Annotated in this window: 101 protein-coding genes, 13 tRNA genes, 3 pseudogenes and 1 riboswitch; of the genes and pseudogenes, 85 read left to right on the plus strand and 32 right to left on the minus strand. The window is 42.5% G+C overall.

Going from position 1 to position 105,087, the window contains the following annotated elements; translation table 11 throughout:
• Window positions 1-503: 503 nt before the first annotated feature.
• From HNR44_RS15420 to HNR44_RS15440, 5 genes are all read left to right on the plus strand, one after another.
• Window positions 504-770 (plus strand): hypothetical protein, encoded by a 267-nt coding sequence (locus tag HNR44_RS15420; RefSeq protein ID WP_343069543.1) that lies wholly within the window; start codon window positions 504-506, stop codon window positions 768-770.
• Window positions 770-1,147: an aspartyl protease family protein gene (locus tag HNR44_RS15425; protein WP_184405243.1), complete on the plus strand. Its 378-nt coding sequence runs from the start codon at window positions 770-772 to the stop codon at window positions 1,145-1,147. Before HNR44_RS15420 ends, HNR44_RS15425 begins: the two co-directional genes overlap by 1 nt.
• Before the next feature lie 264 nt (window positions 1,148-1,411).
• On the plus strand, window positions 1,412-2,365 hold the full coding sequence (locus HNR44_RS15430; RefSeq protein ID WP_184405244.1) for an alpha/beta fold hydrolase: 954 nt from the start codon (window positions 1,412-1,414) through the stop codon (window positions 2,363-2,365).
• Between the two features lie 566 nt (window positions 2,366-2,931).
• Window positions 2,932-3,345 carry a MarR family winged helix-turn-helix transcriptional regulator gene (locus tag HNR44_RS15435; protein WP_184405245.1) on the plus strand — a complete coding sequence of 138 codons (414 nt, stop codon included), beginning with the start codon at window positions 2,932-2,934 and terminating at the stop codon, window positions 3,343-3,345.
• Window positions 3,346-3,415: 70 nt separating this feature from the next.
• On the plus strand, window positions 3,416-4,567 hold the full coding sequence (locus HNR44_RS15440) for an NADH-dependent flavin oxidoreductase (protein ID WP_184405246.1): 1,152 nt from the start codon (window positions 3,416-3,418) through the stop codon (window positions 4,565-4,567).
• A gap of 352 nt (window positions 4,568-4,919) precedes the next feature.
• On the opposite strand, the pseudogene HNR44_RS15445 reads toward HNR44_RS15440, so the two are convergent.
• Window positions 4,920-6,119: pseudogene (locus HNR44_RS15445) on the minus strand (IS110 family RNA-guided transposase).
• 524 nt (window positions 6,120-6,643) lie between these two features.
• Between HNR44_RS15445 and HNR44_RS15450 the strand changes: the two are divergent.
• The 10 genes and pseudogenes from HNR44_RS15450 to HNR44_RS15500 all read left to right on the plus strand — a co-directional run bounded on the left by HNR44_RS15450 (window position 6,644) and on the right by HNR44_RS15500 (window position 15,710).
• On the plus strand, window positions 6,644-7,402 hold the full coding sequence (locus tag HNR44_RS15450) for a DUF5677 domain-containing protein (protein WP_184405247.1): 759 nt from the start codon (window positions 6,644-6,646) through the stop codon (window positions 7,400-7,402).
• A gap of 86 nt (window positions 7,403-7,488) precedes the next feature.
• On the plus strand, window positions 7,489-8,067 hold the full coding sequence (locus tag HNR44_RS15455; RefSeq protein WP_184405248.1) for a hypothetical protein: 579 nt from the start codon (window positions 7,489-7,491) through the stop codon (window positions 8,065-8,067).
• Window positions 8,068-8,382: 315 nt separating this feature from the next.
• Window positions 8,383-8,613: pseudogene (locus tag HNR44_RS15460) on the plus strand (transposase domain-containing protein); the annotation flags it as partial.
• A 218-nt stretch (window positions 8,614-8,831) separates the two neighbouring features.
• Window positions 8,832-9,074, plus strand: a complete 243-nt coding sequence (locus tag HNR44_RS15465; RefSeq protein WP_184405249.1) for a hypothetical protein — start codon at window positions 8,832-8,834, stop codon at window positions 9,072-9,074.
• Window positions 9,075-9,361: 287 nt separating this feature from the next.
• Window positions 9,362-9,880, plus strand: coding sequence for an HAD-IIIA family hydrolase (locus HNR44_RS15470; protein WP_184405250.1), 519 nt, complete (start codon window positions 9,362-9,364; stop codon window positions 9,878-9,880).
• A gap of 145 nt (window positions 9,881-10,025) precedes the next feature.
• A pseudogene (locus tag HNR44_RS15475) lies at window positions 10,026-10,651 on the plus strand (transposase); the annotation flags it as partial.
• Between the two features lie 393 nt (window positions 10,652-11,044).
• A complete protein-coding gene (locus HNR44_RS15480) occupies window positions 11,045-12,034 on the plus strand; it encodes an MFS transporter (protein WP_246407553.1) in 990 nt (329 codons plus the stop codon).
• Window positions 12,035-12,816: 782 nt separating this feature from the next.
• The gene (locus HNR44_RS15490; protein WP_184405251.1) at window positions 12,817-13,221 is read left to right on the plus strand and encodes a VOC family protein; all 405 of its coding nucleotides are present in this window, start codon (window positions 12,817-12,819) and stop codon (window positions 13,219-13,221) included.
• Between the two features lie 97 nt (window positions 13,222-13,318).
• Complete coding sequence (locus HNR44_RS15495; protein WP_184405252.1) at window positions 13,319-13,648, plus strand: hypothetical protein; 330 nt, start codon at window positions 13,319-13,321, stop codon at window positions 13,646-13,648.
• Between the two features lie 1,084 nt (window positions 13,649-14,732).
• Window positions 14,733-15,710, plus strand: a complete 978-nt coding sequence (locus HNR44_RS15500) for a hypothetical protein (RefSeq protein WP_184405253.1) — start codon at window positions 14,733-14,735, stop codon at window positions 15,708-15,710.
• 229 nt (window positions 15,711-15,939) lie between these two features.
• On the opposite strand, the gene HNR44_RS15505 is transcribed toward HNR44_RS15500, so the two are convergent.
• Window positions 15,940-17,487, minus strand: a complete 1,548-nt coding sequence (locus HNR44_RS15505; RefSeq protein ID WP_184405254.1) for a Na+/H+ antiporter NhaC family protein — start codon at window positions 17,485-17,487, stop codon at window positions 15,940-15,942.
• Between the two features lie 297 nt (window positions 17,488-17,784).
• Here HNR44_RS15505 and HNR44_RS15510 point away from each other — a divergent pair, with 297 nt between their 5' ends.
• From HNR44_RS15510 to HNR44_RS15535, 6 genes are all read left to right on the plus strand, one after another.
• Complete coding sequence (locus tag HNR44_RS15510; protein ID WP_184405255.1) at window positions 17,785-19,671, plus strand: bifunctional 2',3'-cyclic-nucleotide 2'-phosphodiesterase/3'-nucleotidase; 1,887 nt, start codon at window positions 17,785-17,787, stop codon at window positions 19,669-19,671.
• A 327-nt stretch (window positions 19,672-19,998) separates the two neighbouring features.
• Window positions 19,999-20,640 carry a futalosine hydrolase gene (locus HNR44_RS15515; protein WP_246407556.1) on the plus strand — a complete coding sequence of 214 codons (642 nt, stop codon included), beginning with the start codon at window positions 19,999-20,001 and terminating at the stop codon, window positions 20,638-20,640.
• Window positions 20,637-21,476 carry a 1,4-dihydroxy-6-naphtoate synthase gene (locus tag HNR44_RS15520; protein ID WP_184405256.1) on the plus strand — a complete coding sequence of 280 codons (840 nt, stop codon included), beginning with the start codon at window positions 20,637-20,639 and terminating at the stop codon, window positions 21,474-21,476. Before HNR44_RS15515 ends, HNR44_RS15520 begins: the two co-directional genes overlap by 4 nt.
• Window positions 21,477-21,792: 316 nt before the next feature.
• A complete protein-coding gene (locus HNR44_RS15525) occupies window positions 21,793-22,317 on the plus strand; it encodes a 5' nucleotidase, NT5C type (RefSeq protein WP_184405257.1) in 525 nt (174 codons plus the stop codon).
• 71 nt (window positions 22,318-22,388) lie between these two features.
• Window positions 22,389-23,231: a sulfurtransferase gene (locus HNR44_RS15530; protein WP_184405258.1), complete on the plus strand. Its 843-nt coding sequence runs from the start codon at window positions 22,389-22,391 to the stop codon at window positions 23,229-23,231.
• Window positions 23,232-23,243: 12 nt separating this feature from the next.
• Window positions 23,244-23,576, plus strand: a complete 333-nt coding sequence (locus tag HNR44_RS15535; protein ID WP_184405259.1) for an SCP2 sterol-binding domain-containing protein — start codon at window positions 23,244-23,246, stop codon at window positions 23,574-23,576.
• Between the two features lie 36 nt (window positions 23,577-23,612).
• Here HNR44_RS15535 and HNR44_RS15540 read toward each other — a convergent pair whose 3' ends face one another.
• The 3 genes from HNR44_RS15540 to murB form a co-directional block, all read right to left on the minus strand.
• Complete coding sequence (locus HNR44_RS15540; RefSeq protein WP_184405260.1) at window positions 23,613-24,029, minus strand: CBS domain-containing protein; 417 nt, start codon at window positions 24,027-24,029, stop codon at window positions 23,613-23,615.
• An 82-nt stretch (window positions 24,030-24,111) separates the two neighbouring features.
• Window positions 24,112-24,921, minus strand: a complete 810-nt coding sequence (locus tag HNR44_RS15545; RefSeq protein ID WP_184405261.1) for an alpha/beta fold hydrolase — start codon at window positions 24,919-24,921, stop codon at window positions 24,112-24,114.
• Between the two features lie 84 nt (window positions 24,922-25,005).
• Window positions 25,006-25,917: a UDP-N-acetylmuramate dehydrogenase gene (gene murB, locus HNR44_RS15550; protein ID WP_184405357.1), complete on the minus strand. Its 912-nt coding sequence runs from the start codon at window positions 25,915-25,917 to the stop codon at window positions 25,006-25,008.
• Between the two features lie 249 nt (window positions 25,918-26,166).
• Between murB and HNR44_RS15555 the strand changes: the two genes are divergently transcribed.
• The 3 genes from HNR44_RS15555 (at window position 26,167) to HNR44_RS15565 (ending at window position 28,255) form a co-directional block, all read left to right on the plus strand.
• Window positions 26,167-26,973, plus strand: a complete 807-nt coding sequence (locus HNR44_RS15555; RefSeq protein WP_184405358.1) for a histidinol-phosphatase — start codon at window positions 26,167-26,169, stop codon at window positions 26,971-26,973.
• 22 nt (window positions 26,974-26,995) lie between these two features.
• The gene (locus HNR44_RS15560; RefSeq protein WP_184405262.1) at window positions 26,996-28,111 is read left to right on the plus strand and encodes an NAD(P)/FAD-dependent oxidoreductase; all 1,116 of its coding nucleotides are present in this window, start codon (window positions 26,996-26,998) and stop codon (window positions 28,109-28,111) included.
• 69 nt (window positions 28,112-28,180) lie between these two features.
• Window positions 28,181-28,255, plus strand: a tRNA-Arg gene (locus HNR44_RS15565).
• An 866-nt stretch (window positions 28,256-29,121) separates the two neighbouring features.
• Here HNR44_RS15565 and HNR44_RS15570 read toward each other — a convergent pair.
• Together HNR44_RS15570 and HNR44_RS15575 are read right to left on the minus strand one after the other, a co-directional pair.
• A complete protein-coding gene (locus HNR44_RS15570) occupies window positions 29,122-30,210 on the minus strand; it encodes an AI-2E family transporter (protein WP_184405263.1) in 1,089 nt (362 codons plus the stop codon).
• Between the two features lie 675 nt (window positions 30,211-30,885).
• A complete protein-coding gene (locus tag HNR44_RS15575) occupies window positions 30,886-31,572 on the minus strand; it encodes a universal stress protein (protein ID WP_184405264.1) in 687 nt (228 codons plus the stop codon).
• Window positions 31,573-32,375: 803 nt separating this feature from the next.
• Between HNR44_RS15575 and HNR44_RS15580 the strand changes: the two genes are divergently transcribed.
• Genes HNR44_RS15580 through mnhG form a run of 7 tightly spaced genes read left to right on the plus strand, consistent with a single transcriptional unit; the run spans window position 32,376 to window position 38,144 of the window.
• Entirely contained in the window at window positions 32,376-34,781 is a 2,406-nt protein-coding gene (locus HNR44_RS15580) for a Na+/H+ antiporter subunit A (protein WP_184405265.1), read from the plus strand.
• A complete protein-coding gene (locus HNR44_RS15585) occupies window positions 34,768-35,190 on the plus strand; it encodes a Na(+)/H(+) antiporter subunit B (RefSeq protein WP_184405266.1) in 423 nt (140 codons plus the stop codon). Before HNR44_RS15580 ends, HNR44_RS15585 begins: the two co-directional genes overlap by 14 nt.
• A 2-nt stretch (window positions 35,191-35,192) precedes the next feature.
• The gene (locus tag HNR44_RS15590; protein ID WP_184405267.1) at window positions 35,193-35,534 is read left to right on the plus strand and encodes a Na(+)/H(+) antiporter subunit C; all 342 of its coding nucleotides are present in this window, start codon (window positions 35,193-35,195) and stop codon (window positions 35,532-35,534) included.
• Window positions 35,527-37,011, plus strand: coding sequence for a Na+/H+ antiporter subunit D (locus HNR44_RS15595; RefSeq protein ID WP_184405268.1), 1,485 nt, complete (start codon window positions 35,527-35,529; stop codon window positions 37,009-37,011). Before HNR44_RS15590 ends, HNR44_RS15595 begins: the two co-directional genes overlap by 8 nt.
• Before the next feature lie 14 nt (window positions 37,012-37,025).
• Window positions 37,026-37,502: a Na+/H+ antiporter subunit E gene (locus tag HNR44_RS15600; protein WP_184405269.1), complete on the plus strand. Its 477-nt coding sequence runs from the start codon at window positions 37,026-37,028 to the stop codon at window positions 37,500-37,502.
• A complete protein-coding gene (locus HNR44_RS15605) occupies window positions 37,502-37,783 on the plus strand; it encodes a Na(+)/H(+) antiporter subunit F1 (RefSeq protein WP_184405270.1) in 282 nt (93 codons plus the stop codon). The genes HNR44_RS15600 and HNR44_RS15605 overlap by 1 nt, the downstream gene beginning before the upstream one ends.
• On the plus strand, window positions 37,755-38,144 hold the full coding sequence (gene mnhG / locus HNR44_RS15610) for a monovalent cation/H(+) antiporter subunit G (RefSeq protein WP_425489461.1): 390 nt from the start codon (window positions 37,755-37,757) through the stop codon (window positions 38,142-38,144). The genes HNR44_RS15605 and mnhG overlap by 29 nt, the downstream gene beginning before the upstream one ends.
• A 554-nt stretch (window positions 38,145-38,698) precedes the next feature.
• Here mnhG and HNR44_RS15615 read toward each other — a convergent pair.
• The 4 genes from HNR44_RS15615 to HNR44_RS15630 all read right to left on the minus strand — a co-directional run bounded on the left by HNR44_RS15615 (window position 38,699) and on the right by HNR44_RS15630 (window position 42,076).
• Window positions 38,699-39,922 (minus strand): CynX/NimT family MFS transporter, encoded by a 1,224-nt coding sequence (locus HNR44_RS15615; protein WP_184405271.1) that lies wholly within the window; start codon window positions 39,920-39,922, stop codon window positions 38,699-38,701.
• 125 nt (window positions 39,923-40,047) lie between these two features.
• Window positions 40,048-40,653: an alpha/beta hydrolase gene (locus HNR44_RS15620; RefSeq protein ID WP_184405272.1), complete on the minus strand. Its 606-nt coding sequence runs from the start codon at window positions 40,651-40,653 to the stop codon at window positions 40,048-40,050.
• A 2-nt stretch (window positions 40,654-40,655) separates the two neighbouring features.
• Window positions 40,656-41,636, minus strand: coding sequence for a ring-cleaving dioxygenase (locus HNR44_RS15625; protein WP_184405273.1), 981 nt, complete (start codon window positions 41,634-41,636; stop codon window positions 40,656-40,658).
• A complete protein-coding gene (locus HNR44_RS15630; protein WP_184405274.1) occupies window positions 41,627-42,076 on the minus strand; it encodes a MarR family winged helix-turn-helix transcriptional regulator in 450 nt (149 codons plus the stop codon). Before HNR44_RS15630 ends, HNR44_RS15625 begins: the two co-directional genes overlap by 10 nt.
• A gap of 179 nt (window positions 42,077-42,255) precedes the next feature.
• Between HNR44_RS15630 and HNR44_RS15635 the strand changes: the two genes are divergently transcribed.
• The 6 genes from HNR44_RS15635 (at window position 42,256) to HNR44_RS15660 (ending at window position 45,895) form a co-directional block, all read left to right on the plus strand.
• Window positions 42,256-43,164 (plus strand): aldo/keto reductase, encoded by a 909-nt coding sequence (locus HNR44_RS15635; protein WP_184405275.1) that lies wholly within the window; start codon window positions 42,256-42,258, stop codon window positions 43,162-43,164.
• Between the two features lie 83 nt (window positions 43,165-43,247).
• The gene (locus HNR44_RS15640; RefSeq protein WP_184405276.1) at window positions 43,248-43,679 is read left to right on the plus strand and encodes a MarR family winged helix-turn-helix transcriptional regulator; all 432 of its coding nucleotides are present in this window, start codon (window positions 43,248-43,250) and stop codon (window positions 43,677-43,679) included.
• A gap of 53 nt (window positions 43,680-43,732) precedes the next feature.
• Entirely contained in the window at window positions 43,733-44,344 is a 612-nt protein-coding gene (gene wrbA / locus HNR44_RS15645; RefSeq protein WP_184405277.1) for an NAD(P)H:quinone oxidoreductase, read from the plus strand.
• A 617-nt stretch (window positions 44,345-44,961) separates the two neighbouring features.
• A complete protein-coding gene (locus HNR44_RS15650) occupies window positions 44,962-45,261 on the plus strand; it encodes a c-type cytochrome (RefSeq protein ID WP_184405278.1) in 300 nt (99 codons plus the stop codon).
• A gap of 149 nt (window positions 45,262-45,410) precedes the next feature.
• A complete protein-coding gene (gene tatA / locus HNR44_RS15655) occupies window positions 45,411-45,641 on the plus strand; it encodes a twin-arginine translocase TatA/TatE family subunit (protein ID WP_184405279.1) in 231 nt (76 codons plus the stop codon).
• A gap of 77 nt (window positions 45,642-45,718) precedes the next feature.
• A complete protein-coding gene (locus HNR44_RS15660) occupies window positions 45,719-45,895 on the plus strand; it encodes a twin-arginine translocase TatA/TatE family subunit (RefSeq protein ID WP_184405280.1) in 177 nt (58 codons plus the stop codon).
• 184 nt (window positions 45,896-46,079) lie between these two features.
• On the opposite strand, the gene HNR44_RS15665 is transcribed toward HNR44_RS15660, so the two are convergent.
• Both HNR44_RS15665 and HNR44_RS15670 read right to left on the minus strand, forming a co-directional pair.
• Window positions 46,080-47,015, minus strand: a complete 936-nt coding sequence (locus tag HNR44_RS15665; RefSeq protein WP_184405281.1) for an aldo/keto reductase — start codon at window positions 47,013-47,015, stop codon at window positions 46,080-46,082.
• A 106-nt stretch (window positions 47,016-47,121) separates the two neighbouring features.
• The gene (locus HNR44_RS15670) at window positions 47,122-48,558 is read right to left on the minus strand and encodes a gluzincin family metallopeptidase (RefSeq protein WP_184405282.1); all 1,437 of its coding nucleotides are present in this window, start codon (window positions 48,556-48,558) and stop codon (window positions 47,122-47,124) included.
• A 274-nt stretch (window positions 48,559-48,832) separates the two neighbouring features.
• Here HNR44_RS15670 and tatC point away from each other — a divergent pair, with 274 nt between their 5' ends.
• A complete protein-coding gene (tatC, locus tag HNR44_RS15675; protein ID WP_184405283.1) occupies window positions 48,833-49,585 on the plus strand; it encodes a twin-arginine translocase subunit TatC in 753 nt (250 codons plus the stop codon).
• Between the two features lie 43 nt (window positions 49,586-49,628).
• Here the strand turns inward: tatC and HNR44_RS15680 are convergent, their stop codons facing one another.
• Together HNR44_RS15680 and HNR44_RS15685 are read right to left on the minus strand one after the other, a co-directional pair.
• Window positions 49,629-50,999, minus strand: coding sequence for a dipeptidase (locus HNR44_RS15680; RefSeq protein ID WP_184405284.1), 1,371 nt, complete (start codon window positions 50,997-50,999; stop codon window positions 49,629-49,631).
• Window positions 51,000-51,302: 303 nt separating this feature from the next.
• Complete coding sequence (locus HNR44_RS15685; RefSeq protein WP_184405285.1) at window positions 51,303-51,815, minus strand: hypothetical protein; 513 nt, start codon at window positions 51,813-51,815, stop codon at window positions 51,303-51,305.
• Between the two features lie 228 nt (window positions 51,816-52,043).
• Here HNR44_RS15685 and HNR44_RS15690 point away from each other — a divergent pair, with 228 nt between their 5' ends.
• Both HNR44_RS15690 and HNR44_RS15695 read left to right on the plus strand, forming a co-directional pair.
• Window positions 52,044-52,412 carry a metalloregulator ArsR/SmtB family transcription factor gene (locus tag HNR44_RS15690; RefSeq protein ID WP_184405286.1) on the plus strand — a complete coding sequence of 123 codons (369 nt, stop codon included), beginning with the start codon at window positions 52,044-52,046 and terminating at the stop codon, window positions 52,410-52,412.
• A 2-nt stretch (window positions 52,413-52,414) separates the two neighbouring features.
• Complete coding sequence (locus HNR44_RS15695; protein WP_184405287.1) at window positions 52,415-54,529, plus strand: heavy metal translocating P-type ATPase; 2,115 nt, start codon at window positions 52,415-52,417, stop codon at window positions 54,527-54,529.
• Between the two features lie 57 nt (window positions 54,530-54,586).
• On the opposite strand, the gene HNR44_RS15700 is transcribed toward HNR44_RS15695, so the two are convergent.
• Window positions 54,587-55,090 (minus strand): GNAT family N-acetyltransferase, encoded by a 504-nt coding sequence (locus HNR44_RS15700; RefSeq protein ID WP_184405288.1) that lies wholly within the window; start codon window positions 55,088-55,090, stop codon window positions 54,587-54,589.
• A 578-nt stretch (window positions 55,091-55,668) separates the two neighbouring features.
• Between HNR44_RS15700 and HNR44_RS15705 the strand changes: the two genes are divergently transcribed.
• Together HNR44_RS15705 and HNR44_RS15710 are read left to right on the plus strand one after the other, a co-directional pair.
• Entirely contained in the window at window positions 55,669-58,332 is a 2,664-nt protein-coding gene (locus HNR44_RS15705; RefSeq protein WP_184405289.1) for a transglycosylase domain-containing protein, read from the plus strand.
• 321 nt (window positions 58,333-58,653) lie between these two features.
• Window positions 58,654-60,291, plus strand: a complete 1,638-nt coding sequence (locus tag HNR44_RS15710; RefSeq protein WP_184405290.1) for a glutathione ABC transporter substrate-binding protein — start codon at window positions 58,654-58,656, stop codon at window positions 60,289-60,291.
• 247 nt (window positions 60,292-60,538) lie between these two features.
• Here HNR44_RS15710 and map read toward each other — a convergent pair whose 3' ends face one another.
• From map to HNR44_RS15725, 3 genes are all read right to left on the minus strand, one after another.
• Complete coding sequence (gene map, locus HNR44_RS15715; RefSeq protein ID WP_184405291.1) at window positions 60,539-61,291, minus strand: type I methionyl aminopeptidase; 753 nt, start codon at window positions 61,289-61,291, stop codon at window positions 60,539-60,541.
• A gap of 198 nt (window positions 61,292-61,489) precedes the next feature.
• Window positions 61,490-61,807, minus strand: a complete 318-nt coding sequence (locus HNR44_RS15720; protein ID WP_184405292.1) for a DMT family transporter — start codon at window positions 61,805-61,807, stop codon at window positions 61,490-61,492.
• Entirely contained in the window at window positions 61,804-62,139 is a 336-nt protein-coding gene (locus HNR44_RS15725; RefSeq protein ID WP_184405361.1) for a DMT family transporter, read from the minus strand. Before HNR44_RS15725 ends, HNR44_RS15720 begins: the two co-directional genes overlap by 4 nt.
• A gap of 126 nt (window positions 62,140-62,265) precedes the next feature.
• Here HNR44_RS15725 and HNR44_RS15730 point away from each other — a divergent pair, with 126 nt between their 5' ends.
• From HNR44_RS15730 to HNR44_RS15745, 4 genes are all read left to right on the plus strand, one after another.
• Window positions 62,266-62,865, plus strand: coding sequence for a TetR/AcrR family transcriptional regulator (locus HNR44_RS15730; protein WP_184405293.1), 600 nt, complete (start codon window positions 62,266-62,268; stop codon window positions 62,863-62,865).
• 285 nt (window positions 62,866-63,150) lie between these two features.
• Window positions 63,151-63,426, plus strand: a complete 276-nt coding sequence (locus HNR44_RS15735) for an HU family DNA-binding protein (RefSeq protein WP_184405294.1) — start codon at window positions 63,151-63,153, stop codon at window positions 63,424-63,426.
• 492 nt (window positions 63,427-63,918) lie between these two features.
• Window positions 63,919-64,806 carry a DMT family transporter gene (locus HNR44_RS15740; RefSeq protein WP_184405295.1) on the plus strand — a complete coding sequence of 296 codons (888 nt, stop codon included), beginning with the start codon at window positions 63,919-63,921 and terminating at the stop codon, window positions 64,804-64,806.
• Window positions 64,807-64,835: 29 nt separating this feature from the next.
• Window positions 64,836-65,042: a YwbE family protein gene (locus tag HNR44_RS15745; RefSeq protein WP_184405296.1), complete on the plus strand. Its 207-nt coding sequence runs from the start codon at window positions 64,836-64,838 to the stop codon at window positions 65,040-65,042.
• A gap of 181 nt (window positions 65,043-65,223) precedes the next feature.
• Here HNR44_RS15745 and HNR44_RS15750 read toward each other — a convergent pair whose 3' ends face one another.
• Entirely contained in the window at window positions 65,224-67,635 is a 2,412-nt protein-coding gene (locus HNR44_RS15750) for a YhgE/Pip domain-containing protein (protein WP_184405297.1), read from the minus strand.
• Between the two features lie 95 nt (window positions 67,636-67,730).
• Window positions 67,731-68,312 (minus strand): TetR/AcrR family transcriptional regulator, encoded by a 582-nt coding sequence (locus HNR44_RS15755; RefSeq protein ID WP_184405298.1) that lies wholly within the window; start codon window positions 68,310-68,312, stop codon window positions 67,731-67,733.
• 293 nt (window positions 68,313-68,605) lie between these two features.
• Here HNR44_RS15755 and HNR44_RS17870 point away from each other — a divergent pair, with 293 nt between their 5' ends.
• Window positions 68,606-68,734 (plus strand): hypothetical protein, encoded by a 129-nt coding sequence (locus HNR44_RS17870; RefSeq protein ID WP_281381440.1) that lies wholly within the window; start codon window positions 68,606-68,608, stop codon window positions 68,732-68,734.
• Window positions 68,735-68,739: 5 nt separating this feature from the next.
• Entirely contained in the window at window positions 68,740-69,540 is an 801-nt protein-coding gene (locus HNR44_RS17875; protein ID WP_281381438.1) for a DUF3231 family protein, read from the plus strand.
• A gap of 437 nt (window positions 69,541-69,977) precedes the next feature.
• Here HNR44_RS17875 and HNR44_RS15765 read toward each other — a convergent pair whose 3' ends face one another.
• Window positions 69,978-70,745 (minus strand): class I SAM-dependent methyltransferase, encoded by a 768-nt coding sequence (locus tag HNR44_RS15765; protein ID WP_184405299.1) that lies wholly within the window; start codon window positions 70,743-70,745, stop codon window positions 69,978-69,980.
• Window positions 70,746-70,919: 174 nt separating this feature from the next.
• Here HNR44_RS15765 and HNR44_RS15770 point away from each other — a divergent pair, with 174 nt between their 5' ends.
• Window positions 70,920-72,149 (plus strand): Zn-dependent hydrolase, encoded by a 1,230-nt coding sequence (locus HNR44_RS15770; RefSeq protein ID WP_246407558.1) that lies wholly within the window; start codon window positions 70,920-70,922, stop codon window positions 72,147-72,149.
• Here HNR44_RS15770 and thiT read toward each other — a convergent pair.
• Window positions 72,146-72,712, minus strand: coding sequence for an energy-coupled thiamine transporter ThiT (gene thiT / locus HNR44_RS15775; RefSeq protein ID WP_221434329.1), 567 nt, complete (start codon window positions 72,710-72,712; stop codon window positions 72,146-72,148). The genes HNR44_RS15770 and thiT overlap by 4 nt on opposite strands.
• 72 nt (window positions 72,713-72,784) lie before the next feature.
• Window positions 72,785-72,885, minus strand: a riboswitch (TPP riboswitch).
• Window positions 72,886-72,953: 68 nt separating this feature from the next.
• Here thiT and HNR44_RS17730 point away from each other — a divergent pair.
• The 5 genes from HNR44_RS17730 (at window position 72,954) to HNR44_RS15800 (ending at window position 78,496) form a co-directional block, all read left to right on the plus strand.
• Window positions 72,954-74,213 (plus strand): phosphotransferase, encoded by a 1,260-nt coding sequence (locus HNR44_RS17730; protein ID WP_184405300.1) that lies wholly within the window; start codon window positions 72,954-72,956, stop codon window positions 74,211-74,213.
• A 118-nt stretch (window positions 74,214-74,331) separates the two neighbouring features.
• Window positions 74,332-74,919, plus strand: coding sequence for a GNAT family N-acetyltransferase (locus HNR44_RS15785; RefSeq protein ID WP_184405301.1), 588 nt, complete (start codon window positions 74,332-74,334; stop codon window positions 74,917-74,919).
• Between the two features lie 66 nt (window positions 74,920-74,985).
• Entirely contained in the window at window positions 74,986-76,803 is a 1,818-nt protein-coding gene (ade, locus tag HNR44_RS15790; RefSeq protein WP_184405302.1) for an adenine deaminase, read from the plus strand.
• 136 nt (window positions 76,804-76,939) lie between these two features.
• A complete protein-coding gene (locus tag HNR44_RS15795; protein WP_184405303.1) occupies window positions 76,940-77,122 on the plus strand; it encodes an SE1832 family protein in 183 nt (60 codons plus the stop codon).
• A gap of 102 nt (window positions 77,123-77,224) precedes the next feature.
• A complete protein-coding gene (locus HNR44_RS15800) occupies window positions 77,225-78,496 on the plus strand; it encodes an NCS2 family permease (protein WP_184405305.1) in 1,272 nt (423 codons plus the stop codon).
• Window positions 78,497-78,837: 341 nt separating this feature from the next.
• Here the strand turns inward: HNR44_RS15800 and HNR44_RS15805 are convergent, their stop codons facing one another.
• From HNR44_RS15805 to HNR44_RS15820, 4 genes are all read right to left on the minus strand, one after another.
• Complete coding sequence (locus HNR44_RS15805) at window positions 78,838-79,320, minus strand: DinB family protein (protein ID WP_184405306.1); 483 nt, start codon at window positions 79,318-79,320, stop codon at window positions 78,838-78,840.
• Between the two features lie 29 nt (window positions 79,321-79,349).
• On the minus strand, window positions 79,350-80,504 hold the full coding sequence (locus tag HNR44_RS15810; RefSeq protein ID WP_184405307.1) for an ABC transporter ATP-binding protein: 1,155 nt from the start codon (window positions 80,502-80,504) through the stop codon (window positions 79,350-79,352).
• A 94-nt stretch (window positions 80,505-80,598) separates the two neighbouring features.
• Window positions 80,599-81,522, minus strand: coding sequence for a helix-turn-helix domain-containing protein (locus HNR44_RS15815; RefSeq protein ID WP_184405308.1), 924 nt, complete (start codon window positions 81,520-81,522; stop codon window positions 80,599-80,601).
• A 43-nt stretch (window positions 81,523-81,565) separates the two neighbouring features.
• Window positions 81,566-82,447 (minus strand): Cof-type HAD-IIB family hydrolase, encoded by an 882-nt coding sequence (locus HNR44_RS15820; RefSeq protein ID WP_184405309.1) that lies wholly within the window; start codon window positions 82,445-82,447, stop codon window positions 81,566-81,568.
• 159 nt (window positions 82,448-82,606) lie between these two features.
• Here HNR44_RS15820 and HNR44_RS15825 point away from each other — a divergent pair, with 159 nt between their 5' ends.
• From HNR44_RS15825 to HNR44_RS15835, 3 genes are all read left to right on the plus strand, one after another.
• Complete coding sequence (locus HNR44_RS15825; protein WP_184405311.1) at window positions 82,607-83,263, plus strand: TVP38/TMEM64 family protein; 657 nt, start codon at window positions 82,607-82,609, stop codon at window positions 83,261-83,263.
• A 505-nt stretch (window positions 83,264-83,768) separates the two neighbouring features.
• Window positions 83,769-83,906: a hypothetical protein gene (locus tag HNR44_RS15830; protein WP_184405312.1), complete on the plus strand. Its 138-nt coding sequence runs from the start codon at window positions 83,769-83,771 to the stop codon at window positions 83,904-83,906.
• Between the two features lie 261 nt (window positions 83,907-84,167).
• Complete coding sequence (locus HNR44_RS15835) at window positions 84,168-84,944, plus strand: CAP domain-containing protein (RefSeq protein WP_246407561.1); 777 nt, start codon at window positions 84,168-84,170, stop codon at window positions 84,942-84,944.
• A 168-nt stretch (window positions 84,945-85,112) separates the two neighbouring features.
• Here HNR44_RS15835 and trhA read toward each other — a convergent pair whose 3' ends face one another.
• Together trhA and HNR44_RS17880 are read right to left on the minus strand one after the other, a co-directional pair.
• A complete protein-coding gene (gene trhA, locus HNR44_RS15840; RefSeq protein ID WP_343069550.1) occupies window positions 85,113-85,760 on the minus strand; it encodes a PAQR family membrane homeostasis protein TrhA in 648 nt (215 codons plus the stop codon).
• Between the two features lie 162 nt (window positions 85,761-85,922).
• A complete protein-coding gene (locus tag HNR44_RS17880) occupies window positions 85,923-86,510 on the minus strand; it encodes a cell wall hydrolase (RefSeq protein WP_184405315.1) in 588 nt (195 codons plus the stop codon).
• A 639-nt stretch (window positions 86,511-87,149) separates the two neighbouring features.
• Here HNR44_RS17880 and HNR44_RS15850 point away from each other — a divergent pair.
• Both HNR44_RS15850 and HNR44_RS15855 read left to right on the plus strand, forming a co-directional pair.
• Window positions 87,150-87,695, plus strand: a complete 546-nt coding sequence (locus HNR44_RS15850) for a sigma-70 family RNA polymerase sigma factor (protein WP_184405316.1) — start codon at window positions 87,150-87,152, stop codon at window positions 87,693-87,695.
• The gene (locus tag HNR44_RS15855) at window positions 87,688-88,932 is read left to right on the plus strand and encodes a hypothetical protein (protein WP_184405317.1); all 1,245 of its coding nucleotides are present in this window, start codon (window positions 87,688-87,690) and stop codon (window positions 88,930-88,932) included. The genes HNR44_RS15850 and HNR44_RS15855 overlap by 8 nt, the downstream gene beginning before the upstream one ends.
• A 474-nt stretch (window positions 88,933-89,406) precedes the next feature.
• Here the strand turns inward: HNR44_RS15855 and HNR44_RS15860 are convergent, their stop codons facing one another.
• Window positions 89,407-90,306 (minus strand): diacylglycerol/lipid kinase family protein, encoded by a 900-nt coding sequence (locus tag HNR44_RS15860; RefSeq protein ID WP_184405318.1) that lies wholly within the window; start codon window positions 90,304-90,306, stop codon window positions 89,407-89,409.
• 73 nt (window positions 90,307-90,379) lie between these two features.
• Window positions 90,380-91,153 carry a rhomboid family intramembrane serine protease gene (locus tag HNR44_RS15865; protein WP_184405319.1) on the minus strand — a complete coding sequence of 258 codons (774 nt, stop codon included), beginning with the start codon at window positions 91,151-91,153 and terminating at the stop codon, window positions 90,380-90,382.
• 92 nt (window positions 91,154-91,245) lie between these two features.
• Between HNR44_RS15865 and acpS the strand changes: the two genes are divergently transcribed.
• From acpS to HNR44_RS15930, 13 genes are all read left to right on the plus strand, one after another.
• Window positions 91,246-91,608, plus strand: a complete 363-nt coding sequence (gene acpS / locus HNR44_RS15870) for a holo-ACP synthase (RefSeq protein ID WP_184405320.1) — start codon at window positions 91,246-91,248, stop codon at window positions 91,606-91,608.
• A gap of 574 nt (window positions 91,609-92,182) precedes the next feature.
• Window positions 92,183-93,208: a LolA family protein gene (locus HNR44_RS15875; protein WP_343069552.1), complete on the plus strand. Its 1,026-nt coding sequence runs from the start codon at window positions 92,183-92,185 to the stop codon at window positions 93,206-93,208.
• Between the two features lie 171 nt (window positions 93,209-93,379).
• Entirely contained in the window at window positions 93,380-94,516 is a 1,137-nt protein-coding gene (gene alr / locus HNR44_RS15880) for an alanine racemase (RefSeq protein WP_184405321.1), read from the plus strand.
• A 163-nt stretch (window positions 94,517-94,679) separates the two neighbouring features.
• Entirely contained in the window at window positions 94,680-94,958 is a 279-nt protein-coding gene (locus HNR44_RS15885) for a CopG family ribbon-helix-helix protein (RefSeq protein WP_184405322.1), read from the plus strand.
• A 223-nt stretch (window positions 94,959-95,181) separates the two neighbouring features.
• Window positions 95,182-96,021 (plus strand): STAS domain-containing protein, encoded by an 840-nt coding sequence (locus HNR44_RS17885; RefSeq protein ID WP_184405323.1) that lies wholly within the window; start codon window positions 95,182-95,184, stop codon window positions 96,019-96,021.
• A gap of 3 nt (window positions 96,022-96,024) precedes the next feature.
• Complete coding sequence (locus HNR44_RS15895; protein WP_184405325.1) at window positions 96,025-96,381, plus strand: STAS domain-containing protein; 357 nt, start codon at window positions 96,025-96,027, stop codon at window positions 96,379-96,381.
• A gap of 2 nt (window positions 96,382-96,383) precedes the next feature.
• Window positions 96,384-96,785 carry an anti-sigma regulatory factor gene (locus HNR44_RS15900; protein ID WP_184405368.1) on the plus strand — a complete coding sequence of 134 codons (402 nt, stop codon included), beginning with the start codon at window positions 96,384-96,386 and terminating at the stop codon, window positions 96,783-96,785.
• Window positions 96,786-96,799: 14 nt separating this feature from the next.
• Window positions 96,800-97,810, plus strand: a complete 1,011-nt coding sequence (locus HNR44_RS15905; protein ID WP_184405326.1) for a PP2C family protein-serine/threonine phosphatase — start codon at window positions 96,800-96,802, stop codon at window positions 97,808-97,810.
• A 288-nt stretch (window positions 97,811-98,098) separates the two neighbouring features.
• Window positions 98,099-98,431, plus strand: coding sequence for an STAS domain-containing protein (locus HNR44_RS15910; protein ID WP_184405327.1), 333 nt, complete (start codon window positions 98,099-98,101; stop codon window positions 98,429-98,431).
• Complete coding sequence (rsbW, locus tag HNR44_RS15915; protein WP_184405329.1) at window positions 98,428-98,913, plus strand: anti-sigma B factor RsbW; 486 nt, start codon at window positions 98,428-98,430, stop codon at window positions 98,911-98,913. Before HNR44_RS15910 ends, rsbW begins: the two co-directional genes overlap by 4 nt.
• A complete protein-coding gene (gene sigB, locus HNR44_RS15920; RefSeq protein ID WP_184405331.1) occupies window positions 98,879-99,664 on the plus strand; it encodes an RNA polymerase sigma factor SigB in 786 nt (261 codons plus the stop codon). The genes rsbW and sigB overlap by 35 nt, the downstream gene beginning before the upstream one ends.
• Window positions 99,661-100,278 carry a SpoIIE family protein phosphatase gene (locus tag HNR44_RS15925; RefSeq protein ID WP_184405332.1) on the plus strand — a complete coding sequence of 206 codons (618 nt, stop codon included), beginning with the start codon at window positions 99,661-99,663 and terminating at the stop codon, window positions 100,276-100,278. The genes sigB and HNR44_RS15925 overlap by 4 nt, the downstream gene beginning before the upstream one ends.
• 117 nt (window positions 100,279-100,395) lie before the next feature.
• On the plus strand, window positions 100,396-102,552 hold the full coding sequence (locus tag HNR44_RS15930) for a Tex family protein (RefSeq protein ID WP_184405369.1): 2,157 nt from the start codon (window positions 100,396-100,398) through the stop codon (window positions 102,550-102,552).
• A gap of 70 nt (window positions 102,553-102,622) precedes the next feature.
• Here the strand turns inward: HNR44_RS15930 and cmpA are convergent, their stop codons facing one another.
• The gene (cmpA, locus tag HNR44_RS15935) at window positions 102,623-102,748 is read right to left on the minus strand and encodes a cortex morphogenetic protein CmpA (RefSeq protein ID WP_184405333.1); all 126 of its coding nucleotides are present in this window, start codon (window positions 102,746-102,748) and stop codon (window positions 102,623-102,625) included.
• 115 nt (window positions 102,749-102,863) lie between these two features.
• Here cmpA and HNR44_RS15940 point away from each other — a divergent pair, with 115 nt between their 5' ends.
• The 13 genes from HNR44_RS15940 (at window position 102,864) to HNR44_RS16000 (ending at window position 104,813) form a co-directional block, all read left to right on the plus strand.
• Complete coding sequence (locus HNR44_RS15940; protein WP_184405335.1) at window positions 102,864-103,328, plus strand: SprT family protein; 465 nt, start codon at window positions 102,864-102,866, stop codon at window positions 103,326-103,328.
• A 159-nt stretch (window positions 103,329-103,487) separates the two neighbouring features.
• Window positions 103,488-103,562, plus strand: a tRNA-Asn gene (locus tag HNR44_RS15945).
• Window positions 103,563-103,564: 2 nt separating this feature from the next.
• A tRNA-Ser gene (locus tag HNR44_RS15950) sits at window positions 103,565-103,655 on the plus strand.
• A gap of 7 nt (window positions 103,656-103,662) precedes the next feature.
• A tRNA-Glu gene (locus tag HNR44_RS15955) sits at window positions 103,663-103,737 on the plus strand.
• Window positions 103,738-103,745: 8 nt separating this feature from the next.
• Window positions 103,746-103,821, plus strand: a tRNA-Val gene (locus tag HNR44_RS15960).
• A 173-nt stretch (window positions 103,822-103,994) separates the two neighbouring features.
• Window positions 103,995-104,070: transfer RNA gene (locus HNR44_RS15965), tRNA-Asp, on the plus strand.
• An 11-nt stretch (window positions 104,071-104,081) separates the two neighbouring features.
• Window positions 104,082-104,156: transfer RNA gene (locus HNR44_RS15970), tRNA-Gln, on the plus strand.
• 39 nt (window positions 104,157-104,195) lie between these two features.
• Window positions 104,196-104,280 (plus strand) — tRNA-Leu (locus tag HNR44_RS15975).
• Between the two features lie 8 nt (window positions 104,281-104,288).
• Window positions 104,289-104,376, plus strand: a tRNA-Leu gene (locus HNR44_RS15980).
• A 44-nt stretch (window positions 104,377-104,420) separates the two neighbouring features.
• A tRNA-Arg gene (locus HNR44_RS15985) sits at window positions 104,421-104,497 on the plus strand.
• 68 nt (window positions 104,498-104,565) lie between these two features.
• A tRNA-Pro gene (locus HNR44_RS15990) sits at window positions 104,566-104,642 on the plus strand.
• A gap of 10 nt (window positions 104,643-104,652) precedes the next feature.
• Window positions 104,653-104,726 (plus strand) — tRNA-Gly (locus HNR44_RS15995).
• A 10-nt stretch (window positions 104,727-104,736) separates the two neighbouring features.
• A tRNA-Ile gene (locus HNR44_RS16000) sits at window positions 104,737-104,813 on the plus strand.
• Window positions 104,814-105,087 lie beyond the last annotated feature (274 nt).

Raw genomic sequence — 105,087 nt, forward strand, 5'->3', positions numbered from 1 at the left:
AGCTAATGGGCGATCTTGATTTATTAAAATCGGCGCGCCATTACAGAATAAGACTTGTGCCATTTTTGCTTTTAAGGGGCCATTTAACGGCATAAGGTAAGGTGACCTTGAACTGCATAAAAGTTATATCTGTCTGCGATCTTCCGTTAACGAGCGCTTATAAGGAAGTGAGTAGACGAATTGCTCCACTAACAAGGCGCTTTTCTTTAATAAGGAATAGCGCCAATATCGCATATAAGGGCCATTATGTTGAATAAGGAACGGGTTATTTCCTCTCAGTTTTATGCTAAAATCAAAACAACTAGAGAGGAAATTAGGAGTGATTATAATGGATATTGGCACACAAACATCTTTAATAATCCGTCCATTTGACTTAGAAAATGATAATCTAGAAGAACTTACCATTGTTTTAAGTTCTTATAAGCAGTTAGCTGATTTGGTTTAATAGACTTGCTGTGTTCGGTATTATCACTTTATTTAATCATGGTAAAATATAAGTGGAGGTGACTCAAATAAATTGGGAAGATGTAAGCCAAGCTTTTCCAGAACAATGGGTTTTGATAGAAGCTGTTCGAGCGCATACTGACGAGAAAAGTGAGCGTATTTTAGACGAGATCACTCCTTTAAAAAAGTTTTCTAATTCTCCAGATGCTATGAAAGCATATCAAGAAATTCATCGAGAAGATCCTAAACGAGAATTATATGTTCTTCATACTCGCCGTAAGGAGCCTAACATCATTGAGAAAAAATGGGTGGGAGTTAGGCAATAGTGAAAAAAATAATCATTGAAGATGGTTTATTGCTTACGGATATGGAAATAACTTTTAACGGACAGTTGCTTCCTTTACAACGTGTATTAGTTGATACTGGATCAGGGAGTACAGTTGTATCAACAGACTTAGCAGAATCAATAGGGGTTGTAGCGGATGAAAATGACATGATATATCGTATTAGTGGTGTTGGGGGATCAGAATTTGTGTATTCAAAAACGGTTGATTCTGTAAGGATTGGAGATATGCAGACTGAAGATTTTGCATTAGAAATTGGTGCAATGAATTATGGTTTTAATTTAGCAGGTATCATTGGACTTGTTACAACGATTGAAAGCAATTATAAATATAGACGAATTGACATTACAATCAAATAGCTAACGGCAAGTATATTAGTGGACTTACTACTTGCCGTTTTTTAATTTGGGTTTGTCAGCTAAAGATGAGCTTAACTTTAATAACGATCTACCGCAATTGGAGCGCGATTGTTGTAATAAAAGCGAAGCCCGATCTTACGGAAAAGGTCAGATGTGGGGCAATCATCCGATCCGGTATTGCCTATTCGTTAAATGTAATTGAAACTTATCGATATAGTCGCGCGTAATTAGGTATAGGTTGTCATAAGGGAGTTGTTTTAATAAATGCAGCAAGACAGTAAGACGGTTTCTAAAGCGTATGTATATATAAATGAGGTGAAGCAAGGTTTAATTCTTGAAACCACAGATGAAAGCTTACCGGTTTTACTGGTGGTACACGGAGGGCCAGGTTATCCATTATTTCCAATCATTCAAGCAAATGATGTCCGATTACATCATCTGTTCACGGTTTGTTATTGGGATCAACGCGGCACAGGCATGTCCTATACGTCGGACAAAGAGAGCTTAACGATCGATCAACTTGTTAATGATACCATTGAAGTCAGCAACTATTTGATTCAAAAGTTCTCCAAGGAAAAGGTTTATCTGATGGGACATTCTTGGGGGACGATTATAGGCAGCAAAGCTGCTAGTATCCGTCCGGATCTTTTTCATGCTTATATTGGTGTGGGACAAATTGGATCACAGAGCGCGTCTGAGAAAGAAACCTACAATGTCATTTCTGAAAAGGTAAGAGCGACGGGAAACGAAAAGTGGATTTCCGAGATCAATAGCGTAAGTTATAGCGATGATTATTATAAAGATCGAAAATATTTTGCAACAGTTGATAAATATAGGAACAAGTTTGGGGGCGGTTTTTTACGTGAAGGATACCCCAATTCACAAGGTTTAAGAGATGTATTTGGTACGCGTCAGTACTCATTGAAAGAAAGAATGAACGTGTTCCGAGGTCTCACAAACGCGTATCAAGCCTTTGGCGAAAAGATGGCCAAGACAGATTTAGCGACTGAAATCAGTGAGATAAATACCGATGTCTATATATTTCAGGGGAGACATGATTATTTAACTACGCATGGCCAGGCATTGCGTTTCTATGAACATCTGAAAGCACCTAAAAAGAAATTCTATACTTTTGAAAATGCCTCACATTCACCTTTTATTGAGGAACAGTCGGCATTTTTAGAGAAATTACAAAACGAGGTATTGAGCAGCAGTTAGTACTTAGAAATTGTGTGATCTGACGTTTATTGGAATGACCATTGTTCTGCAAACGGGCGCATTAATGGAATAAAGATCAGCGGCCGATCTTGCGGAAAAAGCCATATTGTTGAAGGTGAGAAAGTATAGAAATGGAACGAGTCCAGGTTAAGAAGGCTCCTTATTAGGAGCCTTCTTATTGCTTGTCTATTCCTCTTGAATATTGAAAAGGTGGGATTACTTTATGAGTTAATCCGCTATCTTCTCTGCGTGTAAAGTCCAATAAGGATCATTAAGCAAATCTCTTAAAGTGGACATAACTTCAGGATTGTTATTTGAAATGCATTCCTCTTTGGCTAGTTATAGAAGATAATCTTAAAAATTTGTTTGCGCATGCATATAATATTTGTTAGAGTATCAATAAGAAAGATAAGTTAAGATTTCCTATCGTCGAAATGAAATACGTATTGTCTTCTATTATCAAGGATGAATGCTTCATAAAACTTCCTTAGCATATCGAAGTTCTTTGACTGCCTTTAGAGCCTCTCTAAAAGAGAGGCTTAGGACGTCTTGAAAGGATTTTAATCATGAATAATAATGAGTTGTTTAATGCTTGGCTTAATCTGACGAAATATCACGACCGTTTACTGAAAGCAATGGATTATAAACTTCAAGAGCAATTTCAATTAGGAATTAAAGAATTTTACCTTATGTATTACTTGGCACATTCAGAACAAAAGAAGATGAAGTTATCAGATTTAGTTCCAAAAGTGAGCCTTAGCCATAGTGCTTTATCACGCTTAGTTACAAGACTTGAACAATATCGAGGCGGGTCGTTAGTTGAACGCCAAACGTATGCAAATGATAAGCGATCTATTGATGTCTTTCTCTTGAAAAAAGGAGAACATTGCATTCATGAGATGGAAATGGTCCTTAATGATCACTTACAGTCTCGGTTGAGTGACAAAGATATACAAAATATTAAAAGGCTTCTAGAATAAGGCTTTTAAAACTGATTGTCCAGGGAAGGATACATGTCATACATGTAAATTTATAGGAGGCATTGTAGCAATGGATAAGAAATTTGCACCATTATTTGAAAAAGTAACATTACCTAACAAAGTAGAATTAAGAAATAAATTTGTCTTAGCACCACTCACCCATGTATCTTCGAACGATGATGGAACAATTTCTGATGTGGAAATTGATTATATCGAACAACGTTCTAAAGATGTAGGACTAGCTATTTCTGCAGCTAGTAATGTGACTGATTTGGGAAAGGCATTTCCTGGTCAGCCCTCTGTTGCACATGATTCAAACCTGGATGGTTTAAAACGATTAGCTGAAGCGATGAAGAAAAATGGGGCAACAGCGATTGTACAAATCCATCATGGTGGGGCAAAGTCACTACCATATTTAACACCAAATGGAGATGTAGTTGCTCCAAGTCCTATAACTTTACAAGGTGATGAGCAACATACACCATCCTATGAAAAAGAGGAACATCATGCCAGGGAAATTACGCCAGAAGAAATTGAACACACGATTAAAGCTTTTGGCGAGGCAACACGGAGAGTGATCGAAGCAGGGTTTGATGGTGTAGAAATACACGGGGCAAACCATTACCTCATCCACCAATTTGTTTCACCATATTATAATCGTCGTGATGATGCGTGGGGCGAAAACAGATTAAAATTCCCAATGAAAGTGGTAGATGAGGTTGTCAATACGGTTAAAGCTCATGCAAATGAGAATTTCATCGTTGGTTATAGATTTTCACCAGAAGAAGCAGAAACGCCAGGTATAACGATGGAAATCACAGAAGAATTGGTGAAAAATTTAATTGAAAAACCGTTAGATTTCTTACATGTTTCACTAATGGATGTACACGCTAAAACTCGTGAAGGTAAGTATCAAGGTGAAGAAAGAATTAAATTACTTCATCAATGGATTGACGGTCGTATGCCATTAGTTGGTATTGGATCAATATTTACTGCTAAAGACGCATTAGAGGCTGTAGAATCAAGAAATGTTGACCTAATAGCATTAGGAAGAGAAATCTTGTTAGATCATAACTTCATTAATAAAATACAGAATGGTAAAGAGGACGAAATCATGTCAGAATTCGACCCTTATAGAAAAGATAACCATGATTTACCACCTAATTTATGGGAACAATTTAATAAAGGTTTATATCCATTACCACGAACTGATGGGGAGTAGTCTTTAAAGAAACGCGATAAACGCCACGAAGTGAAATTGAAAAACTGTTTTCGGCGTTTTTCTCATAGTCATGACTGTACCTGTTTTTCAAATCATTTTTTGTAGCTGGATTCCTTTTGCTTATTTACATTGGACTGTCTATCTAGTCAAGTAAACCAGTAGAAGTGAATAAACAGCACGGAGCTATGGGTGCAACAAACAAATAAAATGATCTGCCGCAATACCAGCTAATATTAGTCAATAACCAAAACTAAAAAAGCCCACAAAAATGTGATAAGATAAAAAAAGACATGCCAAATAACCTTCCCTTTTCTAAATGGAAGGTTTTGGTATTTATGGTATTTGAAAACCTCTATTGTTCTACAAAAGCCTCTTTACGCTTTACCATGGCATGGATCCAGTGAAGAAGTTTATTAGCACAAGCGATAACAGCGGTCTTGTGTGGTTTTCCTTCTTCTCGTTTTCGATCATAAAAAGCCTTAAGCTTCGCATTGCGATTTTTGGTTAAACCGCACTGGACTGCTGTGAACATAGCTTGCCGAAGCCTTGATGAACCCCTTTTTGTGATTCGATTGATGGTAGCCTTAAACTTCCCGGATTCATGAACGCTCGGGTCAATCCCTGCATAGGCAACGAGTTTCTTAGGGTGCTGAAACTGATTGATATCACCCATCTCGGATAGGATTGTGGCGGCAATCTTACGCCCAATGCCAGGGATTGATTGGATGATGAGGTATGCTTCAAAGGTTTCAGCCAGAGCGTCTATCTCTTTTTTCAACTTGGATAGATGCTCTTGGTATTGGAACAGCATTTGAACGTACATCTGAAGGCTAACCAGATGACTTTGATAGGTGTTTCGTTTAAAAGGATTTCGTTCAGCTGCGTCCTTTAACAGGCGAGCCTTATGCCAAAACCACGCATAGGAGCGTTTCGCCCCTGTTTGTTGCATCTCCGCAGCCAGCTCTTCCTGTGTTGCGTTTTTGACATCGTAAGAGGTCGGGTAACGAAGCAAGGTGGTTAAGGAAATATTGGCATACAAATCGCTAAAAACGCTTTGGTATTCAGGGAAAATCTGCTCCAATGTGGCTTGAAACTGAAGTTTGATTTGTACATAAGTTTCGGTTAATGCTTGATGTTGTCTGGTTAAGTTGCGTAAGTTCATGGTCTGTATCGTTTTCTTTTGAAACACTTCCAGGTCTTCTTTGTAGTAAAGCTCACACAGGTGATGCGCATCAATGGCGTCTGTTTTCACTTTGCGCAGGCTCGTCTTTTTCGCTTCATAGGAAACGACCGGGTTAATCAAATAGTAGGTCACCTCGCGTTCTTCAAGAAACTGAAGCACGGGCTCATGATAGTGCCCGGTTGACTCAAAGATGACGACTGGTGCCCGTCCAGACACACGCTCAACGTCTTGATAAAAACGGTAAAATTCATGTCATCCGTGAAGGTTGTGTGCGAACTTGAAGCTTCTCTTATAGGGTTTTTTCCTTTGTAAAAAGGCTAGGACCTGGCTTTCTCCTTTGGCAATATCCAGGCCAATGACAGGATCCATCTTTTATCACTACTTCCTCAATGTATTTGCCGGTGTTTCCCTCGCTCATCTTGTAGTTTCATAGCTTCGCTTGTTATACGGGATCGATGTCCCAACCAGCCTCAAACATGTTTCTACAAGGAGGGGGTGAACAGTATTACGGACGGGATCGGATCCCACGAGCGCTTACGTTCTACCCCGGCTCCCTCCAGAATAAAACCTATGAAAAATAGGTCAACCAGAAATGACTGGCTGACCTTATAATACGATACGAGCGCTTATGCGGAATAATGATCAGCGTTTGATCTTGCAGGCCAGATCGAACAAAGGGATACAACAAGAATATCCCCCTTAAAATAATACCGAAATTATTGAGATATCCAAAACCTCAAGGGTATACAAAGTGCAATATTATCAAGCATGTGACAGATTATAAAATTGTAAATGACCATAGCACTTTATCCATTCGGATGGACTTTTTAATTATATGCAGGATTTTGGTTATTCTTTGTCGAAGTGTGTTTGGTCGAAAGGGGATTAATCAAATGGAAAAATTATCTAATTACGAAAGGGAACATATTAGAATTTCCAGGGAATTATTAGAGTTAATAAGCGAAAGTACAACATTTTTATGTATGGAAAATACTTTGAAGGGCCATTTTTATCCATTATTCTCATCTTTCAGGCGGTCTTTATATACAGCCGAAACAATTCTGAATGAAGATCGGTGGGAAAATTCATACTTAGAGTCTTTACCTTTAGCAAGAACAATGTTGGAACGATATTTCCACATGGCTTATATTCTCAAGGAATATAACGAAAGTGCGAAATTAGGAAAAGAATATGAAGATCTAGGGAAGTTCATTATGTATCGACTGTGGAAATATCACCCCGCGGATGACTCTAAAAAGTTTTTGTCTAATTTCGAAAAATACTCGTACTTGGAAAATCAGGGTAAGGGTGATAAACCAAGAAGTCCACTTTCTATGGCAAGAGATTTAGATGAAGAGGATTACTATAACAGAACTTATAGCTATTTGAATAGCTTTATTCATTATAATCCTCATACGAACTTTAATTATGGTTCTTTCAATGAAGATGGTGTTTTTGTGTACAATGATATTAAAGAATATAAAGGCAATCGTATAAGTACTATTATGCTGATGGGTGACATTGTATATAGGCTTGCTGATCATGTAAATAAAACTGAGAGTTCAAATTTAATTAGTAATACGTTAAGTTCCTTACAAGTTAACAAGGTAAATTTAAGCTCAGAATTATTTCATAACGTTTCTACAGAGTAGGTGGTAACCACTATAAATAAATACCTTATACAATACAATAGAGCAAAGAAATTTCTAATAATACTTTTTATATGGAGGAAATAATAATGGATCCAGCAACAGATTTAGCGTTAACTTTTGGGAAAATAATTGGGAGAAATACTTATGAGTGGGCTACTCATAAACTAAGAAATGCAAGGGAAGCGAAAACACTGGAAGAACAAAAAGAGATCTATGACGAGATTGTAGAAACCCTTCTCGATGAAAAATCTGATTTGCAAAATGTAGCCAGGCAGTATAAAGATCTTTATGAACAGATCAGTATTACATCAGAAGATATTGACTTATTGAAAAACACCATAAGAAGGGTTGTTGAACTTTTCAATCAAGCACCAGATCGTGAAGAATTAATACAAACAAAGATGAACGAGACTGGATTTAATAGGGGAGATATTGAAATTCAAGTTGATAGATATCTTAATAAACAAAAAGAGCAAGCTGAAAAGGTCGAGCAGTTTATTGCACTTGTTGATAACGACACATTGCAGACTATGCAACTTTTAGGATTCAATTATAAAGAAGCTATAGGAAAGCCATTAACAGAGGTTTGTTCAGATTTCATTTATTCAAAGCTAGGAAATCAAAACTATAGGAATGAAGCAGATGAAAGCGGAGATGATAAATGAAGTTCTGGAGGGTTATATAGAATACAAAAAGAACGTACCACGCTTATCACCTCAAAGAAAGACATGGTAAACGCAAAAATTTTAAGGGTAAATGTGACTCTCTTTAAAAACCTTAGTGTCATTGTGGTAACAAAAAATTAGTAACTCTTCCAGAATCGAAGCGCCTATCCGGAATAATGTTGCGCCCGATATTGCTTTAGATGGACTATTATGTGGAGTGAAACAATAATTCAGACTTATCAAGGCGGGGAAGGAATTTTATTTTGTTGACGTTGATGTTGAACATAATTTCTTTTATGTGCTTAAGCACATAAAAGAAAAAATTGGCTTTTCAGCAATACTGCCAAAGGTGCGAAGGCTAGCGCCATCATTTACAGTGTCGTGGAGACAGCCAAGGAAAATGGATTGAATCCGTTCAACTACCTCAGCTATCTGTTTGAGGAACTTCCCCATAGGGATACGACGGATAAGGAGCAGTTGGCTCAACTTCTGCCATGGTCATCAACACTCCCGCAGGCGTGCTACGTGCCCAATCAATCTAAATAAAGCATACCTGAAACCCCCATCTGTCCATAGGTGGGGATTATTTGACGCTTACCGAGAAAGGATTATTTTATAGGAACATTCCTCGCTTCCAGGGATTATCGATTGTGAGACCGGTCATTACCTTATTGGTTTCTCTGTTGGAACGATTTATTTTAACAAATGTGCTGAATTTGAGTTATAAAGTATAGGATATTAATGCAATATTAAATGAAGTGTTAGTGGATATAGATGATGATATTGGTGGTGTTATTGCGGAATTAGTCCTTTCGGTTATATTAAGCCCTAACGTGGATCCTTCTGGTAACTGGGTGTTGGCTATTGGTGTATTTGCTTTGAACATCTTTATATTTTACTTGCTAGGCTGGTTGATTAGTGTAGGCTTTAAAGCAGGCGGTACAATCCTCGGGTTAGTATTTATTGTCCTTGCTTTCGGTATAAATCTCTTAAAGATGCTTTATTAAGAATATCTTTGGATTTACCTGTGTCAGGCCGGTCTTTAGCATTAGACTCTCTCTCATTAGGAGTGACGTTACAGGTATCCTGTTATTAATAGTTATTTCTATATGGATCATCCGTCAATTAACGAAAAATATTACTACAATGATGTAAAAAGCCGATACTTTATCAGCTATTTACTGCTTGGTTGTGGTTATGAAGTAAAATTTTTTGTTCAGCAAACGAGGCGCTTTAGTGGAATAAGGGGCTGTACCCTTATTGGGCATAAGTGCTACTTAGATTTCTGGAGGAATTGGCGTTTAAAATTGCATTTTTTGATAGAGATGGCACAATCATTGAGGATTATCCAGATCATGAATGGACAAATGTAAAGCATCCGGTGTTTATAGATGGGTCAATAAATACATTAAAGTATGTTGTAGGAAAAGGATATAAAATCATTATTATCACAAATCAATATATTATTAATGAAGGCTCTATTACGATCGACCAATACCATGATATTCATAACCAAATGATAAGTATCCTAAAATCTGAAGGTGTAGACATACTTGATGTCTTTTATTGTCCTCACGGAAAATCTGAGGATTGTCCATGTATAAAACCTAAAGTAGGAATGATTGAGCAAGCAATCCATAAATACCCTAAAATTAATTTGGATGATTCTTTTATGATTGGAGATTCTTTAGTTGATGTTGAATTAGCGATGAATATGGGAATTACAGGCTTTGGGATCGGAGTCGGTTCTAATTATACAGAAAGCAATATATATCAGTTGAACGCTACAGAAGAATTAAACCATTTTATTTAAAACTTGGATAAATATATTAACCAACGGAAAGATTGCAGTCCGAAGTAATAAAATATAACCTTATACCCTATCGGCATGTACTTCGTTGTATATTTCGATTGTTGAATAAAGAATGAACTTATTTGGCATTCAGGAATGATATGAGATGGAACCTACCCGCCGTTATGACGCGATTATTTCCGCGATTGATTTGGATGCGATTTGTCATGTAGGGAACAAAAAATCCCAACTTGGTGCGCCAGAAGAATTAAATTACGCAGCCATGGTATTTCTGTTTTTATCCGATATGTCGAGCGGATCCCAACGATCAAAGACCTGGTGAAACGCTTCGATGAAGATATTGCTTTCAAGATGAATTGCGGGATTCTCGTTTCCGATAACACGCCTTCTGAAGCCTCCTATTCCCGACTATTAACGAAACTGAGCGAATCTACGATCTTAGAAGAAGCCCAAGAAAAAGTCGTTCTTCAAGCGATTGCGGAAGGTTTCATCATCGATGACACCGTCGCTATCGATGCGACCCATTTCGAAGCACGGGATCAAGCTCCACCTAAAGAAGAAAAGCCAAAGCCAGAACCCAAAAAACGCGGACGTAAATCAAACGAAGAACGTGAACAGTGGCTCATCGAACAAGCGGAAAGAGAAACGAATCGGCCCCTATTTGAAAAGAAAATCGATGCTCAGTTAGACGTATCCTTCACTGAATTACGCACGGAAGTCCCTCAAGAACCCAAGTGGGGGGTGAAAAAGAACAGTGAAGGAAAGAACGTTCGGGCACTGTTCTAAAACTATTTGAATTGTAGTACAATATATTCATACTAAAAAGCGATGAAGAGAAGAGTACATGTAGCTAAGCATTACAGAGAACCCCGTTTGCTGCGATGGAGGATGTACGGGTACATGGAACCAAACCTTGGAGCTGCACATATGATACCGTTTTTATGACGATTGATGATGTGCCGGTTTCTCCCGTTATAGAGATAGAGTATATCCTACAGTATACACTGCAGGCGTACTTGAAAAGGTTTTTGTGGTGACACAAGAACAAACTGGGGTGGCACCGCGAACTTCTAAATTCAAGGAGTCTCGTCCTCAAGTCTAATGACTAGGAGGTGAGATTCTTTTTTGTTGTTTCAAAACATCGAATTTAGGGGTGAGTGAGATTTGAAGCGGTGGAAAAATCCCTTATTGCTTCTTTTAGGTATTGGTGTATCAAATTTAGGTGCTTGGGTTTATTTAATCTCGCTAAACTTGGTTGTTTTGGATATGACAGGCTCGCCATTAGCGGTATCGATTCTGTACATCCTTATACCAGTTGCCACTATATGTACTAATTTTTGGTCGGGAAGTTTTATCGATAGATTAAATAAGAGGAATCTGATGATTTCCTTAGACTTAATGAGAGCGATATTCATATTTTCGCTTCCATATATGGATTCTCTTATTTTAATTTATGTATTTGTGTTTATCATCAATATTGCAAGTTCAATTTTTGAGCCTACATCCATGGTCTACATGACGAAGCTTATACCTAAAGCAAATCGTCAAAGATTTAATGCACTTAGAAATTTCATTAATTCAAGTGGTTTTATATTAGGACCTTCAATTGCGGGTTTTCTGTTTATTTTAGGATCCCCGTATTTAGCCATCCAATTAAATGCTCTTGCATTATGTATATCAGCCTTAATAATCCTTTTACTTCCGAACTTGGAATTAAGTAGACAAACAGTAATGTCGGAAAAAGTAAACATAAAACTAATAAGAAATGATTGGAAGCAAATTCTTAGTTTTAGTAAATCAAACCTGCACATTACGTTGGTGTACATTCTCTTTAATGGGATGACTGTATTTATGACTGCTTTAGATTCTTTAGAGGCAGCATTTGCAACTGAAGTGCTTTCATTATCTGAAAGTGCGTATGGGTTTTTGGTAAGTATTGCGGGAATAGGGATCATAGCTGGTTCGTTAATAAATGCTTTATTCGTTAAAAACTTAAAACTTAATATATTAATCGGCGTTGGTGCTATATTTACGCCGGTTGGTTATTTGATTTTTGCGTTTTCGCATGACTTTATGTTTGCATCTATAGGCTTTTTCACTCTAACCTTTGCCCTGTCATTCGCAAACACAGGTTTTTTAACTTTATCAAAATAATGTCCCAGTAAACATTATGGGGAGGTTTTCGAGTGTTTTAGGTATTTTAGAAGCTGTGCTAATAATTTTACTTACGGCAGTGATTGGGGGTTCAGCTGATCTATTTGAAATTCGTCCAGTTTATATCATTGGTTCATTTGCATTTTTGACTTTAGGATTGATGATTAATCTGGTTGTATTTGATAACTCGAAAAGTAAATACTATAGCCAAAAACAAAGTGAAGGACGTGTTGGATAAAGGTAAGGTTAGACGTCACTTATAATCCTGTATACCAGCTTATATGTGACCTATCTTTCTTCCACTAAAGGAGCGCTTTAATGGAATAAAGTTGTAGCAGAATAAGGTTATTTATATTCGAGGGGGGTATCTATATGGATTTTAGTTTAACCTTGTTAGCCTTAAGCATTGCTGCTGCAGGGTACTTTATAGGTAATGGGCTTAAAAACTTTAAAAATCCAAATGCAGAAGATAGTCTTAGTGATTAATGATGATAATGAACACGAATTGATAAAGGAAAAAATGTTCATTATTTTATGGGAATACCGAAAGAAGATGCAAAAACATTAATTCAGGAATATTCTGACATAAAATACGTTCTTATAAATGATAAGGTGTACTATCCTAAAGCAAGATTGCACGAATGGTTAAAAGGTTTAGGAGAGTAACCCCTTGATAGCTTACCACAATCGGGCGCAAGAGTTGAATAACTCATTGTGCCTTTATCGGGCCAGATTCTTGAACAACGATAGTTATTAACATAAAGCAGAAAGTTGGTTACTACATGGAATTTAACGACTTCACAGCAGCTCAAGTTAGAATAGCTAGGCCGACAGAAAAATTTGAAGAGGTCATTGATTTTTATGTAAGTGGATTAGGACTTAAACAAATACAGCAATTTAAAGGGCATAGAGGGTATGAGGGAGTTATTATTGGATTACCAGATGTTAATTATCACTTGGAATTCACCCGTCATATTGACGGAAGTCCATGCCTTGCACCTACTAAAGATAATCTGTTAGTTTTCTATATAACTGATAAAAATGAAATAAATAAAGTATCTGATCGATTACAAAAAATGGGATATGGAGAGGTGGAACCTGAAAATGGATACTGGAAAGAGCAAGGAATTACCATAGAAGATCCAGATGGCTGGCGAATAGTGTTAATGAATAGATCGTTTGAGTAATTTAGGGTCGGAACTTTCTTAGTTCAACTAAAGGGCGCTTTAATTGAATAAAAGATGTACCATAATCACGCTATATTGTTCAACAAGGGGGTTTTTGATGGAGGATGAGACGGAACATAATCGGGTAAGTAAGAAGGTGTTTATTCAGCATGCTATTCTTATCCCTCTTTTTGTTTGTGTCGGCATTTTTTTTCATTCCTTGTTTAGAGATGGGGATCTAAGAAGTCTCGTTGAGATAGTTAGCTTTTTTATATTTTTCTCGATAGTTAGCACATTATTTTGGCTTGTATTCCGAAAACGGTTGGTAAAACAAGAGAAGCAGAGAATAGCAAATAAAGGTTCAGGAAGAAATCTTAAAAATAATGTTTTATATTTTGGAATTATGATTTTAATACTTTTTGTTTTATGGGGGATTATTTCCTTTTAAAACGGTCTTCTGCAAAAAGGGAAGTGGGTACTTATGAGGGAGACTACAAATAAAAAGAACAAACCAATGAAAAAAACACAAAAGCTGATTTATAGCATAATTTGTCCTTTTATTGTAGGGTTTGTGGTTTAAATTATTAACCTAATTGAAGGTGAACCATTCCGGTTAGAAGTTGCGTTGCCGATTATGATTGGAGTATCAATACCTCAATGGATTGGTATATGGTTCCTGCATGATTTTTATTGGAGGAAATCAAACAAAGAAGGAAGTGAAAAAAAGAATCAAGGTTTAAGGTATACAATATTTTGGCTACTAGCTCTATCTATGGTCTTGTTTATCATTTTGTATTTTAGTTAGTTTATTATACAAAAATACTGATGTGATGGAGATCTGAGTTGTAAAGCAAACGAGCTTAATTGAACAAGTTCGTCCTTCTGCATAAGGCCAGATTGTTGCATAAACCCTAAAGTTTTTGCTTATGATGAAAAATTTTACAATGTATGCTTTTCTTAAAAATGAGAAACGAAATTAGGAGTTATTATGGTGATACAGGGAAGCTTTGTGTACATAAGACCTATCGAAGATGAAGATATGGAAACTCTTCATCAATTAATTTATCACAAATTTCGTATGCAATGGATGGATTAATGTAAAAAGTAAAGAACTATTTTTTGATTAATCCGCATGTTTGAACGGAACAATGAGGTTTCACGGCTCCAACGGTAAAGAACTTTATTTTCACTTAACACTTCACGGCTTACGTTTTCATGCGGGTGGGTCGAATATTTCAGCGGTATCTTTTTCATTATTCGGCGGAGGTAACGGGGGATTCGGCACCCAGGATGATGATTCCGCGAGACCAACAGGGGTTTCGGCGAAAGTACAGATCCTTCGGCATGTGATCTGGAATTAAACGGGGGCATAAAGGTGAACTTCCATTCTATCATTAATATGGTCGCAAACCAGCTTCACTTAAGTATTTAATACTATATCATAACAATAAATGGAATTTTTTATAGGAATATAGTAGAATATACGATAAACATACGCTAATTTTTCGAGCGAGAGAGGTTGAGTCGTACATATGAAAACATGTAACAAAGTGATCGCTATTCCCCTATTTAGTCTCATCGTTGTAGGGTGTAATAATGGTGAAGAAGCAGGTGAGATTCAAGAACCGGACAGAGGAAATGATGAGGAAGAAGTAGCTGAAATTCAAGAGCCGGACAGAGGAAATGATGACGAAGAAGCAGAGGAAGTTGATGAAGTAGTTAATGAAGACGCAGAAGAAGTCGATGACAAAGCGGATGCGGATGAAGGTGAAACTGAAACCGAGGTGGAGGAGAGCGTTGATGTAGAAGAATCAACTGAAGAGTCTGGTAATACAGATGAGGAAGTTGAAAAGGCTCGCAACGAAGATAATAACGAAGAGACAAATGAAAATGATGAGCTCACAGGAGAAGAGATTTTAGAAGCTGCCATTGCAGCGGAAAAGGAGCGGGATGCTCTTTACGTTGAATCGGTTATTGAAGTTGATGACGGTGAAAATGTAATTGAAGATCATATTAAAGAGTGGACGTTCTTTCACGATGATGGCTCGGTTGAAGTGCGTCAAGAACTAGATGGAGTGGATCAGCCTACCTACTTCACAGCTAGCGATGGAGAGTATACCATTATGTATACCGAAGGAGAAGATTCCGCTATACGGATTGATGAGACGGGCATCGATCAAGACCCTGAGGAGCTTGTTACGCAAAGGACTCAATTAGAAAGCCTGGTAGGAAAGGAAGCTGCCTATAATGGTGAGGATACGGTGAACGGATATGATACGTATCATGTCACCTTTGAAAATACGGATTACTGGTTGGAACAAGAATCTTATGTCGTGATCAACCAAGATCTTGAATATATACCTGCTGTCTTGGAGTTTGAAGTGGACCCAGAGTATTCTGAAGAGCTCGTATCGCTTGAGGATGTTCTGCCGGACGATGTGGAGATTATAGAACAGGATGCCAGTGAAATGTATGGAGAAGACCATGGGGAAGAGGAACTTGATGATTAAAATAGAAAATCCCGAATAAGAACCTTTGGTTAAAGTGCGTGTTCAAAAAGGAGGACAAAAAGAGCCGAGAAGTTCAAGCAAGCTGACGCAGAAATTCGACGGCTCTGGAATCCTCTTCCTCGAATCATCCTCGCACGATGAAAAAGTGATTTTCTCTTTCGAGGAAGTTTTCCCGGACTTTTTGAACATCCTTTTAAAGGTTCTTACGCGGGTGCCTCCTTCGCTGTATTCATGAAGTAGTGTTTTGGTCAGGGATTTTTTTGCCCCACATACGATTGAGAACGAATGCGAGTGCGATTAGAGCAACTAGGCCGGCCCCAAAAGCCATTAAGATGGACTCTGTAAATCCAGCAACAATGAAAGCAATAATCCCACTGACACCAGCGGTTAGGGCATACGGAAGCTGGGTATTCACGTGATCCACTAAATCACAAGAGGCCCCTGCTGAAGAAAGAACCGTCGTATCGGAAATGGGAGAACAATGGTCTCCGAAGATTCCTCCGCTCAATACGGCAGCAATGGCTAATGGTATCGATAGCTCTAGCGAAACAGCGATAGGCATCGCAATCGGAATCATGATGGCAAAAGTGCCATAAGCCGTACCCGTTGTAAATGCAACGACACCGGAAATGATAAAGATGAGCGCTGGAATAATGCCTGGGGTGACCAGTTGTTCAGCATAGTGACTCACAAATTCCGCGGTACCGATCTCAGAGGCAACATCTCCGATAGACCAGGCGAGTATTAAGATGATAAAAACAAGAGTCATTCCTTTAATCCCGCTCATGTAAATCGATACCGCTTCTTTAAAGGAAAATAGCTTTTGACTCATTCCCATGATCAGTCCGAGAACACCAGCGGTAAATGCGGCCATGAGAATGGACATTGCACCGTCTGCTTCACCAATGGCTGTTACCACATCATTTTCTGGGTAGCCGCCCGTCCATAAAAATAGGGGAGGAATCAGCGCGATTAAGACGATCAAAGGGACGACCAGATTGCTTAATTTTGGCTTGGTTGTTACAGGCTCTACTTGTGTAATTTCATCAGCAGAAGGCGATTGCGCATCGTCTCGCTTTACCTTCCCTGTGGTTACTGTACGGAACTCCGCTTTAGCCATCGGTCCATAATCGAATTTTAAATAGATAATAATGAATACGAACAGAACAGCAAATACTGCGTAAAAGTTAAACGGGATCGTCCATAGGTAAGTGATATATTCTGATTGAGAAATACCGAGCTCAACAAATTGAGAACCGATCAAACCCATGACAAAAACGACCCAAGTGGAAACGGGAACGAGCAAACAGATAGGTGCAGATGTAGAATCAACAATGTAAGCCAACTTCTCCCGGGAAATTTTCATTTTATCTGTAACAGAGCGCATGACACTTCCAGCCGTTAACGCATTAAAATAATCGTCAATGAATAAAACCAGTCCTAATACCCCTGTAGATCCTTGGGCTCCACTCCGGGTTTTTACCTTCCTGGAGATGGTTTGAGCCAAGGCTTCAGCTCCGCCCGTTCGTTGAAAGAAAGCAATTAATACACCAAATAAGGCTACATAAACCAAAACGGTCGCGTTCCACTCATCTCCTATCGCAGGAATAATAAAATCCTGAAAGGTAACATAAATGCCCATGAATGGATTCCAATCCGACAACATCGTGGCTCCAATCCATATTCCAGCGAATAAAGAAGGGATGACATTACGAGTTAAAATAGCGAGAATAATGGCCAGCGCTGGAGGCAGCAGCGTTAAAATGCCGAATTCCATGTATACACACTCCTTTCTTTTATTATAGAGACATCAATCTAACTCCCGGTCTCTCGTCACTCGCTCTAAGATTTTATCATTTTCTCTTATATTATACGACATTCTTTTACTGGAAACCTGCTTTTCCAGATCATAATATTAAAAAATTCCGAAAAGTATAAAGTTAGAGCTTTTGGATCAAGTTTTTTCGAATCGCACGGTCTCAATGATTACATCTTCTCGATTTTTGTATGAAAACTTGTCTTTGTTATCTTCCATTGATAACCTATTGTCAAATGTAGGAGAGGAGATCAAGAAATGGGAAAAAAATTATGGATACCTATACTCGTTGCAGTAGCGGCAATTATTGCTGTTACAATGTTCGCGAGCAGTAGTGATGATGATACGACAAGTTCTGAGGTATCTAATGAATCAGAGACAGACGTATCAACTCTTGCTATTTTAGGGACGACTGATATTCATGCTCATGTACTTCCTTATGACTATATGAATGATGAAGAAGATGATTCCATAGGTCTTTCTAAAGTTTATTCTGTTATTGAAGAAAAAAGAAGTGAGTATGACCACAACATCCTTATAGATAATGGAGATACCATTCAGGGAAGTATCCTAGGTGATATGCCTGCTCAGATTGAGGGGTTAGAGGAGGACGAAACACACGTTATTATGGACGTGATGAATGAAATCGATTACGACGCTGCCGCGATCGGTAACCATGAATTTAATTTTGGGCTTGATTTTCTGAATCAAACGATCAATGATGCCGATTTCCCCTGGTTGAGTGCGAATGTTGTAGAACCGGGAACAGAAGATCCAGTCTATGAACCGTACACCTTAATGGAAAAAGAGATAGACGGAGAAGAACTTACCATTGGAATGATTGGTTTTGTCCCGCCACAGATTATGCAGTGGGATTATGCCCATCTGGATGGTGAAGTGGAAACGATGGAAATTGTAGAGGCAGCTGAAAAACATGTTCCAGAAATGAAAGAAGAAGGTGCAGATATTGTAGTTGCCATTAGTCATACCGGGATTGATGATGGGGATCATCCAAGTGAAAATGCGGCCATCCCTCTTAGCGAAGTTGATGATATTGATGCGATGCTTCTCGGTCATCAACACTCCGAATTTCCTTCTGATGAAGATTACAATGGTATGGAGGGTGTCGATCCAGATGAAGGGACCATCAATGATGTGCCTACAGTAATGCCAGGTTCGTGGGGAAGTCATCTTGGCGTCATCACACTTGATCTGCAGTATGATGATGAAGAATGGACGGTTGAGACTGCAAACGCTGAAATTTTCAGCACTGCAGATGCCGAATCTCATGATGATGTTGAAGAAATTGCTCGGGAAGTGCACGAGGACACAATTGAATATGTGAATACTCCGGTTGGAGAAACGGCATCTTCTATGCATACGTATTTTTCAAGAGTGGTTGACAATGAAGTGGTTCAACTGATTAATGATGCACAACTCGATTATATAGAATCCTTACAAGAAGATGGGGAGCTTGAAGAAGAGGTACCGCTGCTATCAGCCGCTGCTCCATTCCGTGCAGGTAGAGGCGGGGACTTTACCTACGTTGATGAAGGCAGCATTGCCATTAGTGATATGAATGATATTTATGTCTATCCAAATACGTTACACGTGATAGAAGTAAATGGAGAACAACTTAAAAACTGGCTTGAATATTCAACGGCTAATTTCCACCGGATTGATCCGGACAGTGATGAAGAGCAAGATTTGGTTAATCTCGATTTTTCAAGCTACAATTTTGACGTGATCGAGAATGTTAACTATGAGATTGACGTAACAAAAGAAGAGGGAGAACGGATTCAGAATTTAAGCTATGACGGTGAGGACGTAGGGACAGACGACCGCTTCTTTGTTGCGACCAATAATTATCGAGCCGGCGGTGGCGGTGGACACCTTGATGAAGACATTGAAACCGTGCTTGAAACAACAGAAGAAAACCGGCAATTGGTGATCGACTATGTGATTGATCATGATGGTCCCCTTGATATTGAGCCTTCAAATAATTGGGAGCTCTCCCCGATTGAGGCTGAAGGGGAGGTTCTTTTCGAAAGTGCTTCTGAAGCTAAAGAATACACCCAGGAATACGAGAATATTGAATTTGTAGAAGAAGGGGACGGAAATGAGGCTGTATTTACGATTGAATAGAGGAGCAGCAATTATGCCCTGAATGATGAATAAAAAGGAAATGATTCAGCAGCTGTGTTGATAGGACGCAGCTGTTTATTTGCGTCTTGTGCGACAAGTCTTATTCCAATCGTTTTTCTCTACTTTTCTCTTTGAAAATGTTATAACAGAAGAGAGGATAAGCAGTAAAAGGAGAACGTTACCTGAGATAGCATCCCCGGAACGGTCTATCATGTGCTGGACATGATAGGCAAGTGTCCCCCGATCTTATGTTATAAACCGCGGGTTTAACACGAAGGATTCTTGTATCATGTTTGCGGGACTGGAACTTGTAAGGAGAGAATAGGATTGAAAATACTCATGATGACCGCGGTAGAAGCGGAACAAGAGGCGGTTATAGGCGGAATTGGTAATACGCTGAATATTGATGTTGCCGTTGCCGGGGTAGGGCCTGCGAAGGCGGCGGCACGAACGGCTTTCGTATTGGGAAAAACTGAGTATGATCTCGTGATGAGTGCAGGGATCGCGGGAGGATTCAAAAAAAGAGCCGGCATCGGAGATATCGTCATCAGTGAACGTCTCATTGCCGCTGAATTAGGTGCTGATGCACAAAAAGGCTTCATCCCCATTGATGAGCTTGGGTTTGGCTCAAACGTCATTCATGCTGATCATCAAACCGTTGATAGACTTTCTGCCAGATTAGTTGAGGCAAATCAAGTTGTCCGGACAGGATCCATTCTCACACTTTCAACTGTTACAGGAAGTGAAGAAAAGGCCGCTGCCCTTATGCAAAGATTTCCTTATGCACAAGCGGAAGCCATGGAAGGTTTCGGTGTAGCAACGGCAGCGAAGGAGAAGAATCTGCCTGTGTTAGAAATCCGAGCCATATCGAATGAAATCGGACCACGTGATAAAGGAAAATGGGAAATAAAAGAAGCGCTTGCGCAGCTTGAGAAAGCAAGTGCGAGCATAGCGGAGGTATTGGAATGAAAATCGCTTATTCACCGTGCCCAAATGATACATTTGTGTTCCACGCGCTTACTCATGGTTTCGTGCATGGTGCGCCTGAATTTGACGTTACGTATGCCGACATTGATGTGACGAATCATTTGGCGATTGACGGTGACCCCGATCATCATGACGTCATGAAAATTTCTTTTGCAGCATTACCATGGGTGTTAGATGATTATGCGTTACTATCATGCGGAGGAGCCCTCGGGCGCGGCTGCGGACCGCTTGTCTTAACGGCAGAGGATGAAAAGGACCCGAGTTTCTTGAAGGGTAAACGCATCGCTGTCCCCAGTGAACGTTCGACCGCGTATTTATTGTTCCGACTCTGGGTGGCGCAACAAGTGAAAGGCGAGATGGGTGAAATTGTCGTCATGCCTTTCCATGACATTATGCCAGCGGTACAAAACGGAGAAATAGACGCAGGTCTCGTCATCCACGAAGCCCGTTTTACATATCAAAATTACGGCTTAAACAAACTCGTCGATCTCGGAGACTGGTGGGAAAAAGATACAGGTTACGCGATCCCCCTAGGCGCCATCATCGTTCGCCGGCCTCTTGACCGTGAAGCACTGACGAAGTGGATTAAGCAATCCGTCGATTATGCATGGGAACACCCGGAGGCCTCTAAAGAGTACGTGCAAAAACACGCTCAGGAAATGGATGATGAAGTTGCACAAAGCCATATCCATTTATATGTGAATGAATTTACAAAGGAATTGGGTGAAGAAGGATACGGAGCGATTGAAGCATTTTTAGAACGCGCAGCAAAAGAAGGGCTCGTACCAGCCACTCATTTGGATAAGCTTCGCAATTAGAAGGGGGAGGGGCTGTCCCAAAAGGGCAGCTTCTGCATTCGATGTTTTTTTCCTTCTTTTCGGCGGAAGGAACCAATTTTTCAGCGCAATCCTTTGTTGTTCGGTGGAATCACCCGAGAATTCACTGCACGGCACGATGATTCGGCGCTGCGGCTAAGGAGTTCGGGGAAAAATGCTCATCATTTGTGCAAATCTTTTTGTTAAGATCAGTTCCAGGGCAACCTTTCGGAAATTTTCCCCATCAATTTGAATGAAGAACTGTCATGTATGAATACCATGAAGAATGTAAGGAGCGATTAGGATAGGAGAGATTTCAATGAAACGAATTGCCATTGATATGGACGAAGTTGTCGCTGACTTGATCCCGAAGCATTTAACCCTCTTTAACCGTGATTACGAGGAAACGCTTACGATTGAGGATCTAAAGAACACAAAGTTAAAGTTTCTGCGCCCCCATCTCCATGACGAGATTTGTGGTTATTTAGAAGATCCGACATTTTTTCGGGACCTCGAGGTAATCGAAGGAAGCCAGGAAGTGATCCAAGAATTGCACGAACACTATGAAATTTTTATTGCTACAGCGGCGATGGATTATCCGACCTCGTTTACGGCGAAATATGAATGGTTGAAAGAACACTTTCCGTTTTTAAATGATCAAAACTTCGTATTCTGTGGAAACAAAAGCATTATTCATGCTGATTATTTAATTGATGACCACCCGAATAAGTTTGAAGGGTTTGTCGGGCAGGGAATATTGTTTACAGCTGCTCATAATTTACAGGAGACCAATTATGTGCGTGTAAATAACTGGCAAGAGATTCGAGCGTTTTTCTTAGAGTAGGGGGTAGCGCTCTCTTGACTTCGGTTCTCGAATGCTTATACATTCACAATCAATAAAGTGAGGTGTGGGACATGAATGGTGAATATATTGTAACGAAAGAGTGGCTGTATGAACATCTTAATGATTCTGACATTGTCGTCGCCGATTGTCGTTTTCAGCTCAGTGATCCTGGTGCAGGCTGGGAAGCTTATCGTAAAGACCACATTCCAGGAGCTGTTTATTTCGATTTGAAAAAGGATCTTTCCGGGTCGGCATCGACACATGGGGGGAGGCATCCTTTACCTGCCATCGAGGATTTTATTTCGGTGTTAAATGCAGCAGGTATTCATCAGGATAAGTATGTGGTTGTTTATGATGATCAACACGGATCAATGGCTGGACGTTTATGGTGGCTGCTTACGTATGTGGGTCATGAACAGGTCTTATTGCTCGATGAAAACTATTCGGAGTGGAAGCGCCAAGAATATCCGGTGAGTACTGAAATACCGCAGCCAGTACAAACAAACTTTACACCACAATTACAGCCCGACATGCGAGTGGATATGGACGAGGTTAAAACATTAAAAGAACAAGATGACATAGCTGTGCTGGATGCCCGGGCCCCTGAACGCTTTAGCGGGGAGATAGAGCCAACGGAAGAAAGAGCTGGCCACATCCCAGGCGCAGAAAATTGGTTCTGGAAAGGTAACGTTTCTACAGTTGGTAAGTGGAAAACAACCGATGAGCTCAAGGAGCGCTTTCGCTCGCTTCAAGATAAAGAGGCTGTGATTGTTTATTGCGGTTCCGGCGTTTCCGCTAATTCGAATATTATTGCGTTAAAACAAGCAGGATTTGAAAACGTAAAACTATATCCCGGAAGTTGGAGTGATTGGTCTTCCTATGATGACAATCCAATTGCCAAGGGAAAAGAATAAAAGGGGAGTGCTATGTCTACTCAGGATAAAATGGACCAACTTGCAGCAAAGATGAACGAGAACCCCGAGCATATTCAAGATTTAGAAAGACGCTATCATTTTGATTTAAAGCAAGACGGGCTTTATGGAATCATCTTTGGGAACGGCAAAGTTGAAATAGAGAATAACCCTATACCTAGGGAAGCGGATTGTACGTTGAAAATGAGTGAGAAGAATTTTGTCAAGCTCTTAGACGGTGAATGGAACCCTACAACAGCTTACATGACTGGGCAACTGAAAGTACAGGGGGAAATTACCCATGCACTGAAGTTGTACAATATTTTAAAAACCTATCAAAACGAATAATTGTCAATAAAAAGCCCCTCGTGTGGAGGGGTTTTTTTAGGTTTCACTTTTATCAAAGAGAAGCGAGGAGCAATGTTTTATAATGTCGCGACGTCGCACAATCCCAATGAAGTATTCAGAGTCATCGGTGACGGGAATGAAGTTTTGGTCAGCGGACAGGGCGATGAGATCTTCCATTTGCGCATGAATGAAAATTGGTACGTTTTTCACTCGCAGGCTAATATCCTTTAACCTGCTGTTCATTGCTTCTTCAAACCCCTGGTCTTTGTATTCAACGAGCTGCCAAAGGAGATCGCCTTCAGTAACGGTCCCAGCGTATCGGCCTTCCTCATTCACAAGGGGAGCTGCCGTATAGCTGTGGTGACGCATCTTTTCAAGTGCTTGTCGCACGGTTGAATCCGGGCTTAAATATTTTACTTCCTGCTTTGGTAATAAAAAGAAGCCAATGTTCAATGGTTAAATCCCCTCTCCGTGGCTAGGAGTTTTCGTATCGCTTTAATTATAAGCGAAAACAGAGGGCACTGTTAAGTCGTTGTCACTGGTCTCTTAAAAACTGCAAAAATGTTTTGTTGAAAGCTTCACGCTGATCGTAGAATAAGCCGTGCCCGCTCTTTTCAAATGGAATTAATTCGGAGCCGGCAATGCCATCATGTAAAATACGGGCAAAATCGAACGGACAAATTTCATCCTGTTTTCCATGAAAAATATATGTTTTCGTCTGAATGTTGTCGAACTCGGAGCGTAAGTCTTCGTCCCTCAATGCTTCTGCCGCCCTGATCGTACCATGGCCAGATGCCTCCAATCCTAAATGGAAGAACCATTCATTGAAGGGGTCACTTACGTCAGTGGCAAACATGTTTTCTCCAAAATCAGCGAGCATGTCCGGGCGGTCTTCATACGTAGATTGAATGAGGTCGTTCACTTCTTCTTTGGTCATGCCGTAAGGATATCCCTCTCGTCTTGTAAATGACGGAGCTGCAGCACCTAATAAGAACAGTTTCTTCACTCCTTGACCGCTATACCGGGTAACATAACGAATCGCGATCGCTCCGCCCATGGAAAAGCCTGCTAAATGAAAGTCGCCCAGATTTAGCTGTCGAACGATGGCGTAGATATCATCTGCCATATGATCATAACCATAACCGGTTGCTGGTTTTCCAGATCTTCCAAAACCTCGCAGATCGGGAACAATACAGCGATATCCTTTTTCTGTTAAAGCATTCAACTGGTATTCAAACATTTTGTGGTTCAGCGGCCATCCATGAATGAGGATCACTGGTTCACCGTTACCTGTATCTTCGACAAATATGTTGACATGATCCTTACTTTGTACATAATATCCCATCGTTTAACATCCTTTCCCTCATTTGTTCATCTTTGTGGGATTATTCCCGTATGTTGAAAGGGGTAAACGCATGGGTTGAGACGATCAATCTTCTCCAATAATTTTTACTTCTGTATGAAGATCGACGTTGAAATTACGCTTGACCGTTTCCTGCACGTGACGGATCAAGGACAAATAATCCGTCGCTGTCGCACCATCGACATTGACAATAAACCCGGCATGCTTTCCTGATACTTCAGCGCCGCCAATCCTCGTTTTTTGCAGGCCGCTGTCTTGAATGAGCTTCCCGGCAAAGTGATTAGGCGGACGCTTAAAGACACTTCCGCATGATGGATATTCCAGGGGTTGCTTGGATTCTCGTAAATACGTCAATTCATCCATTTTTGCTTTAATGGGTGAATATTTACCCGGTTGGAGCCCGAATACTGCTTCCAGAGCGATATAGTTCTTTTTTGTAATAATGCTGCTGCGGTAGGAGAGATCCAACTCTTCATTGTCAAGTGTGATGATCTCCCCGGAGTTCGTTAAAAGGGTTGCATTGATGAGAACATCAGAAACTTCCCCGCCATAGGCACCTGCGTTCATCACTAGCGCCCCTCCAACCGAACCAGGAATACCACATGCGAATTCCAATCCTGTGAGTGTACGGTTTAAAGCCGTTCTGGAGACATCAATAATGGCAGCTCCACTTTGAGCGATAATGGTATTCCCTTTCACAGATATGTTACTCAAGTTTTTAAAATGCAAGACGATACCCCGAATCCCGCCATCCCGAACAATGAGGTTAGAGCCATTGCCAAGCATTGTGAGAGGTATTTCTGATTCATAGGCTAATTTTGTTACTGCACTTGCTTCTTCATAGGTGTGGGGTAATACGAGGAAATCCGCTTTCCCACCTGTTTTCGTATGCGTATATTTTGAAAGTGGTTCGTCTTTAAGGACACATTCGTTTGGCAAAGCACGAATGAGTGATTCGTAGATAAGATCTTTGTTCATCATAATCATTCACCCTTTTTGTTCGAAAACGGCACGCTTCATGCGTTCGCCTACCTTACATCATAGCAAGGCTTTATCGTTTTTGGAAGAAGAAAGAAAAACGATTCCTAGTAATAATTTATGTCTACGCCACCTGCAAGGTGAGTGACATGCTGGTATCATTTATTGTCGCCGATATTGAGCTTCATCAACCCCCGCTGTAAAATAAAAAAGAAAGGTGTACTTTCGATGAGAGGAGAGGATATGCAAATGAAATTCGATTTGCATACACACCATCAGCGGTGTGGGCATGCGGTGGGAGAGATTGAAGATTACGTTATTGCAGCGTTGGATCAAGGGCTGGATGCCATTGGTATATCGGATCATGCTCCATTTTTTGGGAGTGATAAAGAACAGGAACTTCCAGGAGTCGCTATGGCAAAATTAGAATTTCCGGCATATGTTGAAGAAGTGTTACAGTTAAAGAAAAAGTACGCGAACCGTATAGAAGTTTTACTCGGCGTGGAAGCTGATTTTCTTCCTGATCATGTACATACGTATGAACAGCAATTACAAAAATATCCCTTTGATTATGTTATAGGTTCTGTACATTTCACATTAGGCCGCAATATTTTTGATAAAAGCCGCTGGGAAAGCGCTGATGCCAGTGAGATGTTAAAAGTGAAGGAAGCCTACTATGACTTAATTGCAGCATCGGCACAGACGGGGAGCTATCAAGTCCTTGGCCATATTGATGCCATTAAAGGTTTTTGTCCGGAAATGGCGGATCTTAAGACAAACAAGGTTGACGAGGCACTAAAGGTGATCGCTAAAAATCATGTAGCGATTGAAGTCAATACATCCGGAAAAATGAAAGATTGTGGCGGCTGGTATCCTGGTGATGATCTGTTAGAGCGGGCTTTTCATTACAATGTCCCGATTACATTAGGTTCGGATGCCCACGATCCACAAAGAGTAGGCGACGATTTAGAGGCCGTTCGTGAAAAGTTGAAATCCATCGGTTTTACTGAATGGTGTTATTTTCGTGAGAAGGGGCCGGTCATCGTAAAACTATAAACCTATAGGAAGGTGTTTGCCATTGAATGTTAGCGTTGTTGGTGGTGGAATCGTTGGAATGAGCACAGCGTATCACCTCGCCCGTGAAGGGACGGACGTCACGCTTATAGATCAAGGACATAAGGGCCAGGCAACAGCGGCTGGGGCCGGGATCGTATGTCCGTGGATTTCAAGCAAAAAAGAAAATCAAGCATGGTATACATTGGCTCGGGGTGGTGCTCATTACTATCAACAGCTTATCGACATGTTAAGCGAAGACGGAGAAGATGATTGGGGATTTAAGCGTGTAGGTTCGCTTGCGGTTAGCGATCAGGAAGCAGAGCTCGATGCGATTGAGGCGGGTGCCCGTGCATCCAGGCAAGAATCGCCGGAAGTGGGGGAGATTGCCCGTTTGTCAAATAAAGAGGCAAGAAAGGTGTTTCCACCTTTAGGGGAGCATTTAGGTGCTGTACACCTCTCAGGAGCGGCAAGGATTGACGGAGGACAGTTGAGAGATGCTCTTAGGCGCGGAGCAGAAAAGCATGGAGCTACCATTATTCAAGGAAAAGCTGAACTGCATGCGAAGGGCCGAGAAGTGCAGGGGGTTTATGTAGAAGAGAAACTTCATTACGCCGATCATGTCATTATGGCTACTGGCGCATGGGCTTCAGAACCCCTTGCTTCCATTGGTGTCTCCCTGCCCATAGAGCCCCAACGAGGGCAGATCCTCCATCTGCATATCCCGGGTGCAGCCACCTCGGAATGGCCGATCGTGCTCCCGACGACAAGTCACTACATGTTGGCTTTTGATGATTCCCGTGTTGTCGTAGGCGCTTCCCGTGAAAATGGAACAGGCTTTGATTATAGACAAACGGCTGGTGGAATTCAGGAAGTATTGGAAAGTGGACTTTCCATCGCTCCGAAATTAGCAGATAGCACGCTTTCTGAAACTCGAATCGGTTTTCGGCCGGTAACACCTGATGAAATTCCAATCATCGGACGAATTCACCACTTGGGAAATATAAGTGTTGCCAATGGCCTCGGTCCTTCCGGGTTAACCATGGGCCCCTATGTTGGAAAGGTACTAAGCGACCATACCTTAGGAAAAGAAATGGAACTCGATTTATCCCCGTATGATCCATTAAGATTTGAAACGTAAAAAGTATCTATTCGTGACAGCCACCCTACATTTTGATAAAATAAATAGGGTGAAGAGTCACGATGTCTTGCCCTAGTAGCTCAGAGGAAGAGCAACAGCCTCCTAAGCTGTAGGTCACAGGTTCGAATCCTGTCTAGGGCGCCATTAGGTTAATTTGGGTTAAGATAAAAACATTTATGATCACCCATAAACGTTGCCATATCAGCGTTTGTGGATAATTTTCATTTTATGAATGATACGTCCAGAAACGACAAAAAATGATTTCGTTTTACACATATTTTACACATCACCCCATCGAAACGAATACCTCAATCGTTTTTTTCTCATCTTTGGCTCGAAGTTCCTTCACCACATGAGCATACGTTCCCGTCGTTGCTTGAATATCGCTATGTCCTAACCTACCGGTTTAACATTCCTAAATGCGAAGAATACAAAGTAGACTTAATAGATAATACTTACGAATACATGAAGAAAAGATTGCAAGATTATAACGGGGAATGAACTCTGGTAACAAATAAGAACAATGGATAAAACAGCATGCACCCACCCGGGTGCTTTTTTAACTTACGTAAAGATAAATATTAAAGGAGCTGGGGTGCTATGGCGTAGCGTTATTTTAATTTTATCTCTGATAGTGGTTGGCAGGCGGCCTCACATAGGCTTCTCTTATTTTAACCAGTGGAATGATCTTCCCCTGGTCTTGGGAGTTTTGGAACTATTCATCGTCGAATGCTTTGATTTTTTCTAACTGCGTTTATGTTCTTCTTGGAGCTCAGCTAAATGCGGTCATGATGGAAATGCTTGGACGTTTAAGATAGGGGGCGGTTTATAAATGGCTTTAATGAAATGAGTAAAATCGCGAGGTTGAACCTCATAAAAAGAAGGGGCTGTCCCAAAAGGGCAGCCTCTGCATTCGATGCATCTTTCCTACTTTTCGGCGGGAGGTCCCAATATTTCGGCACAATCACCTAAAAATTCAGCGGAAAGCTTTCATCTGCTTTTGGCTCATTTTAATCTTCATTCTCTTGGTAACGCAAGCGAATAAGGCGGTACGTATGCTTGACGATCACTTTACCGACAGCATAAGCAGGAACGGCCACAAGCAAACCGAGAAAGCCACCAAAGTTTCCTGCAACGAGTAAAACGAAAATGACTGTTAACGGGTGAAGTTTTAAATGATGGCCATGAATTTGCGGTGAAATGAAAATGCTCTCAAATTGTTGGATAATGACCACTGCCCCCACAACCAATAATGCAGATAGCCATGAATCGAATAAAGCAACGATAACACCGGGAGCTGTTCCAATCCAAGGACCTATAAAAGGAATTAAATTCGTCAACATCGCGATAAACGCGAGAACGAGTGAGTAATCAACCCCAATAATCAAATAGGCAATATAAACCAGAACCCCTACACAAAAGCTGACGATAATTTGCCCCTGGATAAAGGAAGCAAGTGCTGTATCCATATCGCTTAAGATACGCTTTCCTTCATCTTCTTGTTTTGGTGGTAACAGACGTAGAATTTGCTGGGGTGCTTTCTCCCCCTCTTTTAACATATAAAAAAGAACAAACGGAACTAGGACGATAACAATAACCGCACTCGTAAGCGTTCCGACAATATCTGCAATGTTACTGCCGATATTGCCTAAAGAGTTTGTTATATAATTCCCCACAGTTTGACCGATTTCTTCTAAATTAATGTCTTGTTCTTCTAGGAAATTTTGAACAAGATCACTTTGTATAATGGTATTTAACCAGCCTTGCATTTCTGTATAAAATTGCGGTGCCCGATTCACAAGGCTTTGGAATTGTTCCTGAATTTCAGGTCCGATCAGAAAAGCGGCGAGTGTAACCAGGCCCATAAACGTTAAGTATATCAGTAAAATCGCGATACTTCTTGGCATCCAACGTTTTAATATCTTCACAATCGGACGGAATAAATAGAACAGTACCCCAGCGAGGGCGATTGGCGCAAAAACGGTTTGTAAGAATATGACAATCGGTGTAAAGATAAAGTCAACGAGCGTACCCAGATAAACGATCAATAAGAGCAAAGCGATGGCGTAGCCAAACTTAAAATACTTCCCTTGGGGCATATGAAAACCTCCTAGACATTATTAAATTGCGATCCTTATACCGGAGTGGGGAAGGAATCTGCCTTGCGATAGATCATACAGTTTATTTTGTTCGCTTCCCTTTCCCTATTGTGTAATAAACATTTTTTGTATAATTTGACTCTCATAATAGTTGCCAGGTTCAGATCATCGGGTAGAGTAAACGATAAATCTATCATTCATTGAAGCTTTATTATGGGTGGGGTCTTATTGGCAGGGCGGCAGCAGGAGCTATTAAAGGAAAAGAAGTTCCTTTTTGGTGAATGGCTTGGAAGAAGATCACGTGTGGTATAAATTCTTCAAATGTAGATTCTACTCAAGAAGATACATTTTTCAGCTTTCAGCTGAAATCGAATTTCTTTCATATAATTGTCAAGATATGATAATCTCATTTATGTCATAATAGTGTTTGAACTAATTTTGGGTAGGGGCAGAATTTTTTACTTCTAAATCCAGAAGTGATATGATAAGTGACAGGATTTTTTATAGCAGGTGCATTACATAAGGGGTTTTGATACCACATCAATCGAATGGTTGCGACCGTTGTTTTAAAATTTAGGACGACAGCAAACAACACAAAGCCATTCCGTTTTACCCCCATAAAACGAAATGGCAAACACAAGGATGGTTAGGTGTTGTTGCATGACCTAACAGCGGTTAGGATTTTGAATTGATAGGTGCAGTATATGTCGGATGGAAATCTTTTACATAATCATCAGTGACGTGGACTTCAATCATTCGGTTGTCTTTCATGAATTTAAACACACCATTATTAAAGTCGGTGCCTATTTCCTTAAAAAAGATGCCTTCGTATGCACAGGTATTTGTATGGTTGAAGCTGAGACGGTAGCTGTCATCTTCAGCTTTGACAAGATATGCACGAACGCCCTTTTCGTAGTGTTCCTCTACGTAATTCCTTAATCCGCGTGTAACGGCAATGATATGCAAGTCAACAAACGGAAGTTCTTTAAGCAGTGTATTGATGAGCGATCCCTGGGTGATTTCTTTCCAGCGGCTCTTAGCCGTTTGCCCAATGATCAATTGCGTTACCTCTTTTTCTTTAGCGACGTCAATGATGACTTTAGAAGGTGAACGCTTTTCGTTGCTTTTCATAATAAACTCTGTTGCGTTATATTCTTCAGCCAGTGATTGCCAATACTCGATATACTGACTTTTATCATGGTCGAGGTCATCGGAATCTTCGGAGGTTACCGTTAATATATAGAGCGGGCAATTGAGCTTTGCTGCTATTTTAGCCCCTCTTTTAATCAACCTTTCTCCATTCGGACCGTAATAAACGCAGACTAGCATACATTCATCCATTTTCGCCTGAATTTGATCCATTGTGCCTTCACCTCTTAACGAAATCGGGGTTACATTGGTTCCCTCTCAATTGATGCACCTAATAGCTTACTCCTGTTTGTTTTATGCTGTCAATGCTAAATTTGTTCTTTTTGCAAGTCTTTTTAGGTATTTATCATGACGGAGGCTAGCGGCAGAATTTAAGCTATTCTAATGGTAGGTCAGTGATTCATTTTTTATACATTTTCCTAGGACAGAAAAAAGTGACGATTGACCTTCTCATACCTTGATTTGTGTGTAAAGGAAACGTATTTTTAGCTTTTATGACCAGGTCTTAGGCTCGTTGCCCACTTTATGAACGGGGAAGTAACACAAAGTGCCCATAAAAAGGGGCAGAATCGTTAGGCCTTGTGCGTGTTCAAAAAGGAAGACAAAACGAGCCGAGGAGCAAATCGACAGCTGACCGCTTCTTAAGTGTTCCTTCGCACGACGAAAAAGCGGTATTCTTTTTCGAGGATATGGTTTTCATACAGGAGCGCGCAGAAGCAAGTCGACGAAGCGATTTTTCCCGGACTTTTTGAACATCCTCTTATACAACATTCGCTTTGAAATAGCCCTCGTTTGGACACCTCTTAAAAGATTAATGATATGGTACAACGAATGTCTTGTCCATCGTCATTCAAGGATACGCACGATTTGAGTACAAGCTCGTTTTTTCTCCATGTATCAATCCTTATGTATTTAAATATGTAGGATCGGGGATAGTAATGATTGGTATTCATATAGGACACAAGCATGTGTAACACCAGCTAAAAAGAAAAATTGTTTAATGGAGGTTTATGATTTTGTCTTGGTTACATATTTTCATCCTTTTGCCTTTTCTTTTTGCGGTGATCATTCCTGTTTTATATAAAAAATTCCCAAAAATTCATACCGGCTGGTTTGTGTTGGCTGCTCCGGCAGGGATCTTTGCATATCTGCTTTCATACATACCCATGGTTGCCGGTGGCGAAACAACGATGTACAGCTTACCATGGATTCCATCTTTGGACATTCATTTTAGCCTTTATGTTGATGGTTTGGGTCTTATTTTTGCGTTATTGATCACTGGAATTGGAAGTTTAGTTGTTTTTTATTCCATTTATTATTTGTCAAAGGTTCGAGAAGCGCTCCACAATTTTTACGTATATCTAATGATGTTCATGGGAGCTATGCTCGGGCTTGTCCTGTCTGATAATTTGATTGTTCTTTATCTGTTCTGGGAATTGACGAGTATTTCTTCCTTCTTATTAATTGCATATTGGTATGCACGAAGACAGTCTCGTTATGGTGCACAGAAATCAATGCTCATTACTGTCTTTGGCGGCTTTGCCATGCTTGCAGCTATTATTATGTTCTATATTATGGGGAACACCTTTAGCATCCGCGAATTGCTCTCCCAGGCAGATCAGCTAGTGCAGCATGACTTGTTTATTGCAACGATGATCCTCCTATTGCTAGGGGCGTTTACGAAATCTGCCCAGTTTCCATTCCATATCTGGTTACCTGATGCCATGGAAGCGCCGACGCCTGTTAGTGCCTATTTGCATTCGGCGACGATGGTGAAGGCGGGGATTTATCTTGTTGCCCGTTTTACCCCGATCTTTGGGGGGACCATGGAATGGTTCTGGATCGTTACAGCGGTGGGACTCATCACATTATTCTGGGGTTCCTTGCTTGCAGTGAAGCAACGGGATTTAAAAGCGCTATTAGCGTTTTCAACGATCAGCCAGCTAGGGCTTATTATGTCCCTTTTAGGAATGGGATCAGCAGCTCTCTATTATGGAGGAGGGGAGACCTCCCAACTCCATTCAGCGGCGATTCTTGCTGCAGTTTTTCATCTTGTGAACCACTCGACCTTTAAAGGTAGTTTATTTATGGTTGTGGGGATTGTCGACCATGAAACAGGAACGCGTGATCTTCGCAAACTTGGCGGCCTCATGTCGATCATGCCGATTACATTTACCATTGCCATTATTGGAAGCTTATCAATGGCAGGTTTGCCTCCATTTAACGGATTTTTGAGTAAAGAACTTTTCTTTACCGGGACGTTAAACGCGGCAAGTTTGGATATCTTTAACATGGAAACCTACGGAGCGCTGATTCCGATTGTTGCCTGGGTGGCAAGTGTGTTTACGTTTGTATACAGTTTGATCCTTGTATTCAAAACGTTCCTTGGGAAGTTTCAACCTGAACGTTTGGAGAAAGAAGCGCACGAAGCACCATGGGGGATGTTGCTTCCACCGCTGGTTCTTTCTGTACTTGTGATCGGGATTTTCTTCGTTCCAAACGTGCTTGCAGATTATGCGCTGGAGCCGATGATGGCTTCGATCTTACCGCCGTTAGAAGGCCAGTTTGATATTTATATCGAAGCATGGCACGGCTTTGTTCCGGAATTGTTTATGACGATTGGAATTGTCGTCATTGGTCTTTTGTTATATCTCACACTAAAGAAATGGCTGTGGCTTTATAACAATATGCCAAGAGCCATGACCATCACCAATGCATATAACTCGGGTTTAAAAAGAATGGAAAGCGGCTCAAGAAAAATAACGGATTTGCACATGACAGGATTTGTTAGGGATTATTTGCGTTACATTTTTGTATTGCTAATCATGATTGTTGGGGCATCGTTATTTTTGCTCGACGGTTTTTCTTTCGAAGTATCGAATGTTGCCCCGATTAATCTGTATGAAATGATCCTTGCTGCTGTACTTGTGGGTGCTGCTGCTATGGTCGTGCTTACCCGGTCCAGGTTAACGGCTGTCATTGGTGTGGGTGTGCTTGGTTATATCGTCGCTTTATTCTTCGTTGTTTTACGGGCACCGGATTTAGCGTTAACTCAATTGGCGATCGAAACCGTATCGGTAGCTCTTTATTTGCTATGTTTTTATCACCTCCCGCGATTAAGGCAGAGGGACGAAGGCGATGGGTTAAATGTGATGAACTTAGTGATTGCACTGGCCGTAGGTACGCTCGTCACATTAATTGCATTGTCTGCTAATGGCCATCGTATGTTTCCTGCAATCTCGGATTTCTACGAAGGTGGATATGAATTGGCCGGGGCGTCGAATATGGTGAACGCGATTTTAGCGGATTTCCGTGCATTTGATACACTACTGGAAATTTTCGTTCTCGCGATCGCAGGTTTAGGGGTCTATTCCTTAATCAAACTGAGGTTGGCAAGGAGGGCTTCGGATGAAAACCAATGATGTGATTTTGCAGACCGTGACCACTGTCACTGTCTTTATCATCCTGACGTTTGCCGCTTATTTATTCTTTGCCGGCCACCATGATCCAGGGGGGGGTTTTATAGGAGGGCTGATGATTGCTTCGGCACTCATCCTCTTATATTTAGCCTTTGATATTGAGTTAATTCACAAGGGGCTCCCCTTCGATTACAAACTATTAATGGGTGTAGGGATGGCCCTTTCTTTACTCACCGGGATCGGCGCGATTGTCCTTCAGCACCCGTTTCTTAGCCATACGTTTGAATATGTCGATTTTCCGTTTTTCGGGGAGATTGAGCTTGCCACTTCCGTTTTGTTTGAACTTGGAGTTACTCTCGCGGTTGTTGGGGCGACGCTGACGATTATTCTTAGTATCAGTGAGGATGTATAGATATGGAAATATTAATGTCTGTGCTTGTAGGAATTCTATTTACAGCAGGTACTTACCTTGTATTGGCCAAAAGTTTATTACGAATTGTCCTCGGCACAGCGATTTTGGGCCACGGGGCACTGCTTTTATTATTAACAATGGCGGGATTGAAAACGGGGGCCCCCCCTCTTTTGGGTATGGAAGGTATAACCAATTATGTCGATCCTTTGCCACAAGCACTGATTTTAACGGCCATCGTGATCAACTTTGGTACGATGGGATTTTTCCTTGTATTGGCGTATCGCTCATACAAAGAGTTAGGTACGGACGATATGGAGGAACTAAGGGGCACGAACAATGAATAATCTAGTTATTTTTCCATTAATTATCCCTTTATTTACTGGGGTTCTACTTATATTTTTCAGCAAACAAGTGCTCATACAGCGTTATATTACCATCATTTCTTTACTCGCCTTATTCATTTCTACTCTCTTTCTTATCCATCAAGTATCGAATGAGGGTACACAAACATTAAATTTAGGGGGGTGGGCTCCCCCATATGGGATTACGATTGTGGCTGATATGTTTGCGTTGTTACTTGTATTTACCACCATCATCGTTACGTTGTGTTGTCTCTGGTACGCATTTCGAACGATTGGAAAAGAGAGGGAAAAACATTATTTTTACCCCATTGTACTCTTTATGATCACGGGTGTTATGGGATCATTTTTAACTGGAGACCTTTTTAATCTGTTCGTATTTTTTGAGGTCATGTTGTTATCCTCTTATGTATTAATTACGCTTGGGGGAACGAATCTTCAACTTCGTGAGGCATTAAAATATGTTCTCATCAACATTGTCTCTTCTATGCTTTTTCTTGTTGCTCTGGCCTATCTTTATGCGATTACGGGGACGTTAAATTTTGCCCATTTATCGATGAGAGTTGCTGAAACAGGACAGGATGGGCTAATCACAACTGTCTCCATCTTTTTTCTCATTGTTTTTGCGTTGAAAGCAGCTCTATTAATGTATTTTTGGCTACCAGGGTCCTATGGGGCTCCACCGATGGCGATATCAGCAATTTTTGCGGCATTATTGACGAAAGTCGGGATTTACGCGATTTTTCGATTGTTTACGCTCATCTTTTATCATGAACCAGGAGTTACTCACTATTTGATTGCCGTGATGGGAATTCTGACGATGATTCTCGGTGGGATTGGAGCCGTCGCTTACTGGGATATTAGGAGAATATTAGGATATAACGTCATTATTGCAGTTGGATTTATTGTTGCTGGACTAGCCGTGTTTACAGAAACTGCAATCGCCGGTTCCATCTATTATTTGATTCACGACATGATCGTGAAGGCTCTATTGTTTTTACTTGCCGGGGTTATGATTGGATTAGCGGGTACGGATAAACTACGGGAAATGAGTGGAATGATTCGTAACCATGCCTCTTTAGGATGGATGTTTTTCCTGGCAGCATTTGCTTTAGCTGGCGTGCCGCCGCTGAGTGGTTTTATTGGAAAACTTCTCGTATTGCAGGGAGCGCTTGAAGAAGGGTTTTATGTGGTTGCCGCTGTAGGGCTTTTGACCAGTTTAATGATCCTTTACTCGGTCATGAAAATATTTATGAATGGGTTTTGGGGCGAAAACCAGTTATCCGTGGAAGATGAGCAAATGTCTACACGAGGATTAATGTTCCCATGTGCCATTTTGGCGGCGCTTAGTGTAGCCCTTGGACTCGGGCCTGAATGGGCGAATGTATATGTAATGCAAGCGGAAGAGGGACTAAGCAATCCACAGCTTTATATTGAAGCCGTTATGGGAAACGCTGATTAAAGAGGGGTGAGGACATGCCTTTTCAAATACTGATTAATATTTTCATTGCAGTGCTTTGGATGTTTCTGCAAAATGATTGGAGCGCCTCCACGTTTACTTTAGGGTACCTCCTTGGGTTGGGCCTGATTTTCATGTTTAGACGCTCGTTCAACCATAGCTTTTACCTCCGAAGGGTATGGGCATTATTCGTTTTGTTTCTTATATTTAATAAAGAATTAATTCATTCTAGTGTTGTGGTGATCGGGCAGATTTTACGCCCGAAACTCAATATTAATCCGGGTATTTTTCAGTTTGATACAGAATTGAAATCCAACTGGGAAATTACGACCTTAGCTTTGCTTTTAATGCTTACACCTGGCTCTGTCGTTATGGAAGTTTCTCCGAATGGACAGACCTTTTACATGCATGCGATGGATATACCGATTTCCAGTGATATGGTTCTTTCATCCAAGGAAAGGTTTGAAAGGGCGATTATGGAGGTGACTCGATAATGTTTGATGCTGTACTTCTTGTAATGCTTATTATGCTCGCTATTTCTATACTTGTAGGGTTGTACCGCGCTATTCAGGGACCTTCGATGGCGGATCGAGTGATTGCCCTTGATCTTATTGGAATTATGATGATTGCGCTTATTGGAGTTGTTTCCATTTATTTAGAAACACAAGCATTCTTAGAGGCCATTTTAGTACTTGGTATTCTGGCATTTATTGGGACGGTTGCATTTGCCAGGTTTATAGAAAGAGGTGCTGTTATTGAGCGAAAGCGTGATTGAAATCATCGTTGCTGTACTTTTAATCATCGGCGTTTCCATGATTCTTCTCAGTGCTATAGGCCTCTTACGTTTGCCTGATATTTACACGCGTTCACACGGAGCCACAAAAAGCGCAACACTGGGTGTCCTTTCTACGCTTGTTGCCGTTTTTATCTATTTTGGGGCGCTTGAGGGGTTTTACAATGTCCGTGTATTGTTAGGAATTGTTTTCGTGTTTTTGACGGCACCTGTTGCCGGGCACCTGTGTTGTCGAGCGGCTTATCGTTCAGGCACACCATTAGCTGAGGAAAGTGTGCAAGATGATTTAAAAGAGATATTGGGTGATGAAGAACAGCGAAGAAATCAAAGGATGGATAAGTAAAAGGTTGGGGAAAGGGCTTTTCTACCTTGGGGTCGAAGCTTGTATCATAAGGTCAATTCATATTACATGTTTATCATGTAGGATGGATTGACCTTTTCTTATGGGTAGCTATGCAATGTTCCCGTTCTTGGGTGAATAATCGAGCGCGAGCGAAATGGGATTCGGCGCGGAAGGTGAGTTTTTCGGCGCAGCAACACGTTTTTTCGGCGCGCTGGGCATTTTATTCAGCGCTTGAGGAACTTTTTCGGCGCGGAGCCGGAGGAAGAACTACTGGCAAAGGTGCACTAGACATATTTAGAGTATCCTGGCTCATCTCAGATGAGAGCTCTTTGCCCGAGAAAAGGGCACCGCACTGCTATACAGTACAAGATAGGTTTGGGGTGACAGACCCTGTGAGCTCGCGAAATGACGGGGTTCCGGAAGGGGTCATAAGGTTCTGGCTAAACAGGTCTTTAGCGAGAATACCCCCTCCTTATAGGGAACAGGAGGAGGTGAGATACAATGAAAAGGAACGAATCTCGGATGTTCTTTCCTTCCTAACTTTTATTCTTTTATCATTTATGGCTGGACTTCTTCCCAACCGGTGTTCCAGAAAAAATATAAGTATCCTTTCCTGCGCTTAAACCAGCAAAAGCGAGAAGAAGTATAAAGCTTGTTAGGATCATTAGCGGTACGGTCCAGGCGTTTGTAAAATCAAAAAGCCACCCAAGTATGATCGGTCCGACTGCTGCAAGTAAATATCCGATGGACTGAGCCATTCCTGATAATTGTGAAGCTTGCTCTGCAGATTGTGTCCGTAAATTGAACAGGATGAAAGAAAGACTGATACTTGCGCCCTGGGCGTTGCCTAGAAAAAAGACCAAGAGAACATGAAGCCATAATGAGTGACCAACGAATATCAGACCGACCATACCGGTTAAATAAAAAAAGGCAATGAACAAAATCACCAGACGTTGATTTTGCAGCCGGGTGGCGATGATCGGCGTAATGAAGGTGGCTGGGAGCCCGAACAGTTGCATGAAACTAAGGAGCCAACCCGCTGTAGAAAGATCAATCCCGTTTGCCTGAACAATTTCGGGGAGCCAAGTAATGAGGCTATAAAAGAGCAATGATTGTAACCCCATAAATGCTGTGACGTACCAAGCGAGTGGTGAACTCCAAAGATTGGCTCCCTGACGATTGATATCTTTTTTGGCCGGCGGTTGGGCATGGCGAAGACGGGGGACCCAAATACATATGGCGATCACAACAATGCCCCCCCAAATCGCCAGGGATCCTTGCCATCCCAAGCCTGCATTAACGGCAAGGGGAATGCTAAGCCCGGAGGCAATCGTCGCAAACAAGTTCATGGAAGTGGTATAGATACTGGTCATTAAACCTGCATGTTTTTCAAATTTTAGTTTGACAAATCCCGGTAATAGGACATTACATATGGCAATCCCGACCCCAATAATCGTCATGCCGATAAATAATGTTACTGTGAACCCGGTTGAACGTAACAGAATACCGATCAGTAAAGTAAGAAGTCCTGCCAGAATGGCCCACTCAATACTCCATATTTTCGCGAGTCTGGGTGCCGCAATAGAGAGGCCAGCAAACGCAAGCAAGGGGAGCGTTGTTATCATTCCTGCTTGCCCACTCGTTAATTGAAGTTCATCTCTAACCATGCCAACGAGCGGCCCGACCCCTGTAATTGCAGGTCGCAGATTGAACGCAATGAGAACGATAGCTATGATGATCCATGTGTTTGGGTTTAGGAGACGTTGATGATTTTTCATATTTTTCCGCTCCTTTGGAACATTCAATTTGCCACTCTCGGCAAAGCGGGGTTTTGACGATCGAAACATTCGTATTTAATCATTGTAGCACGAAAAAGCGATGCCTCCATAAGGCACCGCTTCATTTAGAAATTATTCTTGAACCAATCGCTCGCGGCTTTTACTTCCGCCGTGGTCAGCTGGTGACCCGTGTTTTCCCAATGTAATTCGACATCAGAACCTGCCGTTTGAAGGGTTGAGGCTAGCTCTTTCGTTTCTTCAGGACGGCAGATGGGATCTTGTTTTCCCGCGCCGATAAACGTCGGGATACCGGTTAGAGAAGGGGGTGTGACGTCCCGCGATGGCACCATCGGGTGATGCAATGCTGCACCTTTTAATACACCCTCATAGTGATAAAGTAAACTGGCCGCGATATTAGCACCATTAGAATAACCTACAGCAACGATTTGTTTCCGATCAAAGCCATATTCTTTGGCGCTGTCATCAAGAAAATCGGCGAGTTCTTTCGTGCGAAATTCGAGGTCTTCCTTGTCGAAAACCCCCTCGGCTAACCGTCTGAAAAAGCGGGGCATACCGTTTTCCGAAACATTTCCGCGCACACTTAACACGGAAGATTCCGGAGAAATCATTTGCGCGAGTGGCAATAAATCATTTTCATCGCCCCCTGTCCCGTGTAGGAGCAGAAGAACAGGGGCAGATGTGTTTGAGCCTTGTTGAAAAATGTGTTTCATGCTTATCCCTCCTGCGGACGTGTCGTGTCTAATGGTTTGAGTTTGCTTTCAATTTCTTCTCTTCGTGGTTCCAAGAAAGGTGGGAGTGATAGAGACTCTCCTAAGTGTTCCAAATCTTCGTCCGTGTCAAATCCGGGTCCATCGGTTGCTAGTTCAAAGAGAATCCCATTAGGTTCCCGAAAATAGAGGGAACGGAAGTAGTATCGCTCCACAAAACCGGAATTGGGTAATCCGACATCATTAATATGGCTGATCCAACGTTTTAACTCGGCTTTATCTTCGACACGAAAAGCGACGTGATGTACGCCACCCCGTCCCTGGCGCTCAAATGGAAGTTCAGGGGCCTTAACGATGTGGATTTCTGCTCCTGTTCCTCCTTGACCTGTCTCAAAGACAAGAACGTCTCCTTCATCGGTGACGTAATCCCTGCTTTCTTTTCTTCGAAAGCCCATGACATTCGTGAGAATTCGGGCGGTTGGCTCAGGATCTCGAACAGTAAGAAAAATAGGACCGAGCCCGCGGATCCCATATTCCTGTGAAACGGGGGCATTTTCCCACGGAATGCCTCCCGGAACGCCTGCATTCTTTTCATCAGACACAAGGATGAGGCGTTGACCTTCAAAATCTTCGAAAGCGAGTGTGGACCGGTTAGCACGCGTATGAATGTCCTCATGTTCAACATCATATTGTTCAAAACGATTTTTCCAATATTGAAGGGCTTCATCGTTTTTTACTCGTAAAGAAGTTCCGGAAATGCTACTAGATCCGCGGTGATTAGGGGCAGCCATCGGAATCTCAAAGAAGGTTAGCTCCGTTCCCGGATTTCCCCGTTCATCTCCGTAAAATAAATGATAAACGCTAGTATCATCTTGGTTGACGGTTTTTTTCACGAGCCTTAGGCCAAGCACTTTGGTGTAGAACTGATAATTACGGGCAGCGTTTGCCGTGAGCGCCGATAGATGGTGAATTCCTTTTAATTCCATTCTCCAACGTCCTCCTGTTTTTGTAATTTCTTTAAAAGAATAAGCAGTTGTTTTTGTTCCTCGTCGGTTAATGCTTTGAACTGGGAAGCTTGAAAGTGTTCCTGTTTCGTTACCGATTCGTTGTAGTATTTTTCTCCAGACTCGGTGAGTGTGATGTACTTGGTTTTCCACTCTTTTCGCCGCGTAACCAGGCCTCTTTCTTCCATTTTTTTTAGAAGTTGTGTGACATTGCCTTTCGTCACGAGCAATTTTTTAGCGAGTCCTTTTTGGGTAATGGGCTGGTGTGCGCCGACTTGAGCAAGGATATCAAACTGCGCTGTTGTTAAACCAAATTGTTCCAAGTGTTGATTCGATTTCTTTACGCTGAGATTGTAAAAACGGGCAAGTCGAAACCATAGAAGAACTCCCCGTTGTTTTTCACGTTTGGATAATAGAGGCATAACCATCACCTTTCACTTTCAGTATAGGAGTAAACTGATAATGATGCAAGCCAAAAAAATTGAAAGCCTGAACGCATGAGCGGTTGACTAGCTCGGAACACTTGGCCCTCGAAATGGATGAATGAAAGTAATCGATAACGGGTAAGTAAGTGTGAGAGCAACCTTAAGGAGGATCACACATGCAATATCGTCAACTTGGAAAAACGGACATACAACTTTCAGAAATCGGATTGGGTACGATGAGCCTGCCACTCGACCAAAAAAAGGCGACAGCTATCGTTGATGCAGCCCAGGAAAAAGGTGTGAACTATTTCGATACGGCTGATTTATATAAGTTCGGAGAGATCGAAGAATTATTGAACCCTATTATTAAGGGAAGGCGAGATGATTTTATTCTAGCTTCGAAGGGCGGAAATCATTGGGATAAAGGGAAGAAGGATTGGTTTTGGGACCCTTCCAAATCGTATATTAAATCTGCATGCAAAAGCAGTCTGAAGCGGTTGGGGACGGACTATATTGATGTTTACCAGCTGCATGGCGGCACAATTGAGGATCCAATCGATGAAACCATCGAAGCTTTTCAAGAATTAAAACAAGAAGGGTTGATTCGCGAATGGGGGATTTCATCGATCCGGCCAAATGTGATCAAAAGATACGCAGATGCCGGGATGTCCAGTGTGATGATGCAATATAGTTTACTTGACCGCCGTCCTGAAGAGGAACTGCTTGATTTTCTACATGAAAAAGGAATTAGCGTTATCGTCCGCGGGCCGGTAGCGAAAGGAATGCTAAGTATGAAAACAGACGAGAAAGTTCCCGAGGATGGGTTTCTTGGGCATACCCGTCAGGAAGTACTTTATGCCGCAGATGCGGTACAGCTAATACGAGGGAAAGAATCAGCAGCACAAGTAGCGATCCAATATGTTTTGCAACATCCAGCCGTTACATCGGTCACCGCTGGAGCGAGCACGCCTGAACAGGTATTCGAAAATATTGGTGCCGCTGAATTAGAAGCGCTAACGGAGGAAGAATACAAACGGTTGCAAAACAGTGTTAAAACTGAGGTCTATCAACAACATCGTAATTAATTGATAAAAAAACCTTGACATTAAGATATTAATCTTGGTACGATTCTTCTTGAAATCAAGATAAACTGAAAGCAGTGACTGAAATGGAAGAAAAAGATCAATCGTTAAAATTACTCGTCGTAATGCTAAAAGCAGAGCACGCTGTTTCCGAGGCTGTCCAGGCGGATATGAAACGTTATGGATTGAATCCTTCAGAATTTGCTCTCCTCGAGTTGTTGTATCACAAGGGAGATCAACCGATCCAACAAATTGGTAAGCGGGTTCTTCTCACAAGCGGAAGCCTGACGTACGTCGTTGACAAACTCGAAAAAAAAGAAATGTTGGAGAGAGTTCGATGTACAGAGGATCGACGCGTCGTCTACGCATCGATTACTGAAAAAGGAAAAGAGTTCATGGCACGTGTGTTTCCACAACATCGTGATTCCGTTCATGAGATTTTCTCGCAGTTAAGCAGTGAAGAGAAAGAGACGATGATTCAGTTGCTGAAACGAGTAGGATTACCTCTTGATGAGTAAAATAACTTATATATAAACGAAAATTTTCGTTAAATACAAGGAGGTCTTTTTACATGAGTAACTTAAAGGTTGCTGTAATCTACTACAGTTCTACCGGTACCAATTATCAATTGGCACGATGGGCAGAAGAAGCATTAAAAGAAGCAGGTCATGAAGTGAAAGTCGCGCGTGCAGAAGAATTGGCGCCAGCAGAAGCTATTGCGAACAACCCGGCTTGGGAACAACATCTGGAAGAAACCAAAGATGTGCCCGTAGCGTCGCCGGACGATTTAGATTGGGCCGATGCTATCATTTTCAGTACACCGACACGTTTTGGGAATGTTCCAGGTCAGGTTAAACAGCTTCTTGATCAAGCAGGCGGTCTTTGGTTCCAAGGAAAACTCGTGAACAAAGTGGTTAGTGGTATGGCTTCTGCCAACAACCCGCATGGGGGACAAGAAGCAACCGTCCAAGCCCTTTATACAACGATGATGCACTGGGGAGCTATTATTGTCCCTCCAGGATACACTGATCCATCAGCTTTCACTTCCGGGGGCAACCCTTATGGAAATTCTGTCACTGTTGATGGCGAAGGCAATATGCAAGAAGATGTAGAAGTAGCTGTCAAACATCAAGCAAGACGAACGGCAGAAGTTGCTACATGGGTGAAAAACGGCCAACAATAAGACCTCCTAATGCAAAAGGCTAAGCCATGCCGGCTTGGCTTTTTTGTATGGTAGGAAAGATGTCATAGCATACGAATTAGCGAAGGAAACTAGAATGATCGAGCGCGATCGAAACGGGGTTCGGCGCGCTGGGCATTTTATTCAGCGCTTGAGAAACTTTTGCGCGGAGCAGCTAGCCTGAGTTAAGGATAATTTAAAAGGGGTAGCTTCTACATTCGATGCTTCTTTCCTCCTTTTCGGCGGGAGAATCCAATAATTCGGCGCAGGCCTTTGTTTTTCGGCGCAATCACCCGAGAATTCAGCGCACGGCACGATTATTCGGCGCTACGCCTAAGGAATTCGGCGAAAATGCTTTCATCGGTGCAAAAATCTCTTAAGAAAGAATGACGGATTCTTCTGTCTTTATGATTCGGCCATATAGGGATAAGAGGCTACTATAGACATTAATGTAGTTTTCAATGTAGATGTTACACGCATCTAAAAATCACCTTGTATTCCATAATATCTCTATATTGTTCATATCTTAAACCGTGTGGTATTATATTCGTGAAACTAATCTATGAATCTGGTTATTTGGGAAGTATACATAAGCCTTGAAAACTTGGAGGGGGTTCAGCATGAAGAAATTAATGATGGTCATTGGTGGTTCAGCCATGCTGCTGGCAGCATGTGGTGATGAAAGTGAAGAAGCAGGTGACACCATGGATCCAGCTGAAGGTGAAGGATTGTACGAAGAGAATTGCTTGAGCTGTCACGGAGATGATATGGACGGAGGTACTGGTCCAGCACTGGATGGCTATTCTGCTGATGAGGTAGTAACAGCAATTGAAGAAGGTCCAGGGACGATGCCAGCAGATCTTGTTGAGGGTGAAGAAGCTGAGAGCGTAGCGGCTTATGTAGAAGAGGAAGCTGGCTAAATAAAATAGAATAACCTTATCCATTAAGAAGCGGGTAGTTTGGGTAACAAAATGTTATTCTAGCTACCTGTTTGTTATGGTTGAGAGCAGAATGTAACCCCTGTTTATGGGGCGAATTCAAACTACATTGACAGGTAAGGGGGGAGCATATGAATCCATTAAATATTGGCTTTCCAAGTCTTATCTTAATTCTACTTGTAGCACTATTAATCTTTGGCCCCAAAAAATTGCCGGAAATGGGTCGAGCCTTAGGGAACACGCTCAGTGAATTCAAAAAATCAACAAACCATATGATGGATGATGAGTCTGAGAAGCAATTTGGCAATGAATCTCAACAAACCAGAGAGGAAAAAGATCGTAATGATCGGTCGGCGATATAAGCCGCTGCGTATAAGAGTGGTTTTGAGGCTGCTGTGTCCTCCCCCGGCAGCCTCAAACCTTGAGGGAGTGAGCGAACATGAATCTTGGATTTCTAAGTTTACTGCTGATTGTTATATTAGGGTTTCTGATTTTTGCACCTAGAAAATTACCTGAAATGGGTCAAGCGTTTGGCAGGAGCTTGAAGGAATTTAAAAAAACGAAACCAAACATGGATGAAGAAGATAAAGACGACAAGAAAAAAGAGGATCATTAGTACTTGGGATCCTCCGTGGACTTCAGCACGCTCATTGATCAAAATTCACCTAAGCCCATGCTAAGGTGAATGTACAGGAGTTCGAATTTTCAGTATTTATTTTTGCCAAGTAAGGGGTGTCGATCAACGACGTTTTTGCACGTTTAAAAAGGCTCAAGCCATTGCTCAGCTCGAACCTTACGTTTTACTCTGAAAAAATCTTGTCGATTTGTTTAATCTCGTTATCGGTTAGTGTGATTTCTCCCGCCCTTAAGTTATCGGTGACTTGCTCTGGGCGTTTAGCCCCGGGGATGATCACGTCAAGGGATGGTCGGGAGAAGTACCAGGCGAGTACAACATGAGCGACTTCTTCACCTTTAGCATTGGCAATATCGCGAACTTGGGCAACATTCTCCAGGTTTCGTTTGAAATGATCTCCTTTGAAGGCAGGTCTTTCTGCACGGTGATCAGTGAAAGTTGTGTTTTCATCATACTTCCCTGCCAGTAGCCCGGCTTCAAGCGGGAAATAAGGGATGAATGTAATGTTATTCTGGCTCGTGTATGGAAGCAGCTCGTTTTCAGCATCGCGAAGGAAGAGGTTGTATTCGGATTGGAGAACGTCGACATAGCCGTCTTTATTCGCTTCTTTAAGTTGATCGATCGTAAAGTTAGAGACACCGATGGAACGGATTTTCCCTTGGTCTTTCAACTCTTTCAATGCACCCACGGCTTCATCTTTGGGTGTATCCTCGTCTGGAAAATGGATGTAAAATAAATCAATATAATCGGTGTTTAACCTGTGTAAGCTATCATCAACAGCTTGCTTTAAGAAAGCTGGAGAATTGTCTAAAACCATATCTTCCCCTACTGATTTATGCGCTCCTTTTGTGGCTAGTACAATGTTGTCCCGCTTGTATTCAGAAACCACTTCGCCAACAAGTTCTTCTGAACGTTCGGGGCCATAGATATAGGCTGTATCGAGAAGGTTCATTCCTTGTTCAAGTGCGGTACGTACCACATTTCTGCCTTGTTCTTCATCCAGAAGATTAGGGTATATATTGTGGCCGCCTACCGCGTTTGTTCCCAGGCCTAAAGGATTGACAGAGACGTCTGATTTTCCTAAACGAACATCATTTACCATATGCGTAGTACCCCCTTCGATGGACGTTCCATTCGTGGTATGCCTTTTCTAGAATATGGCGTGTACTACTATTACACAAAACGTTGGTCGTTAAACCTTCTATGATTCATATTCGATAGATGGACGTATACTTATTCTCTAAATAACGCGTGAAAGCCCGTCCGTCGTACTGTCCAGGGGAGGGGAATTGTTCGTCATCATACACATATTTACAAAGCCATTCATGTGCACCAGCTGCGTTGAATGTATCCATGGCGTCATTCATTTGTTCATACCACGAAGCTGCTTGTACGTATGCAAATGCTTTTGCAGCAGAATAGCCAAATTGTGCCGTAGCCCAATGATGCTCCTGGAGTATCCCGGCATTATCATGAGGAACTGTCAAACCAGTCGCTTTTTGCACTTTTTCAGCCCAGAGCCCAGGCAGGTCGCGGGTCGGGACTTTTCCTTCCATGATTCCTTTTTCTAGTTCATAACGAACCTGGAGGTGTAATGGCTGAGTGAGTTCGTTCGCTTCTTTACGAATAATCGACGACTTCGCGGCATTTATTCCTTCATAAAACTCATCAGATGATACATCAGCGAACGCTTTCGGTGCTTGATGTTGAAAACGCTCGTAATACGCATCCCAGAATACTTGGCTTTTTCCAATGAGTTCGCTCCACAGAATTTTATGGGCCTCGATTTCGCTCGTAGAGGTGGCACTGCGCAGCAAAGCAGACCGGCCCTGCTCGAAAAGTGCGTGACCGCCTTCCCTAAAAAGATTCGTGAGTCCCGTTTGAATGTTTTCTTCAATGTAAGGAAGGCCGATGCGTATATCGTTTTCCTGTACTGTAAGCGTAAATGGCTGATAGGAATGATCTAAACGGCCAGAATTAAAGTTAAAACCGATTTCTTTAAGAATATCATTCGCAATGAAAGCTTGTTGGTCATCTGGGATCGTATAGTACTGGAAGCCTGTTTTAACACGATGCTCGGAGTGCTTGATTCGCTCCATGAGTGGATGAATGGTGTCCTTCATGTTTGAGAACAGCTGGTCCATAGCTTTGACGGTCATCTTGTAGTGATGGTTGGCTAAAATGGCGTCATACGGATGCTCCTCATACCCTTGCATATTTGCAAATTCATGCTGCCAAGCGACGAGTTTATCAAATTGTGGGCGAAACACCGAGAAGTCGTTCTTTTTTCTGGCGTCGCTCCATGCAGAAGCTGCTTTTGCCGCCTGGGTTTTGTAAGCTTGATAATCTTTGAAGGGGATGTTTCGCAATCGCTTGGTATGGGTTTGCAGATGTAGTAATGCTGATTTTTCTGGGGCTGGAAGAGTTGTTGGATCGTTAGCTTCAAGTAACTCCTCTGTTTCAGGCGATGTAAGTATATTGTAAATTTCGCTTGTGAGGACCTCAATCGCGTTTGTACGGGTTTTCAAGCTATTTTTTGAGCCCATCGTATGGGCATCCCACTCCATCAAAGAAAGTGCTTGTTCGTAAGCCGCCATACGATGAAGGAAGTAGATAAGTTCTTCATGGTTGCTTTGTTTAGACATAGGCTCTCCTTTCTAAAAACGGGCCCGATTGCCCTTTGCTAATGGCCTGAAAATGATCTGTAGGCTTTAGTTTTAACATGAACAAGGAAAATTATCCCTATTAGAGGTTGTTTAAAAAGTGTCCGGGAAAAATAGCTTTCGTATCTTTTTGTCCTTCTTATTGAATACGCACGATTAAGGAGGATGGATATGAATAAAGTTTATTTTTTGTGGAACCATGAGGGTGAATAATAAGGGGCTTGTTTTATAGACAGTTTTTAGGAAGGCTGGGAAGATGGTTATGGCATCAGCGGAAAACACTTATGAAGAAAGACAACCGGCAATGGAACATATCATCGTCTTACGCGCGGCAATGATTCGCAGTTTACTCGTGTATTCGTTATTTTTTCTTACAGTTTTTATTTTATTGAGATTTTACGTAGACGTTTTAACGAGGGGTCATGATTTGGTTATGCTTGGTCCTCTCGATACACTTCGGCTTTATTTTACATTAGCCGGGGTATTGGGATTGGGGCTTTCTGCTCCATATTTGGCATATGAGGCGTGGCGTTTTATGAAGCCTGCTTTAGACCCAAAAGAAGCAAGCGCCATGTTGAATTATGTTCCCGCTATTTTTCTCTGTTTTATTGCAGGCCTTGCCTTTGGTTATTTTGTCATTCATCCGATCGCCTTTTCTTTTCTTGTGAATCTTGGAGAAGTTCACTTTGATATGATGATCACAGCTCAGGAGTTTTTTTCCTTTTTAATGATGACAACTGTTCCTTCCGGCTTCTTGTTTGAATTGCCGATTGTATTGATGTGTTTGACATCTTTTGGGCTATTGGAGCCCTATACGCTTGCGAAGGTGAGAAAATATGCCTATTTTGGATTGTTTTGCATCTCTGTATTAATTACACCGCCGGATTTCTTAACGGACATTCTCATCGTCGTTCCATTTATCATTTTATATGAGATCGGGATTATGTTATCCAAGGTTGTCTACAAGCGAAAGCAGGAAAAAGAAGAAGAACAAGCTTCTGATGTATAGAGAAAAGCTGTCCTTGCACACTTTGCAAGTGACAGCTTTCTTGTTACTTGAGGGTTTCTCCCAACGTATTGTAATAATGGCAGATCGCCTCCAAGCCTTTGTCGAAATTTTCGAGATGGAAATGTTCGTTAGGTGCATGGAAGTTCTCAGTAGGTAATCCAAAGCCCATAAGGACAATGGGAATATCAAGAATATCACTGAATGTTTCAGCAATCGGAAGGGATCCGCCCATTCTTGTGTAGGCTGGATGTACACCATATGCATGTTGAAGTGAATCTCCGGCTGCTTGGATCGCAGGGTGGTCAAAAGGAGTTACGAAAGGTTTTCCCTTATCGAAAGGTGTGATATTGACAGTGACCGCATGAGAATGATGACGCTCAATATGTTGTTCGAGCAGTTGCATGATTTTGTCAGGATTTTGGCCAGGGACAAGTCGACAGGTGATTTTCGCACTTGCTTCGGAAGGCAAAACCGTCTTCGTGCCTTCTCCTTGAAAACCGCCGTGCATACCATTGATTTCAAGCGTTGGGCGCACCCAAGTTCGTTCCAAAAACGTATAACCTTCTTCGCCGTATAACGCTGGTACATCCAGTTCTTCGCGCAAGCTTTCTTCATCATAGTTCAGGTCATCGTAGGCCTCTTTTTCATCTGTTGATAATGGAATGACGTCATCATAGAAGCCTTCTACGCTCACGCGTCCTTTGTCATCGTGCATGGAAGAAAGCAGATCGGCCAGTTCATGTAATGGATTTGGAACGCCGCCGCCGTAGAGTCCGGAATGAAGGTCCCCTTTTGCCCCTTTTACATCAATTTGCAAGCCGCAAAGACCCCGTAAGCCATAGCAAACAGAGGGTTGTCCTTTTTCCAGCATCGGGTTATCGGAAATGACCAGTACATTCGCGCTTAACAATTCCTGGTGTTGATCCACAAATTCATCCAGGTGTGGGCTGCCAACTTCTTCTTCACCTTCGATGCAAAACTTCACATTCACTGGTAACTCTCCGTATGTATTCATTAAGGCTTCCACCGCTTTGATGTGCATGAAAACCTGCCCCTTATCATCCGTCGCTCCGCGTGCATAAATTTTCCCGTCACGAATATCTGCTTCAAAAGGGGGCGTCTCCCATAAATCCAAAGGGTCGACGGGTTGTACGTCATAATGTCCGTAGATGAGTACAGTTGGTTTGTCTTCAGCTTTCAACCAATCACCGTAGACGACCGGGTGTCCGCCTGTAGGCATGATATTGACATTCTCCATTCCGATTTTCTGCAACGCATTTGCCATCCACTCGGCAGCTTTTTGCATATCATCTTTATGCGCTGGAAGAGCGCTGATGCTAGGGATAGAAAGCAAGTCTTTTAATTCCTGCAGATGGCGTTCTCTTGCTGATTGTAATGCTGATTTCACATCCATAATTGTCGATCCCCCTCTAAGTTGACGAACATTGAACATAAGATTAATTGTGTGTGATAACGCTCGTATGACTCTATTGTAACGGAAGCCAATCGAATACGGAAGTGAGTACATGTGAGGGGATTTAGAGTTGATGTGGGGAGGGAAAACACATCCATCATAGGTGTTGAATTTAAACAGATGCTTCAGACTTTAAGAATCAGGCGCCCTTCTGAAACAAGAAAAGCGCCTGTTTATCATTGAGGATCGGGGGAGAGCGAGAAGACATATTGAAAAATGTAGAGATGTTTTTCAAAAAAGTCTCTATTTACGCTGATAGTTTTGGGGAAACTCACTTCGGTCAAAATTCCCCAGGGATGATTCAGGTGCAAGGTGAATAAAATCTTCTTTGCTTCGATTATATCCTAATGGTTTTTGTTCCCCTGTTGACTTATATCTTATATGAAATTCTTCTTGATACTCAGGCATCTCCTCTTCTACCGAAGATGACTGGTTCATGCCGGAAATCCAAGTCTCTAGATTATAAGTTCCTCGATCAATGATTTCACACAAATCTTCGAGGGAATGGATTAACTCAACTAAACAATCCAATCCGTTCTTTAAAAGGATACCTTTCTTCTTTGCTTGTTGAACCGAGTGCTCCATCCTGTAAGACTTTTCCTGATAACGAATTTCAATAAAACAACTATTGCGATCCCAATTGAAATTGAAATCATCAATTTTCAAACGCTCCATAATTTTCATGAGTTTTCTTTCACACATATATTGATTTTTATATGGCATCCACTTAAGCATAAGAGTCACTTTGTCAAACATATGATTCACCTTCCTTATTTGTTGATCCCGTTCTCCTATACTACTGAATTCTACAAAATGAATAATTTCCCTTTTATAATCGTTTTACATATGTCGACAATAAACGGGAATCTCAATGACCACCCTTTTTTATGGCGGCTTTCAGACGTTGACTAGCTGATTGACAATTTGTGAATAAGGATATATTCTAACAATCAAATGAATGTTTGAATATAAAGGTGATGCATAGTGAAAAATACTAAAAAGAACCAAGATCATTGCGATATTTTTTGTTATGACGAAGATAAAGTCAACCGGGTTTCGAATCTTATAGAATCTGAAACTTTTACATCGACAGCCGATCTATTTAAGGCTTTGTCCGATGAAACGAGATTGAAAATTGCTTATGCATTGCTACAAGAGACAGAATTATGTGTATGTGATGTTGCCAACATTATTGGTACGACAACGGCTACTGCCTCCCATCATTTGCGGCAACTTCGATATTTGCGTATCGCCAAAAGCCGCAAAGAGGGGAAGCTTGTCTTTTACTCACTAGATGATGAACATATTTCTCAAATAATCGTAACAGCTATGGCTCATGGTCAGGAGTCCTAGATATGGAAGAGCGTGCTGAAAAACATGTATTTCGTGTGCAAGGCTTTTCTTGTGCGAATTGTGCCGGAACGTTTGAAAAGAATGTAAAAAAAATCAATGGCGTTGCCGATGCAAAAGTAAATTTTGCTGCTGCAAAGATCACGGTTCATGGCTCTGCATCCGTTCAGGAATTGGAGAAGGCGGGTGCTTTTGATCAGCTAAAAATAAGGCCTGATGATGCCTATGAAGAAGAACGAGTGGTAAAAAAACCATCATTCTTCAAGAAATATATGAACGTTCTTTTAGCGCTTCTCTTTTTCTTATTTGGGGTTGCTTCTCAAATGATAAATGGGCACGATATATTTACCTTTTTGGCCTTTGCAACCTCTATGGCGGTCGGAGGGTACTCTCTCTTTAAAGTTGGATTAATGAACTTAATCCGATTTCAGTTTGATATGAAGACCCTGATGACTGTGGCTGTCATTGGTGCCGCCATTATTGGGGAATGGGCCGAAGGGGCGATTGTTGTAATTCTTTTTGCCATTAGTGAACAACTTGAACGTTTTTCTATGGAACGTGCAAGACAGTCGATTCGATCGCTAATGGATATTGCCCCAAAAGAAGCTTTGATAAAAAGAAACGGCATAGAGGTGACCGTTCATGTCAAAGACATTGCGATCGGTGATATTATGCTGATTAAACCAGGACAAAAAATTGCTATGGATGGCGTGGTTGTAAGTGGGCACTCTTCGGTAAGTCAAGCGGCCATTACTGGCGAATCGATTCCTGCAGAAAAGAATGTCGCTGATGAAGTTTTTGCGGGCACGTTAAATAAAGAGGGCTTTCTTGAAGTCCAAGTCACAAAACATGTTGAAGATACCACGATTTCCAAAGTGATTCACCTTGTCGAAGAAGCGCAAGCAGAACGGGCACCGGCACAAGCGTTTATTGATCGTTTTGCTCAATACTACACCCCTGCCATTATGGCCGTGGCTGCTCTTGTTGCTGTATTGCCCCCATTATACGGTGCAAGTTGGGAAACGTGGATTTATCAAGGGCTCGCTGTTCTCGTTGTTGGCTGCCCATGCGCGCTGGTCATATCTACTCCGGTTTCGATTGTTACAGCGATTGGGAATGCAGCAAAAAATGGGGTGTTAATCAAGGGTGGTGCATATTTGGAAGAAGCTGGGTCATTAAAAGCGATGGCTTTTGACAAAACAGGGACCTTGACCAAGGGTGTCCCAACGGTTACTGATTATTTACGGTTTACTCAAGAAAATGAACGAGAGATACTGGCAAACATTGCAGCAATAGAGTCACGCTCGCAACATCCTGTAGCTTCAGCGATTGTAAAAAAAGTAGAAGGGGAAAAGATCCCTTACGAAACCATTGCAGTAGAAAACTTTACATCAATAACTGGAAAGGGCATTCAAGGAACGATTCAACAAGAAACATATTTTATTGGAAACCTGAACTTATTCCCAAACCTCTTAAATTCCAGTATTCATTCAGAGGTTCATCAATTACAACAACAGGGAAAAACCGTAATGATTGCAGGCAAAGATGAAAGGATTCTGGCCATCATCGCCGTCGCTGATGAAGTTCGTGATACAAGTAAGGAAGTTATATCTAAATTACATGATATCGGCGTCCGCAAAACGATAATGCTTACTGGGGACAATAAAGACACGGCTGAAGCTATTGGTCATGAAGTAGGTGTAACCCATGTTCAAGCCCATTTGTTACCTGAAGATAAGCTAACCTTTATCAAAGGGTTTCGGAACAAATATAAGAAAGTAGCGATGATAGGAGATGGGGTCAATGATGCTCCGGCTCTTGCCGCATCCACACTAGGGATTTCCATGGGGGGAGCCGGAACAGATACAGCTCTTGAAACAGCCGATGTTGCCTTAATGGGAGATGATTTGAGGAAACTTCCCTTTACCATTAAATTAAGTCGTCGCACACTTGCCATCATTAAGCAAAACATTGTTTTGTCGCTAGGAATTAAGGTGCTCGCACTTTTACTTGTTGCTCCGGGTTGGTTAACGCTTTGGATTGCTATTCTGGCAGATATGGGGGCGACGCTGCTTGTGACATTGAACGGTCTTCGGTTATTAAGAGTAAAAGAAGCATAAATAGACTTGAAGCGTTAGGGGAAAAAAGAACGCTTTCTTTTCTTTCAGACAGGGGGATTAATCAAGCCCCACTTTATGACTTCTTCTTTCTAAAAGGAGAATATCACGCCATACACCGTTCATTTTTCCCATACGCTCCCTTCGACCCACTTCTCGAAAACCAAACTTTGAATGTAATGTAACACTGAAGTGATTTTCAGGAAATATTCCAGATTGTAGTGTCCAAAAGCCATTTTGTTCACTTTCTTCTATTAAGGATTTTAGAAGTTTGCTTCCAACGCCCTTTCCTTGGCTATTCTGACGAATATAGATACTTACTTCTGCTACACCAGCATAAACAGCCCGGTTAGAAATCGGGGTTAAGGCAGCCCAGCCTATAATGTCTTCGGCTGAACGAGCGACCATCCGGCATTCGAGCAAATGGCTCTGATTCCACTCTTCCCAAGTAGGCGCTTCTTTTTGAAAAGTTGCATGCCCCGTGGAAATTCCCTGAAGATAAATTTGTTGAACTTGTTGCCAGTCCTCGGGAACCAGTTTATCAATTTGTATTGAATCGTTCATGGGACCACCTATCTGTAATAAAAATGATAAATGAAATATACACCTTACTATGACTTATCTCAATAACTTAGTAAATCATTCAAAAAATGTTTCATTAACGGGCAATGCTTTTAATTTTATTTTTTCCTGCATCATTGTTACCCTAACTAATATATTCGTAGAAAAAGTTTTATAGAGAATGTTGGAAAACAACCCTCTAAGAGGTAAAACCATTCTCCCTAGGGATTGCTTTGCCAGGAGATAAAAAATATTTGCGCCGACGATGAATGCATTTTTGCCGAATTCCTTGACCGTAACGCCGAATCATCGTGCCGTGCGCTGAATTCTCGGTTGATTCCGCCGAAATATTGGATCCTCCAGCCGAAAAGGAGGAAAGAAGCATGGAATGCAGAAGCTGCCCTTTTTGGGACAGTCCCCTTTCATCTAAAACAACAGGAGTGTAGCGCCCGATCGATGAGTAAGCATGGTTTAAGGTCAATGATGCTTTTTTGGCATGGATAAGGTTCGACGTATGATCCTTAAATGTGCACAGGAAATTCGGAATATATAGCAAGAATATACGAAATGGGGAAATAGCTATGGTTAAGTACCGTTCGCGAACGGAAAAACGCCGTGCTGAAAAGGAATTGGATAAAAATAAAAAAAGAAAGAATCGCTCCACAGTAAAAATAGTAGTGATCAGTATCGTTAGTGCGTTGGTACTTACTGCGGTAGCTGGGGGAGCGACAGCGGTCTCAATGGTCCGGGATGCCCCTCCGCTTAATGTAGATGAGCTCACATTTGCTGAAGGAGCGACCATTTATGATAAGGATGATAATGAACTTGGACGGTTAAAAGGCACGGAAAATCGTACGTATCGAGAATTTGATGAAATGCCCGAACATCTTAGAGACGCTTTCTTAGCCGTTGAGGACCATCGTTTTTACGATCATAGCGGCATCGATATCTTCCGAATTGGAAGTGCCATTATCTCGAATATTACAGATGGCTTTGGTGCAGAAGGCGCGAGTACAATCACGCAGCAGTTAGTAAAACAAGCTTTCTTATCCGCTGATCAATCGATGGAAAGAAAAGTACAAGAACAATGGCTCGCTCTTCAAATGGAACAGGAATTATCCAAGGATGAAATCTTGGAAATGTATTTGAACATCAGTTACTTCGATAGCGGTTCTTGGGGCGTTGGGGAAGCTGCGATTCGCTATTTTGATAAAGAAGACTTAAGTGAGCTTACGGTTGCTGATGCGGCGGTGTTAGCAGCAATCCCCAGGCGTCCTTCGTACTACAACCCCCATGATAACCCAGAAGCTGCAAAAGAGCGCCGAGACGTCATCATTTCCTTGATGGAGGAGCATGATTTTATTGACGATGAGGAAGCTTCAGAGGCCATGGCTGTAGATATCGAAGATCAACTAGATTACACACCTTCAGAAGATGTCCCTTATCAATCGATCATTGACTATGTGATGGAAGAAGTTGAAAATATCGAGGGAGTTGAAACCACGGATTTGTATGCGTCTGGTTTTGACATTTATACCACCATTGATCCAGAGGCTCAGCAACATGCTCAAGATGTGATTCAAAGCGATGAATACATCTCCCACTATCCGGATGATGACGGATTTCAGGTTGGCTTTTCTCTCCTTGATACGGAAACCGGGGCTCTGCGGGCCATGGTAGGCAACCGGGAAGAGAGGGAAGAAGAAAGGGGCTGGAATTACGCTGCAACCGCCAACGGTCAACCAGGATCGACAGCTAAACCTATCCTTTCTTACGGCCCGGCGATCGAGGAATTGGAATGGTATACAGGTGAAACACTTGAAGATGAATCTCATGAGTACTCAAATGGGGGTTCCATTCGTAACTACGGAGGGAATTATAGCGGCAGTGTGACGATGAGAGAAGCTCTTGTGCGCTCTTTAAATATTCCAGCTGTAAAAGCGATTCAGGAAGTTGGCCTGGACGATGCCCAAACGTTCGCCGAAGGCCTAGGACTCGACTTCGATAAGGATATTCACGAAAGTTATGCCTTAGGTGGGTTTGGAGATGGAATTTCGAGTTTGGATATGGCCGGAGCTTATGCAGCATTTGGAAATGAAGGGGTCTACAATGAACCTCACAGCGTTCGGAAAGTGGAATTCCGTGATGGGCGGGAGATCGATCTCACCCCTGATCCAAAGCAAGCGATGAATGACTACACCGCCTATATGATTACGGATATGCTTAAAGATGTAGTGACAGACTCCTCTGGAACGGGACAACGTGCGAATGTCGATGGCCTGGCACTTGCGGGAAAGACGGGAACTTCCAACTTTCCACCGGAAGAACAGGAGAAATTTAACGTCCCTGATGGCGGGGTACCGGATGTTTGGTTTAACGGCTATACCACGGATTATACGGCTACTGTATGGACTGGGTTTGATAGTGGACGAAGCAGCGGGTATTTAATTGGGGAAGAACAAGAGATTGCCAAGGATGTTTTTCGTCATGTGATGACAAATGTCCATGAAGGAGAGGGAACCGAGGACTTCTCGCAGCCGGATTCTGTCTGTGAAACGGACAGTGAACTATATATATGTGGAAATGAACCGGAAGAAGAGAAAGAAGAATCGGATGAGGAAGGAACAGAAGAGGAAACTACAGAGGAACAAGTAGAGGAAGGCGCGGAAGAAGAGAGTCCAGAAGCGTCAGAAGAAGAAGGTACGGAAGAAGAGAGCCCAGAAGCATCAGAAGATGAAGGCACGGAAGAGGAGAGCCCGGAAGCACCAGAAGAAGAAGGTACGGAAGAGGAGAGTCCGGAAGCATCAGAAGATGAAGGCACGGAAGAGGAGAGCTCGGAAACACCAGAAGAAGAAGGCACGGAAGAAGAGAGTCCGGAAACACCAGAAGAAGAAGGCACCGAGGAAGAAAGTCCGGAAGAACCGGATGAGGAAGATGCGGAAGGAGATAGTCCAGAAGAACCAGTAGAGGAAGGCACAGAAGAAGAGATCCCGGAAGAACCGGATGAGGAAGGTGCGGAAGGAGATAGTCCAGAAGAACCAGTAGAGGAAGGCACAGAAGAAGAGAGCCCGGAAGAACCGGATGAGGAAGGTGCGGAAGAAGAAAGTCTAGAAGCACTAGAAGAGGAAGGCACGGAAGAAGAGAGTTCAGAGACACCGGACGAAGAATTGGATGAAGAAGAATCCTCGGGAGAATCAAACGAAGATGAAGCAGAGAATGAGACGAATGGTGGAGAGGAAGCCTAAAACGATGAAACGGATGAGTAGGAAGATCTGCCATCGCTCTTCTTTATCCGGTATTGGCCCCTCCCCTGTGATCACTGAGATACAGGGAAACGAACTCTCTGCCTAAGGGAAAAGTATCAAGAATGTAGGATCTAAAAAAACTGGCATTCATTAAAAATGATCTGCCAGTTTTTTATCTAGTAGCCAGGCATTCTTCGGCAAACTTTTGACTCAAAATTTAAAAATATTATCTTGAGTATCTACTCATAAGCATATACAATAATGATGAGCAGTATGGTATAGAGAAAATTGTCTTTAAAATCAGACAGGGAGGGTAATAGTTTGGAAAAATTAAAAAGAAAACTCGTAGGCGGGGTGCTTGTTCTTTCATTAAGCGGTGTACTTGCCGCCTGTACAGACGACCCGGAAGAAGATGCTGGTACGGAAGAACCAAGTGATGAAAATGGCAGCGAAGAAGATGGGGATGAGGAAAGTGCTACTGGCGAAGGGGGCGACTTGGTTCTAGCGATGGGATCTGATGCGGTGGACCTTGACCCTCATGGTTCCAATGATACATCTTCCACACATATCCGTACGAACATATACGATAAGCTCGTGGATCATGATGAGAACATGGAACTCTATACCGAGTTAGCAGAAGACTATGAACAAATTGATGATCACACGTGGGAATTCAACTTAAAAGAAGACGTTACATTTCATGATGGAGAGCCCTTCAATGCTGATGCTGTCGTAGCGACACTTGAAAGGGTAACCGATCCGGATTTTGCATCAGAAAAGGCATTTTTATATGAAATGATCGAAGATATCGAAGCGGTGGATGAATATACTGTTCATATAACAACGGAGTATCCGTTTGCCCCGCTACCGGCTCACTTGGCTCATGACGGCGGAGGCATGATCAGCCCGGCGGCGATTGAAGAGGATGAAAATGGCGATCGTAACTTGGATACGGAACCAGTGGGAACAGGACCATTTGAACTGGAAAACTGGGATCAGGGAAATGAAATTGTGCTCAGTAAATATGAGGATTATCATGGAGATCCTACTTCCATTGATACCGCTACGTATCAGGTGGTTCCTGAACAGTCAACGCGTATAGGTATGTTAGAAACGAACGAAGCACATGTCGCTGATGACATTGATCCCACGAATGCGGCCCAGTTGGAAAACATGGAAGGAGTGGATCTTTCTTCTGTCGAAAGCTTACGTTTGGATTATCTTGGGATGAACAATGAGGCAGAACCTTTTGACGATGTGGATGTACGCCGTGCGATATCTATGGCTGTTGATCAGGAAATCATACTAGAAGGTCTTTTTGATGGTTATGGAGAAGCAGCAATGGGACCGGTAAACCCCCTTACCTTTGGTTATAGTGATGATCTGGATCCACTTGAATACGATGTGGAAGAGGCTCAGTCTTTGTTGGAAGAGGCTGGTTATGAAGATGGGTTTGAAGCGACGCTTCTCATCGAGGATGGCGATCAAGTGAATACACAAATGGCGGAAGTCCTCCAGGATCAGCTCCAAGAAATTAATGTTGATATTTCTATTGAACAACAGGAATGGGGAGCATTGCTTGATACAACGGCAGAAGGTCAGTATGAGATGGTTCTTCTTGGTTGGACGACAGTCACAGGTGATGCCGACTACGCTATGTATTCCGTCTATCATTCTGACAGTCAGGGAGCTTCAGGTAATCGGAGCTTTTATTCCAACGAAGAGGTAGATGAACTTCTGGATGCTGGACGTCAAGAAGGAGGAGAAGACGAGCGAACGGAAATCTATCGGGAAGCGCAACAAATAATTATTGACGAAGCGCCCATTGTTCCGATCATTCATGATGATTTCCGCGCCGGCGTTTCCGATAGTGTCGATGGGCTGATTCACCTGCCTAATGCTGTGTATGATTTGCGGGAAGTGGAAATGGCCAGTGATGATGCTGATGGCGGATATTAATTCGCTAAATATTATTCCTCGGAAGTCCTGATGTGGCTTCTGAGGTTTTTTTGTGCGTGGAAGGTTCGTTCTCGATGATTCGCACAAATGAAGACTTTCTACATGAGCTCCATTCATGGACGGATATTATGGATGGATGTAGAAAAGCCGCTGACGCTGAGCGGTTTTTCTACATCGTTCTGGCTGAACATGCTGGAAGTGAAATATATGAGGATGGTCTTGCAGATGACGGCATTTATCGGCGCTTTCAATTTCCTTGTGCGGTTAAAATTTCTGGCCCCTCTGTGGTAATGGCAATGGTATGTTCAAATTGTGCCGATCGCTTTCCATCCTTTGTTCGAGCCGTCCAGCCGTCATTTTCAACGTACATATGATGTGTTCCCTCATTGATCATGGGCTCTATGGTAAGAACCATTCCATCTTCTAGAAGTATACCCTTCCCCGGGTGCCCAACATGTTGAAATACTGGATCTTCGTGGATACTACGACCAATTCCGTGGGCAAGAAGTTCACGTACCACGGAAAATCCCTGTTTTTCGGCGTGTGTTTGAATCGCGTGGCCGAGGTCGCCGGTGTAATTTCCAACGACCGCTTGTTGTATTGACAAATCCAAACATTCTTTTGTCACCTCGACAAGCTTACGAGTACGTTCAGAAACGTTTCCAATCATATAGGTCCATGCAGAATCACCTTTCCAACCATCCACATCAAATACAGTATCGAGGGTGACAACATCCCCAGTCTTCAAAGGGGTATGGGTAGGAAAGCCGTGGGCAATCACGTCATTTACCGATATACATGTGGCAAACGGATACCCTTTATAACCAATTTGTGCACAAGATGCCCCGTTTCTTTCCGCGAATGCCTCTACGAAATCATTGATTTCCATCGGCGACGTACCAGCTTTCATTATGGGACGAATGGCTGTATGCATTTGAGCAACAAGTTCATTTGGTTTGCGCATCGCTTCGATTTCCCTTTTTGATTTAAGATTAGGCAACTACTCACCCTCCCCTTCATACGGCTACTATAAGTTATGTGAAAACCTGTATGGAGGTTCATATGACTAGCAAGGTTGTGGTTGTGAAAAAAGAGGAAAAAATGAAAGCATCCGTGAGAGGCTCAGAGACCGTTCACGAATGCGGAACTTTTGGATGGTATTGGAGTTCAACCCCTCGTTTATTTTTTCTGGCATTGATTAAGGGGAAACAAGCCGCAATCCTACGACAGCGGTTATCACCATGCCCATGAACACTAGGCGCAAACGATCGGTCGATTCATTGTAAAAAATCATGCCTACGATCGCGCTTCCCACGGTTCCCATTCCTGTCCAAACAGCGTAAGCGACACCAAGAGGAATGGCTTCCATGGCAATGGATAGTAAAGTAAAACTGATAATGAATCCTCCGATAAGAAAGATAAAACCCGTTCTCTTTTTACCTTTTGCGATCTTTTGTATGCCGGTTACACCAACGACTTCAAAGAGCCCTGCGATAATGAGTACCAACCAACTCATGAGCGAGCCCTCCTTTCTGACGTATCACCTGTTACCATTTTCAACCCAATGACTCCCACAAGTAGAAGTGCAACAAATGCGAGCATCCAAAAATTAATAGGAGCATTAAAAAAGACGATATCTACGATCACTGTCCCAACGGTTCCCAAGCCGGCGAAAACAGCATAAACCGTACTGGTAGGAAGTGAAGTCGCTGCTTTTATAAGAAGTGTAAAGCTGACAACAATAGCGATGGCCGTTAAGGTCCACGACAGCGTATCATTTGCATATTTAAGTCCTGTTGCCCATCCCACTTCAAAGGTAGCGGCAATGATAACAAGGAGCCATTTCATGTTCATTTGCAAACACCTCGATTTCTGGTAAGATGTTGAAAGAATTAAAACTAACTAACGTTAGTTAGTATACCATGCGATCATATGATAGGCAATTGATTTTTATACGATAGGAGGAAGTCATAGATGACAGATCGTACGCGAGACAAAATCATCCAAGCAGCACTTTCATCATTTGCCATTCGTGGATATGACGGCACTACGCTTGCACATGTTGCCGGGTCTGTAGGGATACAAAAACCATCATTGTATAATCACTTTTCGAGTAAAGATGAATTGTTCTTTACAGTGGCTGAGAAGGTCATGGAAGAACTGATAGAAGTAATGACGACTAGCTCGAGCGTCCATCAGGAGAAGACCATTGATGAAAGAATATATTTAGTATTAAACGATAGTACGAATTTTATTTTCCGAAAGCATGAGGGGATGATGTACAAACGGCTAATGTTATTCCCGCCTGTAGCACTTGCTGAAGATTTACGGATACTTGGGCAAAAAGGAGATGAAAAAATCGATCAGTTATTGATGAATTTTTATGAGCAGGGGGTGACAGAAGGGGTGTTAAACGATGATTCATTTTCCGTGTTCAAAGCAGGTTTTTATTGTTTGATGGATGGTTTGTTTACGGAAAGTTTTATTTATCGTCAAGAAGAGTTTCAGGATCGTTTCGAAGGGGCATGGACGGTTTTTTGGCGGGGGGTATCAAAGGATAAGCAGCAAGTTTGAGGGTGGGGTTTTAAAACCTTGAAATAAATGCTCACGAGGTACAGAGATAGTGTATGTTGTCTAGCTTTTGTTTTAAGTCAGGTTTGGGATGTTCAAGTCCAATAGACAGGCGTAGCTTATCGTCTTTTTCGGAATGATGGCGTGTGTCATGGAAGCGCGGTGTTAAATGAGGGTTTCGGCATCGCCGATGCTTACATGCGATATAAAAAAATGGGCCGAACAGGTATAAATTTTTTTAATATCTCCCAAACTATGATTAACTAAAACAATGAGAGGAGATCGACTATGAATAAATCAGATTTAATTCAAGTAGTTGCTGACAAAAGTGAAATGACGAAGAAACAGGCAGAAATTGCCGTTAATGCAACCTTTGATGCTATCACCGAAAACTTACAAAGCGGTGACCGTGTTCAGTTAATCGGTTTTGGACAATTTGAAACGAGAAAGCGAGAAGCAAGAAAGGTTCGAAATCCGCGAACAGGAGAAGAAATCCAAGTGGCAGCAAGCAATGCGCCAGCCTTCAAACCAGGAAAACGATTGAAAGAAGCTGTAAATCTCTAGTGGCTCCATGTTTCGATATGTTGGGATAAGGTATGGACTTCTCCAGGAGCAGTTCGCTGTCAATGAAAACACTTAAAGTGCGTGTTCAAAAAGGAAGACAAAACCATCCGAGCAAGTCAAGGAGACGTTAGAGCAAAAACGCCCCTTTCAAAAAGTCCACACATTTTGAAAGATATGTCTGTATCTCAATTTAGGCAAGCTTTACAGCCTGATCGTACCATTTCGGGGTTTTGTGCAAAAACACCAGGGTATGGATTTCATACGTGAGAAACTTTAGAAGTAAGACGACAAAGAGATACGAATGCTATTTTTCCCGGACTTTTTGACATCATCGATCAAATAGAAAATATACAGAAGGTGCAGTCGAGCCAGTGGCTGCACCTTCGCCTAGTTTCAGAAAGGAAATGGAAAGTTCCCCTCTTATCCCGGTCGTTATGTTATCGTTAAAAGGGTGAATGTGCTACCTGGCATGGAGATGAAGGGGTTGCCTGGATGTCGAGAATAAACGCTTATTTATGTACGGTTGCCGGTGCCGCTAGCTGGGGCCTCATTGGGTTATTTATTACACCCTTGTACGAAAGAGGGTTTACAGCCTGGGAGGTTGTTGCGATTCGAGCGGTGATTTCTTGTACATTTTTGCTTTTGTTAATGCTGATTTTTTTCCGCCCGCAGTTACGCACATATGCCCGTGATCATATATTTTTTGCTGGTGCCGGCATTTTAAGTATTTCATTGTTTAATTTTTTTTACTTTGAAGTTTTTGCAAGGTCTAATTTATCTCTTGCAGTTACTTTATTGTATACCGGCCCATTGTTCGTTACCTTGTTGTCACGGCTTTTCTTTAAAGAAGCTTTTTCTCCACGTAAAATGCTCGCTCTTTTATTTGCGATTGTTGGTTGTGCATTTGTTGTTGGTTTGTTTCCATATTGGGAAGCTCAAGTGCCTTGGGAAGTGCTCGTTATGGGAGTGTTGTCCGGTTTTTGCTACGCGCTTTATAGCATTTTCGGCAAGGCGGTGACACATAGGTATTCAGCGCTTACGGTCACGACGTATACGTTTTTATATTCAAGTATTTTCATGCTGTTTACAAGTAATCTATGGGAAAATATCGATGCATTCATCTATCCGGAAGTCTGGATTTCGGCGATTTTACTTGCCCTTGTGGCCACGGTGCTTGGTTACGTCCTCTATACGACCGGTTTAAAGCACATCGAGGCGAGTAAAGCTTCCATATTGGCGACCGTTGAACCCATTGTCGCTGTTGTTACCGGTGTCCTTTTCTTAGGCGATCATCTTCTATTTTGGCAAGTCATAGGAATTGCCCTCGTTCTTTATTCGGCTGTGCTTGTCGCTGAGCGGAGGAAACAAGTGGTAGCATAAATGCACAAACCTAAAGGAGATGAAAGACTATGAGCGATAGAAATGGACAATTACGTGCGAATATCCAGCCGGGTATGGACGTCGAGATTGTATTAAAAAAAGATCAAAAAACAGGCAAACGAACAACCGGAAGGGTCGAGGATATTTTAACAAACACCCCTCATCATCCTCACGGTATTAAAGTTAGGCTTACAGACGGTCAAGTTGGGAGAGTAAAGAACATCAGCCACCAATAAAGAGCAGAAGGGGGATGAAAGCTTTTCGCCGAATTCCTTACCCGTAGCGTCGAATTATCGTTTACGTGCGCTGAATTCTCGCGTAATTTCGCCGAAAAAGTGTGCCCTGCTGCCGAAAAGGAGGAAATAAGCACCGATTGAAGGAGCTGCCCTTTTGGGGACAGCTCTTTTTTACGGTTATTTATTCAGCAGCTGCTGATTTTTTGAACCTGAAGAAGAAAAATAGCATCGACACAACAAACGCTAGAACCAAGATCAGCAACAGAGGCCATGTTTCCAGCAATGAAGAAGGTTCATCCATAAAGGTTGTTGCCCGTAAACCTAACACGGAGTAAGTCATCGGCAGCCAGGGGTGCACATATTGAAAAGGTCCGGCTACAACTTCTACAGGAAAGGAACCTCCGCTGCCGCCGAGTTGGACAATCAATAAGATAATCGCGATAAAACGCCCCGGGTTATCTAATAGGCTGACGAGCATGAAAATCAATGTTAAAAAGGATAGGCTGACAAACCACATAAAAAAGGCGAACCAGCCGGGGTTTGTCAGCTCTAATTCCAACATGAAGAAAACGACCCCTAGAAGTGCGAGCGATTGTGCAACAGCGACAGACCATACAACACCTATTTTTCCAGAGAACCATCGCCAAGCTGTTTTGTGTTCTGTCAATGGTTGATAAAACGGATAAATAATGGAAAGTGTCAAACCTCCAACGAATAAAGCCATGGACAGGAAATAAGGAGAAAGGCCTTCCCCGTAGGAATACTCATTGAAATCACGATCGGCACTCGTTTTCACCGGTGAACTGAAAAGAGCCTGCTGATCTTCATTTAACTGGTTTTCTCGTAATGTATTCTCTAATGTCTCCAAGTTTTCTTCGAGCTCGAGAGCCCCGTCGTCGAGGTCAGCGAGGCCTTCTTCAATCTCCATCCCGCCTTGTAAGGTGTTCCCCATTTGTGCGGATAATTCGCTCGTTCCTTCGTCAAGCTCTTGTATGCCCTCATCGAGATCTTGCACGGCTGTTTCGACTTCAACGATTTGCTCGTCTACAGTCGCTAATATCTCATCAGCTTGGGACAACGATTGATCGAGATCAGCCAACGTGGTGCGTGCTTGAGGGAATATTTCTAATAACTCAATCTCCCCTTCACCAATCCCTTCGGGGGCAGCATTTCGAGCATTTTCTAAATCCCCGTGGACTTCTGTTATCCAATTTGAAAGTTCCTCTTGGCTGCTCGAAATCGAATTTATTGTTTGAGTAAAACCCTCCTCCATCGATTCAATTTGCTCAGAGACTGCTGTTGTACTATTGTCCATGTCGTCAATGGTCTGATCCAATGAAGTGACGATTTCATCGAGTTGGTGACATGGTTGTGCGTCCAGTGAGCCAACCCCCTCTATCGCTTCCTCCAAGGAATTAGCGTAATTTTGGAGTTCCTCATCTTCTGGATAATTTTCAGCAATATACGAAGACAGGGACTCTGTTTGCTCTTCAGCTTCGTTAGCGTCGTCTACTGATGCTTGAAAGTCGTAGCAAGTCCCGACAAATGTTTCTAAGTCACTTGAACGCTCTTCCGCTTTATTTTGCCAGTGATTCAGTTGATCGTTGATCTCGCGAATGTCATGAAGAACATCTTGGGCTTCTTGTACATATTGTTCATGACCTTCAAGCCGCTCTTCCAAAGCAGAAAGACTTTCTTCCGCTGATTGGAGGGAAGTCCGGGCTTCTGACCAGTGCTCATTTAGAGAAGTGAGTGATTGTTCCAGCTGTACGGCATCCTCGCTTTCCAGGTACGTGCGGGCAGCTGTAACGTCTTCCTGCATTTCGCCTATCGTCGTCTCTAGCTGGCTGATTTCGTCACTGTTTTGATAGCGTTCAACAAAATCTTCTACTTCTGTCCGTAACTCATTTGTCCCTTCGGCTGCTTCACTTGCGCCTGCTTGTAACTCATAAGCTCCGTCGTCTAGGTCTCTTAGGCCTTCGTTTAAGCTACCCATATTTTCAATAGCAGAAATGACACCTTCCGCCACTTCTTCGGATCCATCCCGCAGTTGTGTTACCGCATCAACCAATTCACTGTATGCATCATCGGCAACTTCTACATACGTTTCTGTCAACGTCTGGGAGAGTTCTTCTTCGATTTCCGATATGGCCTGACTTCCCATCTGGGCACCTGCAAAATTATAATCTTCATTAATATCATAATGGATCATGCCGGAGTGGGGGTTATCATCTTGCAATGACGCCACATCTTCAGAAAATGTCGCTGGGATATGGGCATAAAAATAATAATCCAAGTCTTCAAGCCCCCGTTGGGCTTCTTCGACATCAGCGACATGCCAGTTGAAATCCTGACTTTCCAGAAGTTCCTCTACGAATTCATCACCTGCCTGGATGTCTTCTCCATCCATTTCGGCTCCTTCGTCTTCATTTACAATCGCTACGGGAAGTTCTTCAACTTGACCATAAGGATCCCAAAAGGCCCAAAGTAGAAGCCCGCCATATAACACAGGGATGATCATGATCCCCAAAATGGATATCAGCATTTTTTTATCTGCTATAATCGCTTTCCATTCGTCAATAAAACCTTTCAATGGTAACCCTCCAAATTTTTCTATCTCGATATATTCGACCAAATGACTATTTTGTCGTTTTGGTCAATTTATAACAAAAAAAGCGGTATCGCTTACTACGATGATCGAACAGCGATACCATAAAAGATATGATTCTCGAACACTTGAAACATTTCCTCTTTCGATAGGGGCGGTTTTTTCTCCTCCCAATCCACGATAAAAGCAATATAAAGTTTATAAATGGTGAATGCTGTAATTTCCGTATTCACCACGTGCAGCCGGCCTTGCTCGACCCCTTGCGCGATTGCTCGTTCTAATGAATCCAATATAAATTGTTCGACCTTTTGAATGGCAGAAACTGCTTCCTGTGTGCCGTGAATGTTCACTTCTTCGGTCAAATGAATGAGCAATTGGTGCTCTTTACGATATTGCAACGTTTCATACAATGCACGGTGCACCTTTAAAAGCGAGCGTTCGTTTTGATGCAGGACACGCTGAAAAATGGTGTCCAAGTCGTTTAAGATTTCATCCATCACCGCTTCGAAAAGTTGCTCCTTGTTTTTGAACTCCGTATAGATCGTCCCTTTGCCGACATGGGCGAGTTTAGCGACGTGGGCTACTGTTGTACCTTTGTAGCCAAAAAGGGAAAACGCGTTTTTCGCGGCGTTTAAGATCGTTACACGTTTATTCGTAATCATAAAAAGTCTCTCTTTCAATAAAATGACCAAATGAATAAATTGGTCATTTTATAATAACATAAATGATTGATTAGTCAAGGAAGTGCTGTGAATGAGTCGGATTTTTCGCTTAGAAATCGGACAATGAAAAAGCTCTTTTGTCAAAAAAACCGTTGTTGTTTGGAAGGTAACGTATAAATCGGAAAAAAGACTAAATACTATTTTGTGATGCAAATGAGTAGGAAATAAAGGAGAGAAATGTTCTCATGTCCAAAAAACCAAAAATGAATTCAACGGAACTCGGTGCATTGTGGATGACATACCAACAGAAAACCGTAATTTTACGGATAATCGAACACTTTATTGAGACATCGGAGGACAAAAAAGCAAAAAATTTAATGTCAGGGCTATGGAAAGACCTACACTCAAAAGCCGAGAACTAAGAACGATGATTCAGAATGAGGAAGCAGCAGCCCCGATCGGTTTTACGCATGAAGACGTAAATCTTGATGCGCCAAGATTATTTGAGAACGGTTTTGATATTATGTTTAGTCGGGTCTTGAAAAAAATCAGCATGGGTCTATATGCCCTTCATTTATCGATGTCATATCGTGAAGATGTTGTAAAGTTTTATAAGGAGGTTACCCAAATCACGCAGAAATATTATAATGATTTTACTCAATATTTACTGGAAGAAGGGATCCTTCCTACCCCGAACTATGTAAACATGCCGAAGTCGGTGGATTATATCAATGATAAAAATTATATGAAAGGTTCGAATCTTATTGGTCATAAGCGATCGCTAAATACCATCGAGTTTGGTTATCTTTACCAGGGTATGGAGACCAATGTTTCCGGTATGCAATTAATGGCAGGTTTTTCTCAATGCGCCAAGAGTGAAGAGTTACAAAAATACTTTATGAAAGGAAAAGAACTTTCGAAAGAAATCATTCAAGAGACTGAGAAGATCCTTCTTCAAAATGATATTCATCCCCCTTCTACACCCGGAGGCACCGTAACAAGTTCAACATCGGCACCTTTTTCTCAAAAACTCATGATGTTTACCACATATCTTCTCTGTAATTTTTCGCTTGGAAGCCAAAGCTTTAACGCTTCTTTCAGCTTACGTAATGATTTGACTATAAACTCAGGCATCATGACTAAAGATGTATATGAATACGCACGTGAGGGTATTATGATCATGATCAATAATGGCTGGTTAGAGGAACCACCGAAAATGGATCTTTAAGTCTGCGAAGTCTTCTTTGATATCATTCTAAGCCCGGGTATCTCATGACTACCCGCTAAAAACGACTAAATGAGGCCCAACCATGCTACATTTTCATGTAATTGGATGGACCTCTTGATATGAAAGACTACCTCTAATAGATTGTTCAAAACGTCCGAGAAAAACTCCCAGACTACTAACAGTGTAGGTGATTGACGGCAAAACTATCCTACTCTTCAGAATTAAGTTTGTGATTCAACTCCTCTATACATTGCGATCCATCCACTCACGCAAATGTGGAAAATGCTAACATACAATTTTTCATTATAATCGTATTTGATATTTGATGTCTGTATAGAAGAGATCCCGTGAAAAAAATAACCTGGGAAGTCTGATTAATGCTTCCCAGGGAGGGAACTAGGCTTTTTCCTTTGATTAGGGAAAAGATTTGCCTATGTTCAATTCTCTTTACTTCCAATGAAAACCGTCCAACGATTTTGATCAATAATCGTTTGCCCCGTAGTTACTCCTTTTTTCACATGAGTGACATACTTCTCCAATTGCTCCTCGCTAAGCTCGTGAAGAATCGAGCGGCCTTCACGTTTGTAAATGGAATCTGCCCACTCGGCCACAGACGGATACACTTGATGAATTTCCCATAATGTCCTAGAAAAACAAGATTGAAATCCTGTGGTCTGCAATTGATCGATCAAAGATTCCTTAGGCACACGGCGTTTGTTTTCCAAGTCTTGTAATTCAGGAAAAAGTTCCAATAAGTACCCGCGGACATGGCCGGGAGAGCCTTGTACACGGCAATCTTCCGGGGTCCGGTTTTGGATCACGACATGGCCGCCCACACGCAATATACGTTTGGCTTCCAAGAGAAAAGGATCTAAGTCATCGAGATGATGGGTTACTGCCCGGGCAAATACAACGTCTATACTTTGATCTTCGAAAGGAAGTTCATAAGCATCCCCTTTAGTAAAGCGAAGGTGGGGAGCATTCTTGCGAGCTGTTTCTAGCATGGGCTCTGAGAAATCCACTCCTGTTATGCTAGCCCCTTTTTCTGCCAGGTGAGCCGTGTAAAGACCGGCCCCGCATCCAACATCGACGATTTCCTTATTTTCAAGCGTTACAAATGAAGATAGTTTCGTATACCAACGAGGATCAATGTCGCGATTTGTGTACATATGGCGATGTCTTTGTTTATGAAAAGATAATGTCATAGCTTCACAACCTTTATCTCTAGTATATACTAAAAAGCGTAGCAGGTCTTTCGAAAACTGTCGATAAAGACAGTATAATCGCTAATACTTACAGCAGTCTTACTCATCGTGTAAAATGGATGCAGGAAAATGAATGGGATGCATAGTGCTAAGCATAAAGGAGTGAACGGGGAAATGAGGATTAACCAGACTCGGTTGATGGAAACGATTGAGACAAGTTCTAAGATTGGTGCAACAACAAATGGCGATTTGCATCGGCTGGCTCTTACTCATGAAGATGTAGAGATGCGCACACAATTGGTTCACTGGTTAGAAACGGCCGGACTAGACGTTACGGTCGATGATTTTGGCAATATGTACGGAAAAAGGGAAGGAACGAACCCTGAACTTGCGCCTGTGGTGATTGGCTCGCATTTGGATACGCAACCTTATGGAGGGAAGTATGACGGTGTCGTCGGTGTGCTTTCAGCCTTAGAAGTGATTCGTACGTTCAATGATGAAGGAGTGAAGATGCCTCGACCGATCGTTATTGTAAATTTTACGAACGAGGAAGGTGCACGATTTGCCCCGCCTTTGCAAGGGTCGGGAGGAGCGCTTGGCGAATTATCTAAAACAGATATCTATGATACGGAAGACCAGGAAGGGACACGTTTTGAAACAGCCCTCGTGGAATCAGGTTATCAAGGAAAAGAAAGCGAGCGTTTAACAGGGGCGCATGCTTTTGTTGAATTACATATTGAACAAGGACCGGTCCTCGAACAAAAGCAAAAATGCATTGGCGTCGTCCAAGGGATTCAAGGTATGGCATGGCTTCAAGTGCACGTGAAAGGGGAAGCGGATCACGCCGGCAGCACGCCGATGTCGGGACGCAAAGATGCTCTCGTGGCTTCTTCAGCAATGATTACCGCTCTATCCAGATACGCAGAATCGGTGGAAGACTTGCACATTACTGTTGGAAGGCAACACGTGCATCCGAATGTACCCAATGTGATCCCAAGTGAAGTTACGTTTTCCGTTGATATGCGTCACCATGATGATCATATGCGTACAGGAGTAATTATGGCGATCCGCAAGATTTTATCTGATACGTCAAAAAGAAACGGTGTTGAGTATACGCTCGATACAAATTGGCATGGGGATACTGTTCATTTTTCCGAAAAGGTTAAAAACGTCATAGCAGAAGAAGCCTCCGCCTTGCAATATGACGCTGACCAGCTTTATAGCGGTGCTTCCCACGATGCCAAACATATGAGTCAGATAACGGATACCGGGATGATTTTCGTGCCGAGTGTCGGGGGCAAAAGTCATCAAGAGGCGGAGTATACGAGTGCTGAAGATATTGAAAAAGGGGCCAATCTCTTACTGAATGTGACGAAGAGATTGGCTAAAGAAAAAGAGATTTAAGAAGTGACAACGCTATTTCTTGATTTCATATTGAAAAATTCTGGTTGTGCTCTTGAAATCATATAGAGGACGGAAAGTGTGATGAGAACTTCTGGAAGTAAATAGGAAGCATTGTACACGAATGAATAGAGATACACATTCATTCCGTCAGGCGCAAGGCTCCCGAACCAAATAACACCCGAAATTCCATGGGATAAAAATCTTAGAAACGCCGCGAACAGCAAGCCGAGAAGTGCCCAACCTAATGATAACTTACCGGTACGGTTACGAATAGCAAATAAACCGGCCAGGCCGAGCGCTGCATAAGGAAGCGGATAATCCAATAGCAATTGGATCGGATGGACAATATAGGCATTGTACATGAGGTTCACGATCCCGACGAGGAGTCCTGTTAATACGCCTACGCGCCAGCCATGTCGAAAGGCCATAATGAAAATCGGAACCATCATTAAGGAAACCGATCCCCCCTGTGCCCATGGACCTGGAAAGCTGACGAAGCTCAATATCAACGCAAGCGCCGTCATCAACGCTACTTCCACCATCACTAACGTCCGTTTTTTCATAATAAAAATTCCCCTTTCTGTCGTCCACAGAGGGGGAAGTCAGGTTCATAGTACTGGGATCCGAACTCGCAATCTCAGTACTTCCCACTTCCCTACACTGGTATGAACCAGATCAGGTTCCAAGAGTTAGGACAATCGTCCCTCTCAGTCTTTCGACACCTCTAGTGGAAAAATGATTTGAAGATATATGCTTTATTATACGTATTTTAAGAATAATCGCAAGGTGACAGGGGCGAGTGAAGTGTTATTAAAGTTCATCGTTTTATCAAAAGATCAAAATAGGTTGCTATTAGATCAAAACCAGGGACGATACGCATGGCCGTCTGTTCATTGTGAGACGACTCACGTGGCTGTTACGTCGCATATTTATGATTTTTTTCTGGCGAAATACCACTTAAAAGTGAATGTGTTACGATGCTTTCTTCAAGATGGCAATTTGCGAATCTATGAAGTAGAGGCACTGGATGATGATCATCGACGATTCTGGGTAGATGCTTCCCTAGTCATGGAGCTTGTTGATTCGGGGGAACGAAAAGAATTCGCTGAATGGTTGACCAAGGTCAGTGATCGAGCAATTCCGTGGTTTCAGCCTGGGTGGCGTCAAGAAATGGAAATGTGGGTAAGGGAACAAATCCCAAGTCGGATCATTACATTTGAACAGGTGAGAAGCTGGGAACGGTCAGCGTTGTTTAAGATTCACACGAAACAAGAGAATTATTACTTCAAAGCTGTACCTGAGGTGTTTTCACATGAACCAAGCGTTCAGAACTTCATTGCAGAACTCTATCCCTCTTATGTTCCAGAAGTGATCGTACAAGATATCGAAAAAAATAGTTATATGATGCGGGAATTAGAGGGGGGCCTTCTCGGTGAGTCTGATCAAAGGATTCATTGGAAAAGAGCTTTGCAGCAAATGGTTACCATTCAACGTCAGTCTATCTACGATAATCGGGAACTTCAAAAATTGGCTTGCCCGGTAAGACCGATGAAGGAAGTTCTAACCAACCATTTGCCAATAGCCTTAGATGAATTAGTGACTAACTTTCGTATTCCAAGAGAGCACTACACTTCCTTAAAAGAGAGTATACCTTCGATGATGGCGCATGTTCATGCGTTAGAACACTCAAATCTCCCACTTGCTTTAGATCATGGTGATTTTTTCGGTGGGAATATTATTGTTCAAGATGGCCAGCCGCTCATCTATGATTGGTCGGACAGTTCACTCACCCATCCGTTTTTGAGTGTAATTGTGTTTTTGGATGAAGTGAAGGAGCTTTTCTCAGAAGATTTTCGCAACCAATTACTCGGTGTATACCTAGATAATTGGAGAGCGTTCGACACTTATCCTCGCTTGCAAAAGGAATTTCACCTTGTACATGTGCTTGCCCCTTTATTTTATCTTACCGTACACCAACGTTATATTTTTCCTGCATTCAAAGATAATATAGAGCACCAGCAGATCATTGATCATTACGTAGACCAATGGTTAGCAAACATCTAAATTTGGCGCGCATATCCCTTCAATAGGTAGGGTGCAATGTACGTTCATTTCAGATACAATGATATTATCAAACGGCTTTAGAGATTCTCGGACCGTCAATTGGGGTGGATGGGCACGCGTGCAATATGGGTTTAATCAAAACGAGGAAGAAAGGATGGAGAAGATGTCCTTTACCATTCGTGAAATGAAAAAGGGGGACGCTTACGGTATTGCCTATGTTCATGTGAATAGTTGGAAAACCACGTACCGCGGCGTTGTTCCACAAGATTACTTAGACAGTTTAGACGTAAAAGAACGTCAGAAAAAATGGGAGAAAAAACTTGAAGACTATCCAGCGGAATCCAACTATGGAATTGTTGCGGTGAATGACCAATCCGATATTGTTGGTTTTGCGATTTGCGATGAGGCAGAAGAAAAAGATCCCGTGGATGGGGAATTAAATGCGATTTACATACTTGGTGATTATCAACAACAAGGAATAGGCCGCGCATTTTTGCGAAAGATTCTCGAAAATTTTCGTGAAAGGGGTTGGAAGACATTTGCCATCGTTGCCTTGGTCGACAACCCTTCCATGCCATTCTATGAAAAATTGCGCCCTCATTATCTCCGCTTAGATACGTTTACGGTCCATGAGAAAGCGCTCAAGGAATGGGTGATGACCTTTTCCATAGATGAGGTGGAGCATATGGTTGGTAAGAAACAATAGACATGCACTTGGCAAACCATACTTCCCACAGGTATATAAACGAGAGGTATAAAAGGAGCGAAAACCATGCATACACATCCATTTCCACGGCCCCAGCAGGCGGATTGCATTAGGGATTTAAACAAAACGGCGCGTGGAGATCAAACCGCAACCCTGGTGATCAAAAACGCAAAGGTCGTTAATGTGGTTTCAAATGAGATTTTGCCCAATACAGATGTTGCAGTGCAAGGTTCCCGCATTGCCTATGTGGGAAAAAATGCTGATCATACTATCGGTGAACAAACGTCCGTCCTTCAAGCTGAAGGCCGCTATTTGACCCCGGGTCTTTTGGACGGCCATTGCCATATCGAAAGCAGTCAGGTTACTCCTACCCAATTTGCCAGGGCTGTCTTGCCGAAAGGGACGACGGCTGGTTTTTTTGACCCCCATGAAATTGCGAATGTTCTTGGCATGGAGGGCATGAAGCTCATGCTTGAAGAAGCCAGGCAAACCCCGTTGGCCGCGTACATGCAAGTGGCTTCGTGCGTACCCTCTACAAATGAAACGTTAGAAACGAATGGTGCAGACATTGGTCCTGAAGATGTTAAGGAAGCATTTACGTGGGGACCTGACATGATCGCACTGGGTGAAGTGATGAACTTTCCGGGCGTCGTTCATGGCGACGAAAAAATGCTTTCAGAAATTGAGCAAACGTTGCGAGCGGGAAGGCCGGCAGATGGACATTATACATGGCCGCCGGAAGATGATCGAAGGCTTTCAGCATACACAGCCGCAGGGGTTAGCGGAGATCATGAAATCACAACAGCTGAAGATGTCATTGAAAAAATTCGTATGGGTATGTATGCGAAGCTTCGTCGAGGATCGGCTTGGCATGATGTAGTCGAAACGATCAAGGCGTATACAGAGCAAGGAATCGACACGAGACGTATGATTTTAGTCACCGATGATCGCAGCCCTGAATCATTAGTAGATGAAGGGCATATGGACTTTGTCGTTCGGCATGCCATTGAACAGGGTGTTCCTCCTGTGACCGCTATCCAGATGGCTACCATCAATCCGGCAGAGCGTTTCGGGATTTCCCATGATATTGGCATGATTGCCCCTGGCCGTTTTGCGGACCTCCTTTTATTAGAGGGGCGATTAGCAGAAATGAATATAGGCACAACGATCGCCGCCGGGCAAGTCATAGCGGAAAATGGGGAAATGGTCGTTGATTTGCCCAATTTTCCATTGCCGAAGCAGGCGATTCAATCTGTTCATATTGATAAAAAAGTAGTGGCAGCCGATTTCCGAATCGCTTCACCTACGGACCAAGGTGAAGCTCTGGTCCGTACGATTCAAGTCCGTGAAAATCATGTGGATACGAAAGAGCGTCACACTACACTCCCTTGCAACAATGGTGAGCTAAAGCTCGAAGGGGATTTCAGCAAAATGGCGGTTATTGAACGACATGGTGTCAATGGAAATCAAGGGCTCGGTATTCTGAATGGTGTCGGTTTGCAAGCACCTGCAGCCATTGCTTCAACGGTTGCCCATGATAGTCACAATCTCATGGTGATCGGAAATGATGACGAGAAAATGGCAAAGGCAGCCAATAAAGTCATCGACATGCAAGGAGGAATCGCCGTTGTGTCCGAGGCTGGCTTGACTTCCCTGCCTTTGCCGGTAGCAGGGCTCATGTCAGACGCTCCGTTTGAACATGTAGCCAATGCTTCCCGAGCAGTGAGCGATGCGCTGGCGGATGCAGGCTGTACAATGAACTACGCATTTATGACGCTTTCTCTCCTCGCTCTTGTTGTGATCCCTGATATCCGCCTCTCCGATCAAGGGCTCGTGAGAATTACGGATGCAGGTTTTGAAAAAGTTTCTTTATTCGTGGAGTAAGATAGATGCTTTTGATCCAGATGGAGCCGCCATTCGGATGAACAATTTCGGGGCGGTTGTTGTTTTAATGGTGGATGTTTGCCGAAATTGTGAAGAAATGTTAGGTTTATGGTAAAGCAGAAGCGAGGGTTCACCGATGACAGTAAAGGAACTGGAAGAAAAGCTAAATCTGTTGAAAAGTGATTACGTTCGCGTTCAGGGAGACGTCGAAAAAATCGAATCGGTTGGCGGCAACGTACGGCCAGCCACACGTCAATTACGGGATTTAGAGAAAGAAATCAGCCGCGTTCGTCAACAAATGAGAGAAGCGAACACATAACCTAAGGGTTTCCTATATGTTGCCGGAAGGGGCCAGCTACGAGTTCTCCCACATAAATAGGGAAACTCGTAGTTTTTTGCTGTGAGATGGGGGAATGGAAAAATGTTTGAAAGGATATTTCAACTGCAAGAACATGGCACCACAGTCAAACAAGAGGTCTTGGCAGGAATCACGATCTTTTTTGCGGCTGCTCATATCATTATCGTTAATCCAACGATTCTAGCAGACGGCGGTATTCCCTTTAATTATGCCATGATTGCGACCGTGTTTGTGACCGTGATTGGCAGCTTGCTTTTAGGTTTATGGGCAAATGTTCCGCTTGCGCTTGCTCCGGGTATGGGGATCAACGCTTTTTTTGTGTATACACTTGTGCAAGGCTATGATTTAAGCTGGCAGATGGGTCTTGCGGTGGTGATCGTTTCCGGAGTATTTCTTATGATTGCCACCTTTACACCTTTGGCGGCTGCCTTATCCCGTGCCGTTCCGAATTCATTAAAATTTAGCATCAGTGCTGGTATCGGTTTGTTACTCGTCATGATCGGTTTGCAAATGGGAGAAGTGATCGTTGCAGATGAGGAAACATTAATCACTCTTGCTCCCCTTGAGTCTCCGTCCCTGGCATTTACGCTATTGGGTCTATTGTTGATTTTGATCCTTTATGTAAAACGGGTGAAAGGGGCGTTTGTGATCGGCTTGCTGGTCACAACAGCTATCATTTATTTAACCGGATCAGGTGGTGGGGCCATTGAAAGCGAACCGTTAGATCTTGGAGGGTACATGGGGATCTTTACGACCGCAGATTTTAGCGGGTTGTGGCATGTGCCTTTTTGGATGGCTGTTTTTTCACTTACATTGCTGATCCTTTTTGATACGCTCGGTCTCGTTCACGGCTTAGTTCCACATGGAAAAGATGTGAATCGTGTTTACCAAGGCAGCGCGATTAACGCTGGGATCAGTGGTTTTTTTGGAACCTCGCCCACCGTCCTTGTCGTTGAAAGTGCAGCAGGCATGGCTGAAGGCGGGAAAACAGGGCTAACAGCAGTCACAGCAGGACTCCTTTTTTTATCCAGTTTTATCGTCATGCCTTTTATTTCGGGGGTGCCTGACGCTGCGATCGCACCGATTTTAATTATTGTAGGGATGTCCATGGCGGAAAAATTACGGGATATTCCAGGGGATTTCACTGAATGGTTTCCAGCGGGACTCACCGCTATTCTCATCCCACTAACCTATTCCATTATTGATGGACTGGCTGCAGGATTCATCCTTTATCCACTCATGAAATGGGTGACAGGCAGGCGTGCAGATGTGCATCCTTACCAATATGTGATTGCGTTATTATTCATTTGCAACTATGCACTTTTGTTGATGTAAGGAGCGCCGAATGAATGTACTTTCGCCAAATATTTTGGCCATTACGCCGAATAATCGTGCTAGGCGCTGAATTCCCCATTGCCTTAGCTGAATAAAAGAGTATTGCGATGAAATATGGGGTCCTCCCACCGAAAAGGCGATGAGAAGCGCCGAATAAGCGACCGCTAACCGTGAAAAAACTCCGATGTGATGGTTTGTTATCACATCGGAGTTTTTATTTCAAAAAGTCTGGGAAACATAGCGTTCGTATCTCTTGGTCGTGTTGCTTCCGCGCTCTTCGACTGCTCAGACCTTTTTGTCCTCTTTTTTGAGCACGTATTTAAAAGGATCGCCTTTGATTTTTATTTTTCGCTCGAATGGATCGTCTTCTTTATTCCTTTAAAGACCCCTGTGTGTAACCCTTCATGGTAGAGAGAAAAACGAAGTAATTCGCCAACCGTTTCGATTTGGGCTTTCCCAATGGGAAATGGCTCTTTCAACGGCTCATCCAAGTGAGAGCTTAACACGGTTTGCAGCTGATCGGTTTGGTTCCGCATAAAAAAGCGAATCTCATCCAGCGTCGGAGGTGCTTCCTCCCAATCTGCCGGGCTTGTACCACGGGCGAAGAATTTTTCGTAGCGAGCGGGGAGCTCTACTCTGTGAGAACTATACCCATTTACTAGCATGGCTTGGATGGTTCCGATGTGTCCCAAGTTCCAGCGAATGGAATTGTTATAGCCATTCGGAATGCGATCAGCGTCTGCTTCTGTTAGCTCCTTGACTTCAAACAGTGTGGCTTTCCGAACAAAAATGACCTGATTCCATAAATCCCTTTCATCTGTCATAATGAGATTCTCCTTCTCATTTATTAGTTTTATGATTCTGCGGCAGCTGCGCTTTCCTTTTCTTCTGGAAGTTCCTGGGTTTCATGCGGTGGTTTGATGCGTTGCTCAGTTTCAGGATCAAAGAAATGAACCTTGTTCATGTCAAAACCAAGTTCGAGCTGATCGCCTTGATCGATATTGCTCTGTGGATTAACGATCGCAGTAATTTCCTGATCTCCGATTTTCGTGTAAAGAACGGTTTCTGAACCCGTTAATTCAGCGATATCAATGGTAACTTGTGCTTTCGATTCTTGTAAGGTATCTAGCAAAGCTTTTTCCTCGTGCAAATCTTCAGGGCGAATACCTAAAGTGATGTCTTTTCCTTCATATTTTTTCAGTTCGTTACGCCTGTTTTCAGGTAGTTTCAAAGAAATATGATCATTAAACCAGAAGCGGCCCTCACGCAAATGACCTTGCAAGAAGTTCATCGAAGGTGAGCCGATAAATCCACCGACAAACATATTTTCCGGGTAAAGGTAGACTTGCCTTGGAGCCCCGATTTGCTGGATGAAGCCATCTTTCATAACAACGATGCGGGAAGCCATTGTCATTGCTTCTGTCTGATCGTGAGTGACATAGATGGTCGTTGTTTTTAAGCGCTGATGTAGTTTAATAATTTCAGAACGCATCTGTACCCGCAGTTTCGCATCCAGGTTTGACAACGGCTCATCCATCAAGAACACTTTCGGGTTACGCACAATGGCACGACCAAGGGCTACACGTTGACGCTGTCCCCCTGATAGCGCTTTAGGTTTACGGTTCAAATAATCGTCCAATCCGAGAATACGACTGGCATTCTCGACACGTTCCTTGATCTCTGCTTTTTTGAACTTCCGTAACTTTAAACCGAACGCCATGTTATCAAATACATTCATGTGTGGGTATAGCGCGTAATTTTGAAAAACCATTGCAATATCCCGGTCTTTCGGAGATACATCATTGACGTAATTTTCATCAATATATAACGAGCCCTCCGTAATTTCTTCAAGGCCTGCAATCATACGGAGTGTCGTCGATTTTCCGCACCCGGAAGGTCCGACAAAAACGATAAATTCCTCGTCAGAAATATTCAAATTAAAATCAGTTACAGCGGTTACATTTCCATCAAATCGTTTATAGATGTGATCGAGTTTTATTTCTGCCATTCCAGTTCCCCCTCTTTTTCGAATTGCTAGTGGTTCTCATAGCCTCATCGTAAACGCTTTCAATCATAAAAACTATTCGTAAAATGCCTAAACTTCACGAGTGGTTTTCGTCACTATGCACGAAAGGGGAAAACTCTCCGGTTAACCATAAGGCAATATAGGTACTTACCATGGTAGTGAAATGATTTAACAGCGGACCGTTGATTTCCTGAAATTTGTCGAGGCGGTATTGCAATGTATTACGGTGAATATGCAACCGTTTGGCTGCTTTACTAAGGTTGAGCTGCGATTGCAAATAGACGTGGACCGTCTCGAGCAACTCCTTATCCGTATCATTCAATAACCTTCGTTGCCAATAGCCTAAATGTATATGCTCGCTTTCTTTGAAAAGGTCTATGAGGGCTTCTTCAGATGAAGTGAAAAGAATACGGCCAGGAAACAATTGTTTAAACGTTTGAAAACGTTCGTATTCCCGCTGATGATTTTTTTTAGCAAGGTGAAGATCTTGGTGCTGGCTTGCTTGATACATACAAATATCAATGAGGAAATCTCCTTCCAATGCACGAAGAAAGGAGAGGAGATTCGTTTCTGGATCATGATCGACGCTCCTGGAAATGATTACGCCTTCAGTATCTGTATTCCAAATGATATGGCCTTCTAAAGGAAAGGCATTACGGAATGCCTCGGTAAACGCTAAAGGCTCGTCCGGTGCATGACTGAGGGAAAAATGATGAAAACGATAAGGAGCATCTGTATCAGGAGGGAAACTCCCGTCTGCGTGATCATTTAAATAAGCTGCCCATTGCTTTTCCTTGTTGTTGTAATCAATTTCTGCAATGGGCACACGTTTGAGAAATGTGTTCAGCAATCCACGTTCTCTTTGACCTAAATAATCATTAGGAAGCCCGATGATGTCATAGCGGTTCGTGTAAAACCATACATACTTTTCAGGGGAGGATACCTGTGAGGGATGGTGCACAATATGATCAGGATAAAGTTCTTTTAAATGCTGGATCATGTTGGCTCCTCCTTTAAAGAGCTAAGAAATGGATACGTTTTATCTAAATCAGTGTATTTCTTTTTAAAATATGTTTTTCGATGGCTGTGGCTACACCGTCATTGTCATTATCGTCCGTTGTTGTGTGTGTGATTTTTTTAACCTCTGTCTCTGCGTTCCCCATTGCAATACTAAGGCCTGCAGTTTTGAACATCGACAAATCGTTATAATTGTCTCCAATTGCGACCGTATTCTCTAAAGCAATTCCAAGGTGTTCTGCGATATATTGTAATCCGCTTCCTTTCCCCACTTCTGCAGGCATAATTTCGAGATTGTCCCTTCCCGAGGAAGTAATGTTAATTTCGCCATCGTTTTCCCAGGCATCCCGAATCATTTGCAATCGTTCAGGAAATAAAGAAAGGACGAGAAACTTATAGGCTGTAAAACGATGGCTGGGAATATCCTCAGGAGCAGGAAGCATTTGAAGCCCTATATCCTTAAGGTGTTGATCAGCCTGGTCACGGATACCTTCTTTTAGAACTTCACTATTTGGCTGAGTGCGGACATATTCGTGTAAATCATTTAAAAAGAACTGGTAGGCATCATCCGTTGCGTAAATGCCATTTGAAGTTGCCAAATGAAAATAAAAATGTCGTTCGTTTAACCAAGAAGCGATGTTTGTAGCGGTATTTATGTGGAGATGTTCTTCTTTTAAAATCTTACCGTTACCCTCGGCAATAACCGCTCCGTTTGCACATACATAAGCCTCAGCAGGAATGTCTGCTTTCGTGACAATTTCTTTTGCGTCATCTAATGATCGTCCGGTAGCAATGACAAAAGAGTGCCCTTCGTGTTTCATACGCTGAACGACTTCCGCTGTATAGTCGCTCACATATTTCTCTGAATGTAATAGTGTTCCGTCCATATCGATGGCTACTAATTTCATTGAATTTTACACCTTCTTTTAATTTGAAGATTAACGATTTAAGGATGATAATGGGCACAACATTATGTATTTCCTTTAGACTATACCTTAATCATTTTACAATAGACGAGGAGTGGACGAAAGGTAGAGGCTTCTTAAGGATAAAAAGGACGGTTTTGTATGGACAGAGGAAAAATAAAAGGGATAGTGGTCATCGCTAGTGTTATACTGATGGTGATTTTTGCTTATCAGGCCGGCGATGGTTGGAACGCTGCAGATATTCAAGATTATATAGACAACTTCGGTTTTTTTGCGCCGTTCCTCTTTCTTCTTCTCAGTTCCCTTCGCCCTGTTATTTTAGTGCCTGCATCGGTATTAGGATTTGCAGGTGGGCTGCTCTTTGGACTCTGGGGAGGAGTTGTGCTAACCATGATAGGTTCCTTACTCGCTGCCACGCTAGGATACTTTATGGCGGAGTTTGTAGGAGCAAAATGGATTGAAAAAAAGACGCAGGGTGTGCGGCTTCAAAGCTTGAAAAACCAACTTTTACGATACGGTTTTTACTATGTTCTGTTTTTGCGATTAACTCCGATCATAAGCTTTGATCTTATTAGCATTTTAAGTGGGATTACTAGGGTTCCATTTTCAAAATATATAGCAGCAACGGCGCTTGGGATTTTGCCTGGGGCATTTTTCTTTACATTTATGGGTGCCAGTGTGGCTGCTGGTGATATGGCATTGCTTCTAACGATTCTAGGCATAGTCCTTCTCGTATTTATCGGAGGTATGATCTTCTATGTTGTTAAAGGGGTTGTTCAAAAAGACCGGGAAAAATAGGTGTGTCAGCTTGCGGGGTGAGGGAGGTCAGCGTTTTCACTTTCAGTGACAGCGCTGCTACTAGCGAATACGGCGCCTCGCACGTACCTAAAACGTATCTTCGGAAAAGAAATCCCCTTTTCCTTCGTGCGTGCGAAGTGAATGCTTTCTTGGTGCCAGCAGGATGCTCGAGACGAGCTTCCTTGCCCTCCAGAGCATAAGAAAATCTAGACTCGCCATTTTGGCGATAAGCTAACATTTTCTAAAACTTCTCGGCGCTTTTTGTCCTCCTTTTGAACACGGAACTTAAAGAAAGCGTTCATGAATGGAGAGGCAGAAGGAAATTTGGACTTCATACTGCCGGTCAAAGTCCATGGTGGATATCTCCCCTAAACATTTAGAAATATATGAAAAAACCGCACAATGTAAAAAAACTTCAAAAACATACAGGTGACGCATATATTTCGGTTTAAATGGGTATTGTTTATTAAGCACCTAATCAATGAAAATAAAGGAGGACATCATAATGAGTAAAAAATGGTTGTATTCTCTACTATCTGGTGTTTTTGCGGTAGGCATGCTTGCAGCATGTGGTGACATGGAAGAAGATCCAGGTGCACCACCGGAAGATGACGGTATGGGTGAAGAAGAAGGAGATATGTAAGAGAAGAAAAACGCCAGCTCTAACAGGCTGGCATTTTTTCTTCTAAAACGATTGTTTAAAAAATCCAGCCATTGTTATATCATTGATATTAAATTCATAGGGAAGTTATTGGATTTTATGTAAGTTGAAAACTTTGAAATACAACTGTAAAAAACTTGCTTTCTTTTACTTATAATGGAAGTAATTAACGTTTGAAATCTTTTTCTCTTCCCTTTTCAACAATCATAACCCTTGCGATAATAATATCGGAGGTGATTACGCATGAAAAAATATTTAGTGGCGTTATCCGCATTTCTACTTGTTCCTGCCGGAGCGATGGCACAAGACGAAGAAGACAAATACTTAGAAGGAGAGGATACAAGCAACCCCTTATTCAATGTCCAAGAGACCGACGGAAATTGGAGCTTTGAAACGAATGATCTTGAATCTTTCTTTCAAAAGCTTGAAGACAGGTTTAACATTGAAATCAGTTACCCTGAATTTGATCAAGCAGAAGATGAAGAAGGGTCAGAATCTGAAGCCAATAACGATGGTTCCGCTGAAGAAGGACATGAACACGAAGAACAACAACAAGAGGAAGGCCAGCCTGAATCTGAAATGAACGGTGCTTCCACCGATTCAGATCAAAACAATGATTCAAACTCCGAGGGCGACAGCAGCTTTACCGAAGAAGTCATTGAGCTTACAAACGAAGAAAGAACGTCCCATGGCCTAGAGCCGTTAGAAGCTCACGATGAACTTTCAGAGGTGGCGACTGTAAAATCTGAAGATATGCGTGATAGCGATTATTTCTCCCATGATAGTCCAAATTATGGTTCTCCATTTGATATGATGAACGAATTTGGTGTTGACTACAGAGGTGCAGGTGAGAATATTGCTGCTGGACAGCAAACACCTGAACAAGTCGTTGACGGTTGGATGGACTCTGACGGACACCGTGCCAACATCCTCAACGATGACTTTACTCATATTGGTGTTGGTTATGCTGAAGGTGGCAGTTACGGTCAATACTGGACGCAAATGTTCTTAACAGAATAGAAAAGATAAAAGGCAGGTGAACGTAATATCGTTGACCTGCCTTTTTTTGGCAGGTAAGAAAGTATAACTCAACTTTCTTATCTGCATAAGTGCAACTAAGGATTTCTCCATAAAAGCTTGGCGAAAAGCCAAGTTTTCTAATATTTTCCCCGAGTTTTTGAACAACTCTTAAAGTGGAATGATGTATAAAAACACGGCAAAAAAATGGGCCACTGAACCAGCAATGACGAATACATGCCAGACGGCATGATGATAGGGAAAGCTCCGCCACATATAGAATAAGGTGCCGACGGTATACAAAATGCCGCCGCTCAAGAGCAGCATCGTTGCTTCGCTCGGTATTGCTGCTACAAGAGGATTCCAGGCAATAATGATAATCCAGCCCATTCCAATATAGAAAATGGTGGATAATATCCTGAACCGTTTAACAAAGAATGCTTTAAACGTAATTCCTACGACAGCAACCCCCCAAACGATCCCAAAAAGTGTCCAACTTAAAGCCCCTTCCAATGCATGAAAAAGGAAAGGGGTGTACGTTCCGGCGATAAATAGATAAATCGCAGAATGATCAAAGATCTCAAACAGATCTTTCGCCTTTCCCTTTGGGAAACTATGGAGTAAGGTTGAACAGACATAAAGAATGATCATGGTAACACCGAAAATGGAGACGCTCACGACGTGTAACGGCGTCCCAACCATGGAAGCATGCACAACTAATAGTACGAGTGCCGCGATACTAAGTATACTGCCAATGCCATGTGTAATGGCGTTAGCGATCTCTTCTTTTTTTGAAAAAATATGAGTGTTGTCTAGCACAGCGCCACTCCTTCCTTGTAAAAGCTCTCGTGTTTTATTATAACGCAGTTCCATCCTTAATGCGATTCATACCTTTTGATACAAGCAAAAACCGGATGAAAGATGTTTTCTTTCACCCGGTGCTATGCATCCTATAAATTATATCTATAAATACCATTCGTTTTAACGTGCAAACACATGATTGCCAATCGTCTTTGTTTCTTCTCTTGTTGCATTCCAATAATTTGTAGCTTTTTCAGGGTTATAGAAGAAAAGGGAGTCCCCAGCTTGTCCTTCATTAGCCAATGCTTCTCGGGCAGCTTGTTTAGATTCCTCGCCGGCCGGTTCATGGATAGATCCATCAAGAACAGGGCTAAATTGATAGGCACCCTCTGGTGTAACTTCGTGAACCACTTCGTAAATGGAATCAGGGAATTGATCATCGGCCACACGGTTAAGGATGACGTGACCAACGGCAATCTTCCCTTCATATGGTTCCCCTTTTGCCTCTGCATGAATGATGCGGGCAAGAAGATCTTCTTCTTCAGCATTTGCAGAAGTTGGAATTTCTAATTCTTCACCTGCTAAAATACTATCGTCCGGCTTTCCATTGAGTTCTTTAATATCCTCTATCGATACTCCATAATCCATACTAATAGACCAAAGAGATTCGCCTTCATTTACTGTATGGGTGCTCGCCCCCGCTTGTGAGATGTTTGTGAATGCAAAAAACATTGCGATCGGCAATACAATAGTCTTTAAACGTTTCATAGATGAATGCTTCCTCCTTTTATGCTTTTTACGAGAGTAAAGGTAACAGGAGCAGGTCAAGATTGCATTAGGAAAAAGAAGCCAGTTGAGTTTCATTAACTTGTTGTTTTTGACATGCTAGTAATGAATGCGCTTTCTTTACAATTTGATTACACGTGTTTCCCCATCTGTGTAAAGCCTATGAACAGGTGGTCAAAAAGTCAGGGATCTTTGACGATAGTGATTCAGTCTCATACTCAGCGGGGTTCGCAAAAAGTCATATGTTTGTCCTCTTTTTTAACATGACTTTAAGAGAATTATAGACATCTTTTCACATGATTCCTTTCTTCCCGTTAGTAATATTTACAGCATTTCATGCTATAATGGCGTCGACTGAGAGTAGGTGAATGTTCATGCAAAATAAAAAAAATAAAATTTGGTTTATAGTTATTGTTTTCATCGTCCTCCTTTATGGTGGGATTTATTGGTATGTTGTTTTATCACAATAGAAAAAGGAGGCCTCCCATTCTTGGGGGCGTTCATTCAACTCTTTATGCTTGTATTGAACAGATGTTAGTAGTGTAAAAAAGTAAGTGAAAAATGATAATACCTTGTAACGCTCAACATAAGGAAAACGACTGTTAGGAGGGGAGGGTATTCGTGTATAGTACGTTTGACCACCTCTACGAGCAATACCATCAATCGATCTACCAATTTATATTCTATATGGTTCGAGACCAACATATAGCCGAAGAGCTCGTACAAGATGTTTATATTAAAGTATTAGGGTCTTATAAAGATTTTGATGGAAAAAGTAATGAAAAGACTTGGCTGTTTTCTATTGCCAAACATGTGGCAATTGATTACATTCGTAGAGAAAACCGGCAAAAGAGAAAATGGTTCGGTATGGTGGTTTCTGATGAGAAAATTGATGCTAAAGATCCCGATCCACTCCCTGAACAGGTGATGCTTGAAAATGAAGAAATACGTGTCGTTTATGAAGCCCTAGGCTCCTGTTCGCTTTCGCATCGGCAAGTGCTTATCCTACGTTTTATCGAATCGTTATCAGTAAAAGAAACAGCCAAGGCTCTTAGTTGGTCGGAAAGTAAGGTGAAAACAACGCAACATCGAGCAATCCAGCAAGTAAAAAAACGTTTAAAAAACCATCATAAATGGAAGGAGGGGGGTCACGAGACGTATGAATGATCCGGAAGACATCGAGCGTAAATTGCAAGCGCTTAATGGCGTCAAGGACAGACGAAGTAAAGATGAAGTGTATCAGAACATCCAACTGAAAATGAACACAAAAAAACAACCGCAACATCGCTTTAGAAAATCAGTGGTATGGGGGCTATCTACGTCTGCTGCTATTGTTTTGACGGTTATCATCGTCTCACAATTCCCCCCTCCAGGTGGGCAGGAACAATTTACCGCTGATGAATCATCAGAAATGGCAGAAGAAGATGATCATGAAGAATATACAGAATCTGAAGATACGGCAATGGAGAAGGATGATTCCATTTCTGCTAAAGATGAAATAGATTTGGAAGAAGCCCCCCCTGAAGAGGAAAATATCCGTCCAGATCCAGAAGTGGAAGAAGAAACAATGGAGGATGGACCAGGGGAGGAGGAGACATCAGATCAAGAAAAGGTAGAAGAAATGGAAGAAGTATATACGGATATTCACTATCGGCAAGCGGTGCAAAACAACGATGATGCTTTCCTAACCCTGCCATTTTTAGCTCCAGATGAGGAAACCATTGTAGCGGTAACGGCTCAACATTCACTTGCAGGTGATACGGATCGTATAGAAGAAATCCTTGATCAAATAAATTCAAGTGATCTAGGGTTAAACGACTCCCCTTTGCAAGCAATAAGGGACGAGGAAAATCAGAGTATAAATGCAGATGATCTGGATCATGAAAAAATTACCCAAAGTTTGAATGAAGCTGCACGTTATGAAACAGAGGAAGATTTGGAAGAAGCCTTCCAATGGGAAGGGGCTGACGCTGAAGCCTCCGCGGGTTATTACTGGCTTGCCGCCAATGAAAATGCTTATCTTGTAACAGGGAAAAGCTTAAATATAGGAAGTGAAAATGAAAAGGATCTTCAAGAAACATTAAAAGAAATGGAACGAGAAGAGGAGGACCGGTACCATTCAGTTGTACCCGAAGGAGTAAGACTGGAATATGTGGATATGATGAGTGAAGGAAGTGTAGCGTTGACGTATTCAGGCCTGGAACAATTGAGTGAAAAAGCGGAATCAGAATGGTTGATGTTTATCGAAGGTGTGTTATTAACGGCTGCTGATTTTGGTTATGATGAAGTTGAATTTGAGGGTGACTTGGGAGAGGTTGAACAAGTCGGACCTTATGAGCTGGATGAAACATTACACCCGCCCCGAGCTCCGAACTTTGTAGGAGAAGTAGGGGACGATCGATAATCAGCCGCTTATTATAAGAGGATGTTCAAAAAGTCCGGGAAAAATAACTTCGTCGACTTGCTTCTGCGCGCCTCACGTTTGAAAACCATATCCTCGAAAAAGAAAACCGCTTTTTTTCATCGTGCGAAGGAACGCTTACGAAGCAGCCAGCTGGCGCTTTGCTCCCCGGAAAAGAAACCCTCCTCTTTTCCTTTGTGAGAAGTGAATGCTTTCGTGGTGCAGCAGAATGCTCGCAACTGCGTCTTCTCGAACTCCTCGGCTCTTTTTGTCCTCCCTTTTTGAACACGCACTATAAAGTAGTTTGTATCGGAAATGATTTGGCGCCGAATCCATTGCACAGAACCCCCGTTGCTTCCACTGAATAACGTTGGTTTCTACGTGGAAGGATCCGCCGAAAAGGACATTGTTGAAAATCTGTGGTAATGGTGTCATTACCGCGGATTTTTTTCTTCTTAGGGAGGGCCTTTTGCTTTTTCACGTCTGTTGAATGGTGGGGACAAGAAACGGAAGGGCTGTGTCCACAGTAATGTTAACAGGAGTGACTCCGGCATCTTCTCCATCTGTATCTATATTTGCAATGGGAGTGGTTTCTAATTGCAGTTCCGATATTTGAGCGTAAAAGAAGTTATCGTTTTCATTATTTTCTGGTTCTTTGATGTTATTTCTTCCGGCTTCTACCCAGGCTTGTAACAAGGGGAGACCTGCATCTTTTACAATATACATATTCAAGCATCCGTCGTTCAGAGGATGTGTCGTTGGTAAGGGAAAAGAGCCAATATGGTTACCGTTCGCAATCAGGATGAGTGCAGCCTCACCTTCGATCACCTGGTCATGATACGTGATTCGATACTGGTAATATTGAGGTTGAAGCGAGGTTTTCAAAGCACTCCAAAAATAACTTAACCTTCCGATTTGCTCCTTTAAAGGCTCGCTAATATGACCGGATGCATCCGCAATCAGGCCAACGGAAAAGAAATTAGCAAAGAAACGGTCATTTGCTTTGGGAATGTCAATGCTTCGACTTTTTCCTTTTAACAGAGCATGCAGAGATTCTACTGGATCGGTAGGGATATTGAGTGTACGTGCAAAATCGTTGCAGGTACCCCCGGGGAGAATACCAATGGTCGGAGAAGCGGGCAGGGTCGCGAGACCGTTGATACTTTCATGTATAGTTCCATCCCCTCCGTAAATAAAGATATGATCAAAGGATGAATCACAATTTTTACAGATTTCCTCCGCATCCCCTTCTTGTTTGGTAGGAGCGAGGGTGACTGAGAAGCCCCCCGCTTCTAAAATTGATCGTAATTCATTCATAGAGTCGTTTTGTTTTGCTAATCCTGCTTGCCCATTGTAAATGAGGAGTGCCTCTTTCAATCGTATCATCTCCTTGTAAAATGAGGATGCAAAAAGATTAAGGTCTCTTTCCTCTGGATTTTATGAACTTCTGTTAAAAAAAGTTTGATACAATTCCAGCAACAACAAGAATAATAAAAAGGATGCCTAGGATATTTGCTACAAGAGAGCCGTTCATGCGTGGGCCTCTTCTTTTCCAACGAGTAGGATTAAAGTTTGGAGAAGAATCACCCCGCGGTGGAGGTGTACGTACATAAGGGATATAAGGCCTCGCTTTAGTTAAAAACAGTGGAGCAATCGCTGCACCTGATAAAGCGCCGATCAGGTGAGCCAGTGTATTAATGTTTGGCATTAAGAAAGTCATGATTAAACCGATAACAAGAATGATTTTTACGATCTGTCTGCTCATGGGATCAATAAGATGTTGTTTAAAATATATCATGTAAAGATACATACCAAGCAGGCCGTAAATGGCGCCTGATGCACCTACATGTCTGTACTCAGGATCATTCAAAATGAAAGTGGCAATGTTTGCAATCACACCTGTAAGGAAATAAAAGGTGATAAACTTACTCTTGCCGAGCATCTGTTCAAGCGCGGGGCCGAATAGAAAAAGGGCAAAGGAATTAAAAAGCACATGAGATATATCTGCATGTAATAGAATCGGTGTAATCAGCCGCCACCAATCACCTTCCGCAATGCCTTGATTCCATCCTACGAAGAGGGACTCAATAAGGAGGCCGGGAAAAAAGATGCCAAAACGGCCCAGGGTGACTAGCAAAAACAAGACGAGATGGATGCTGATGAGAATGGTTACCACAGGATAATTACGCGTAAAAGAATAAAACGTTTCGTTGCGGATGAACATGAGACCACTCCTTCGAAGATCAAGCACGTTATTATTTTACCATATCAAGAAGTTAACCATCGAATGTGGAGTTACAGGAGGAAAGATCAATTATGATTGTAGGGACGGGGATCGACATCGTTGAATTTCAAAGAATCGAAAAGGTAATCGAGAGACAACCGCGCTTTATTTCACGGATTTTAACGAGTCGAGAACAGGAAATAATGTCCACATTATCAAAACAAAGGCAGCTGGAATATGTCAGCGGAAGATTCGCGATAAAGGAAGCGTTCGCGAAGGCCTATGGCAGCGGGATTGGGAGCAAATTGAATTGGAAAGACGTAGAGGTGTTGCAACAACCCAGTGGTGCTCCAATGGTCGTTTGCGCTAAGATCGATGATTCTATTCATATTCACGTGTCCATTTCCCATTCCAATTCTCATGGAATCGGACAAGTCATTCTTGAAAGACGATAGGTTTTTCTTTCCTCTCTTTCAGACAAGCGGGAATAAGTCTCCAGGTTGTCTCATAGGATGTATTGCGGTTAGGAGGGGCCTGACATGTCTGTGAAAGGGTATAGAAGCAGCGGAGTGGGCTGCTTCACATAATTGAATGTCTTGGATTGCGGGGTGCTGTCATGACGGAAAAAGCGGGCTGATCAATATAAACAATGGTTGTGGATGAGCCATACGTATAAATACGTGTTCAAAAAGGGCCGGGTCGTTCGAGAGCAGTCTTCAGTCATCGGACGTATTGTTTCATAACGTCTCGCACGAAAAAAATGATCTTCTTTTTCGAGGGAGGTTTCCCGGACTTTTTGAATGTTCTTTATTAGTTATCTGCTCGCAACCATTATGGCAAGACGGTAGTCGTGTTCCTTTTTAATGCCAATCATCATGATGAGAAACGTTCTAAGAATGAAAGTCTGGAAACGATGTCACCCACTAAGAGGATTCATCCCTTTTACAGGCATTTCAATCAATCTTTCAACAGTTGCTTAAAAAGGTGCCCTCCTTTGTCGTTACATCTGAGACAAAGGAGAGATAAGCGGTGAAAAAAACAAAGTGGCTATCTTTGGTTGCTATGGTTTTGGTCGTCATGCTGACGGCTTGTGGCGAAAAATCCCAAGAAGAAGTCGTAGAGGAGCTAGAGGAGACGTTACAGACAATGAGCGGCTATCAGACACAAGCTACGATGACAATGCAAACAGGGGAAGAACCGCGTGAATATGATGTGAGTATTGATCACATGCAAAACGAGGAAAATCAATACTATCGTGTAGAGTTGCACAATGAAGATGAAGAACAAAACCAAATGATTCTTCGAAATGACGAAGGAGTATTTTTACTCACTCCAGCATTAAATAAAAGTTTTCGTTTTCAAAGCGATTGGCCAAATAATAATAGCCAAATGTACTTGTATGAGTCATTAGTCTCTGATATTTTAACGGATTCAGATCGGACATTTGCCGTCGAAGAGAATCAATATGTCTTTGAAACGAACACCAACTACCAAAATCAAAACCTTCACCAACAGGAAATTGTGCTCAATAGCGACGACCTTTCCCCGCATTCAGTGCGAGTGTTCGATGAAAATTATAATGCACTCGTGGAAGTTGTTTTCCATTCGTTTGAATTAGACGAGACATTGGATAGAAATGAATTTGACATGGATGCGAATATGGAGGATATGGATGAGCCGGCAGCTGTTGAAGAAGAGGAAGAAGATATCCCCATAGATGTGTTTATGCCTTCGTATGAACCTGCAAATACGGAATTATCAGATACCGAAGAGGTAGAGGTAGATGAAGGAGGAAGAGTCATTCTCACATATGAGGGTGAACGGCCGTTTACGATTATCCAGCAGCCCGCCAGTGTTTCTGCCTCAGCGGGGGCCACACCCACCGATTTAGGACCCGGAGAGCCCGTCCATCTCGGTGATGTAGTAGGAGTAAGGTCAAATAACACGATCACGTGGACGAACGATGGGGTTGAATTTATCCTTGCTTCAGAAGAGTTAGCCCCTGAAGAAATGGTTGAGGTAGCTGCATCCATGACCTCTACGTCAACAAAATAAGAGCAGCAACACGGACTCAGATCTTTTCTGGGTCCTTATTTTTGAACATCCTCTTTGAAGGAAAATCCACGTATGCATGCACAAAAAGTGCGTACTCCCTCAACAGTTGACACGCATATGATTTCGTCCAATAATAAAACAATAAAATATGAGCAATAAGGAGAATGAAGTGTGGAGCCTCACAGAAATGATTACCGAGACACTTGGGTCGAGGTTGACTTAGAAGCGATTGCAAATAATATAAAAGCGGTAAAAACACTTCAGGGGAAAGATGTAACCGTGATGGCCGTCGTTAAAGCGGATGGTTATGGGCACGGGAGTGTTGAGGTCGCTCAAAAAGCGATTGAGGCGGGCGCTGAATTTTTAGGGGTTGCGCTTTTAGAAGAAGCGGTTGAATTGAGAGATGCGGGAATCCAGGAGACTCCTATTCTCGTCCTTGGGCGAGTGAATCCTCAAGATGCACGAATAGCCCAGCAATATAATATTTCTGTCACCGTGTTTCAAATCGAGTGGGTCTTGGAGGCGAAAAAGCACATCGCCTGTGACGAGCGCTTGGATATTCATATTAAATGTGATACAGGGATGGGGAGAATTGGCCTAACGGAAGAACATACGCTTCTAGAATTGTTAACGATCATTCGCTCTGAAAACGCTTTGAATCTTATGGGGATTTACACGCATCTCGCCACGGCTGATGAGTGGGAGACTGAGTACCTGGATAAACAATTAGAATATTTTCAGGCCTTTGTCGACCTGGCAAAGAAGACCACAGGTTCGATTCCTTATATTCATTATAGCAACAGCGCTGCAAGTTTAAGATATCCGGGGCACAACTATAATATGATTCGTTTTGGCATCTCCATGTACGGTCTTGTCCCCGCCATTGATACGGCCCCGGATATCCCTGTTTCCCTAGAGCCGGCCCTTTCATTACACAGTCGTTTGGTTCATGTGAAAAAGGTGAAGCCTTCGACATCCATTAGTTATGGTGCAACTTACCAGGCAAGCCAAGAAGAATGGATCGGGACTGTACCGATCGGTTATGGAGATGGCTGGTTAAGAAAAAACGCGGAGAATCGCGGTGAAGTGCTGGTTGCCGGGGAAAGGTGTCCAATGGTAGGAAGGATATGTATGGATCAAATGATGATCAAGCTTCCAAGGGAGGTGCCGATCGGGACAAAAGTAACGCTTATCGGCAGCCAGGGCCACCAAGAAATTAAGGTAGAAGAAGTCGCGGAACGCCTATCCACCATCACTTACGAAGTTCCATGTACATTAAATAGCAGGATCCCCCGATTTTATCAATAAATTCATCACTTTATGCACCCTCATAGGAAAGGGTGTTGCCATTTATGTCGAATGGAAGAAGTATGAGTAAAAATCTGCTTTTGCAAATTGAACATCTGAATGCTATTATTATGTACAGAGTCGTTAAGGACGTGGTAAAAGGTATGTGCAGGAGGTGTCTTTCTTGTCTCAGGAAAGCAGCAGGCAAATTAGGATTAACCTTCCTAATCATTTATTACAAGAGGTGGACTGGATGACTCAACGTGATGGGGTGAACCGCAACGATTTTATCCACCAGGCGGCTAAGAATTATTTGCATGAACGCAAGCACATTGTACGGGAATCCATGCAACAGGGGTATCTAGAAATGGCAAGCATCAATTTGAATATTGCTGCTGAGTCATTTGAGTTGGAAGAAGAAGCAGATTCATGGCTGGATTACAGGCTTATAAATGGTGTTTAACTTTTTGTCTTCATTTTATTTCTTTCTTCAAAAAGAAGCGCCTGGTCACTAGAAGTTGCCTAGATCAAATTTGATCGGCAACTTTTCGTTTTGTTCGCTGTGTTCTTGATCCCTTCCCTTTATTAATGTGGATAAGATATATTTGGCACTTCACATTGATTGCGCTCAGGCTTAATAAATGAAATAATAAAAGTATATATAGGCGTTTATAGGGGGGAGCAGTATGCATTCTTCGGTTGTAGATTTCATCTATCAAAACAAAGATATTTATATCAAGAAATGGCGGAGTACGCTCGATGAACTAGACCTAAACATCTATCATTCCAGTATTTCAAATGAAATAATCGAAGAAACAAAAGCAGAATTCATCGATTTAGTCTTTGGTACGTTATATACCGGAGAAGGAGAAGTGGCAGCCCGATTTAGACGTTTTGCAGATCGCTTAATTTATTATCACATTCCATTAAGTGAGTTTATTCGTAGTTTGCAATTGCTCCGTCGAGTGATTATGCATGATTTGGAAGAGCAGTCTACGAAAGAGCAATATGACCGGTATAATGTAGATTTGGAAGACTGGTTAGATGAAAATATTAATAAACTAGTGGATGAGTTCTCGAACGCTAGAGAGAACACAGTGAATTTGCAGAATACCGCTCTTAAGGAACTTTCTGCCCCCCTTATTCCCGTGTTCGATAAAATATGCGTTATGCCTTTAGTCGGCACGGTTGATACAGAACGAGCAAAACAAATTATGGAGAGTTTGCTAGATGGTATTATTCAGCACCGTGCTCAGGTAGTTTTGATAGATATCACGGGAGTGCCTGTCGTAGATACAATGGTCGCCCACCATATTATTAAAGCTTCCCAAGCAGTGCAGCTCGTAGGGGCGGAATGTATACTTGTAGGTATTCGGCCTGAAATCGCCCAAACGATCGTTAATTTGGGCATTGATTTGAGTAAAATCATTACGAAAAGTACGCTTCAAAAGGGCGTATACACTGCATTGCAAATGACTCGGCGTGAAATCATTACACTGGATGAACAACGTTCAACGGAGGTATAAGATATGAGAATACCTATATTAAAACTGGGAAATTATCTACTCATTTCCATCCAGGTGGAGTTAGACGATCAAACAGCTCTTCTATTCCAGGAAGATCTTTTAAATAAAATTCACCAAGAAGGCTCCCAGGGAATCGTTATCGACCTCACATCCGTTGATATGATTGATTCTTATATCGCGAAAGTAATTGGGGACGTTGTGGAAATGTCCAACTTGATGGGGGCGAAAGTCGTATTGACGGGGATCCAGCCAGCTGTAGCGATTACGTTAGTGGAAATGGGCGTTTCTCTCAACGGCGTCCAAACCGCTTTAGATTTAGAGCAAGGGCTTGAGAAATTGCAACAGGAATTGGAGGGTTGATGATGACCACTCAATCCTCTGTTGAAATCGGTACAGAATGGGGAATTGTCTCGGCGCGTCAAGCGGGTCGAGAACTTTCCAAGGGGCTAGGCTTTTCCAGTGTTGATCAAGCGAGAATTACGACGGCAATCTCTGAACTAGCAAGGAACATTTACTTATATACAAAAAACGGCGTCATCGGTTTGGAAGTTGTAAATGATGGTCACCGACAGGGAATTATAATTACTGCTCGTGATCAAGGGCCTGGGATCGAAAACTTGAGAGATGTGATGGTGGACGGTTATTCGACCTCGGGCGGTTTGGGGGCCGGTCTTCCAGGTGTGAAACGATTAATGGATGAGTTTGATATTCAATCTAATCCTGGTGAAGGTACCCTGATAACGACAACGAAATGGCTGCGGTAGAGAGGTGTTCATGAATGACTACGTATGAAGGATTACGGGATAGCTACAAACAAATCCTGTATAACTTTTTGCATCATAAGAATGAACAGAGTTTATATGAAGCCCAACAATTTAGTAAAAGAGTCATCGAAGAACAAATTTCTCCTGAAGAAATTGTAAGCATTCACCTTGAAGTTATAGAAGACTTATACCCGAATTTGTCTTCGGAAACACGTAAATCTTTTGAGATTTTATTAGAGGTAATGATCGGTTATGGAATGGCTTATCGTGAACACCAGATCTTGAAAAATAAACAACTGGAGCTTGAATCAGAGATCGATGTAGCTGCGAACATGCAGCATACCTTTTTGCCTAAAGAAATACCGCAGCTAGCTGATGCAGATATAGGGGTTATTAGTGTACCAGCTTCAAAGATGAGCGGCGATTATTATAATATTGTAAAAGATGGAAATGAATATATCGCCATCGCATTGGCAGATATCATTGGAAAAGGCGTCCCTGCAGCTCTTTGCATGTCGATGATCAAGTACGCCATGGATAGCCTCCCGGAACAACTGCTGCAACCTGGACAATTATTGGCTAGTTTGAACCGTACAGTAGAGCAAAACATTGCAGCGAATATGTTTGTGACGATGATGTATGCTTCGTATGATCCGGCCACACATATATTCTCGTATTCAGGTGCCGGGCATGAACCCGGTTTTTATTATGACGCAAGTGAAGACCGTTTCAATGAATTGTACGCAAAAGGGCTCGCTCTTGGGATTTCACGGGACACTCAATATCGGGAATATCAGCAGTCGCTTTCGGTAGGTGACTTTGTTGTTTTGTTCTCTGATGGTGTGACTGAATGCAGAAATGGGGATCGTTTTTTGGAACGGGGGGAATTAGCTGAATTAATTCGGAAATATCAAGATAAAACAGCTCAAGAAATCGTGGACAATGTTTATAGGGAATTAGAGAATTGGCAGGACTTTCAACTTCATGATGATTTTACGCTCTTGTTGTTAAGACGAGAGGTTTAGAAAGTAAATATAAGGGGTAATCAAAAATAGGCGGCCGTTGGCCGTTTTATTTTTCATCCGTGATTCGAAAAGGCAGCCATATCAATTCTGATTTGATTTTCAAAGTATCTGGTCTGGATCATAAAGCCGGTGTTGGCTGGATGTTCAGAACATAACAGTAGATCATTTAGCACAGGTAGTGTTCTAGACCTTTTCAACGTCCTCTATAAATTTCGATTTTTATTATTGAATGGTCTGCAGCTTAAGAGGAAACCATTAAAGAAAGGCAAACTCAAGGGGGATCATTGTATGAACTTAGATCTGCAAACAAAGGCTTTATCAGTAGGAACAAGGTTGTACGTTGGCGGAGAGATCGACGCGTATACAGCTCCGCAACTAAAGGAAGCATTAATGCCGTTAGTGGAAAAACAAGAGGCATATGTTATTGTAGACTTAGAGGAAGTCAATTATATTGACAGTACAGGTCTGGGTATTTTCGTTGGCGCCCTCAAGGCGGCGGACCAGCATAACAGTACGATGCGTCTCGTTTCCCTTAACGATCGCGTAAAACGTCTCTTTTCGATCACCGGTCTTGATGAAGTGATTGACATTGCCGAAAAAAGAGAGGAGACGAACCAATGACTGAGCTTCAGGATTGCATTGAAATGACGGTGCCTGCTAAGCCCGAATACGTAGGGATTGTGAGACTGACGGTTTCTGGGATTGCCAACCGGGTGGGCTATACCTATGATGATATCGAAGATATTAAAGTAGCCATGGCTGAAGCATGTACAAATGTCGTGGAACATGCTTATCAAGATGAAGGATCTATTTCTATTCGATTTAGTGTTTATCAAGAGTATGTGGAATTTAAAATTGCGGACTGTGGACAAGAAGCAAATGTAAACGCCCTTAAAAAATATAGGGGGCCCATCCAACCTGATGAATCGATTCAAGACCTTAAAGAAGGAGGATTAGGCCTCTTCCTTATCGAAACATTAATGGACGACGTCGAGATTAAGCAAGAAAAAGGCGTAGCCATTTTAATGAAGAAGTATTTACAAAAGGACGGGGTGGCACATGGGAGCGATGGATTCAAAGCAACAATCAACGAAAATCGATGAAGAGCAGATCTACCAATGGATTCGAGAATTTCAAGAATACCAGACAGAGGATACTCAGACGAAGCTGGTTATGCACTTTGATTCACTTGTGCGGTCACTCGCCCGTAAATTTTCCCGCGGCCAGGGTCACGACGATGACCTATATCAGGTCGGGATGATCGGCTTGCTCGCTGCTTTACGTCGTTATGATCCCAGTTATAATCGATCGTTTGAATCTTTTGCTGTTCCCACGATTGTCGGGGAAATTAAACGTTTTATCCGAGATAAAACGTGGAGCGTGCATGTTCCACGGCGTATTAAAGAGTTAGGTCCAAGGATCAAGAAGGCAGTAGAAGAGTTGACCACAGAATTGCAACGCTCTCCCCAAGTGCATGAGATTGCCCATTATTTAGAGGTAAGTGAAGAAGAAGTTTTGGAAACTATGGAGATGGGCAAAAGTTATCAAGCGCTTTCCGTAGATGGAGCCATAGAAGCGGATAGCGAAGGAAGTGTCGTCACCTTATTAGATCTCGTCGGTTCAACGGAGGAAGGGTTCGAGCAAACCGATCAGCAATTGCTGCTGGAAAAAGCATTTGCGGTGCTCACTGATCGCGAAAAAGAGATCTTACGGTGTACGTATTTCGAACATTTAAGCCAAAAAGAGACTGGAGAGTATCTCGACATTTCGCAAATGCACGTCTCTCGATTACAGCGTCGTGCCTTGCAAAAGTTACGTGAATCGATTCGGGTTGAGCCATCGGAGTGTTTATGATGATGAATATCATCGAAGAACAATATTTGAAGGTAAGAACAGCTGCTTATCAAAAAGAAAAACAAGGGTGCACAGTCTGTGGAGATGCCTATTATATGGTAGAAACCGATGATTATTTTTTGCTTGCACTCGCAGATGGGCTGGGGAGTGGAGAAATGGCCAAACGCTCTTCCCGGGCGGCTATGCATACCATCGAACATCTTAACGAAAGTGCAGCCATTGAGGAAGTCTTTTCTGCATGTAACCAAGCGCTTTTCAACGAGCGCGGAGTAGTCATGACACTCTTAAAAATCGATTACCGAACGAGAAAAATATTTTATGGAAACGTGGGAAATGTAGAATGCTATTTAAACATCGATAATGAGAGATGTTATCATCCTATTACTTCGTACGGGTTTATATCTGGCCGCCGCGTCTCTCCAAAAGTGGATCATTACCATTTTGATTCAGAAATGTCGTTTGTTTTATATACCGATGGCGCTCGATGCCAAGGCATGAAAGAAAACTTTGTGAGGCATGCCCATTCTCCGAAGGTATTTTTAGAAAAGATGGTCGAAAATGATACATCTGGCAAGGATGACTACACAATCATTACAGGGCACATTAATAAATAGTGGGGATCGGTAACCGTTTTGTCCACAATGACATAACGGTTTTTATTATTGCCACAACTGAACGGAAGCGTTGTTTATGATAGAGTGAGAGTAGAAGAGGAGGTCACATCTTTGGAAATGGAAAAGACAATTGAACAGATTGCACAGAAAATATTAGCAAAAAAGCAACATGTAAAAGCGATGATCGATTTACATGAAGAAGGTAATACGATTCCCTTTATTGCCCGTTACCGAAAAGAGCAAACGGGCAATGCAGATGAATTGAAAATTCGTGAAGCGTTGGATCAGTGGCAGTATGCCAATCAGCTTTATAATCGGCAGCAAGAAATCCTTCGTTTAATTGAGGAACAAGGAAAATTAACGGATGCTCTTGCCAATGACATTCAGTCAGCGACGAAGCTCCAGGAGCTGGAGGATCTTTATCGCCCTTATAGAAAAAAGAAACGAACGAGAGCTACGATTGCAAAAGAAAAAGGATTAGAACCGTTTGCAGAGCGGCTTTTTCAATTACCGAAAGAGGTAGATGTGGATAGGGAAGCAGATGCTTACATAGATGAAGAAAATGATATCAATAACCGCGAAGAGGTGCTAAAAGGTGCTCGGGATATCATTGCAGAATGGGTTGCGGATGACCCGGCAGTGCGGCAGCGGGCCCGCTCTTTAACTTATCATAATGGCCAGCTGCAAACGACGCGAAAAAAAGATGCCGAAGATGATACGGGTACATACGAAATGTACTATGAGTACGAAGAGGGGATTCGTCATGTCCCTGAACATAGAATTTTAGCGGCAAATCGAGGAGAAAAGGAAAAGGTTTTAAAAGTACAGATCACCGCTGATGTCCCCTTTTTAACCAATAAAATTGAGAATATGATCATTAAACGATTTGGTTCTCCAGCTGTATCAATCGTGCAAACAGCGATCGAAGATAGCTATAAACGATTAATTGCCCCGGCTGTTGAACGAGAGATTCGCAATGAGCTGACGGAGAAAGCGGAAGTCCAAGCGATTCAAGTATTTTCGGACAACTTGAGACAGTTATTATTACAACCGCCTTTTCTCGGAAAAATGGTTTTGGGCATTGATCCAGCGTATCGCACAGGTTGCAAATGGGCGGTGATCGACGAGACAGGCAAGATGCTGGAAACTGGAGTATTTTACCCTACACCTCCGCGCAACGAGAAAAAACAAGCGGCTCAAGTGCTCCAGGAACTAATAGAAAAATACGGAACACATGTAATCGCGATCGGTAATGGCACGGCTTCCCAGGAAACCGAAATATTCATCTCTGAGTTTCTGGCTGAAGCGGGTGGAGATGCAGCTTACTTAATCATTAACGAAGCAGGGGCGAGTGTGTATTCTGCATCCGAAGTGGCGCGCAGCGAGTTCCCTTATTTAGAAGTGGAGGAGCGAAGCGCTGTATCGATTGCAAGAAGGCTTCAGGACCCGCTTTCAGAGCTTGTGAAAATTGATCCCCAGTCCATTGGTGTTGGGCAGTATCAACATGATGTCAGTTCAGGAAAGTTAAGCGATTCACTTGATTTTGTCGTTGAGACGGCCGTGAATCAAGTTGGGGTAGATGTCAATACAGCCTCAACCAGTCTCCTTCAACATATTGCAGGGCTGAACAAGACGGTTGCGACCCAGATCGTAAAATATCGGGAAGAGAACGGAAAATATAAGACGAGAAAACAACTGACAGCTGTTCCGCGGTTAGGGAACAAAACGTATCAGCAAGCAGCGGGGTTTCTTCGCATTGTAGACGGAGAGGAACCGTTAGATAGAACTCCGATTCATCCGGAAAGCTATGCAGTTACCCAGGAATTGCTGCAGGATTTAAACCTTCAGGGCCAAGATATCGGTACTGGGTCTATTCAAGAAAAAGTGGAACAGCTGGATATAGCCGAGGCAAGTCAGCGGTTAAATGTTGGGCAAATGACATTAGAAGATATCGTTGAAGCACTTGCTCGTCCCCATCGTGACCCCCGTGAAAATTTGCCAGCACCTATGCTGAAAACCGGGGTTATGTCTATGGAAGATCTTGAAAAAGGGATGGAGCTAAAGGGCACCGTACGAAATGTCATTGATTTCGGAGCATTCGTGGACATTGGTGTCAAAGAGGATGGACTTGTCCATATTTCAAAACTTGCCCATCGGTTTATTAAGCACCCACAAGAGATTGTCGCCGTGGGAGATATCGTCACCGTGTGGATTGAGGACGTTGATACGCAAAAGGGAAGAATCTCACTAACGATGAAAAAACCAAAACAATAAATGAAAGCCTGCGTGCATTTAGGCGCAGGCTTTTTCCATTTGCAAAGACAAAGATACGGAAATGTTGTTATCATTGAAGGAGGTCAGAGGCATTCTTTTTCAAGTAGGTGTACCAACATTTATTGAGCATGACGATTTCATAGTGATTTTTTTCAAAATAGGCTTTTTCCAATTGTTTTCTAAGCCAATAAGGCATTTTCAGATCCCTCCTTGTGAGCGAGATCTTCAAGGACAAAAGCTCTAATCCATTATATGTAACAGTGGTTGTCAACGTTGAGGATTATTTTCACATTTATGAAAGGGCGATCAAAGTGAACGACGAGAAACGCTTACAACAATTGGCGGAAACATTATCAGAACGGTTTTTTCAGAAGAAATTCCGCCATCAAATTTCCTATAACTCAAGGTTAAGAACCACTGGTGGACGCTACTTGCTTGCAAGTCATAACATTGAAATTAATCCCAAACATGAAGTGCATTTTGGCCAAAAGGAGCTGGAAGCTATTATTAAGCATGAGTTATGTCATTATCACTTGCATCTGGAGGGGCGGGGGTATCAACATAAAGACCGGGACTTTAAACGATTATTGAAAGAAGTCGGCGGCTCGAGGCATTGTCAGTCTATCCCGGGAATGAAAAAATCTTTACCCATTAAATATTATTATACCTGTGAAGGCTGCCAAACCGTCTATCCAAGAAAGCGTGTGATCGATACAAAGAAGTATGTATGTGGGGGTTGTCGAGGGAGATTAAAAAAAATAGAAAAAAGTCGTTGACGGCAAAACAAACCCTGTGATACATTATAAAAGTCGCTGAAAGGCAATCGGCGAAAAACGACTAGGTTTTGAAGAGCTAAAAAAACTTACAAAAATCTGGTTGACAAGCGAATTTACATCATGTACCATATTATGTGGCTTTGATAGAAAAATACTTATTCCACAGTAGCTCAGTGGTAGAGCAATCGGCTGTTAACCGATAGGTCGCTGGTTCGAATCCTGCCTGTGGAGCCAGTGGAGAAGTACTCAAGTGGCTGAAGAGGCGCCCCTGCTAAGGGTGTAGGTCGCGCAAGCGACGCGAGGGTTCAAATCCCTCCTTCTCCGCCATTAAAATGGCCCGTTGGTCAAGGGGTTAAGACACCGCCCTTTCACGGCGGTAACGCGGGTTCGAATCCCGCACGGGTCACCATTTATCCCGGAGGGTTAGCTCAGTTGGGAGAGCATCTGCCTTACAAGCAGGGGGTCGGCGGTTCGAGCCCGTCACCCTCCACCATGCCAAAGGCGAATGCAGCTGACGAAGAGATTCGCCGCCATTACATCGATTTTCTAAAAGAAGCAAGAAGGTCGAGGAAGCAAATGAGTGAGAGAGTGAGCGTACAACCCGTACGCGATTCGAATGAGCGAATGTAGCTGACGAAGAGATTCGCCGCTTATTTTAGAAAATAGGGGCCTGTGGTGTAGCGGTTAACATGCCTGCCTGTCACGCAGGAGATCGCGGGTTCGATTCCCGTCAGGCCCGCCATTTTTATCGATTGGGCCATAGCCAAGCGGTAAGGCATCAGGTTTTGATCCTGAGATGCGCTGGTTCGAATCCAGCTGGCCCAGCCACATAAGGTCGCTGTCGGCCGAGGTAGAACATTTTAATAAGCGGGTGTGGCGGAATTGGCAGACGCGCTAGATTTAGGATCTAGTGTCTTATGACGTGTGGGTTCAAGTCCCACCGCCCGCACCATCTTACTTGCGGTCGTGGCGGAATGGCAGACGCGCTAGGTTGAGGGCCTAGTGGGAGTTAAATCCCGTGGTGGTTCAAGTCCACTCGACCGCACCATATTAACAAAGAGAGAGCTATGACCCTGAAGCTAACATTCAAGGGCGCCCGTAGCTCAATTGGATAGAGCGTCTGACTACGGATCAGAAGGTTAGGAGTTCGAGTCTTCTCGGGCGCGCCATTAACATTTATATATTTGAAAAGCTTTATTTTTTTGCAATTATACATAAATGATAGAATGGTTTGATCCGGGAAGTAGCTCAGTTTGGCAGAGCACTTGGTTTGGGACCAAGGGGTCGCAGGTTCAAATCCTGTCTTCCCGACCATCAATAACATGCGGGTGTAGTTTAATGGTAAAACTTCAGCCTTCCAAGCTGATAACGTGGGTTCGATTCCCATCACCCGCTCCATAGTATAAATGGGCCTGTAGCTCAGTTGGTCAGAGCGCACGCCTGATAAGCGTGAGGTCGGTGGTTCGAGTCCGCCCAGGCCCACCATCTAAAAATCATTTAAAAAATGGTTGACGGTGAATAGACAGCGTGTTATCTTAGTATTCGCGTCGTTGAGGACAGGAAAAACCGATAAACTAAACAAAATTATTTATTTAAATTTCCTGTTGACGCAAGAGAGATAACCTGATATATTGTAAAGGTCGCTTTTTGAGCGGCGCTATCAACAATTGCCCTTTGAAAACTGAATGAAAGCAAAGCGAAGCAAGAAAGAAGCCAGCGCGAGCACACCCCCGTGTGCGAGCGGAACCATTATGATGGA

It is taken from the genome of Geomicrobium halophilum (assembly GCF_014207655.1).
Taxonomy (GTDB): Bacteria; Bacillota; Bacilli; order Bacillales; family Marinococcaceae; genus Geomicrobium; species Geomicrobium halophilum.

Excerpts from the sequence above, each read along its gene's own strand:
- tatA (WP_184405279.1), top strand. The coding sequence starts at position 45,411 with ATGAATCCATTAAATATTGGCTTTCCAAGTCTTATCTTAATTCTACTT.
- HNR44_RS15575 (WP_184405264.1), bottom strand. The coding sequence starts at position 31,572 with ATGGATCAAATTCAGGCGAAAATGGATGAATGTATGCTAGTCTGCGTT.
- HNR44_RS15820 (WP_184405309.1), bottom strand. The coding sequence starts at position 82,447 with ATGAAATTAGTAGCCATCGATATGGACGGAACACTATTACATTCAGAG.
- HNR44_RS15595 (WP_184405268.1), top strand. The coding sequence starts at position 35,527 with ATGAATAATCTAGTTATTTTTCCATTAATTATCCCTTTATTTACTGGG.
- HNR44_RS15730 (WP_184405293.1), top strand. The coding sequence starts at position 62,266 with ATGACAGATCGTACGCGAGACAAAATCATCCAAGCAGCACTTTCATCA.
- HNR44_RS15910 (WP_184405327.1), top strand. The coding sequence starts at position 98,099 with ATGAACTTAGATCTGCAAACAAAGGCTTTATCAGTAGGAACAAGGTTG.
- HNR44_RS15670 (WP_184405282.1), bottom strand. The coding sequence starts at position 48,558 with ATGTCTAAACAAAGCAACCATGAAGAACTTATCTACTTCCTTCATCGT.
- HNR44_RS15660 (WP_184405280.1), top strand. The coding sequence starts at position 45,719 with ATGAATCTTGGATTTCTAAGTTTACTGCTGATTGTTATATTAGGGTTT.
- murB (WP_184405357.1), bottom strand. The coding sequence starts at position 25,917 with ATGAACAAAGATCTTATCTACGAATCACTCATTCGTGCTTTGCCAAAC.
- HNR44_RS15455 (WP_184405248.1), top strand. The coding sequence starts at position 7,489 with ATGGATCCAGCAACAGATTTAGCGTTAACTTTTGGGAAAATAATTGGG.
- HNR44_RS15825 (WP_184405311.1), top strand. The coding sequence starts at position 82,607 with ATGGACAGAGGAAAAATAAAAGGGATAGTGGTCATCGCTAGTGTTATA.
- HNR44_RS15430 (WP_184405244.1), top strand. The coding sequence starts at position 1,412 with ATGCAGCAAGACAGTAAGACGGTTTCTAAAGCGTATGTATATATAAAT.
- sigB (WP_184405331.1), top strand. The coding sequence starts at position 98,879 with ATGGATTCAAAGCAACAATCAACGAAAATCGATGAAGAGCAGATCTAC.
- HNR44_RS15500 (WP_184405253.1), top strand. The coding sequence starts at position 14,733 with ATGAAAACATGTAACAAAGTGATCGCTATTCCCCTATTTAGTCTCATC.
- HNR44_RS15490 (WP_184405251.1), top strand. The coding sequence starts at position 12,817 with ATGGAATTTAACGACTTCACAGCAGCTCAAGTTAGAATAGCTAGGCCG.
- HNR44_RS15615 (WP_184405271.1), bottom strand. The coding sequence starts at position 39,922 with ATGAAAAATCATCAACGTCTCCTAAACCCAAACACATGGATCATCATA.
- HNR44_RS15450 (WP_184405247.1), top strand. The coding sequence starts at position 6,644 with ATGGAAAAATTATCTAATTACGAAAGGGAACATATTAGAATTTCCAGG.
- ade (WP_184405302.1), top strand. The coding sequence starts at position 74,986 with ATGCATACACATCCATTTCCACGGCCCCAGCAGGCGGATTGCATTAGG.
- HNR44_RS15620 (WP_184405272.1), bottom strand. The coding sequence starts at position 40,653 with ATGAAACACATTTTTCAACAAGGCTCAAACACATCTGCCCCTGTTCTT.
- HNR44_RS15440 (WP_184405246.1), top strand. The coding sequence starts at position 3,416 with ATGGATAAGAAATTTGCACCATTATTTGAAAAAGTAACATTACCTAAC.
- HNR44_RS15605 (WP_184405270.1), top strand. The coding sequence starts at position 37,502 with ATGTTTGATGCTGTACTTCTTGTAATGCTTATTATGCTCGCTATTTCT.
- HNR44_RS15585 (WP_184405266.1), top strand. The coding sequence starts at position 34,768 with ATGAAAACCAATGATGTGATTTTGCAGACCGTGACCACTGTCACTGTC.
- HNR44_RS15435 (WP_184405245.1), top strand. The coding sequence starts at position 2,932 with ATGAATAATAATGAGTTGTTTAATGCTTGGCTTAATCTGACGAAATAT.
- HNR44_RS15650 (WP_184405278.1), top strand. The coding sequence starts at position 44,962 with ATGAAGAAATTAATGATGGTCATTGGTGGTTCAGCCATGCTGCTGGCA.
- HNR44_RS15800 (WP_184405305.1), top strand. The coding sequence starts at position 77,225 with ATGTTTGAAAGGATATTTCAACTGCAAGAACATGGCACCACAGTCAAA.
- HNR44_RS15705 (WP_184405289.1), top strand. The coding sequence starts at position 55,669 with ATGGTTAAGTACCGTTCGCGAACGGAAAAACGCCGTGCTGAAAAGGAA.
- HNR44_RS15830 (WP_184405312.1), top strand. The coding sequence starts at position 83,769 with ATGAGTAAAAAATGGTTGTATTCTCTACTATCTGGTGTTTTTGCGGTA.
- HNR44_RS15640 (WP_184405276.1), top strand. The coding sequence starts at position 43,248 with ATGGAAGAAAAAGATCAATCGTTAAAATTACTCGTCGTAATGCTAAAA.
- thiT (WP_221434329.1), bottom strand. The coding sequence starts at position 72,712 with ATGAAAAAACGGACGTTAGTGATGGTGGAAGTAGCGTTGATGACGGCG.
- HNR44_RS15765 (WP_184405299.1), bottom strand. The coding sequence starts at position 70,745 with ATGACATTATCTTTTCATAAACAAAGACATCGCCATATGTACACAAAT.
- HNR44_RS15600 (WP_184405269.1), top strand. The coding sequence starts at position 37,026 with ATGCCTTTTCAAATACTGATTAATATTTTCATTGCAGTGCTTTGGATG.
- HNR44_RS15925 (WP_184405332.1), top strand. The coding sequence starts at position 99,661 with ATGATGATGAATATCATCGAAGAACAATATTTGAAGGTAAGAACAGCT.
- HNR44_RS15525 (WP_184405257.1), top strand. The coding sequence starts at position 21,793 with ATGAAACGAATTGCCATTGATATGGACGAAGTTGTCGCTGACTTGATC.
- HNR44_RS15835 (WP_246407561.1), top strand. The coding sequence starts at position 84,168 with ATGAAAAAATATTTAGTGGCGTTATCCGCATTTCTACTTGTTCCTGCC.
- HNR44_RS17870 (WP_281381440.1), top strand. The coding sequence starts at position 68,606 with ATGACATACCAACAGAAAACCGTAATTTTACGGATAATCGAACACTTT.
- HNR44_RS15665 (WP_184405281.1), bottom strand. The coding sequence starts at position 47,015 with ATGGTAAATGATGTTCGTTTAGGAAAATCAGACGTCTCTGTCAATCCT.
- HNR44_RS15795 (WP_184405303.1), top strand. The coding sequence starts at position 76,940 with ATGACAGTAAAGGAACTGGAAGAAAAGCTAAATCTGTTGAAAAGTGAT.
- HNR44_RS17880 (WP_184405315.1), bottom strand. The coding sequence starts at position 86,510 with ATGAAACGTTTAAAGACTATTGTATTGCCGATCGCAATGTTTTTTGCA.
- HNR44_RS15905 (WP_184405326.1), top strand. The coding sequence starts at position 96,800 with ATGACTACGTATGAAGGATTACGGGATAGCTACAAACAAATCCTGTAT.
- HNR44_RS15805 (WP_184405306.1), bottom strand. The coding sequence starts at position 79,320 with ATGACAGATGAAAGGGATTTATGGAATCAGGTCATTTTTGTTCGGAAA.
- HNR44_RS15685 (WP_184405285.1), bottom strand. The coding sequence starts at position 51,815 with ATGTTTGACAAAGTGACTCTTATGCTTAAGTGGATGCCATATAAAAAT.
- HNR44_RS15520 (WP_184405256.1), top strand. The coding sequence starts at position 20,637 with ATGAAAATCGCTTATTCACCGTGCCCAAATGATACATTTGTGTTCCAC.
- HNR44_RS15505 (WP_184405254.1), bottom strand. The coding sequence starts at position 17,487 with ATGGAATTCGGCATTTTAACGCTGCTGCCTCCAGCGCTGGCCATTATT.
- HNR44_RS17875 (WP_281381438.1), top strand. The coding sequence starts at position 68,740 with ATGATTCAGAATGAGGAAGCAGCAGCCCCGATCGGTTTTACGCATGAA.
- cmpA (WP_184405333.1), bottom strand. The coding sequence starts at position 102,748 with ATGCCTTATTGGCTTAGAAAACAATTGGAAAAAGCCTATTTTGAAAAA.
- HNR44_RS15725 (WP_184405361.1), bottom strand. The coding sequence starts at position 62,139 with ATGAAATGGCTCCTTGTTATCATTGCCGCTACCTTTGAAGTGGGATGG.
- rsbW (WP_184405329.1), top strand. The coding sequence starts at position 98,428 with ATGACTGAGCTTCAGGATTGCATTGAAATGACGGTGCCTGCTAAGCCC.
- HNR44_RS15630 (WP_184405274.1), bottom strand. The coding sequence starts at position 42,076 with ATGCCTCTATTATCCAAACGTGAAAAACAACGGGGAGTTCTTCTATGG.
- HNR44_RS15680 (WP_184405284.1), bottom strand. The coding sequence starts at position 50,999 with ATGGATGTGAAATCAGCATTACAATCAGCAAGAGAACGCCATCTGCAG.
- HNR44_RS15590 (WP_184405267.1), top strand. The coding sequence starts at position 35,193 with ATGGAAATATTAATGTCTGTGCTTGTAGGAATTCTATTTACAGCAGGT.
- HNR44_RS15815 (WP_184405308.1), bottom strand. The coding sequence starts at position 81,522 with ATGATCCAGCATTTAAAAGAACTTTATCCTGATCATATTGTGCACCAT.
- HNR44_RS15695 (WP_184405287.1), top strand. The coding sequence starts at position 52,415 with ATGGAAGAGCGTGCTGAAAAACATGTATTTCGTGTGCAAGGCTTTTCT.
- HNR44_RS15745 (WP_184405296.1), top strand. The coding sequence starts at position 64,836 with ATGAGCGATAGAAATGGACAATTACGTGCGAATATCCAGCCGGGTATG.
- HNR44_RS15510 (WP_184405255.1), top strand. The coding sequence starts at position 17,785 with ATGGGAAAAAAATTATGGATACCTATACTCGTTGCAGTAGCGGCAATT.
- HNR44_RS15545 (WP_184405261.1), bottom strand. The coding sequence starts at position 24,921 with ATGGGATATTATGTACAAAGTAAGGATCATGTCAACATATTTGTCGAA.
- HNR44_RS15930 (WP_184405369.1), top strand. The coding sequence starts at position 100,396 with ATGGAAAAGACAATTGAACAGATTGCACAGAAAATATTAGCAAAAAAG.
- HNR44_RS15535 (WP_184405259.1), top strand. The coding sequence starts at position 23,244 with ATGTCTACTCAGGATAAAATGGACCAACTTGCAGCAAAGATGAACGAG.
- HNR44_RS15720 (WP_184405292.1), bottom strand. The coding sequence starts at position 61,807 with ATGAGTTGGTTGGTACTCATTATCGCAGGGCTCTTTGAAGTCGTTGGT.
- tatC (WP_184405283.1), top strand. The coding sequence starts at position 48,833 with ATGGTTATGGCATCAGCGGAAAACACTTATGAAGAAAGACAACCGGCA.
- HNR44_RS15700 (WP_184405288.1), bottom strand. The coding sequence starts at position 55,090 with ATGAACGATTCAATACAAATTGATAAACTGGTTCCCGAGGACTGGCAA.
- acpS (WP_184405320.1), top strand. The coding sequence starts at position 91,246 with ATGATTGTAGGGACGGGGATCGACATCGTTGAATTTCAAAGAATCGAA.
- HNR44_RS15900 (WP_184405368.1), top strand. The coding sequence starts at position 96,384 with ATGACCACTCAATCCTCTGTTGAAATCGGTACAGAATGGGGAATTGTC.
- wrbA (WP_184405277.1), top strand. The coding sequence starts at position 43,733 with ATGAGTAACTTAAAGGTTGCTGTAATCTACTACAGTTCTACCGGTACC.
- HNR44_RS15865 (WP_184405319.1), bottom strand. The coding sequence starts at position 91,153 with ATGTTCATCCGCAACGAAACGTTTTATTCTTTTACGCGTAATTATCCT.
- HNR44_RS15635 (WP_184405275.1), top strand. The coding sequence starts at position 42,256 with ATGCAATATCGTCAACTTGGAAAAACGGACATACAACTTTCAGAAATC.
- HNR44_RS15735 (WP_184405294.1), top strand. The coding sequence starts at position 63,151 with ATGAATAAATCAGATTTAATTCAAGTAGTTGCTGACAAAAGTGAAATG.
- HNR44_RS15740 (WP_184405295.1), top strand. The coding sequence starts at position 63,919 with ATGTCGAGAATAAACGCTTATTTATGTACGGTTGCCGGTGCCGCTAGC.
- HNR44_RS15895 (WP_184405325.1), top strand. The coding sequence starts at position 96,025 with ATGAGAATACCTATATTAAAACTGGGAAATTATCTACTCATTTCCATC.
- HNR44_RS15755 (WP_184405298.1), bottom strand. The coding sequence starts at position 68,312 with ATGATTACGAATAAACGTGTAACGATCTTAAACGCCGCGAAAAACGCG.
- HNR44_RS15555 (WP_184405358.1), top strand. The coding sequence starts at position 26,167 with ATGAAATTCGATTTGCATACACACCATCAGCGGTGTGGGCATGCGGTG.
- HNR44_RS15770 (WP_246407558.1), top strand. The coding sequence starts at position 70,920 with ATGAGGATTAACCAGACTCGGTTGATGGAAACGATTGAGACAAGTTCT.
- HNR44_RS15810 (WP_184405307.1), bottom strand. The coding sequence starts at position 80,504 with ATGGCAGAAATAAAACTCGATCACATCTATAAACGATTTGATGGAAAT.
- HNR44_RS15855 (WP_184405317.1), top strand. The coding sequence starts at position 87,688 with ATGAATGATCCGGAAGACATCGAGCGTAAATTGCAAGCGCTTAATGGC.
- HNR44_RS15625 (WP_184405273.1), bottom strand. The coding sequence starts at position 41,636 with ATGGAATTAAAAGGAATTCACCATCTATCGGCGCTCACGGCAAACGCT.
- HNR44_RS17885 (WP_184405323.1), top strand. The coding sequence starts at position 95,182 with ATGCATTCTTCGGTTGTAGATTTCATCTATCAAAACAAAGATATTTAT.
- HNR44_RS15530 (WP_184405258.1), top strand. The coding sequence starts at position 22,389 with ATGAATGGTGAATATATTGTAACGAAAGAGTGGCTGTATGAACATCTT.
- HNR44_RS15495 (WP_184405252.1), top strand. The coding sequence starts at position 13,319 with ATGGAGGATGAGACGGAACATAATCGGGTAAGTAAGAAGGTGTTTATT.
- HNR44_RS15570 (WP_184405263.1), bottom strand. The coding sequence starts at position 30,210 with ATGCCCCAAGGGAAGTATTTTAAGTTTGGCTACGCCATCGCTTTGCTC.